This is a genomic window from Pseudomonas sp. R1-7 (assembly GCF_051132105.1).
Taxonomy (GTDB): Bacteria; Pseudomonadota; Gammaproteobacteria; order Pseudomonadales; family Pseudomonadaceae; genus Aquipseudomonas.
Map to the genome: position 1 here is coordinate 4,929,468 of NZ_CP071661.1, position 115,343 is coordinate 5,044,810.

The following is a 115,343-nucleotide window of genomic DNA, read 5'->3' on the forward strand; positions in this document are numbered from 1 at the left end:
ACCGGCCGCTGCCAGGCATTCAAGCAATGCAGCCTGCAGCCCATGGGCGATGGCTGGGTGGAAATCGAAGAGATCCGCCTCAACTGGTTGCATCAACCCTTGCCTGCCAGCGCCCTGGTACAACCGCCTCGTACTCGTGCACGAAACCGCCCGCTGTTGGCCGTCTGACCGCAGGGCTAATAAAAGTCATAAAACACGACCATTTCCGCGCGTTTCTTCGCTACAATCTCCCCCCGATTATAAGGACGTCTCCTGATCGGGCCTCGCAACGCCGCTGATGCGCTTGTATTGGCACCCCGCACCGCCCACAGAGAGCCGCCCACACAGATCGAGTGAAGCTGGCGCTTGCTGTTTTCCTGGCAAATCACCGCTTTTCGCGAATCTGCAGAGCTGTCATTACGCTCGGTCACTGAGCTGTCTGCCCGTTTTGCCTGTCATGTATTGCATGGGGGCAACCAAACCGGGCGCGGTGCCAGGCTGGGACAGCCCTTTTTGAGGTTCACGTCTTCAAAAGAGCGTGAAAAAACGGGTTTTCACAACTTCACAAGAGTGTGGCGAGCAAATGAAGAGTTTTGCGTCTGAACAAGCACCATCAGCGTCTGGAACAGCCCAACGACACAGGACCGGATATCGTTCAAGAACCGCCGCCTGAAGCCTGTCCGCTACGGATTTGGTTGCACGAGCGGATGCCTCGGCCATAAGTCGAATTGCCTGCCCGGCGCTTAAATGAGTTCATGGGACTCTTGAGGCCAGGCCGCATGCATCTGCGAAGTTGCAAAAAAATTGCGAAGATTCGGACATGGCGATTCCTGGCCATGGATACCTGGGGCGCAACTGACCTGCCCCGCTTCCTGGCCGCTATGCCGACAATTTGGTGCTGCAGATTTTGGAGACGCGTTAAATGGCGCATAACGAAGCAGTCGATGTAGTCCTGGTAGGGGCCGGCATCATGAGTGCCACCCTGGCAGTACTGCTCAAGGAGCTCGACCCCGCGATTTCGCTGGAAGTCGCCGAGCTGATGGACTCAGGTGCCGCGGAGAGTTCCAACCCCTGGAACAACGCCGGCACCGGTCACGCCGGGCTGTGCGAGCTGAACTACACTCCCCAGGCCGCCGATGGCAGTGTCGACATCAAGAAAGCCGTGCACATCAACACCCAGTTCGAGGTGTCGAAGCAGTTCTGGTCGTACCTGACCAGGAAGGGTACGTTCGGCTCGTCGAAATCCTTCATCGCCCCAGTGCCGCACCTGAGCTTCGTGCAGGGTGACAAAGGCGTGGAGTTCTTGAAGAAGCGCTTCGAACTGATGCGCCAGCATCACGCCTTCGCCGACATGGAATACACCGAAGACCGCGACCAGATGGCCGAATGGATGCCGCTGATGATGCCAGGCCGGCCGGCTGATGAAGTCATCGCCGCTACCCGCGTCATGAACGGTACCGACGTCAACTTCGGCGCCTTGACCAACCAGTTGCTCAAGCACCTGGGCAGCGCGCCGGACACCCAGATCAAATACTGCAAGCGCGTCACCGGCCTCAAGCGCAAGGGCGACGGTTGGACCGTGAGCATCAAGGACGTCAATTCCGGCAGCACCCGCGAAGTCGACGCCAAGTTCGTCTTCCTCGGTGCCGGTGGCGCCGCGTTGCCGCTGCTGCAAGCCTCAGGCATCGAAGAGAGCAAGGGCTTCGGTGGCTTCCCGGTCAGCGGCCAATGGCTGCGTTGCGACAATCCGGAAGTGGTCAAGCACCACCAGGCCAAGGTCTACAGCCAGGCCGCCGTGGGCTCGCCGCCGATGTCGGTGCCGCACCTGGACACCCGGGTGGTCGATGGCAAGAAATCCCTGCTATTCGGGCCATACGCCGGCTTCACCACCAAGTTCCTCAAGCACGGTTCGATCATGGACCTGCCGCTGTCGGTGCGCGCTGGCAACATCGGCCCGATGCTGGCTGTGGCCCGGGACAACATGGACCTGACCAAGTACCTGATCAGCGAAGTGATGCAGTCCATGGAGCAGCGCCTGGAATCCCTGCGTCGCTTCTACCCCGAGGCGAAAGCCGAGGACTGGCGCCTGGAAGTGGCCGGCCAGCGGGTGCAGATCATCAAGAAAGATCCGAAAAAAGGCGGCGTCTTGCAATTCGGCACCGAACTGGTGGCAGCCAAGGACGGCACCCTCGCCGCCCTCCTTGGCGCCTCCCCGGGTGCTTCGGTGACCGTTTCGATCATGCTGGAACTGATCGAGCGTTGCTTCCCGGAAAAAGCCAAGGGAGAGTGGGCCACCAAGCTCGCGGAAATCTTCCCGGCTCGGGAAAAAGTGCTGGAAACCGATGCAGCGCTGTACCGCAAGATCAGCGCGCAGAACAACATCGCGCTGGAACTGGTTGAAGAAAGCAGCGAAACCCAAAGCTACGCTTGATTCGATCGGTTAGAAAAAACGCCCCGTTCTCCATGAGAGCGGGGCGTTTTTTTTTGCAGCTTTTCGTGGCGAGGGAGCTTGCTCCCGCTGGCCTGCGCAGCAGGCCAGAAACAATCAACCGCGAGCTTTTTTGATCAAATCGATATATTCCTCGGCATTGCGCTGGTCATGGATCAACGCAACGAAATCGTTGCCATGCTCGTCCTTGCCATCGAGGTCGTAGCCGGCCTCGACGAAAAACGCCAGGAAACGCTCGAAGTCGTCGACACGCAGCCCGCGGTAGGCCTTGATCAATTTGTGCAGCGACGGCGACGTAGCATCGACCGGTTCAAAATTGAGGAACAGCTTGATCTGTTCGTCGCCAATCTCGTCACCAATCACTTGTTTCTTGTCTTTACGCATTGCCGGCTCCAGCTCGCACAGTTCACGGGGCGGGCAGTTTACCCCCGGCGGGCGTTGCGGCTCAACGCGGGCGTGCGGTGCCGGTGTGCAGGTCGGCCCAGATATGGCCGTTGGCGTAGCTGAGGAACTGCACGTACACCGTGTCGTTGCGCAGCAGATCGATGACGACTCGGTACTGGGCCTGTGGGTAAGACAGGGTCAGGGTCTTGCTCGCCTCGTCGTACACAGGTTTTTTCAGGCTTTTGCTTTCGCCGTCGAAATTGAGGATCACCTGGCCGATGGTCGCGCCTTTGTTCAACGGCTTGCCTTTGAGGCGCACCATCAATGGCGAGGTGACCGGGATCGGCTGCTGGTTGGAAGGCCGCTGGTTACCCAGCACCACCGAATACTCGGTGACTTGCAGCAACTGCTGCTGTTCGGGCTGCTCCTGGCGGGCCACCAGATCGTCGGGGGGCAGGAATTGGCTGTGCATCGGCGCGGCCATGGCCGTCAAGGGCAGGCTGGTGATCAACAGCAAAGTGGCGCAGCGGCGGATCGATACACGCATGACAGGCTCCGGGGGCTTGGCTGGGCACGCTAGCATCCATGGAAAAAATAAGCGACCCGGGTCAATACATTCGGGGGGTTGGCGCGGCATACTCAAAGGGCCATCAAGCCCGACGCCGAACGCATTGCCTTTGTGGCGAGGGAGCTTGCTCTCGCTCGGCGGCGAAGCCGTCGTAAACCGCTCGACGCGCTCCGTCTGGGGAATTGCGTCAGCTTATTTGGGGCTGCTGCGCAGTCCAGCGGGAGCAAGCTCCCTCGCCACGGGGTGAGTCGCTCGGTGGGGCGGGAGGTATCGCCCGGTTCAATTTCGCCAGGAGTAACCATGTCCTTCTCCGCCCCACCGCTCTTCGCCGCCTGGCGCCAAGCCTGGCGTGCCGGTTATACAATCGAACGCCTGCGCGGCGACCTGGTGGCCGGGCTGACGGTCGGTGTAATTGCCATTCCCTTGGCGATGGCCCTGGCGATCGCCGTTGGCGTGGCGCCGCAGCATGGCTTGTACACGGTGCTGGTGGCGGCGCCCTTGATCGCCCTGACCGGCGGCTCGCGCTTCAACGTGAGCGGGCCGACGGCGGCCTTTGTTGTCATCCTGCTGCCCATCACCCAGCAATACGGGCTGGGCGGCCTGCTGCTATGTACGATGCTTGCCGGCTTGATTCTGATTGCCCTGGGATTGATGCGTGCAGGGCGATTGATTCAATACATCCCTTATCCGGTCATCCTCGGCTTCACCGCCGGAATCGGCGTCGTGATCGCCACGTTGCAACTCAAGGACCTGTTGGGGCTGACCACCGCCGGGCAAGCCAAGCATTACATCGAACAACTCGGCGAACTGATCGTGGCATTGCCCAGCGCACATCTCGGTGACGGCATTATCGGCGCCGCGTGCCTGGCTGTGCTGATTGCCTGGCCGCGCTGGGTGCCACGGGTCCCGGGGCACTTGGTGGCATTGCTGGTGGGCGCGCTGCTTGGACTGGCGCTGGAGCGCGTCGGCCTCCCCATCGCAACATTGGGTGAACGCTTCAGCTATGTCGTCGATGGCATCACCTACCCGGGCATCCCGCCTTTACTGCCGAGTTTCGATTGGCCATGGAACCTGCCGGACGGCCAAGGCAAGGCGCTGGTGCTCTCCTACGACCTGTTCCGCCAATTGCTCGGGCCGGCTTTCGCCATCGCCATGCTTGGTGCCATCGAATCACTGTTGTGCGCCGTGGTGGCGGACGGCATGACCGGAAGCAAGCATGACCCCAACGCCGAATTGGTCGGCCAAGGCCTGGGCAATCTCGTGGCCCCGCTGTTCGGCGGCATCACTGCCACCGCCGCGATTGCCCGTAGCGCCACCAACGTGCGCAGCGGCGCGACATCGCCGTTGGCGGCAATCATCCACAGCCTGGTGGTGTTGGTGGCGATTGTATCGCTGGCACCGCTGTTCAGTTATTTGCCCATGGCCGCCCTCGCCGCGTTGCTGGTGATCGTGGCCTGGAACATGAGCGAGGCCGGGCATGTGGTGCACACGCTGCGCATCGCGCCGCGTAGCGACGTGCTGGTCTTGCTGACCTGTCTCGGCCTGACGGTGCTGTTCGACATGGTGTTGGCCGTCGCCGTCGGACTACTGTTGGCCGCCGGACTGTTCATCAAGCGCATGAGCGAGTTGACCGACAGCGCCGAACTGCCGCGTCATGTGCATCGAGCCTTGCTGGACCTGCCCGACCACGTGCGCTGCTATGCGATCCGTGGGCCATTGTTTTTTGGCGCGGCGGAAAAAGCACTGGATGTGCTGCGCAAGTTCGACCTGGGTGTGCGAGTGGTGATTGTGGACATGAGCGCCGTGCCGATGCTGGACATGACTGCCCTGGCCGCCCTGGAAAGTATCCTGAAGGATTACCGCAAGCAGGGCATCGGCCTGATCCTCGTGGGAACAGCGGCACGGGTGCGCCTGAAAATGCGTCGCGCCGGGGTTCATCGCGAGCAACGCCAGTTGGCGTACGTGCAGACGCTGGAGCAGGCGCGGGTCAAGAGCGAAAAATGGCTGGCCGCGAGCGCCGCGCACTCATGACTGGTTTGACAGTGTGGCGGGGGAGCTTCTTCCCTCGCCACGCAAGCCCTCACGTTATTAGCCCATCAGCCAAACAAGGCTTGATCCAGAAACGCCGGGCCCGTCATCTGGTTACATCCCCTTGACGGCGAAGATACCGTTGGCGTTGCGCCAGTAGCCTTTGTAGTCCATGCCATAACCGAAGATGTAGCGGTCGATGCACGGCAGGCCAACAAAATCGGCTTTCAGGTCGGGACGGGCCTTGCGGTCGTGGTCCTTGTCGATCAGCACGGCGGTGTGCACCGCGCGGGCGCCGGCGTGTTTGCAGAAATCGATGATCGCGCCCAGCGTATGACCTTCGTCGAGGATATCGTCGATGATCAGTACGTCGCGGTCGATGAACGAGACTTCCGGCTTGGCTTTCCAGAACAGGTCGCCGCCGCTGGTTTCGTTGCGATAACGGGTCGCGTGCAGGTAGGACGCTTCCAGCGGGAAGTTCAGATAGGTCAGCAGCTTGCCGGAGAAAATCAGCCCGCCGTTCATCACGCAGAACACGACCGGATTGCTTTCAGCCAACTGATCGTTGATTTGCGCACCGACACGGGCAATGGCCGCTTCGACTTCGGCTTCGGTGTACAGGCAGTCAGCCTCTCGCATGACTTGACGGATATGCTCGAGATCAGCGGACATGGCGCTCTCCAGGGGTGGCAGTTCGGAAAAGCGGGCAAAGGTACGCATCCCGCCCGGCCAGATCAAGCGTTTGTGGACTAACGTTCTGTATTGTCTATAGGACAACACCCTCGGATAGATTAATCTAGGCCGGTTTTTTTGCCCGCCGCCGGAGCCTTCCCCATGCCCATCCTCGAGATCCGCCATCCGCTGATCAGACATAAACTCGGCCTGATGCGCCGTGCAGACATCAGCACCAAGAACTTCCGTGAGCTCGCCCAGGAAGTCGGTGCGCTACTCACCTACGAAGCCACCAAAGACCTGCCGCTGGAATCCTACGAGATCGCCGGCTGGGCCGGCGCGGTGCAAGTGGAAAAAATCGCCGGCAAGAAGATTACCGTGGTGCCGATCCTGCGCGCCGGTATCGGCATGCTCGAAGGCGTGCTCAGCCTGATCCCGGGCGCCAAGGTCAGTGCGGTGGGCGTGGCTCGCAACGAGCAGACCCTGCAGGCCCATACCTACCTGGAAAAACTGGTGCCGGAAATCGACGAGCGCCTGGCGATGATCATCGACCCGATGCTCGCCACCGGCAGTTCGATGGTCGCCACCATTGACCTGTTGAAGAAAGCCGGCTGCCGGGACATCCGCGCCATGGTGCTGGTCGCCGCGCCCGAAGGCATCAAGGCCGTGGAAGATGCCCACCCCGACGTGACCATCTACACCGCGTCCATTGACCAGAAACTCAACGAACATGGCTACATCATCCCGGGCCTGGGCGATGCCGGCGACAAGATCTTCGGCACCAAGCAGAAGGACGCCTGAGCATGCAGGACGAATTCAACGATCCGCTCTGGCGTCAGGTGCTGTCCGGCGCACAGATGCTGTTCGTCGCCTTCGGCGCGCTGGTGCTGATGCCGCTGATCACCGGCCTGGACCCGAACGTGGCGCTGTTCACGGCGGGCCTGGGGACGATCCTGTTCCAGATCGTCACCGGGCGCCAGGTGCCGGTGTTCCTGGCGTCGAGCTTTGCCTTCATCACGCCGATCATTCTCGCCAAGGGCCAGTTCGGCCTGGCGGCGACCATGGGCGGCGTAATGGCGGCCGGGTTCGTCTACACGTTCCTGGGCCTGGCGGTGAAGATCAAGGGCACCGGGTTCATTGACCGCCTGCTGCCGCCGGTGGTGATCGGTCCGGTGATCATTTCCATTGGCCTGGCGATGGCGCCGATTGCCGCCAACATGGCCATGGGCAAGGCCGGCGATGGCACCGAGCTGATTGCTTATCAAACCGCGATGATGATTTCGATGCCGGCGCTGCTCACCACGTTGATCGTCGCGGTGTTCGGCAAGGGCATTTTCCGCCTGGTGCCGATCATCTCCGGCGTGCTGGTGGGCTTTGCCATGGCGTTTTTCTTCGGTGTCGTCGACACCGCGAAGATCGCCGCGGCGCCATGGTTCGCCCTGCCCGCCTTCACCGCACCGGAGTTCAACTGGCAGGCGATCCTGTTCATCGTGCCCGTTGCCCTGGCACCGGCCATCGAGCACATCGGCGGCGTCATTGCCGTGGGCAGCGTGACCGGTCGCGATTACCTGAAGAAGCCGGGCCTGCATCGCACGCTGCTCGGCGACGGCATCGCCACCACTGCAGCCGGCCTGTTCGGCGGCCCGCCCAACACCACGTACGCCGAAGTGACCGGCGCGGTGATGCTGACCAAGAACTACAACCCGAAGATCATGACCTGGGCCTCGATTTTCGCCATCAGCCTGGCGTTCATCGGCAAGTTCGGCGCGCTGCTGCAAAGCATTCCGGTGCCCGTGATGGGCGGGATCCTGTGCCTGCTGTTCGGTTCGATTGCGGCGGTGGGCATGAACACCCTGATCCGCCACAAAATCGACCTGGGCGAAGCTCGTAATCTGGTGATCGTTTCGGTGACGCTGGTGTTCGGCATCGGCGGCGTGCTGGTCGGCACCGGCACCGGCCCGGACGATTTCGGCCTCAAGGGCATCGCGTTGTGCGCCGTGGTGGCGATCGCGCTGAACCTGATCTTGCCGGGCAATGACGGTTGGAAGCAGAAGAAGGCGGATGAGCCGATTGTGTAATTCAATCTAATGTGGCGAGGGAGCAAGCTCCCTCGCCATGGATTATTTACAAGGCGATCGGCGCCCGTTCGCAAAGGGTGCTCAACGCCTGCGCCCACTGCGGATCGTCATTGAGACACGGCACCAACACCAACTCCTCCCCTCCCGCTTCGCGGAACTGCTCTCGGCCACGATCGCCGATTTCCTCCAGCGTCTCGATGCAATCGGCCACGAACGCAGGGCACATCACCAGGACTTTCTTCACGCCACTCTTGGCCAGTTCGTCCAGGCGCGCTTCGGTGTAGGGTTCGATCCACTTGGCCCGGCCCAATCGCGACTGGAACGATACCGACCACTTGCCCTCTGCCAGGCCCATGCGCTGGGCAAACAGTTCGGCGGTGCGGATGCACTGGGCGCGATAACAGGTCGCCATGACTTCCGGTGGCGCGTTCTTGCAGCAGTCGGCGTCCTTGAAGCAGTGATAGCCAGTAGGGTCGAGCTTGGTCAGGTGCCGCTCAGGCAAGCCGTGGAAACTCAGCAGCAGGTGATCGTAATCCTGCATCAGGTACGGCTTGGCACTGGCAACCAGGGCATCGAGGTATTCCGGCTGGTCGTAGAAAGGCTGGAGAATCGAGAATTTCACATCGAGCTTCTTCTCCCGCACGACCCGCTTCGCTTCCTCGATAACCGTGGTGACCGTGCTGTCGGCAAATTGCGGATACAACGGGGCCAGCGTGATGTTCTTGTGACCCTGGCTCGCCAGGCGTACCAGGGTGGATTCCAGCGACGGCTCGCCGTAACGCATCGCCAACTCTACCGGACCCTGCGTCCATTGGGCGGCCATCGCCTGTTGCAAGCGCCGGCTGAGCACCACCAGGGGCGAGCCCTCTTCCCACCAGATTGACGCGTACGCGTGGGCTGACTGCTCGGGGCGCTTGATCAGGATCAGCGACACCAGCAATCGCCGGACCGGCCAAGGCAGGTCGATCACGTAGGGGTCCATCAGAAACTGATTGAGGTAGCCGCGTACATCGGCCACCGAGGTGGAGGCAGGCGAACCCAGATTTACCAGAAGCAACGCGTGATCGGTCATGCAACGTCCTATTTCAAAGGCGACCCGACAAGTCTTCCAGGGCCGCAGGCAAATCAGTGAACCGGAATGAAAACCCCGCCACCAGCAATCGGGCCGGCGTGGCGCGCTGGCCGCCCAGCAACAGTAATGACAACTCCCCCAACGCGACCTTCAGCGCAAGCTCCGGCATTGGCACCACAGCCGGGCGATGCAACACGTCACCCAAGGCCTTTGCAAAATCGCGGTTGCGCACCGGGTTCGGCGCGCAGGCATTATAAGGACCGCTGGCATCACTGCGGTGCAGAAGAAAATCAATCAGGGCGATTTGATCGTCAATATGAATCCATGGCATCCACTGCCTCCCGCTGCCGATACGCCCGCCCAGCGCGAGTTTGAAGGGCAGCAGCAGCCGCGACAAAAAGCCGCCCTCGGTCGACAGGACCAGGCCGGTGCGGACCAGTACCACTCGCATGCCCAGGGCCTCGGCCCGCTGCGCGGTTTCCTCCCAGGCGATACACAACTGGCTGGCGAAGTCCTCGCTGACCGGTCCCGATTCTTCGGTCAACTCGCGCTCGCCACCGTCGCCGTACCAGCCCACGGCGGAACCGGAAATCAGCACCTGCGGTCGCTGCTCGCAACGCTCAAGCCAGGCGAGCAATGTCTCGGTCAGGGTGATGCGGCTGTTCCACAGCAATATCTTGCGCTTGTGGCTCCAGGGCCGATCGGCGATGGGCGCGCCAGCCAGGTTGACCACTGCGTCCACCGGCTCGGCAAGCTCATCGAGCGTGGCGATGCCGCGCACCTGCGCCCCGCAGATTTTCGCCACCTGCTCGGGTCGACGACTCCAGACCGTCAAGCGGTGTCCTTGCTCCAACCAGTGTCGGCAGAGCTGACGTCCGATCAAACCAGTACCGCCGGTCAGCAATATGTGCATGAGGTGTTCCTCGCATCGCGTTTTACCCGGCCCATTAGTCTATTTTTATAGGTAGAGCATTTTCATGTTGAACAGGGTCTGTTCCTAACAATAGGACAACCTGCCAAAACGCGAACGGTAAAACTTATACCAAAAATCAAAATTGTACAGGATTAAACGACGGCGTAGTCTGTACAGAAAGTAAACGAGGCCCTCATGACTGTACCTATCGCAATCATCGGCACCGGCATCGCCGGACTCTCCGCCGCCCAGGCCCTGACGGAGGCCGGGCATGTCATTCAACTCTTCGACAAAAGCCACGGCAGCGGCGGACGCATGTCGAGCAAGCGCAGCGACGCCGGCGCGCTCGATATGGGCGCCCAGTATTTCACCGCCCGTGACCGACGCTTCGTCACGGAAGTGCAACGTTGGCAAGCCAACGGCTGGGCAGCGGAGTGGAACCCGCAGCTCTATCACTTCCAGGACGGGCAGATGAGCCCATCCCCGGACGAACAGACCCGCTGGGTCGGCACCCCACGCATGAGCGCCATAACCCGCGCCCTGCTCGGCGATTTGCCTGTGCAGTTCTCCTGCCGCATCACCGAGGTATTTCGTGGCCAGGAGCATTGGCACCTGCAGGACGCAGAAGGATTCACCCATGGTCCGTTCGGCCAGGTGATCATCGCCACGCCCGCTCCGCAGGCGACCGCATTGCTCGCCGCCGTGCCGAAACTGGCTGGTGTAGCCGCCGGGGTAAAAATGGACCCTACCTGGGCCGTCGCGCTGGCCTTCGAACAGCCCTTGGATACGCCCATGGAAGGCTGCTTCGTGCAGGACAGCCCCCTCGACTGGCTGGCGCGTAACCGCAGCAAGCCGGGGCGCGACAGCAAGCTCGACACCTGGGTGCTGCATGCCACCAGCGACTGGAGCCGCCAGCACATCGACATGTCCAAGGAAGCGGTCATCGAACACCTGCACGGCGCTTTCGCCGAGCTGCTGCACAGCGCCATGCCCGCTCCCAGCTTCAGCGTGGCCCATCGCTGGCTATACGCCCGCCCCGCCGGCAGTCATGAATGGGGAGCACTGGCCGACGCCGACCTTGGATTGTACGTGTGCGGCGACTGGTGCCTGTCCGGCCGGGTCGAAGGGGCCTGGCTCAGTGGTCAGGAAGCCGCGCGCCGGTTGCACGCCAGCCTCCAGTAGATCGTTATTGCGCGTCTCTCGCTGCTGTCGCAACAGACAGCAGCCCATCTGCGCCAACCATTGCATCACTCCGTTCATTCAATTGCCGGTTGACTTGTGCTTATTCGGACCTATGATTGAAATTATTGTACAGACACATAAAATTGTACAAGATTTTCAACCCAGAGGTTGCCTATGCCCAGCGAAGCCAACGCCAAACCCCGGATTGCCATCAGCGCCTGCCTGATGGGCGCTGAAGTTCGCTTCAATGGCGGGCACAAGCAATCCCAGTTGTGCAGCCGCACGCTCAGTGAATATTTCGATTTCGTCCCCGTATGTCCTGAAGTCGCCATCGGCCTGGGCATTCCTCGGGAACCGATCCGGCTGGTCGGCCAACCCGAGCAGCCCCGCGCAGTCGGCACGGTAAACCGTGATCTGGACGTCACCCGACCGCTGGACGATTACGGCCGGAAAATGGCCGGGGAATTGGACGACATCTGCGGCTACATCTTCATGCAGAAATCGCCCTCCTGCGGACTGGAAAGGGTCAAGGTCTACGACCACAACGGCGTACCCCAGGACGGCGGCGGACGCGGCATCTACGCCCAGGCGTTTTGCGAGCAACATCCGGACCTGCCGGTGGAGGAAGATGGTCGCCTCAACGATCCGGTGTTGCGCGAGAACTTCCTGACGCGTGTGTTCGTCTATGCCGCGTGGCAACCGCTACGCCGACGCGACCTGACCCGGCGCGATCTCATCGAATTCCACTCGCGTTATAAATACCTGCTGATGGCTCATGACCCGGTGCAATACAAGGCCTTGGGCAACCTGCTGGGCAACATGGGCAAGTCCGATCCCAACGAGTTGGGCGCGCGGTACTTCAGCGCGTTGATGGCGGCCCTGAAAAAATGCGCCACCCGTCGAACCCACGCCAATGTTCTTCAACATTTGAGCGGCTACCTCAAGCGCGCCATAGGCACCGATGACAAGCAGGAAGTGCAGCATCTCATCGGGCAATATCGCCTCGGCATCGTGCCCTTGGTGGTGCCGCTGACCTTGCTCAAACATCACCTGCGCCAGCACCCCGACCCGTATCTTGCGCAACAGGTGTACCTGCAACCCCACCCGGAAAATCTCAGTCTGCGAAACGCCATTTGATGAACGACGAACCCGACTCCAGCGCCAGCGAAGACCTTGGCGCCGACTTTGCCACAGCACTGGCGCAGGGCTGGCTGCCCATACGCGAAGTGTCCCGACAAACCGGCGTCAACGCCATCACGCTGCGCGCCTGGGAGCGCCGCTATGGCTTGATCGTGCCGCACCGCACACCCAAGGGCCATCGTTTGTTCAGCCCTGAGCATGTGCAACGAATCCAGAGCATTCTCACCTGGATCAATCGCGGCGTGGCGGTGAGCAAGGTCAAGCCGCTGCTCGAGACTGCGCAGCCCCCTGACGAACCCCTGGAAGACGAATGGCAGCGCCAGCGCCATGCCCTTGCGCTGGCGGTGACACAACTGGCCGAGCGGCAAGTCGATCACTTGGTCAACCAGGCGATGGCCCTTTACCCGCCCTGGACTGTGTGTGAACAGTTGCTGTTGCCCTTGCTCGCCGAATTGCAAACGCGTTGGCAAGGACAGTTCGGCGCGCAATTGGAGCAGGTGTTCTTTTATTCCTGGCTGCGCAGCAAGTTCGGCAGCCGGGTCTATCACAACAACCGTCAGTTGCACGGCGCACCGTTGCTACTGGTCAACCATTCCCCATTGCCCCAGGAGCCCCACCTGTGGCTGACAGCCTGGCTCGCCAGCAGCGCCGATTGTCCTGTTGAGGTCTTCGATACGCCTCTGCCGGCGGGAGAATTGGCGTTGGCCGTCGAACGCCTCAAGGCCCGCGCGGTGTTGCTGTATTCGAGCAATGCCTTGAACCTGTCCCAATTGCCAAGGCAACTGAACGCTGTCGACTGCCCCATCATCATCGCCGGCCCGGCTGTGTCCATTCACCACGCCAGGTTATCCACAGACGTCTCGATGACTAACGTCACGTGGGCAGAGGATCCGCTCTGCGCTCACGCCGAACTCAATCGCCGAGCGCTTCTTTAACGAGAATTTCCATGCAACTGATCTGGCTGCGCAGCGATTTGCGCGTGCATGACAACACGGCGCTTGCCGCTGCCGCCGCCCGTGGCCCCTGCGTGGCGGTCTACTTGCCGAGCCCGGGACAATGGCGAGCCCATGATGATGCCCCTTGCAAGGTCGATTTCTGGCTGCGCAACCTGGCGTCGCTGAGCAAGGCGTTGGAACGATTAAACATCCCCCTGCTGATCCGCCACGCGCCCTATTGGGACCAGGCGCCAGGCGTATTGGTCGCACTGTGCCGGGAACTTGACATCAATGCCGTGCACGTCAACGAAGAGTACGGCCTGAACGAAACCCGACGCGACAGCGAAGTCGCGCGCGCGCTGGCTGGCGAGGGCGTCGAGTTTCATAGCCACCTCGACCAGCTCCTGTTCAAGCCCGGTAGCGTGCTGACCAAGACCGGCAACTATTTCCAGGTATTCAGCCAGTTTCGCAAGGTGTGCTACCAGCGCTTGCACTTCTCGCTACCGAGCCTGGTTCCCACCCTCGCCCGTCAAGCGACGACGGCAATTGCCAGCGATCCAGTGCCAACGCACGTCGAAGGCTTCGAGCCACCCGGCGAAACGCTGCAAGCCCTTTGGCCGGCTGGCGAGAGCGAAGCACGGCGACGACTGGATGGGTTTGTCGAGCAGCACATCGACCATTACCTGACCGAACGGGATTTCCCGGCGAGGCCTGGCACTAGCCAACTGTCTGCCTATCTGGTGGCCGGCGTGGTATCGCCGCGCCAATGCCTGCACGCGGCGTTGCAAGCCAACCAGGGAGAATTCGAAAGCGGAAACGCTGGAACAGTGACCTGGATCAATGAATTGCTCTGGCGCGAGTTCTATAAACATATATTGGTGGGCTATCCACGCGTGTCACGCCACCGCGCGTTTCGCCCGGAGACCGAGGCTTTGGCCTGGCGCCACGCCCCGGATGAATTGGCGGCTTGGCAACAGGCGCGCACTGGCCTGCCGATCATCGATGCGGCCATGCGCCAACTGCTGGAGACTGGCTGGATGCATAACCGGTTGCGCATGGTAGTGGCCATGTTCCTGACCAAGAACCTGCTGATCGACTGGCGCGAAGGCGAACGCTTTTTCATGCGCCATCTCATCGACGGTGACTTGGCGGCCAACAATGGTGGCTGGCAGTGGAGCGCCTCAACCGGGACGGATTCGGCGCCCTGGTTCCGCATCTTCAATCCCCTTAGCCAATCAGAGAAATTCGATCGCGAGGGATTGTTTATAAAGCGTTGGCTGCCGGAGTTGAACGATTGGGATAGCCGCAGTGTCCACAGCCCTGATGCCCAGCGTGAATTATTTTGTAGGACAGATTATCCGGCTCCGATTGTCGATCTGGCCCAGTCCCGGGCGCGGGCTTTGGCGGCTTTCAAGCGACTGCCGTCTCGTCAGGACATGCAAAGGGATTGAAGGGCGATTACCGAACATGAAATTGCTTGAGGTTGAAACGTAATTTCACCACGACCTTTTGGGGTCCGACTAATATCAGGGTTGCCGCATTGGAAGCGGCGTCTTGATGCCAGGAAAAAAGGGGGGCGGCATGAGAAGAAGGTATTGGCTGACGGGTGCCGGCGACGGCCTGGGTGCGTCACTGGCCGAAGTACTGCTTCGAGCCGGAGCGCAGGTCGCAATCAGTTCGCCACAAGCGTGCCAAACCCTTTCTCAACGTTATCCGGAACATGTCCTGGCAATCCCCGGCAACTTGACCGACGGCCAGACGGTGCGAGAAATCGGCGAGCGGATCAGCCGTCAGTGGGGCGCGCTGGACACGGTCATCATCAATGCCGGAACGGCTGAGCACGTCGACGGCCAGCCGGCCGACGACTCACTGATCGAACACATCATCCGCAGCAACCTGCTGGCCGCCAGTTTTTGTATTGAAGCCGCGCTTCCTCTGTTGCGCCTGGGCACAGCACCCCATCTGGTGGGCATCGCCAGCCCGGTCACTTACCTGGCGCCTTCGCGTGCCGAGGGCGACGGCAAAGCGCTGCGTCAGGTATTCGAATCGGTTCGTAGCACCCCGGGCGCCAAGGGCATCGACGTTATGTTGGTTACCCCCGGCCTCGCTGACTCGGCGATAAGTCTGGACGACGGGCTTTCGATATTGACCCGATGGTCAGCCGATGCGGCGGCCAGTTACATTCTGGCTCAAATGAACGAGCGGCCGGACGAAACGACGCTGCCCGCGGCCTCCATGGCGGCGCTCTGGCCGTTGCCATCCTCAACCAGAAAGATCCGTGCGAACAATGACGACTGCCAATTGGCTGGCGAATCCCCGATCAAGGGACAACCCTGATCCCCCAGGTTGCCTTACACTGCGCGCATGAAAACCATCCCCCTCGTTGAATTGCCTGCGCAGGTCGTCACATGCTCGACCTGCGCGGCGTGCTGCTGCCAGCTGGAAGTGCTTCTGATCACCGACACCGGGGTTCCGGAACGCTTTATCGACACCGACGACTGGGGCGGCGAAGTGATGCTCAGGCTTGATGATGGCTGGTGCGCAGCGCTGGATCGCGACAGCATGATGTGCACGATCTACGAAAAGCGTCCGCTGATCTGCAGGGAATTCGAGATGGGCGCGCCGGAGTGCCTGGAAGAACGCCAGGGCATTGCGACGGCGTATCGATAAAAGAATGATCTGAAATCAGATTTCTGTGGCAGCGGGCTTGCTCGCGATAGCGGGGGACCAGACATCCTGTTATTGGCTGGTCGATCACTATCGCGAGCAGGCTCGCGCCTACAATTTCTTGCTCTTACAACGGCATGGTGTAATGCAGCGCGTAGCTTTCCACGCCGTCGTTGTCCGAACTGATGCCGGCGTTGGAATAGTGAGTGGCACGAATGCCTACTTCATGTCCGCCGTTGAAGCGCAGGCCGAAACCGACACGGTCTTCGAACTGGAAAGCCGAACCGAGTTTGTTGGATTCTATTTCAGTGTTTTCAAACAACGCGACGCCGATCCCCGCCTCGATGTACGGCTTCACGTTCTGGCCCGCAAACTCATAAACGAAGACTGGCGAGAACGACAGACTGTGGTTGCTGGACGTCTCGTCCCCTTCCCAGTACGTGTAGGCCCCGCTCCAGTATCCGGTCAGGCGACCCACGTCGCTCTGCCACCAGCTCTTGTCCCAGTCGAACTGCATGCCCAAGCGATAGGTCATGGTCGAGTCGCCGGTCTGGCCGACCCCGAATTCCACGCCCGCCGCCTGTGCGGTATAAGTGTGCCCCATCAACGCAGCCGCAAACGCGGCAAAGCAGAATAAACGCTTCATTAGAAACATCCTTTTCCGACAGCCTTGGTTAATTTTTCTTACAAACAGACACAGCTATAGAAATCCAGGCCAAATCAGAAGTTCAGCTGGATTCACATAATTTTCACGTTTGTTACAAACCGAAGCTTCGCACAACGCCAGAAGAATTCCATAGCATCGGTAGGATTTTTCTTAGATGCACGGGATCACCGCTGCTCCAGAACTGAGTTTCGCTGGCAGGTCCTTCGGCCAGTAACATCCGTTCCGTCAACAAGCGCTGAAGCTGGCGAGCCACGGCGGCGCCCGTGTCGATCAGGCTGATATCCGCCGCGACCATCTCCTTGAGCAATGGCTTGAGGAATGGGTAGTGGGTGCAGCCCAGGATCAACGTGTCGCAACCGGCCGCCAGCAAGGGGGCGACGTAGCCTTGCAACAACTGGCGCAAGGCCGGGCTATGCAGGTCGCCAGCCTCGATCAATTCCACCAGCCCGGGACAGGGCTGGGTGATCACCCGTACGTCCGTGGCGAAACGGTCGAGCAACGCGGCAAATTTGGCGCTCTGCAACGTGCCCGTTGTAGCGAGCACGCCGACGACGCCGCTTCGAGTCGCCGCGGCAGCCGGCTTGACCGCTGGTTCCATGCCAACGATGGGCCAGCCGGGGTAATCGCGACGCAGGTCCGCCACTCCGGCGACCGTCGCGGTATTGCAGGCCACCACCAACGCCTTGGCGCCCTGGCCCTGAAGAAACTCGGCAATGATCGCGCACCGCTGCCGGATGAATTCCGGACTCTTTTCCCCGTAGGGGATGTGTCCGCAGTCGGCTACGTACAGCAGCGATTCATTGGGTAGCAAGTGGCGAATTTCACCTAGCACCGACAGCCCGCCGACGCCTGAATCGAACACACCGACCGGAGCCTCACTCATGTCGGGTACCGCAGACGCTGCACCCCGGATCGCGCTTGACCCGCAGTTCACGAAAACGCGTGCCCAGCGCATCGATCAACAGTAGACGCCCCACCAGCGGCTCTCCGAAGCCGGCCAACAATTTCAAGGCCTCGAGCGCCTGGAGACTGCCCACCAAACCCACGAGCGGCCCAAGCACGCCGGCCTCGCTACAGGTCAGCTCGGCTTCGCTGCCGTGCCCGTAGAGGCAGTGATAACAAGGGCTTTCGGGGCGGCGGGGGTCGAACACCGACAGTTGGCCTTCCAGGCGAATTGCTGCGCCACTGACCAAGGGTGTGCCCGCGGCGACGCACGCTGCGTTCACCGCTTCACGGGTGGAAAAATTGTCCGAACAATCCAGCACCACGTCCACCGCCGCCACGGCGTCAGCCAGGCTGTCTTCGTCCATGGCTGCCGGATGGGGAACCAGTCGAACCTCGGGGTTGATGGCGGTGAGGCGACGCATCGCCGAATCAACCTTGGTCAGGCCGACGCTCTGTGTGTCGTGGATGATCTGTCGCTGCAGGTTGGTCAGGTCGACCGTGTCGAAGTCCGCCAGGTGTAACTCGCCGACACCGGCGGCGGCGAGGTACAACGCCACCGGCGCGCCCAGGCCGCCCAGGCCGATGATCAATGCGCGCCCCTGCTTCAGACGCAGTTGCCCGTCGATGTCGACGTGTTGCAACAGAATCTGTCGGCTGTAGCGCAGCAGCTCTTGATCGTTCAGCACGGCAGGCGTCCCAGACTGATGCGTTCGTGATTGCCGAGGTCCTTGCGGCTATGGACTTCGGAGAAACCTTGGTCTTGCAACAGCCCCCGTACCGCTTCGGCCTGGTCGTAACCATGCTCGAGCATCAGCCAGCCGCCCGCCTCGAGGTGATCGGGGGCCTGGACGACAATGGCGCGCAAATCGTCAAGACCGTCCGGCCCCGCCACCAGCGCACTGGCCGGCTCGAAACGCACGTCGCCCTCAGCCAGATGCGGGTCGCTGGCAGCAATATAAGGTGGGTTGCTGATGATCAGCCCGAAACGTTCACCTTCCAGCGCGCTGAACCAGTGGCTGCTCAGGACCGTGACATTGCGCAGCGCCAGGCGCTGGCGATTGCGTTCGGCAAGCGCCACAGCTTCCAGCACCCGATCGACCGCCGTGACATTCCAGGCCGGACGTTCGCTGGCCAACGCCAAGGCAATCGCGCCGCTGCCCGTGCCCAGGTCGAGGACCCGGGCCGGCGTGGCCGGCAACAACGCCAACGCGGTTTCCACCAGCAGCTCGGTGTCGGGACGCGGAATCAGCGTGTGGGGCGCGACTTCCAGGTCAAGTTTCCAGAAGCCCTGCTGCCCCAGGATGTAGGCCACCGGCTCGCCGGAACGACGCCGGCGCAGGTATTCGGAGAACAACAGCGCCGCCTCGCTTGGCACGATCCGCTCGGGCCAGGTGTGCAGGAAGCTGCGGGACTTGCCCAGGGCAGCGGCCAGCAACAACTCGGTATCCAAGCGTGGCGTTGGAGAATCCGGCAATTCGGCGGCGCGAAGCAAACTGGCGATGATGGTCATGGGGTCACCTGAACCTATTCGCCAATCGCGGCCAGTTGATCGGCCTGGTATTCGGCGAGCAAGGGCTCGATGACGGCATCGACACCACCGGCAAGGATCTCGTCGAGGGAGTACAGGGTCAGGTTGACCCGGTGATCGGTGACTCGCCCCTGGGCAAAGTTGTAGGTCCGGATGCGCTCGGAACGGTCGCCGGAGCCGACCAGCAGCTTGCGCTCGCTGGCGATGGCGTTGGCGGCGGCGCTGGTCTGCTGATCGTTGAGCTTGGCCGACAACCAGGCCATCGCCCGTGCCCGGTTCTTATGCTGGGAGCGTTCTTCCTGGCATTCGACCACGATGCCCGACGGCAAGTGGGTGATGCGAATCGCCGAGTCGGTCTTGTTGACGTGCTGGCCGCCCGCCCCCGAAGAACGGTAGGTGTCGATCCGCAGGTCCGCCGGGTTGATCTCGATGGCTTCCTGCTCGTCCGGCTCGGGCAACACCGCGACGGTGCAGGCCGACGTATGGATCCGGCCTTGGGATTCGGTGGCCGGTACCCGTTGTACGCGGTGGGCGCCGGACTCGAACTTCAACTTGCCATAGACGTTATCGCCCTCGACCCGGGCAATCACTTCTTTATAGCCGCCGTGTTCGCCTTCGTTTTCCGAGAGGATCTCTACGCGCCAGCCACGACGCTCGGCGTAGCGCGAATACATGCGGAACAAGTCGCCGGAAAAGATCGCCGCCTCGTCGCCGCCGGTACCGGCGCGGATCTCGAGGAAAACGTTACGCCCGTCATTCGGGTCCTTGGGCAACAGCATGCGTTGCAGGTTGCTTTCCAGCTCGACCAGTTGTTCCTTGGCCTCGCGCACTTCCTCTACAGCCATTTCGCGCATGTCAGGGTCGCTGTCCTTGAGCAGCGCCTGGGCGCCCTCGAGGTCACCCTGTACTTTGAGCAGCTGCTTATAGGTGGCGACGATCGGCTCGACCTCCGCGTATTCCTTGGAATAGGAGCGGAATTTGTTCTGATCGGAAATGACTTCGCCGTCGCCGAGCAAGGCAGTCAGTTCCTCGAAACGGTCCTGGAGAATGTCCAGTTTATTGAGCAGTGACGCTTTCATTGCGATTTTTTATCCGAAAAGCTATCCGGTGAAGCCTCACCGAGAGCGAAAAGTTCCTGGGCCATGGCCAGCGCATCGAGGCGGCCTTCGGCGGTCAGCTTCTTGAGCTGGACGCTAGGCGCATGGAGCAGTTTGTTGGTCAGGCCGCGAGCCAGTTGCACCAACACCTCTTCGGCGCTGCCGCCGTTGGCCAGCAGGCGCTGGGCTTTTTGCAGTTCTTCGTCGCGCAGCCGTTCGCTTTGCTGACGATACGCCTTGAGCACGTCCACCGCCGCCAGCTCACGCAGGCGCACCATGAAATCCTCGGCGCCAATGGTGATCATTTCCTCGGCGGCCTGCGCCGCGCCTTGCCGGCTCTTCAGGTTCTCGGCAACGACTTCGTGCAGGTCATCGACACTGTAGAGGTAAACGTCGTCGAGTTCGCCGACTTCGGGCTCGATGTCACGGGGCACGGCAATATCGACCATGAAGATCGGCTTGTGCTTGCGCAGTTTCAAGGCGCTTTCAACCGCGCCCTTGCCCAGGATCGGCAACTGGCTGGCGGTGGAACTGATGACGATATCGCTGTGCACCAGCTCCGCAGGAATATCCGACAACAGTACCGCGTGGGCGCCGAACTGCTCGGCCAGGGTGCTGGCCCGCTCCAGAGTGCGGTTGGCAACCACGATGCGCTTCACCCCGAGGTCATGCAGGTGACGGGCGACCAGGGTGATGGTCTCGCCGGCGCCGATCAGCAGCGCCTGGCTGCGTTGCAGATCACTGAAGATCTGCTTCGCCAAACTCACGGCGGCAAAGGCCACGGAGACCGGATTCTCGCCGATGGCCGTGTCGGTACGCACTTGCTTGGCGGCATTGAAAGTGGCCTGGAACAGACGCCCCAGCAGCGGACCAACGGTCCCGGCCTCGCGCGCGACGGCGTAGGCCGATTTCATCTGGCCAAGGATCTGCGGTTCGCCCAACACCAGCGAATCGAGCCCCGAGGCGACACGCATCATGTGACGAACGGCCGCATCGTCTTCGTGCACATAGGCACTGGCGCGCAGCTCTTCAAGGCTCAAATCATGGTATTCGGCCAGCCAGCGCAGCACCGAATCGGCCGAAACGTGATCCTGTTCTATATAAAGCTCGCTGCGATTGCAGGTGGAGAGGATCGCAGCTTCGCGGCTGTCGGTCAGTCGGCAGAGCTGCTGCAGCGCCTCAACCAGCTGCTCAGGCGTAAAGGCCACGCGCTCGCGGACGTCTACTGAAGCAGTCTTGTGGTTAATACCAAGTGCAAGGAAGGCCATTCAAGGTCGCTGATGGTGACGTGAAGCCGGCAATTGTCCTACTTCGCCAGATTGAGAACAACCACCACCGACTATTGTCACAATTACCTGTGCCTATAAGGCATCCGCCGAGACTCGGTTATGTTTGGCCGATGGCTTGTGTCATGATGATCCGACCGCAGGTAAGTCGTCCTCTTCCTATATGAATAGATCTTTTGCGTTGCTCCTCGCTTTTGCCTTCCTCGGCGGCTGCCAGTCCCTGGCCCCCGTTTCGACGGACGGCACGCCACCTGTCGAAGACAGCACACCGGCTCCCGAAAAGCCAAAGGTGTATGGCTCGTTCAGCGAAGAAACCATCTTCAGCCTGCTGAGCGCCGAGCTCGCGGGCCAGCGCAATCGTTTCGACATTGCCCTGGATAACTACGTCACCCAGGCCATCAACACCCAGGATCCGGGCGTTTCCGAGCGGGCGTTTCGAATTGCCGAATACCTGGGGGCCGACCAGCCCGCATTGGATACCGCGCTGATCTGGGCCCGGAACGCCCCGGATGACCTCGAAGCGCAACGCGCCGCTGCCGTGCAACTGGCACGCGCCGGACGTTACGACGACTCCATGATGTATATGGAAAAAGTCCTGCTGGGCAAGGGCGACACCCATTTCGACTTCCTTGCGCTGTCCGCGGCCGATACCGACCAAGAGACCCGCGATGGCTTGATGAAGAGTTTCGATCGCTTGCTGCAACGCCACCCGAACAACGGCCAGTTGATTTTCGGCAAGGCCTTGCTGCTGCAACAGAATGGCGACTCCCAAGGCGCCCTCACCCTGCTGGAAGACAACCCGCCGGAACCCGGCGAAGTGGCACCCATTCTGCTGCGCGCACGCCTTCTGCAAGGCATGAACCGTGGCGACGAAGCACTGCCGCTGATGGAAAAAAGCATCAAGAAATACCCGGACGACAAGCGCCTGCGTCTTACTTACGCCCGCATGCTGGTGGAAAACAATCGCATGGACGACGCCAAGGTCGAGTTTTCCAGCCTGGTGCAGCAATACCCCGAGGACGACGACTTGCGTTATTCCCTGGCGCTGGTCTGCCTGGAAGCCAAGGCGTGGGAAGAAGCCAAGGGTTATCTGGAAGACCTGATTGCCCGGGAAAGTCACGTCGATTCGGCCCACCTGAACCTGGGTCGCATCGCCGAAGAGCGCAACGATCCAGAAAGCGCATTGATCGAGTACGCCCAGGTCGGCCCGGGCAATGATTATCTGCCCGCGCAACTGCGCCAGGCCGACATCCTCATCGGCAACGGCCGGACCGCCGAAGCCCAGAGCCGCCTGGCCGTGCAGCGTGACACGCAGCCGGACTATGGCATCCAGCTTTACCTGATCGAGGCCGAAACCCTATCGGCGAACAAGCAGGGCGATAAGGCCTGGGCTGTCCTGCAACAAGCCTTGAAGCAATACCCTGATGATCTGAACCTGCTCTACACCCGCGCCATGCTGGCGGAAAAACGCAATGACCTGGCCCAGATGGAAAAAGACCTGCGGCTGATCATCCAGCGTGATCCCGACAACGCCATGGCCCTCAATGCCCTCGGCTACACCTTGTCGGATCGAACCACCCGCTACGACGAAGCCAAGCTGCTGATCGAGCAGGCTCACCAGATCAACCCGGAAGACCCGGCCGTACTCGACAGCCTTGGCTGGGTGAATTTCCGCCTGGGCAACCTCGACGAAGCCGAACGCTTGCTGCGCCAGGCCTTGGAACGCTTCCCCGACCAGGAAGTCGCCGCCCACCTGGGTGAAGTCCTGTGGGCCAACGGCAAGCAACGCGAAGCCCGGCAGATCTGGGCGAAGTTCCTCAAGGAACAGCCTGACAGCCCGATTCTACGCAGTACCATCAAACGCCTGACCGGATCAGAGACTCTTTAAGATTATGTTTGTGCGCCACTTCATTATTTTCAGCTTCATCGCCCTGCTCACCGGTTGCGCGGGCTTCGGCGCCCGAGAATCCGTCCAGGGCCATGGCAACGCGGCCCAGTGGCGCGAGCACAAAGAACAGCTCAGCGGCCTCGACGGCTGGCAGATCGACGGCAAGATCGGCATTCGCGCGCCTAAAGACTCGGGCAGCGGCACCTTGTTCTGGCTGCAACGCCAGGATTACTACGACATTCGCCTGTCCGGCCCACTGGGTCGCGGCGCGGCGCGGTTGACCGGCCGGCCGGGACAGGTTTCGCTGGAAGTCGCCAACCAGGGACGCTACGAGGCGCCCAGCCCCGAAGTACTGTTGGAAGAACAACTGGGCTGGAAGCTGCCGGTGTCCCACCTCACCTGGTGGGTTCGCGGCCTCCCCGCACCAGACAGCAAGAGCCGCCTGACCCTGGACGCCGACAGTCGCTTGTCGAACCTGGAGCAGGACAACTGGCAGATCGAATACCTGAGCTATGCCGAACAGAACGGCTATTGGTTACCCGAGCGCATCAAGCTGCACGGCAGCAACCTCGATGTCACGCTGGTGATCAAGCAATGGCAGCCGCGCAAGCTGGGGCAATGACATGACCGCTCCACGCCTGACCCTGCCCTCCCCGGCCAAACTCAACCTGATGCTGCACATTCTTGGCCGGCGCCCGGACGGCTATCACGAGCTGCAAACGATTTTCCAGTTCCTGGACTACGGCGACGAGATCACCTTCGCCGTGCGCGATGACGGTGTGATTCATTTGCACACTGAATTCGACAGCGTTCCCCACGACAGCAATCTGATCGTCAAGGCTGCAAGGAAGCTCCAGGAGCAATCCGGTTCTTCGCTGGGCATCGACATCTGGATCGAAAAAATCCTGCCCATGGGCGGCGGGATCGGTGGCGGCAGCTCGAATGCGGCAACGACGCTGCTGGGCCTCAATCATCTCTGGCAGCTTGGCTGGGACATGGATCGCCTCGCGGCGCTGGGGCTTTCGCTGGGTGCCGACGTGCCGGTTTTCGTGCGTGGCCACGCGGCTTTCGCCGAGGGCGTCGGGGAAAAACTCACACCGGTGGAGCCCGAGGAACCCTGGTACTTGGTGCTGGTGCCGCAAGTATCTGTAAGTACAGCAGAAATTTTTTCAGATCCACTGTTGACACGTAACTCTCCTCCCATTAAAGTGCGCCCCGTTCCCAAGGGAAACAGTCGAAATGACTGCTTACCGGTGGTAGCAAGGCGTTACCCAGATGTTCGTAACGCATTGAATTTGTTAGGTAAATTTACCGAAGCAAAACTCACCGGAACTGGAAGTTGTGTGTTTGGGGGCTTCCCAAGCAAAGCTGAAGCTGATAAAGTCTCGGCCCTTCTTACAGAGACCCTTACAGGGTTTGTAGCAAAAGGAAGCAACGTTTCGATGTTGCATCGCAAGCTGCAAAGTCTGCTCTAAAAGGAATCGAGTGCTGGGCACTCGCAGCAACAGATACAGGGGCGTCGCCAAGCGGTAAGGCAGCAGGTTTTGATCCTGCCATGCGTTGGTTCGAATCCAGCCGCCCCTGCCATTTTCCTATACTCATCCAGGTATACCCTCAGCCTTCAGGTACTGCGCGTGTCCAAGATGATGGTCTTTACGGGGAACGCCAACCCCGATCTGGCTCGGCGTGTAGTACGTCAGCTGCATATCCCTCTCGGTGACATCTCTGTCGGTAAATTCTCCGACGGCGAAATCACTGCCGAGATCAATGAAAACGTTCGCGGTAAAGACGTCTTCATTATTCAGCCGACTTGCGCCCCGACCAACGATAACCTGATGGAACTCGTCGTGATGGCTGATGCCTTCCGCCGCTCCTCGGCTACTCGTATTACTGCTGTTATTCCTTACTTTGGTTATGCCCGCCAGGATCGCCGTCCGCGTTCCGCACGCGTGGCTATCAGCGCGAAAGTCGTTGCCGATATGCTGACCGTGGTCGGCATCGATCGTGTACTGACGGTCGATCTGCATGCTGACCAGATCCAGGGCTTCTTCGATATTCCCGTGGATAACATCTACGGCTCCCCCGTCCTGGTGGATGACATTGAAGATCAGCGCTTCGAAAACCTCATGATCGTGTCCCCGGACATTGGCGGCGTCGTGCGTGCACGGGCCGTTGCCAAATCCCTGGGCGTGGATCTGGGTATCATCGACAAACGCCGTGAGAAGGCCAATCACTCCGAAGTGATGCACATCATCGGCGACGTCGAAGGGCGTACCTGTATCCTGGTCGACGACATGGTCGATACCGCCGGCACCCTGTGCCACGCGGCCAAGGCCCTGAAAGAGCATGGCGCTGCCAAGGTCTTTGCCTACTGCACACACCCTGTGCTGTCGGGTCGAGCGATCGAAAACATTGAAAATTCCGTGCTGGACGAGCTGGTGGTGACGAACACCATCCCGCTGTCCGCTGCAGCACAAGCTTGTGCGCGTATCCGTCAATTGGATATCGCACCAGTGGTTGCCGAGGCGGTTCGCCGCATCAGCAATGAAGAATCGATCAGTGCGATGTTCCGTTAAGGGCCCTGCCCTTTCCTGGATATCTCGTTGACGAAAAGCGCCCCGCCCCAGCACTCATGTTGGGGCGGGGCTTTTTTGCCCATACCGCTTTGGCGTCGGTCGCAGACGCCACTCGGATATGGCTATTTTGGAGAAACAACATGACCGATTTCATCCTGAACGCCCAAGCGCGTACCGACCTGGGGAAAGGTGCGAGCCGCCGCCTGCGTCGTCTCGCCAGCCAGGTTCCTGCCGTTGTCTACGGTGGTGACAAGGCCCCTGAGTCCATCACCATGCTGGCCAAAGAAGTGGCCAAGCTGTTCGAAGACGAGGCTGCCTTCAGCCACGTGATCGAGCTGAACGTCGATGGCAAGAAGCAAAACGTCATCGTTAAAGCGATGCAGCGTCACCCGGCCAAGCAGTTCATCATGCACGCCGACTTCATCCGCGTCGTTGCTGGCCAGAAACTGACCGCTACCGTTCCAGTGCACTTCATCAACGAAGCTGCTCCGATCAAGAAAGGCGGCGAAATCTCGCACGTGACTTCCGAGCTGGAAGTTTCCTGCCTGCCGAAAGACCTGCCTGAATTCATCGAAGTCGACCTGGCTGACGCCGAAGTCGGCACGATCATTCACCTGTCCGACCTCAAGGCTCCTAAAGGCGTTGAGTTTGTTGCCCTGGCGCACGGCGATGACAAGGCTGTTGCCAACGTCCACGCTCCACGTGTTGCTCCAGAAGCTACTGAAGAAGGCGCTGCAGAGTAATTACACTCTGTCGCCGGAGTGACCGGAAACATCGCGGACTGGAACGTAGCGAGACAACGGGCAAGAACGCGAAGTTTACTTAACGGTAGATCCGCAATTTTCGTTCGTTGTCGCCGCACCGTCTGAACGCGACATGTTAACCACCACTCCAGGAAGGGCCCCTATCGTGACTGCCATCAAACTGATCGTTGGCCTGGGTAATCCAGGCGCCGAATACGAACAGACCCGGCATAACGCAGGGGCCCTTTTTGTTGAGCGCATCGCGCACGCCCAAGGCGTCAGCCTGGCCGCCGATCGCAAGTATTTCGGCCTGACCGGGCGTTTTTCACACCAGGGTCAGGATGTTCGCCTGTTGATTCCCACCACCTACATGAACCGCAGCGGCCAAGCCGTGGCGGCATTGGCCGGTTTCTTTCGCATCAAGCCCGAAGAAATCCTGGTGGCCCACGACGAACTCGACCTGCCTCCGGGCGTTGCCAAGCTCAAGCAGGGCGGCGGCCATGGCGGTCACAACGGCTTGCGCGACATCATCGCGCAACTGGGTAATCAGAATACCTTTCACCGCCTGCGGCTCGGCATCGGCCACCCGGGCGTTGCCAGTATGGTTTCAAACTTTGTCCTGGGTCGTGCGCCTCGCGCCGAACAGGAAAAACTCGATGCCAGCATCGACTTTGCCCTCGGCGTGCTGCCGGATATCCTCGCCGGTGAATGGAACCGTGCGATGAAAAACCTGCACAGCCAGAAGGCCTGACACTTATCCGAGGGGAAACACCATGGGATTCAATTGCGGCATCGTCGGCCTGCCTAACGTCGGCAAGTCCACCCTGTTCAACGCCCTGACCAAATCCGGTATCGCGGCCGAGAACTTCCCCTTCTGCACCATCGAGCCGAACAGCGGCATCGTGCCGATGCCCGATCCGCGCCTGGACGCACTGGCCGCCATCGTCAACCCCAAGCGCATCCTGCCGACCACCATGGAATTCGTCGACATCGCCGGCCTGGTGGCTGGTGCGTCGAAAGGCGAAGGCCTGGGCAACAAGTTCCTGGCCAACATCCGTGAAACCGATGCCATCGCCCACGTGGTGCGCTGCTTCGAAGACGAGAACGTGATTCACGTTTCCAACAGCGTCGACCCGAAACGCGACATCGAGATCATCGACCTGGAACTGATTTTCGCCGACCTCGACAGTTGCGAGAAACAACTGCAGAAAGTCGCTCGCAACGCCAAGGGTGGCGACAAGGACGCCGTCGTCCAGAAAGGCCTGTTGGAGCAGTTGATTGCCCACTTCACCGAAGGCAAGCCTGCACGCAGCCTGATGAAGAACATGAGCACCGACGAAAAGCAGGTGATCAAGGGTTTCCACCTGCTGACCACCAAGCCGGTCATGTACATCGCCAACGTCGCTGAAGACGGTTTCGAGAACAACCCGCACCTGGACGTGGTCAAGGCCATTGCCGAAGAAGAAGGTGCCATGGTCGTTCCGGTCTGCAACAAGATCGAAGCGGAAATCGCCGAGCTGGACGATGGTGAAGAGAAAGACATGTTCCTCGAGGCGCTGGGCCTGGAAGAGCCTGGCCTGAACCGTGTGATTCGGGCCGGCTACGAAATGCTCCACTTGCAGACCTACTTCACCGCCGGTGTCGAAGAAGTCCGCGCCTGGACCGTTCGCGTGGGCGCTACCGCTCCGCAAGCTGCCGGCGTCATCCACACCGACTTCGAGAAAGGCTTCATCCGCGCCGAAGTCATCGCCTACTCGGATTTCATCCAGTACAAGGGCGAAGCGGGCGCCAAGGAAGCCGGAAAATGGCGTCTGGAAGGCAAGGAATACATCGTCAAGGATGGCGACGTGATGCACTTCCGCTTTAACGTCTGAAATAGAAAAAACCGCGTGGCAGCACCTGTCTGCCACGCGGTTTTTTTGTGGGCGTCAACTCAGCAAATGCCACTGATCGACGTCTGGCGCTACCCCAATCAGGCCTAATTCGCCGTCGGGAGCAGTTGCGGGCGCAAAGACCATGTTGTCTTCGCCAAGACTTTCCCGCCAATCCCCGGCCAGCGCAATCTGGAACGAATGGCCTTGCGCGTCCGCTTGCGTATCCTTCAGATAAGTGCGATCCAACTGCGCGTTGTAAACCATCTTCAGCGTAGTGTCCGTACCCTCTCCGAAGCCGGTATAGCCCAAGGCCGAAACATCGATCTTGTCATCAACCGTAAAGCCTTCGATAAGGTCGGCGAAGCTCTGGCTTTCGGTACGGTAGCTGTCTTCGGTGGAGAGATAGCGGAACACGTCGGCGTTTTCTCGGTTATCGGTCCACAAGGAAATATCGGCCCTGTCTCCGCCATTGAGACGGTCGGCACCCGCGCCCCCGATGATGACATCCGCTCCAGCGCCGCCGTTGATACGGTCATTGCCTGCCAGGCCATGGATGACTTCTGACAAGGCAGAACCGGTGATCGTATCGTTGGCAGCCGCACCTTCTACAGTGGGCGCGGTGAACACCAGATGGCTGCTGTTCAACTCCCCTGCCAGATTGCCGTCCAAGGCCAGTTCGAAGCGTTGCCCAGCGGCATCCGCGTCGTAGCTCTTGAGATAAGTACGGGAGCCGTCCGCGCTGACCTGGATCGCCAAGGTGCCGTCATGGCCGTCGCCAATCCCGGTGAAGCCCAGGCCAATCAAATCGATACGGTCCTCAGAAACATCGAAGTCCTGGATTCGGTCGCTACTGTTCAGCGCGTCCGTGCGGAAGCTGTCGCCCAGTTCGGTAAAGCGGAAGATGTCCGCGCCCGCGCCACCTTGCAGAACGTCGCGCCCGCCGTCGCCTCGAAGTACATCATCCCCCGCCAGGCCGTGGATGATTTCGGCGGCATCGGTGCCCCGCAGGATTTCCTCACCCGCGAAGCCTTCCACATGGAGCTTGCCGTCCTGGCTGCCGAAGCCCGTGTCCAGACTGCCGTCGGCGTTCAGGCGGATGATGCTGAAATCCCCATTGCTCGTGCCGGCAGCCACGATCCTGCCATCTGCCTGTACCGTCAAAGCCACGGGCGTATCGGCATCGAAGGTCACCGTGCCACCGGCGCCGAAGCGGGTGTCGAAGGAGCCATCAGGGTTAAGCCGAGCGACAGTCGCCACGGTATCGCCTGCGCGATGGCCCATGACGATGACCTTGCCGTCAGCCTGCACGGTCACCACCGAGTCCTCGCCAAACCCCATGGCAGCGCTTAACTGCAAGACGCCGTTGTCACCGAAGCGGGTGTCCAATTGACCGTCAGGGTTGAAACGCTGCAGGGCGAACGTCGGATCGCCTACACCAGCGGCATTATAGGCAGCCCCGACCACGACACTTCCATCTGCCTGGACCGCAGTGGAGATTCCGCCGTTGAAAAGTGGGTCTTCAGGAATATCGACGTTCAACACGCCACGGTTGCCAAAGCCGTCGACCAAGGTGCCGTCACTACCCATCTTGGTCACGCTGGCCTGGTCAAAGCCACGGGCACTGACTTGGAAGGTGCCATCCATATTGGCCGTCAGGTCGATATCCTTGAAATCATGGCTGATGGCGACCGTCATGACGCCGTTCTGGCCAAAGCCGGTATCGCGTGTCCCATCGCTGTTGAGGCGCTCCAACTGTACGCCGGTGTTCAGCGCCACGGCGACGAGCACCTTGCCGTCGGGCTGCACCGCCGTCAGCTCGTAGCGGGAGGCTGGGGCGGTCGCGGCAGGTACGATACCGACGCCGCCGTCATGAAAGCGGGTGTCCAGGCTTCCATCCGCATTTAGGCGAATGACGGAATGATTCTGTTCGTAGCCATAGCTTTCCTCGCCTGGCGCCCCGGGATAGCCCCATGCCAGGTATTCGGTATAGCCGCCAATCAGTATCTTGCCGTCGGGCTGGATAATGATGCTCTGGGCATCATCGAGCTGGCCGGTGAGGTCGACCTGGACAGTGCCCGGGCCGGTTCTCACGGTATGGGAGTTCACTTTTGTGCTATCGGAAGTTGCCATGATTTAGTCCCTTAAAGAAATGCCGGTTTCGTCACCCAGCAGAGCGACAACGCTTTGCACGCTGCCCGATCGTTACTGGTGGCTTGTTGGAGCCGAATGGATGAAACAGCTCCTTTGCTCCGAGACGTCGCCCCGCGGCAAGTTCAATGCGTGGCTGGGCATGGCGATAAACGGCCGCGGGGGCTCGGGGGCCATGGCCAGTTAGCCATGGCAGGTCTCGTATTCGTCCGTGAAGAGGGTGCGCAGGATAACAAAACCAGAACCCTGCTCCCCTTACTGCACAGCCAGGTCACGCAGCGAGGTCGGTTCAGGCCTTGCGGGTCCTCGGCAAAAAGATCGCCAACACGCCGAACAACGGCAGGAACGAGCACAGCCAATACACGTATTCGATACCCCGAATGTCCGCCAGATGCCCCAGCAAAGCGGCACCAATCCCACCGAAGCCGAACATCAAGCCAAAGAACACGCCAGCAATCATCCCCACGTTGCCTGGCACCAACTCCTGGGCATACACGACGATGGCAGAGAACGCCGAGGCCAGGATGAAGCCGATCACCACACTGAGGATGCTGGTCCACAGCAGGTCGACATGAGGCAGGATCAGGGTGAATGGCGCCACGCCGAGGATCGAGAACCAGATCACCGCCTTGCGCCCGATCCTGTCGCCGATAGGGCCGCCGAAAAAGGTCCCCGCCGCCACCGCGCCAAGGAACAGGAACAAGTGCAGTTGGGAAGACGCCACTGACAGGTCGAACTTCTCGATCAGGTAGAAGGTGAAGTAACTGGTGAAACTGGCCATGTAGAAATACTTCGAGAATACCAACAGGCCAAGCACCACCAGTGCACTCATGACCCGCCCCTTGGATAAGCCGTGGGTTGCCGCCTGGCCTTGCTTGAGCTTGAACAGGTTCAGGTGATTGGCGTACCAGCGGCTGATGCGGTACAGCACGAACAAGGCAAACAGCGCGAACAAGCCGAACCAGGCCACGTTGCCTTGCCCGTAGGGAATGATGATCGCCGCCGCCAGCAGCGGGCCGAATGCGGAGCCGGCGTTCCCGCCCACCTGGAAGGTCGACTGCGCCAGGCCATAACGGCCACCGGAAGCCAGTCGCGCCACCCGCGATGCCTCGGGGTGGAAGGTCGACGAGCCGATGCCGATCAACGCAGCCGCCAGCAGGATCAAGGCAAAGCTGCCGACCATGGACATCATCACGATGCCGATCAGCGTGCACACCGTCCCGGCCGGCAACAGCCAGGGCTTGGGATGACGGTCGGTGTGATAGCCGACCCAAGGCTGCAACAAAGATGCGGTCAACTGGAACGTGAGTGTGATCAAGCCAACCTGGGTGAAGGTCAGGCCGTAGCTGTCCTTGAGCATCGGGTAGATGGAAGGCAGCACAGCCTGGATCAGGTCGTTGATCAAATGGGCCAGCGCCACCGCACCAATGATGCGCATGACCAATGGGCTGCTTGGGGGCGTGGCGGAAACGGACGTCGCGTCCGCCTGGGTATTGCTGATAGCCATGGGAGGTTTCCAGACGGCAGGTGGGAGCACACGGGCAGGTTCGCCAATGTGCCATTTTTCAGTGCGGCAAGGCTATCCCCTTAGCTTGCTATCGACCTATAAAAAATAGTCGGCAAACCAAGGTGATAGCGCAACGCCATGGTCTGAATCTTGCCTTGTAAATGCTTTACGACGCGGCCCCTTACAAAGGGGACCGAGAATGGGAAGTTTCGCTACAGAGCAGGCCTACAGAGCCGGCCTGGACAAGCTTTCGAGGCCTTTTGAAAGGGCACCCGTTTCGGCACTTGTGTAAAAACGCACAGAATTAGTGCACGGGTGTCCAGGGGAGTATGGGCATGCAGGCTTTTCTATCACCGGGCATCCGGTTGCTGGGGCATTTTGGTTTCGCCCGTAAATTCCAGTTGTTGTTCCTGTTATTCATCCTGCCGCTGATGGGCAGCTTGTGGCTCATCGGCCAGGATTATCGCGACAAGCTCAACCTGATCTCCGTAGAGCGCGCCGGTGTCCGCCAGTTGCTGGCCTTGGACAACCTGGACAACCTGCTCGCCGCCCAGCGCAATCGCGCGGCGCGCTGGCGGGCCACGGAGACCAATCGACAACCCACACCCGCGACGCTCGCCGCCATGGCCGCGTTCGATGCGGTGCAACCGGCACTCAACCAGGCCGCCAACGATCTTGGCGCGACGCTGCAGGCCGAAGGCGCCGAAGCCGACACCCTCGCCCGCTATCAGACCTTGCAAGCCAGCCTCAACGGCCTGGATTCCAAGAGCCTGGGCACCGTAGGTTGGTGGCCGGACGGCTACGATCGTTTCACCGCAGCCCTCAACGCCTTGCAAGCGTTGCGCGAACAGATCGTCATGGACAATCGCCTGACGCTTGCTTCCTGGCTGGAAACCTACCTGTTGACGCAAATCTCGACCCAGCAGACCCCTGATCTGATCGAACGTGTCGGCCGCCTGGCCAGCGTTGGCCAAGCCTCGGTGGTGTCAGGCCAATTCACTTTGCAGAGCCGTCTGCAACTGCGCGACTTGCGTAGCCGCATCGGCGACGCCCGGGATCAATTGGTCAAGACCGGCGCGCTGTTGGAAACACGCTTGCCCACCGAATTGCAGACCTGGGCCGGTCAATTCCAAGGCAGCCTCAAGAACCTGGACGGCGGTTTGAAAACGCTGGATGACGGCGTGTTCGGCGGCTCCATCAATCTCAAGCCGGAAGGCTTCGAGAAACTCATGGATGCCCTTCTCGTTGATCTGGCGACTTTGCGGCAACAATCGCTGGTGGCCCTGGACACCCGGCTGGACCACTACCATGGCTCGGCGATCCGTCAGTTCACCTTGGTCGCCATGGTGCTTGGCTGCCTGTTGCTGGCCGCGCTGTACCTCTTCATCTGCCTGCAGGCCTCCATCCGCCGCAGCGCCAGTGGCATTACGCTGTTGGCCGAAGCCCTGCGTGACGGAAACCTCAGCCTGCAAGTACCGGTGCAAGGGCGCGACGAGCTGGCTGCAATCAGCACCGCGCTCAATGTCGCCGTGGTGCAGTTGCGCAGCAGCCTGCTGGGTGTGGATCACGAAACGTTGCAACTGAGCGATGCCGTGCGCATCCTCAATACACACTCGAGCGGAGCCTTGGGCGAAGTCGAGGCACAGCAGATGCAAATCAGCCAGATCGCCGCTGCCGCGACGCAACTGGCCGCGACCTCCCAAGGCGTTGCAAAAAGTTGTGAACAGGCGTCAGACAGCGCACAACAAACCCGCCGCATCGCCGCCGACAGCAGTCGCGACAGCCAGCGCACAACGGCGAGCATCCAGCAGCTCAACCAGCGACTCAACGAAACCGCCGCTGCCTTGGGCCGGGTCAGTGAACAGGGCCAGCAGATCCAACTGGTGGTCGATACCATTCGCGGCGTGGCCGAGCAGACCAATTTGCTGGCGCTCAACGCCGCCATCGAAGCCGCCCGTGCCGGTGAACAAGGCCGGGGCTTTGCCGTGGTGGCGGATGAAGTGCGCAGCCTGTCGCAACGCACCCAGTCTTCCACGCAGCAAATCGCCGGGACGGTCGACAGCCTGCGCGCCACCGTCAACGAAGCCGTCAGCCTGATGGAAGCCGCCTGCGGCCAGGCTCAGACCGATGCACAAGCCGTCACCGGCCTTGGCGAACGCCTCGGGGAAATCGCCAGCGCCGTACAGAGCGTCACCGACACCTTGGCGCAAATCGCCACCGCGGTGGATGAACAGGCGAGCACCGCCGACGAGGTCAGCGGCAATATCCAGCAGGTCGATCAGGCGGCCATGCGCTTGCTGGAGGGCGCCCGCGCAGTGAACCTGGCAGCGGACACCTTGAGTCAAGGCAGCCAGGCCTTGAGTGCAAACACAGGGAGATTTCAACTCGGTTGATGGGCGTTGGTGACGAGGATGGATAAGCGGTTGAAAGTGCAGAGAAATATTTTGGATTTACGCTTGACACATCTTCGTTACCAGCGAATAATGCGCGCCACTTGGCTACATAGCTCAGTTGGTTAGAGCATAGCATTCATAATGCTGGGGTCCGGGGTTCAAGTCCCTGTGTAGCCACCAAGTCCTGTTCAAAGATGTTTTCGAGTGTCTTTGAACAACAAGAAGCCCGCCTAGTGCGGGCTTTCTTGTGTCTGGGCATATCTCCCTGAATGCCCCGCAAGATTCAACCGTTCCCTCGGGGCCTGGTGATTTACGCGGCTTCCTGGAAATCCATCTCCGGTGGCTGGCGACGAAAACCTCCCGTCAGCACCGCCAGGTACACCACGCCAATCGCCAGCCAACTCAGCCCCAGATAGATCGCCAGGTGATCGAGGCTGACCATCAGCCATAGACCCGCCGCCAGCCCGATAAATGGGAACAGCAAGAACAACACGAATTCACGCAACCCCTTCTTCTGCGCGCCGATCCAGTAGTGAAAGATCACTGACAGGTTCACCAGGCTGAACGCCAGGAACGCGCCGAAGTTGATGAATGAGGTTGAAGTGGTGACGTCCAGTTTCAGCGCCAGCAAAGCGACCACGGCGCACAAAAGGATGCTGTTGACCGGCGTACCAAAGCGTTCGTGCAAGGTGCCGAAGAACGATTTTGGCAGCACGCCATCACGGCCCATGGCGAACAGCAGTCGCGAGCCGCTGGCCTGGGCCGACAGCCCCGAGGCGAACTGGCCGACGATCAGGCCGATCAGGAAGATCGAGACGAACAGGTCGCCACCGATATTACGAGCAATTTCATAAGCCGCCGAGTCGACACTGTCGAACTGCGACGACGGGTGTGCGATCTGTACAAAGTACGACACGCTGACAAAAATCAATCCGCCAATCAGGGTGATCAGCATGATCGCTCGCGGGATGGTACGGCGCGGGTCGCGGGTTTCTTCGGTCAAGGTGCTGACCGCGTCGAACCCCAGGAACGAATAACAGGCAATGGCTGCGCCACTCATGATCAACGGCATCTGCATGTCGCCGTTGAAAAACGGCTTGATCGACCACAACGGTTTGCTCGCATCCCCGCCGACGTAATGAACGCACAGCGCGACGAAGGCGATCAGGACGAGGAACTGCACCAGCATCAACAGCGCGTTGATGCCGTTGGCCAATTTCAGACCGACGATGTTGATCGCGCTCGTGATGCCGATGAACACCAGCACCCAGAGCCACTGCGGAACGGCCGGGAACGCGGAATGAAGGTAGGCCGCACCGATCAGCCAGATCGCCATGGGCAAGAAAAGGTAATCGAGCAATACCGCCCAACCGGCGATGAAACCCAGTTTCGGGCTGATTGCCTTGCGCACGTAGCTGTAGGCCGAACCGGCGACGGGGAATGCCGCGGCCATTCGGCCATAGCTCATCGCGGTGAAAAACATCGCCACCAGTGCCGCCAGGTAAGCAGCGGGGACCATGCCGGATGTGGATTGAGCGAGGATGCCAAAAGTGCCGAGGACAATGATCGGTGTCATGTAAGCGATGCCGAACAGCACCACCGACCCCAATGACAGGGTACGTTGCAAACGAGCCATGAGCGACTACTCCGAATTATTAGATTTATGGCAGAGCCGAGTTCGGCGCAATTTCGGGTGTTACGTTGTTGTTGTTCTGGTTTTTGCCCAACAGGAATGTGTTGCTTGCCCGCGAAGGCGTTAGCCCTGGCGACACAGGATCAGGATCAACGCGAAGGAATCAGCAGCTCCCGCAATCCGCAGGCATGCTCAATAATTTCTCCCGGAATTTTCAGTCGCTGATCGTCCAGATACCGATAATCACGTCGCGCCGTCGTCAGTTGATCCAGGTCCAGCACGACCGAGAACTGCCCTTGCTCACGTCCGGCCTCGAACAACAACGTGCCCAGCGGGTCAACCAACGCACTGCCGCCTGCGAATACCAACCCGCCATCGCCCTCTTCCACCCGATTGACCATCAGCGCAAAGGCCTGGTTTTCCTGGGCGCGGGCCATGATTGCGGTGCGGTGAGTCGGGCCATACGGATCCATGTTGCCGTTGGTGACGATCAGCAGCTCGGCCCCCAGTTGCGCCAGGGCCCGGGCAGTTTCCGGAAATTCAATGTCGTAGCAGATCAGCAGGCCTACCCGCACACCGTTCCACTCACACGTGGCGTAACGATCACCGGCCTCGAATACGCCTTGATCCGACGCCCAGAGGTGCGTCTTGCGATATTTCAGGGCAATGCCCTCAGGCGTGATCAGCAACGTGGTGTTGTAGAAACGGCCGCCGTCGCTCTCGGCCACGCCGATTACCACGGCAATGTCCTGTTCCCGGGCCGCAGCGAGCACCGCGCCGACGGTCGGGCCGTCCAGCGGTTCGGCGGTTTCGGCCAATGCCTCACGCGACGGAAAGCCCATCAGGTGCGTTTCGGGAAATACGATCATCTGCGTGTCGGCAGCACAGGCGGCAATCGCCTCAAGGGCGCGTTCCAGGTTGTAAGCCGTATCGTTATCACGGCCCGCCAATTGGGCGAGTTCAACTTTCATGGGTATTCCTTGTTCTTGACCAGGCGGGTAGAAAGATTGCCCGGTCGGTGTCTGTGCGCCAGTATGCGCAGCAAGCTCGCGGCCGGGAAATCACGCCGCTGGGGTAACCCGATAGGGGTAGAGGCATGACACTTTCGCTGGATGACATCGCGTGGCACCGCTCGGTCGGGCAACTGATCGATGCCTTGGACAAGCCCAATTTCTGGACGCAGCTGGTCCGTTTGCTCGATCAATACGTGCCTTTCGACAGTTGGGTGGCACTGCTTTTCAGTGCGGATCAGCGCCCGCAGGTGTTCGCCGAATGCCCGGCCGCGGATGGCAGTCCGGACCAGCTTTTCCAGGACTATCTGCGGGGTTTGTACTTGCTCGATCCGTTCTATATCGCCTGTCGCGAACAGTCGCGCACCGGGCTGTATCGCCTGTCGGAAGTCGCACCGGAACATTTCGAGTTGACTGAGTATTACCAGCGCTATTTCCGTCTGAATGTGGTGTCCGATGAAGTGCAGTTCAATTGTCAGCTCGAAGGCGACCGCACGCTGTGCCTGTCGCTGGGCAGCAAGCAGCGGTTCAGTGGCGAGGAGATTGCCTTGCTGTCACTCATCCAGCCCTGGGTCCTCGGCCTGCTGCGCCAGCGCCTGCCTTACGAAATCAATGAAGTGGTGGCCCTTGCCCCAACGCCGCCGCAGCCCGACTGGCGCGTGCAGCTGGAAGCGTCAGTCCAACAGCTCAAAGGCGCACATCTGACCGCGCGGGAACTGGACGTCGGGCGCTTGATGCTCAGCGGCTGTTCCAGCAAGGAAATCGCCCGCAAGCTGGAAATTTCCGTCGAAACCGTGAAAGTCCACAAGAAACACATGTACAGCAAACTGGGGATCAAGTCCCAGTCCGAGCTGTTTTCGATTTTTCTCCAGGCGCAGAACGCCTGATTGGCCTGCATGTGTAGCCAATCTGCACTCAAATCGGCTTATCGACAGATAAGTCTTTTTTTTGCCCTGGATAACGCCGTGCCGCTGAAATCGCGCCCCGCTGATTTGCGCCTCGCGTCTCGCATCGCTACAGTCGACCTGAATATCCCCGAGCCATGGACGGAGCGACACCGTGCTTTCAGATCTCAAACCGAATCTTCATCGTCTGTCAGCCGTTTCGCTGCTGGCTGTCGCCTTGGCACTGGTCGCTTGTAAGGCTCCGCCCTCCTCCACGATCGCTCCCCCATTGCCCACTGCCCCGGAAATGGCTTCCGGCTACCGCACCGACCTACAGACACGCCACGCGGATAAACACATGGCCGCCGCGGCGAACCCGCTTGCCGCCGAAGCCGGCCGGGAAATGTTGCGGCGCGGCGGTTCGGCCATCGACGCGGCGATCGCCATGCAGGCGGTGCTGACCTTGGTGGAGCCGCAATCTTCCGGTATCGGCGGCGGTGCCTTCATTGTGCTGTGGGACGGCAAGGCGGTGCGAACCTATGACGGGCGCGAAACCGCACCGGCCGGCGCCAGCGAAAAGCTGTTTCTCCAGGCCGATGGCAAACCCATGCCGTTTACCGCCGCGCAGATCGGCGGGCGCTCGGTGGGAACGCCGGGCGTGTTAAGAGCGCTGGAGCTGGCCCATCGCAAGCATGGTCGCCTCAAATGGGCCGCGCTGTTCGAGCCGGCGATTGCGCTGGCAGACAAGGGATTCAGGATTTCCCCCCGGTTGCACTCGATGATTGCGTCCGATGTGTCCTTGCCGGGCTCGCCCGACATGGCCGCGTATTTCCTGAACGCCGACGGCAGCCCCAAGGCGGCCGGCACACTGCTGAAAAACCCCGCGCTGGCGCGTGCCCTCCAACGCATTGCCAACGAAGGGCCGGATGCGTTGTACGAAGGGCCCATCGCCGAGGAGATGGTCGCCAAGGTCCAGGGGCACGCCAATCCAGGCAGCCTTTCGCTAAAGGATCTCGAGGGCTATGCCGCCCGGGAACGTGCCCCGTTGTGTACCGACTACAAGCGCTGGCAGGTCTGCGGCATGGCACCGCCGTCTTCGGGTGGCATTGCCGTGGCGCAAATCCTCGGGACACTGGAAAGCCTGGAACAGCGTGACAGTCGCATGTCCCTCGCGGCGTTGAAACCGCACAAGTCCGACAAACCTGCCGGCATCGAGCCCGCGCCCGAAGCGGTGCACCTGATCGCCGAAGCTGAACGCCTGGCGTACGCCGACCGCGCTTTATATGTCGCCGACTCGGATTTTGTTCCCGTACCGGTCAAAGGCCTGGTCGACCCCGGTTATCTGACGAGCCGCGCAAGCCTGATCGGCCCACGCAGCATGGGCGTTGCCAAGCCCGGGACACCACCGGGCGTACAAGTGGCCTTCGCCCCGGACCGCTCGCCCCTGCGCATTTCCACGTCGCAAGTAGTGGCCGTGGATGACCAGGGCGGTGCCGTGTCGATGACGACCACGGTCGAGTCGGCGTTCGGCTCGCACCTGATGGTCCAGGGTTTCATGCTCAACAACCAGATGACGGACTTTTCGTTCATCCCCGAAGAGAATGGGCAGAAAGTCGCCAACCGCGTCGAACCCGGCAAACGCCCGCGCTCGTCCATGGCGCCGACACTGATCTTCGACCGTCAGAATGGCGAACTGCTGGCTGCGGTCGGTTCACCGGGGGGATCGCAGATCATTGAATACGTTGCCAAGTCAGTGATCGGCCTGCTGGATTGGAATCTGGATCCGCAGAAGGCCATCAACCTGCCCAACTTCGGCAGCCGCAACGGCCCCACGGAGCTGGAACAGGGGCAATTCAGCCCGACGCTGATCCAGGCGCTGAAAGACAAAGGTCACGCGGTGAGCGAGATCGACATGACCAGCGGCACCCAGGCGATTGTCCGGGTGCGCGATGGCCAAGGGAAAGCCTCGTTGGCTGGCGGGGCGGATCCGCGACGAGAAGGAGAAGCGCTGGGCGACTGAGCGCTCGTCGATCAGGTCGACAACTGGTTGGCAAACTGGCTCACCGCATCCACGACCTTCTTCGCCCCGTCCTGGATCTCGACGATCACGCTCCCCGCCTCGGCCGCCAGGGCGAGGCCTTGTTCGGCCTGGTGCTGACCGTCGGTCATCAGCGCCACGGCATTGCGTGCCATGTCCTGGTTCTGGCGGACGACGCCGACGATCTCATCGGTTGCCTGGCTGGTACGCGACGCCAATTGCCGTACTTCATCGGCTACCACCGCAAACCCGCGGCCCTGTTCGCCGGCCCGAGCGGCTTCAATGGCGGCGTTGAGCGCCAGCAGGTTGGTCTGTTCGGCGATGCCGCTGATGGTCTTGACGATGGTACCGATCACCACCGATTGCTCGTTCAATGCCTCGATCCCCTGGCCGGCAGTCTGCATGTGCCGCGCCAGGTCGCGCATCACATCCACGGCCTGAGTCACAACGGTAGTACCGCGCTGGGCACAATGGTCGGTTTGCTGCGATGTGCTGTAGGCGATGCTGGCAGCCTCGGCGACGGCTTTTTCCTGGTTGACCTGATCAGTGATGTTGGTAGCGAACTTGACGATTTTGTACAGACGGTCGTTGGCGTCGACCACGGGGTTGTAAGAGGCTTCCAGCCACACTTCGCGACCGTTACTGTCGATGCGCTTGAAACGCCCGGCCACGAACTCGCCGCTGTTCAAGCGCTTCCAGAAGTGCTGGTAGGTCGCGCTGTTGTATTCCTCGGGCTCGCAAAACGTGCGGTGGTGCTTGCCCTTGATCTGCGCCAGGCTGTAACCCATCGCGTTGAGGAAACGATCATTGGCCGTCAACACGTGCCCGCCCAGGTCGAACTCGATCACCGCCGTCGAACGCACCAAGGCGCCAATCAGGTTTTCGTGCTCGCGGGAATTTTCGATGGTGCGGGTCAGGTCGTTGGAGTACATCGAGAAAAAACGAATTCGCCCGTCAGCATTGCGTACCGGCTGGAGGATCGAGCGCAACCAGGCCTCTTTGCCGTCGCCTCGCGTCAGGCGCACGGCGCCGGAGAAGTGCTCGCCACGGGTCAACGCCGTCTTGAAGCGAATCTGGAATTCGTTGGACTTCAGGTAAGCCGGAACCAGATCCTCGACAGACCGGCCAATCAAGTCTTGGCTCTTGTACTGCATGTCATCGAGAAAGTTTTGGTTGACGGACTGTATCCGCCCTTCGGCATCGAGGGTCAGGCCCAGCATTTCTCGATCCAGGCTCTCTTTCACTTGCATGAGGCTGGAGAGTTCTTGGCGAAGAGCGAGCAGCTCCTGCTTCAGGCGATTGTTGAACATGGCAAGCTCCGGCAGGCAGGAGAAATACTGCTATTCCCTTGCCATCGGCCCGGCATTTTTTTTCTAAAGAGTGCCGCTGGTCGGTCTGAAAAATAATCAGGTCGTGCTCGAACGCCGGTCCGTCTCCCACGGTCATTGAAATGTTCCATTGTTGGCGTCCGACCGCCAATGCTTCGTCGCCCCAGATACCGATAACCATAAAAAACCGAGGTAATTGCCGTGACCACTGACATTGAAGACAGCCGTTCCGCCCGCTTTGCGCTGCGCTGTTCCAATTTTGCCGAGCGTTGGTTTCCCGACTCCTGGGTCTTTGCCGCATTGGCGGTACTGGTGGTTGCCTTGGCGACGCAGCTCATTGGCGCCACGCCCACCGCGGCCGCCATGGCCTTCGGCGATGGGTTCTGGAGCCTGATCCCCTTCACCATGCAGATGGCGTTCGTGGTGATTGGCGGCTACGTGGTCGCCAGTTCGCCACCGGCCGTCAAGCTGATCGACCGCCTGGCGCGCATTCCCAAGAACGGCCGTTCCGCCGTGGCGTGGGTGGCACTGATTTCCATGATCGCGTCACTATTAAATTGGGGCCTGTCGCTGGTGTTCGGCGGTTTGCTGGTGCGCGCCCTCGCCCGCCGCACCGACTTGAAGATGGATTATCGCGCTGCCGGTGCCGCCGCTTATCTGGGCCTGGGCGCGGTGTGGGCGCTGGGGTTGTCCTCCTCGGCCGCGCAATTGCAAGCCAACCCGGCAAGCTTGCCGCCGTCAATCCTGTCGATTACCGGCGTCATTCCGTTTACCCAGACGATCTTCCTCTGGCAGTCCGGGGTGATGCTGCTGGCGCTGATCGTGATTTCGGTGATCATCGCGTATGCCACCGCCCCTGGCCCCAACAGCGCGCGTGATGCCGAAGCCTGCGGGATCGACCCCAGTTTCAGCATGCCGGCGCTGCAACCGCGCACTCGACCCGGGGAGTGGCTGGAACACAGCCCACTGTTGACCATCGCCCTGGTCCTGCTGGCCGCCGGCTGGCTGTTCCATGAGTTTTCGACCAAGCCGGCGATCAGTGCCATTTCCGGGCTCAACACCTATAACTTCCTGTTCATCATGCTCGGCGCCTTGCTCCATTGGCGGCCGAGCAGTTTTCTTGACGCAGTGGCCCGCGCGGTGCCGACCACCACCGGCGTGTTGATCCAATTCCCACTGTACGGCTCGATCGCCGCGCTGCTGACCACGGTCAAGGGCAGCGACGCACAGACATTGGCCCACCATATCTCGACCTTTTTCGTACAAATCGCCAACCATGACACCTACGCCTTGTTGATGGGCGTCTATTCGGCGGTGCTGGGCTTTTTCATTCCTTCCGGCGGCGGTAAATGGATCATCGAAGCGCCTTATGTGATGCAGGTGGCCAACGACCTGAACTATCACCTGGGCTGGGCCGTGCAGATCTATAACGCCGCCGAAGCGCTGCCTAACCTGATCAACCCGTTCTACATGCTGCCACTGCTCGGCGTGCTGGGGCTGAAGGCCAGGGACCTGATCGGGTTTTCCTTCGTGCAGTTGCTGGTGCACACGCCATTGGTGCTGGTGCTGCTATGGGCGCTCGGGACGACGTTAGCGTATTCCCCGCCGGTGATGCCATAAAGCCATAAAAAAGGGCCGATTTTTCCATCGGCCCACTTCTTCTTCGGCTCCGTCTGTTTCAGTATGGATACACCCTGTTTCGAGGGGCCCACGCTGAAAAGGATCTGAGCATGTTCAAACTCGCCGTACTTCCTCTCGCCGCCCTGGCCTTGAGCGCCACCGCCCAAGCCGCCGACATCGATGTAAACCTTGGCAGCACCGAACGCGTCACCCGTCTCTTCGCTTATCCCAACAACTGCAACGTCATTTGTTTTCGCGACTGGACACTGGAACAGACCGTCGAGCATTACCTGACCCAAAGCGTGCAGCGCGACGGCTACGACGCGGCCAAGGTCAGCGTCAAAAGCGACAACGGCACCGTCTACGCCAACATCAGCGGCGTGCCGAAGAGCTATGGCCAACCGCTGAAGGCCCTGCTCGATGCCGGCGACCTTGCGTACAACGGCGCCACCAAACTCAACAACGACAAGAAATGGGCCTACAACTGGTACTTGTTCCTACCGTTGGGCATGGCCTTGGACAACCGCAAGAGTGTCGAGCTGCTGCACTTCCCGCCGGATTATTCCCTGACCCAGGCCCAGGATTACCTCGAGTCGGCCACCACCGATCGCTGGGCCACGCTGCTGACCGTCAATGGCATCGCCGCGCCAAACACGCCCGCTTACCAGACCATCATCGACATCGCGCCCATCGCGGCACCGTCCAACGCGGGCAGCACACTGGCGGGGCTCTACAGTTACTTCAACGATTACCAGACCACCATGGTTTCCCAGGTTACCCGGTCCTCAAGCGGCGCCGCGTTGCCAATGGTGGCCTTCGGCGCGCCCGTCCGGGACTGGATCAAGACCCAGTACGGCCCGACCGTGAATGTGCTCGGCCTGGCGACCATTACAACTGGCAGCGGGACCAAGGTTCCGGTGCTCGGCTCCAACCACCCCAGCTACATCTGGTATGCCGCTGACCCGGACAGCTACGACGGTGATCAGGCCAAGGCCGACGCCGCCGGCTTGAAAGTCATGGGCCAGGACCTGAGCGCCGCCTGCTGGCAAGCCGGAATGGGCAGCAAGCCAGGCACCGACCCGAGCACATTGCTGAACCAGTGCACGCAAACCTGGCAGGTGACGCAAAAGGAGAAGACTTGCGAGTTGTTCTACACCTCGGTTCGTAAACTGAGCGAGGCGGATGCGCAGAAGAAATGTGCGACAGCACCGGTCAAATCGGAACTGCAGCAGCTGAAAGTGCCGATGCCATTGCCTGCCGAAGCCGTGTAGAGACTGCCAAGCGTTCCCGTGTAAGCCACCGCTCACACGGGAATGTGCTTATGGCACCTGTCAGAGTCGACAGTAGAAACCGCCCGCCGTTTGGCGGAAGCTATCGGGGTTTTTAACAACCGTTGGCAGGACGCCATCGCTGCAAAGTCGAGTGCCTGGCACCGACAAGGATTGTCATGAACACGTTTAAAGCTGGTCGCGCTGCTCCCAGGAGTCGGGCCTGCATTTACCTGGAAACCCAACTCAGCAGTCAACAGGGTTATCCCTCAGTGCACGATTTCGAAGTGCATCAGACGAAAGACGGACGCGGCAACGGAATCGTCGCACGGAAGCAATTCGCCGCCATGACGCGAATGTGCAGGGTTTCGGGATTGCTGGTCAGTCGCCGACGCCTGCATACATTGCAGGTCCTGCCGAATGTTCACATGTACGACCCACACTTCGCCGGGCTGCTGCTGCATTCGTGCAACCCGAACGTCTTTCTGGACATGAGCGAACTGTGGCTATGGTCCCTGACCGACATCCGAGAAGGCGATTGCCTGACGATGGACTACGCCAGTACCGAACAGAAGCTGTATCGGCAATTCGCCTGCCGGTGCGGCTCGTCCAACTGTCACGGCTGGATTACCGGCTATGACGAATCGCCGAACGAGCAAGGAATGGAATTCCTGCGTCACTGGCGGCGTCGTTGTCATCGCGACTGAAACGCCCTATTTCAGGGTGCATCTACCGGGCGCAAACGATATTGCGGCGGCAACTGCTCGAAACCGCTGATCGTGGTGTCCAGGCTTTTCCAGCGGCCATCCTTGATGCCGTAGATGCAGCCATGAATCGACAACTTCTGCCCTCGGTGCCAGGCGTTCTGCACAATGCTGGTGTGGCCAACATTCGCCACCTGCTGGATTACGTTGAGTTCGCACAAGCGGTCCACGCGCTCTTCTTCGGTGGGCAGCTTGGCCAACGCATCGCGATGCTCATAGTACAAGTCGCGAATCGAGCGCAGCCAGCCATCGATCAGGCCCAACTGGCGGTCCTGCATCGAAGCACGCACACCGCCGCAGCCATAGTGCCCCGTCACCAGGATGTGCTTGACCTTGAGCACATCGACCGCGTACTGGATGACCGAGAGGCAGTTCAGGTCGGTGTGCAACACCACGTTGGCAACGTTGCGGTGCACAAACAGATCACCCGGCAACATGCCGACGATTTCGTTGGCCGGCACCCGCGCATCGGAACAGCCGATCCACAGGTATTCAGGGGTCTGCTGACGAGCCAGCTTGGCGAAGAAGTCAGGATCCTCCTGCTTGATCGCATCGGCCCAGCGCGCGTTGTTATCAATCAGATCTTGTAATTCATTCATGCTGTCCAGCCTCGATAGAGAGTGCGCAACTGTGACAGACGACCGCCGGTCGAGGTCACGTCGGCAATGCATTGGAATTCCTGGCCCCGCTTTCGGTCGACTCCTAGTAAGGCCCACAGTAGGAGGAATTGCCATGAATGATTCACGACGTCCCTACGATGCGGTGCAACCGGAACCCATCGACGACAACGAAGACCGCATGGGCTCGATGCGTGAGCTGGAATTCGATGACGATGAATACGACGCCAGGATCGGAGATGAATTGCCGGAGGACGAACGCGAGCAACTGATGCCGGATGAGCGTGTGCGTGAAGCGGGCATGACGGGGGCCTCGATGGACGACCGCCAACCGACCGACGATGACATGAGCCCTGAAACCCTGATCCGCGAAGACGGCGCCCGGGACGCCCAAGAGGCCGGCGAGGATGAACAGGCCGACTGGGACCTGAGCGTCGTGGGTGAAAACGATATAGGGGGAGGCGATGGGCTGGACGAAGCGGAAATGGCTGATATCGATCCGCTCGATGGCAAGCGTTGACCAGTAACCGCCACCGCTCCCACTGGATTTCGTGTCCACAGGCCTTGAGTGCGCCACTGATCTTGTGGGAGCGAGCTTGCTCGCGATGGCGGCAGTCCAGTCGAATCAATCCACCAAGGTACACGCCATGACCACCGCATCCTCGCGCCCACCCACTGCAGGGTAATAATCGCGCCGGCGCCCAACCTCGTTGAAGCCATAGCGCTCATACAGCCGGAACGCCGTGCGGTTGCTGTCGCGTACTTCCAGGAAGCACTCACGCGCCTCTGCCTTGTAGGCGATCGACATCAAATGCTCCAACAGCCGCAGGCCAAGGCCCCGCCCCTGGTTTTCCGGTTTGACCGTGATGTTGAGCAGGTGCGCCTCATCCAGAATGATCTGCACCACCCCATGACCCACCTGTTGCTCGCCTTCGAACATCAGCCAGATCTGGTATTTGCCCAGCCCATCAAGAAATATCCCACGGGTCCAGGGATGACTGTAGGCCGCGAATTCAATCTTCAGCACAGCGTCGAGGTCAGCCTCGGTCATCGGGCGGAACGATACAGCGTCACTCATTCGATTCTTTCCAGCGCGCCATCAGCCGGCGCATGGCTTGCCAGACGTCAGCCTTGTGCTGTGGCGTTTCCATTAAGAGTTCCAGCCCGGGCAACGCCCAGGCCGAGCCCAGGCCTTCGACCTGCAGCTCGCGGTTGAACGCCTCGGCATCCGCCTCCCCGGCAAACCTTACCGCCGGCAGACCGATCAACCACAGGCACACGCAGGGCTCGTCTTCGAGCCGCGCCGAAACGAAGCCCTGGACGAAATCACGCGCCGCCTCTGGCCCTTGGTCCATCGTACCCCGTGACAACAACGGCCAACGCACCGGTTCGCCAATGATCTGCGGGCTGTCCGGCAGGCCGGCGGCGCGCAGCATGTCCTTGAGCAGCAGGTAAGCGGGATCGCGGCTTTGGAACGGCTCGCCTGTGGGTAACTCCACCAGCAACAGGCAGCGCCCGGCGCGCAGCAATTGCAGGGCGAAGCGCGGCGGCGGCACGTGGGCGACCTTGACCGGGGCAGGCGCTTCGTCGGCTTCTTCTACCGGTTTGGCATTCGTCCGGGTCGAGGCCAGGCTCGGACGCGGGACTTCGATTTTCGGCCGCTCGGCGGCAGGCGCAACCGGTTCGGCAACGGTCTTGGCCACAGGCGCCACCACTGCCGGCGCAACTTCCTCCGGTTCGGGCGCATCCAGCAGCTCGGGCCGCGACGGGGCGGCGAACGGCAATTCGGTACGCGGCAGCCAGTTGACCACCTGCATGGCGGTCAGATAGGCGCGGCGACGGGACTCGATAAGCAAGGGTCGGCCACTTGTGGATAACTGAAAGTGGAAGGGATTCTACCGTCCTTCGGCGCGGATCGCTTCCCTGTCGCTTCATTAGTTGTTCAATAGACGACGACAGTCCGTCCAAGGGGTGAATCGCAACCGGCCCGATGCAGTACAATCGCCGCTTTTAATTGCCAACCCGACGGCCATTGCGATGATCGAACCCAAGCGCGTCTTGCGCGCCCTCGCTGAACACTGGGCATTGCTGGAACCTTTGTGCGAGCACTTCGACCAGGGCACCCTGAGCCTCAACGAATTGCGTTCACAGCTGGCCGCCCAACAACTGGACAGCACGCCCCAGGACATTACCCACCTGCTGGACGTGTGGATCCGCCTGGATATCCTCGTGCCGGTGGCGAAAAGCCCGAACCGTTTCGAGCTCAATGCCCAGATCCATGACTTCCTCGCTTACCTGCGCCGCGAGCACCGCCTGGGCCTGTGCCTGGAGATCGAAGCCTACCTGCGGCACCTCGAGCGCCTGGCCGGCTACATCCAGGACGCCTTCGACGTGCGCGACGGCAATGACCTGGCCCGCCAGTTGCGCCTGCTGGACATGCGCGTGCGCGACGTCCTCAAAAAACTCGCCAACGACGAACAGGCCCTGGTGGCAGTGGCCGAACGGGCCAAGACCAGCGACCGGCAGATCCCGCTGCGCCAGCGCTACGCCGAAGTACTGGCGACCTGGGACGAATACGTCGAGCCGATGATCCAGTTGGTGAACGCCGACGGCGCCTTCGAGCAAGGCGTGCGCAAAGTCGAGAACGTACTGTTGCGCATGCTCACCGAACAGCAACGCCTCGGCCACTTGGTGGACGACGACATGCTGCTGCGCACCCACGCGCGCATCCTGGAGATGCAGACCAGCGCCCAGTTGACCCTGCGTCATGCCCGGGAATTGCTGCTGCCGCTGCGCGAAGAGGCCCGCCGGCACAACGCCGTGACCCGTGGCGCGGCGCTGGCCCTGGCCGCCATTCGCCGCAAGGGCATCGATGCCGTGCCGCAAGCCGCCATGCCGCTGTTCACCCGTCCGCAAAGTACGTTTTTGGGCAGCGCCAGCCAGGTCGAGGCCTATGTCTATGCCCTGGCCCGTTTCGAGCCGAAACCGGCACGCTTCCCCAAGTCCCACAAGACCCACAAGGGCGGCGATGCGCCGCGTGCGCCACGCACCGTGCGCGAGATGGTCGAGCGTTGCGAAGACGCCCTGCCGATGCCGGACTTGATGACCTGGCTGCTGGAGCAAGAGCCGGACGGCGCCACCGACGAATTGCTGTACTGGTTCTCGCGCCTGTCGCGGGAAAAACGCTTCAAGCGCGAGCGTCTGGAGCGCCGCGAATACCACACTCACGAGCATCAGGTCAGCCTGCGCTCCTTCGCCCTGCTCTCGGCCGGCGACACCGCCGCCGAGGATTCTGCGAGCATCCCCCATGCATCTTGATCTATCCGAACTGTCCCAGCTGGCGCCGATCTTCCGCGAGCTGTTCAAGGGTTATCACGTCAGCCGCCGCGACCCGGAGCTGTACGCGCAACTGTCGAACTTCCAGGACCAATACCGCACGCTGTTCAAGGCCCTGGGCTTCGAGCTGGTGTGCGACACACGTGGCTTCTACTACTTCGTGCCGGACCTGGCCGCCGCCGCAGTGAACAAGACCGCCCAGCGCCTGGCTCTGTTCACCTTCATTCTGGTCGAGCACCTGGCCGACCAGGGCCGCGACCCGATCGCTGTGCTCGACGGCGGCAGCCTGGGCCGCGATGAACTGCCTTCATTGCTGGAGAAATACCGCGACCTGTTCATCCAGGCCGAAGTGCAGACCCAGGAAGAGCTGGAAGAAAAAATCATGCGACGCATGACCCAACTGGGTTTTGCCAGCGAAGAGAACGGCGTGTACCGCTTCCTGCCGCCGATGCATCGCTTCCTCGATGTCTGCCTGTCCGTCCAGCAGGACCGCGACCTGGCCGCCAGCCTGCACAGCGTGCTGCCGTTGCCGGCGCCGGTGCTGATCGACGAAGACAGCGATGAAAAACTGCTGCAGACCGATGATCCGCTGGACCTCAGCGAATTCGAGGGTGAAAGCGAAGAAGACGCACTGGCCCGCGCCATTGCCGAAGAACAGGAGACCGACGCATGAGCAAGGAACGCTACGGCATCCGCCGCTTTGCCCTTTTGAACACCGCCGGCTACAGCCTCGGTTTGTTTCCCCTGGAAGAACCGCTGTCGGTGTATGGCGCGAACAATCTGGGTAAATCCGCCTCGATCAACGCCTTGCAGTTCCCGATCCTGGCGCGCATGTCGGACATGAGCTTCGGCAAGTACAGCCTGGAACAATCCCGGCGCTTCTACTTTGCCTCGGACACCAGCTACATCCTGGTGGAAGTCGCCCTGCCCCACGGCCCGCACGTGATTGGCGTGGTCGGTCGCGGCCCTGGCGGCGGTTTCGGTCACCAGTTCTTTGCCTATGCCGGCAAACTGGACCTGGCCCATTATCAGAAAGACGACACCTGCCTGCGTCAGAAAGAGCTGTTCACCAATCTGGAGCGCGAAGGCCTGAAAGCCTACGAACTCAAGCCCGATGAACTGCGCCGCCTGTTGGTGGGTGGCCACACCTCGATCCCGCTGGACCTGACGCTGATCCCGCTGCGTTCCACCAGTGAGCAAAGCCTCAAGACCTTCCGCGCCCTGTTCATCAACCTGCTGCACATGCGCGAAATCACCGCGGCCAAGCTCAAGCAACTGTTCCTCGACGCGTTCGAGCACAGCCTGCGCTCCGGTAGCGTGGACTACATCGCCGCGTGCGAAGAAGCCTTCCGCGACGTACGACGCATGGAGCAGGACTACAACTCCCTGGTGGCGGCCGGTCCGCTGGTGGAAGCCTTGGCCAATGGCGTGAAACAGCGCGATGTCCTGCGGGGCAAACTGCATCGCCTCTCGCCGTTGCTCGACTCACTGCTGGGCACTTGGTCGGACTACGCCAGCGCGCGCAAGGAAGAGCTGACCCTCCAGGCCGAACATTATCGCAACGAGCAGGACTCGCTGCAGAACGACCAGCGCGGCGGCACCCAGGAGCTGATGCGCCTGGAGCGGGAAATCAGTGGCATCCAGCGTTGGCTCGGCGAGCTGTCGGTGCTCAAGCATCGCTTTGCCCTGGTGGACGACGTCAAGGTCCTGGAACAGCAACTGCTCGCCGCCAAGGACGCCCACGACGAATTGGCCGGCGCGTTGGCCCAGTCCCGGCAATTCAGCGCCGAAGACCTGGAAGAACGCCTGCGGGACCTGGAAAAGCGCCTGAAGTCGGTCAAGCAACAACTCGATCACGCCGACAACAACAGCTACGCCCGTCTGCGCGAGGAATTCTCGCAACAGGACGTCGAACGCCTGATGCGCCTGTTCAACAGCGCCCTGTTCAGCCTGCCACTGGGTGAGCACGGCATCGCGCTGGATGAAAACGGCGAGTGGGTCAAATCCATGGAGCTGATCCTGGACGGCTTCAAGGGCGAGCGCTTCGAAGTGCCGGGCCTGTCCATCGACCTGTCCCACATCGAGCCTCCCGCCCTGCAAGCCCTGGCCGACCGCGCTGCGCTGCGCGATCAGAAAGAACGGTTGGAAAAAGAGCTCAAGCAGCTCAAGACCCAGCAAGCCGTGGCCGCCGACCGCGCCGCCAGCAAGACCCAGACCGAGGCGCTGTACCAGCAGGTTCTCGACGCGCAGAAAGCCCTGGAAGATTTCCGGCGCACCCAGACCTTGAGCGCCGAAGAGGGCGAGAAACTCGAGCAACTGGCGCAGATGGAAGCCGCCCAGGACGAACTCAAGCGCTCCAGCGATGCCTTCACCGAACGCGTCCAGCAATTGTCCGCCAAGTTGCAACTGGTGGGCCGGCAGATCGCCGATATGGAAGCCAAGCAGCGCACCCTCGACGACGCCTTGCGCCGTCGTCAATTGCTGCCCGCGGACCTGCCGTTCGGCACGCCGTTCATGGACCCGGTCGACGATTCCATGGACAACCTGCTGCCGCTGCTCAACGACTACCAGGACAGCTGGCAAGGCTTGCTGCGAGTCGACGGCCAGATCGAAGCGCTGTATGCCCAGGTGCGACTCAAGGGCGTGGCCAAGTTCGACAGCGAAGACGACATGGAGCGGCGCCTGCAACTGCTGATCAACGCCTATGCCCACCGCACCGACGAGGCCCTGACCCTGGGCAAGGCGCGCCGTGCGGCGGTGACCGACATCGCCCGGACCTTGCGCAACATCCGCAGCGATTACGACAGCCTCGAACACCAACTGGCGCTGTTCAACCGCGAGATCAACAAGCGCCAGGTGTCCAACCTGCAGAGCTTCCGTATCGTCCTGGCGCCGAACAAGGAAGCGCTCAAGCACATCGACCAGATCATCCACAGCGCCGGCCAGTACGAGGAAGGCGAGACGCTGTCGGTGTTCGACCTCAGCCAGAGTGCCGAGCAGGACAACAAGAACGAAGAAGCCAAGGAATACCTGGCGCGGCTGGTGGCGGCGAACCACAACCAGCTCGGCCTAAAGGACCTGTTCGAACTGGCGTTCGAGATCACCAAGGTCAACGGCCAGCCCGTGATCCATACCGACATCGACGGAGCGGCGTCCAACGGCACCACCATGACCATCAAGGCGCTGACCAACATGTATTTGTTGCTGCACTTGATGGACCGCGAACAGGCCGGTCGCGTGCGCCTGCCGTACTATCTCGACGAAGCGGCAGACATCGACGAGAAAAACCAGGCCGCACTGTTGGAAACCAGCCTGCAGCTGGGCTTCGTGCCGATCCTGGCCAGTGTGAAGCCGCAAGTCTGCGCCAGTGTCGCTATCGACCTGGAAGGCGGCAGCGGCCCGAACGGCATCTACATCGATGAGGCGGACTGGAAGTACATCCGTCGCCACGATGCGGTGAAGGCCACGATGAACGTCCAGGCCGATGAGCCGGAGCTGGATGCGGTTTGAAGTGATTAGCTGGATGTGAAAAAGGCCGCGATCCATTGGATCGCGGCCTTTTTGTTATCACTGTCTCGTCCTGAATAAGGTTTACACCTTCTGACCTATCCTCAGGAGGAACCAATGGATTCAGGAAAAAAGCGCAGTCAGCGTGATTACACGCTGAGCTTTAAATTGGCGGTCGTCGATCAGGTTGAAAAGGGCGAACTGAGTTATAAAGAGGCTCAACGGCGTTATGGGATCCAGGGCCGGTCGACTGTGTTGGTGTGGTTACGCAAGCATGGACGGCAGGACTGGAGCCAAGGCGCCTCCATTCGTGCCCAGAGGAACCGACCGATGGCCGAGCCAAATTTGCCGCTGACACCAGAGCAGCGAATCAAGGAGCTGGAAGAAAAGCTGGCCCTTGCCAACCAGAAAGCCCAATTTTTTGAAGCTGTCGTTGACGTGCTGAAGAACGATTACGGTGTTTCTGTCGTAAAAAAGCGATCCGGCAAGTCCTCAGCCAAGGGCAAATAGAAGACCTGAGTGTTACCAGGGCTTGCCAGTTTCTGGGCATCTCACGGCAGGCGTATTACAAGCGCAATCGAGCTTACGACGCGCGAGCTAGCCACGCGCAAAAGGTGCTGGGGTTTGTGCTGGAGACACGCCTTGAAATGCCCCGGTTGGGCACCCGCAAGCTGCATGGCCTTATGAAATCCGAACCTGAACTGACGCAAACGGTAGGCCGAGATCGGTTGTTCGATATTTTGCGGGATCATCGACAACTGGTCCCACGCAAACGCGCTTATCACAAGACGACCGACAGTCATCATCGCTTCCATCGACATCCAAATCGGCTCAAGCCCGGCCCTGACCAGGTCACTGCCACCGGCCCGGAACAGGTCTGGGTGGCGGATATAACCTATTTACCGACCGAGCAAAGCGTCGCTTACGTAAGTCTGATCACTGATGCGTTCTCGCGCAAAATAGTCGGCCATCATGTGCATGAAAGCCTGCATACCGAGTCAGTCATCCTGGCGATGAGAAAAGCTCTTCGACACCGAAGAACCAATCAGCCGCTGGTACATCACTCCGATCGGGGCTCGCAATACTGCTCTGATCTCTATCAAAAGCTGCACGCCAAGCATGGCGTCATGTGTTCGATGACTGATGGCTACGACTGCTACCAAAATGCTCTAGCGGAACGAGTGAATGGGATTCTGAAAACAGAATTTCTTTTACACCGTCCCAAAGACCTTGCCCAAGCCAAGCGCATGGTTGAGGAATCGATAGAAATCTATAACCGTAAGCGACCTCATCTGGCCCTGAAATACAAAACGCCCGATGCGGTGCATCGGGCGTTTTGAGACTGAAACAGGTGTAAACCTATTTCAGGACTAGACACACATCCCTGTGGCGAGGGAGCCTGCTTCCCGCCACAGGATCACATCCAAATAGCTTACTTGCCGAGACTGATCTTCGGCGCCCAGGTCAGCCATTCATCTTCAAACTTGTCGAACAGTGGGAAGGTTTGCTCCGGTCGTGCCGGGTTGCCCATCCGCTCGCCATCCGGCGTTGCAAAAGCGATACCGCCCTGGATCAGCGTCTCCAGCGATTCGGTCCGCACCGTCGCGCCTTTGAACAGGCCGAAGTCCAGGCCGAAGCCGCTGCTGTTCCAGAAACGTGTACCGCTGCGCACCAATGGTGCGTATTTGGGCTCGATCAGGATATGTATCAGCACCCGGTCCGCCGTCTGGCCCAGCTCGTATCCCGTGACCTTGCCGACGGTCACTTCGCGGTAGGTCACCGGGACGCCAATCTTCAACGAACCACGCCGGGCCGCACTCAACACGAGGCTCAAGCCCGCCTCAGGCACGGCATTTTCGGGTGGCTCAGCCAAAGCCACGAAGTGTTTCTGTGGACCCAGGCTTTTCGGCGAGGGTTGCACTTCGATGTACTGCCCGGTCACCAGCGTTTCCAGGTTGGAGGTCTTCATCAAACCCAACTCTGGCTTGACCACCCAGAACTGAGTCCCGGTGCGGGCGATACGCTCCGGCACTTCGGTGATACGTGCGGTGACCAGCACGGACTGCATGTCGGCGCTCAGGTCGACGTCCTCGATCTTGCCCACATCCAAGCCCTTGAACCGGATCGGCGTGCCGCTGCGCAAACCGTCGGCACGATCGACTTTGATCGTCACGACGGTGCCTCGTTGCTGCGCGGCTTCACGATCCTCGTGCAAACGGAAGCGTGGGATGCGTCGTTTCAGCGGCACGTTGGGCTCCGGTGTTTCGAAAGCGATCCCGCCGGCCATCAAGCTTTGCAGGGATTCGCTCTTGACCTGGATCCCGCCGGTCAAACCACCCGTGAGGGTGACGCCGCTGGCGTTCCAGAATCGCGTGGAGCCGTTGACCAGTCCTTCGTATTCCTTCTCGATGTGCACACCTATGATCAACTGCTTCTTCTTGCGCGAGAACTGATAGCTCTGCACCGACCCGACCTTTACCTGCTTGTAGAGGATCGGGCTACCGACCTCCAGCGAACCGAGATTCTCGGTCAACAAGACCAGATGCAGCCCGGGTGAACGCAGGTCCAACGGCGGCGCCTTCGCCCTCGCTTCGAACTCCCGCTGCGGCGCTCCGCCTTTGTCGCCCGGGCGCACGGCAATGTAGTTGCCCTTGACCAACGCTTCCAGGCCCGTGATGCCCGCCAGGGAAATCGATGGCTTGACGACCCAGAACTGAGCACCGGCGACCAGATAATCTTCGGCCAACGGATCGAGCGTCAGCTCGGCGCTTGCGCTGGACAGGTCCGGATCGACCTTCAACGTCTTCAGGCTGCCGACCTGGATGCCCTTGTACATCACTGGCGTACGGCCAGCCTGTAACCCTTCGAAGTCGCTGAGCTTGACCTTGACGCGAATCCCGGCGGCGGCAGCCTCAAAATCTTCATACAGGCGAAATGGCAGGCTAGGGTCCGTCGGGGGACTGTCCTTGCGGTTTTCCGGCGTGGCAAACGCGATGCCGCCCGCCACGATACTGGCCAGCGACTCGCTGCGCACTTTGACGCCCGACAGGTTGGCGTCAATGCTGATGCCGCTGGCGTTCCAGAAGCGCGTGTGCTTGCGGACCAGGCTGGCATAGGTCGGCTCAATGAAAACCTTGACCTCTACCGTGCGTTGGTCCTCTGACAGTGAGTAACTTTTCACTTGCCCGACCTGGATCTGCTTGTAAAAGACCGGGCTGCCACGGTCCAGCGACCCCAGTCGATCGGCTTTGATCGTCAAGTGCAGGCCAGGCTTGGCATCAGAAAGCGGTGGCTCTTCGGCCAAGGCCTTGAATTTGCGAGTCGACTCGCCTTCCCCGGGGCTGATCGCCACGTAATTGCCGGAAACCAGCGTCTCCAGGCCGGTAATCCCTGCCAGGCTTACGCTTGGTTTGACCAGCCAGAAACGTGTGCCGGTCTTGAGGTACTGGTCGACGTCCTTGTTCATCTCGATGGTGGCGATGACCCCTTTCGAATTGCCCTGATCATCGAGCGTGAGGTCTTTCACCTTACCGACCGTCATCCCTTTGTAGACGACCTCAGTCTTGTTGACCTGAATGCCTTCACCGCTTTCAAAACGCACATTGATTTCGATACCGGTCTCGTTATAAGCCCGCCAGCCAAGCCAGCCGCCAATGATCAAGGCAATCAACGGCAGGACCCAGATGGCCGACCAGTTCGAAGCCGGTCGGGTTTTAGCAGTAGGCAAATCAGTCATGGTCGTCATCCGACTCCGTGTTATCCCAAATCAGTCGGGGATCGAAGGTTACTGCGGCAATCATTGTCAAAATCACTACGCTGGCAAATGCGATGGCGCCAAGACCGGCTTCGACACTGGCAAGCCGACCGAAATTCACCACAGCCACCAAAATGGCAATTACAAAAATATCCAGCATCGACCAGCGGCCGATGAATTCGATAAAGCGGTACATGAGGATGCGCTGGCGCGCCGACATGGGTTGGTGACGTTGCACGGACAATAACAACAACGCAATACCGACCAACTTGAAGGTGGGCACTACGATACTGGCGATGAATACCACCGCGGCAATGGGAATCATGCCGTGCTGAACCAACTCGATCACACCCGCCATGATGGTGCTTGGCGCGCCCTGGCCTAACGAGTTGATGGTCATGATCGGCAGGACATTGGCAGGGATATAGATAATGGCCGCCGTGATCAACAATGCCCAGGTCCTCATCAAACTGTTCGGACGACGAGGGTGAATCCGAGCGCCGCAGCGAGAGCAGACTTGCGTCTCGGCGTCGGCGTCGTGTCGATTCAATTCATGGCATTCAGTACAGACCAGAATGCCCGCATCAATTGCTCGCATGGGCATCTTCTTCCGATAGCGCCTGCCAGATCTGGTGCGGTGACATCACCACCTCCAGCCATACCTGAATCAGCAACAGGCTGACAAAGCACACCAGGCCCAGCCCCACGGTGATCGCTGCCATGTCTGCAAGCTTGACGATGGCAACCAGCACGCCCATGAGATAAACCTCAAGCATTCCCCAATCCCTTAGATGGTGATAAATGCGATACAACAACAAACCGTAACTTCTTCCGATGTTCCAGCGAATGGTCAACAGTACAACCAACTGGCAAAGCAACTTCAGCAGCGGAACGCCCATGCTGCACAGGAAAACCACCACCGACACACCTTGCATCCCCGTATCGAACAAGCCGACCACGCCACTCCAAACGGTATCCTGGGAGGATTGCCCAAGCAGATTAAGCTGCATGATGGGTAAGAAGTTCGCGGGAATGAACAACAGCAGAGCGGCAATCACCAAGGCAAGACTGCGATCAATTACGTTGTGCCGGTGGGCGTAGAGCTCATATCCACAGCGCGGGCATTCGGCCTTTTCACCATGTGCCAACTGAGGCTTGCGCATCAGCAGGTCACACTCATGACACGCTACCAGATCGCTCAAAGGTAGATCTGACAACCTATCAATGTCTGACGGATCGGGCATAAACAGCTCTGGCTCAACTAAGATAGGGCTATTCTAGTGCTGCGGCTCAAAAATAACTGCGCAAATTTAACATGAGCTATCGCAGATTTTATGGCAGCCAAAACAAAACCCCTACCTGCATCAGCAGATAGGGGTTTCGGAATTTAATCTTGACGATGACCTACTCTCACATGGGGAAACCCCACACTACCATCGGCGATGCATCGTTTCACTGCTGAGTTCGGGATGGGATCAGGTGGTTCCAATGCTCTATGGTCGTCAAGAAATTCGGGTACTGAGTCGTGGCCTGACGGCCTCGCTTCAGCAAATTGGGTATGTGACAGCTTTCGGTGTTTTGTGAGCCTCGAACTTTCGGTTCATTTCGTCTTCACACACCGCAATCTGGCCTCTTTCGAGTCTACAGATTGCTTGGGTGTTATATGGTCAAGCCTCACGGGCAATTAGTACAGGTTAGCTCAACGCCTCACAGCGCTTACACACCCTGCCTATCAACGTCGTAGTCTTCGACGGCCCTTCAGGGAGCTCAAGGCTCCAGTGAGATCTCATCTTGAGGCAAGTTTCCCGCTTAGATGCTTTCAGCGGTTATCTTTTCCGAACATAGCTACCCGGCAATGCCACTGGCGTGACAACCGGAACACCAGAGGTTCGTCCACTCCGGTCCTCTCGTACTAGGAGCAGCCCCTCTCAAATCTCAAACGTCCACGGCAGATAGGGACCGAACTGTCTCACGACGTTCTAAACCCAGCTCGCGTACCACTTTAAATGGCGAACAGCCATACCCTTGGGACCGGCTTCAGCCCCAGGATGTGATGAGCCGACATCGAGGTGCCAAACACCGCCGTCGATATGAACTCTTGGGCGGTATCAGCCTGTTATCCCCGGAGTACCTTTTATCCGTTGAGCGATGGCCCTTCCATACAGAACCACCGGATCACTAAGACCTACTTTCGTACCTGCTCGACGTGTCTGTCTCGCAGTCAAGCGCGCTTTTGCCTTTATACTCTACGACCGATTTCCGACCGGTCTGAGCGCACCTTCGTACTCCTCCGTTACTCTTTAGGAGGAGACCGCCCCAGTCAAACTACCCACCATACACTGTCCTCGATCCGGATAACGGACCTGAGTTAGAACCTCAAAGTTGCCAGGGTGGTATTTCAAGGATGGCTCCACGCAGACTGGCGTCCACGCTTCAAAGCCTCCCACCTATCCTACACAAGCAAATTCAAAGTCCAGTGCAAAGCTATAGTAAAGGTTCACGGGGTCTTTCCGTCTAGCCGCGGATACACTGCATCTTCACAGCGATTTCAATTTCACTGAGTCTCGGGTGGAGACAGCGCCGCCATCGTTACGCCATTCGTGCAGGTCGGAACTTACCCGACAAGGAATTTCGCTACCTTAGGACCGTTATAGTTACGGCCGCCGTTTACCGGGGCTTCGATCAAGAGCTTCGCGTTAGCTAACCCCATCAATTAACCTTCCGGCACCGGGCAGGCGTCACACCCTATACGTCCACTTTCGTGTTTGCAGAGTGCTGTGTTTTTAATAAACAGTCGCAGCGGCCTGGTATCTTCGACCGGCGTGGGCTTACGCAGCAAGTGCTTCACCCTCACCGGCGCACCTTCTCCCGAAGTTACGGTGCCATTTTGCCTAGTTCCTTCACCCGAGTTCTCTCAAGCGCCTTGGTATTCTCTACCCAACCACCTGTGTCGGTTTGGGGTACGGTTCCTGGTTACCTGAAGCTTAGAAGCTTTTCTTGGAAGCATGGCATCAACCACTTCGTCACCCAAAGGGTAACTCGTCATCAGCTCTCGGCCTTGAAATCCCGGATTTACCTAAGATTCCAGCCTACCACCTTAAACTTGGACAACCAACGCCAAGCTGGCCTAGCCTTCTCCGTCCCTCCATCGCAATAACCAGAAGTACAGGAATATTAACCTGTTTTCCATCGACTACGCTTTTCAGCCTCGCCTTAGGGACCGACTAACCCTGCGTCGATTAACGTTGCGCAGGAAACCTTGGTCTTTCGGCGTGGGTGTTTTTCACACCCATTGTCGTTACTCATGTCAGCATTCGCACTTCTGATACCTCCAGCAAGCTTCTCAACTCACCTTCACAGGCTTACAGAACGCTCCTCTACCGCATCACTTACGTGATACCCGTAGCTTCGGTGTATGGTTTGAGCCCCGTTACATCTTCCGCGCAGGCCGACTCGACTAGTGAGCTATTACGCTTTCTTTAAAGGGTGGCTGCTTCTAAGCCAACCTCCTAGCTGTCTAAGCCTTCCCACATCGTTTCCCACTTAACCATAACTTTGGGACCTTAGCTGACGGTCTGGGTTGTTTCCCTTTTCACGACGGACGTTAGCACCCGCCGTGTGTCTCCCATGCTCGGCACTTGTAGGTATTCGGAGTTTGCATCGGTTTGGTAAGTCGGGATGACCCCCTAGCCGAAACAGTGCTCTACCCCCTACAGTGATACATGAGGCGCTACCTAAATAGCTTTCGAGGAGAACCAGCTATCTCCGAGCTTGATTAGCCTTTCACTCCGATCCACAGGTCATCCGCTAACTTTTCAACGGTAGTCGGTTCGGTCCTCCAGTCAGTGTTACCTAACCTTCAACCTGCCCATGGATAGATCGCCCGGTTTCGGGTCTATTCCCAGCGACTAGACGCCCTATTAAGACTCGCTTTCGCTACGCCTCCCCTATTCGGTTAAGCTCGCCACTGAAAATAAGTCGCTGACCCATTATACAAAAGGTACGCAGTCACCCAACAAAGTGGGCTCCCACTGCTTGTACGCATACGGTTTCAGGATCTATTTCACTCCCCTCTCCGGGGTTCTTTTCGCCTTTCCCTCACGGTACTAGTTCACTATCGGTCAGTCAGTAGTATTTAGCCTTGGAGGATGGTCCCCCCATATTCAGACAAAGTTTCTCGTGCTCCGTCCTACTCGATTTCACTTCTAAGATCCTTTCGCGTACAGGGCTATCACCCACTATGGCCGCACTTTCCAGAGCGTTCCGCTAAAATCAAAGAAGCTTAAGGGCTAGTCCCCGTTCGCTCGCCACTACTAAGGGAATCTCGGTTGATTTCTTTTCCTCAGGGTACTTAGATGTTTCAGTTCCCCTGGTTCGCCTCTTGCACCTATGTATTCAGTACAAGATAACCATCTTATGATGGCTGGGTTCCCCCATTCAGACATCTCCGGATCAAAGTCTGTTTGCCGACTCCCCGAAGCTTTTCGCAGGCTACCACGTCTTTCATCGCCTCTGACTGCCAAGGCATCCACCGTATGCGCTTCTTCACTTGACCATATAACCCCAAGCAATCTGGTTATACTGTGAAGACGACATTCGCCGAAAATTCGATTTGACTCCAAAGAGCCAATCACAAATTTTACCTTAGCCTGATCCGTTACCAGTGAAAGTAACGTTCAGTCTATCTTTCTATCACATACCCAAATTTTTAAAGAACGATCTAATCAAAAGACTAGAAATCAACATTCATCACCCTGTTGGTGGAATGCTCATTTCTAAGCTTTAAACGTTGGAACCAATCTGTAATGGTGGAGCCAAGCGGGATCGAACCGCTGACCTCCTGCGTGCAAGGCAGGCGCTCTCCCAGCTGAGCTATGGCCCCGTATCGCTACAGGGGACACCATGAAATTGGTGGGTCTGGGCAGATTCGAACTGCCGACCTCACCCTTATCAGGGGTGCGCTCTAACCAACTGAGCTACAGACCCAATCGTCTTCTTCAATGAATCAAGCAATTCGTGTGGGAGCTCATGGAGCAGCTGCGGTCGTCGATTAAGGAGGTGATCCAGCCGCAGGTTCCCCTACGGCTACCTTGTTACGACTTCACCCCAGTCATGAATCACACCGTGGTAACCGTCCCCCCGAAGGTTAGACTAGCTACTTCTGGTGCAACCCACTCCCATGGTGTGACGGGCGGTGTGTACAAGGCCCGGGAACGTATTCACCGCGACATTCTGATTCGCGATTACTAGCGATTCCGACTTCACGCAGTCGAGTTGCAGACTGCGATCCGGACTACGATCGGTTTTGTGGGATTAGCTCCACCTCGCGGCTTGGCAACCCTCTGTACCGACCATTGTAGCACGTGTGTAGCCCAGGCCGTAAGGGCCATGATGACTTGACGTCATCCCCACCTTCCTCCGGTTTGTCACCGGCAGTCTCCTTAGAGTGCCCACCATAACGTGCTGGTAACTAAGGACAAGGGTTGCGCTCGTTACGGGACTTAACCCAACATCTCACGACACGAGCTGACGACAGCCATGCAGCACCTGTCTCAATGTTCCCGAAGGCACCAATCCATCTCTGGAAAGTTCATTGGATGTCAAGGCCTGGTAAGGTTCTTCGCGTTGCTTCGAATTAAACCACATGCTCCACCGCTTGTGCGGGCCCCCGTCAATTCATTTGAGTTTTAACCTTGCGGCCGTACTCCCCAGGCGGTCAACTTAATGCGTTAGCTGCGCCACTAAGAGCTCAAGGCTCCCAACGGCTAGTTGACATCGTTTACGGCGTGGACTACCAGGGTATCTAATCCTGTTTGCTCCCCACGCTTTCGCACCTCAGTGTCAGTATCAGTCCAGGTGGTCGCCTTCGCCACTGGTGTTCCTTCCTATATCTACGCATTTCACCGCTACACAGGAAATTCCACCACCCTCTACCATACTCTAGCTCGACAGTTTTGAATGCAGTTCCCAGGTTGAGCCCGGGGATTTCACATCCAACTTAACGAACCACCTACGCGCGCTTTACGCCCAGTAATTCCGATTAACGCTTGCACCCTCTGTATTACCGCGGCTGCTGGCACAGAGTTAGCCGGTGCTTATTCTGTCGGTAACGTCAAAACACTAACGTATTAGGTTAATGCCCTTCCTCCCAACTTAAAGTGCTTTACAATCCGAAGACCTTCTTCACACACGCGGCATGGCTGGATCAGGCTTTCGCCCATTGTCCAATATTCCCCACTGCTGCCTCCCGTAGGAGTCTGGACCGTGTCTCAGTTCCAGTGTGACTGATCATCCTCTCAGACCAGTTACGGATCGTCGCCTTGGTGAGCCATTACCTCACCAACTAGCTAATCCGACCTAGGCTCATCTGATAGCGCAAGGCCCGAAGGTCCCCTGCTTTCTCCCGTAGGACGTATGCGGTATTAGCGTCCGTTTCCGAGCGTTATCCCCCACTACCAGGCAGATTCCTAGGCATTACTCACCCGTCCGCCGCTCGCCACCAGGTACAAGTACCCGTGCTGCCGCTCGACTTGCATGTGTTAGGCCTGCCGCCAGCGTTCAATCTGAGCCATGATCAAACTCTTCAGTTCAAACATCTTTGGGTTTTGAGAAAACCCTAAACTTGGCTCAGCAATCGTTGGTTACATCTTTGATTTCTCGCGGAGTAACTTGTGATGCTGATAATCTGTTGACTAGCAGTCTGACTCCACAAGCACCCACACGAATTGCTTGATTCAGTTGTTAAAGAGCGGCGGGTTGAGCCTTTCGTCTCAACCGAGGCGCGCATTCTACAGCGCCCCGTGTATCTGTCAAGCGGTTATTTTAAGAAGTTTTCAAAGTTTCGCTTGGAAATCCTTAACAACTTCAACCACTTGCGCTTCCGATCTCTCGTTAGCGGGAGGCGAATTCTACAGCGTTACTCGCTGCTGTCAACACCTCTTTTTAACCGCTTTCGATCGAGAGGATCGAATCGCCGATAGAGCCAAACAACACCACCCCATCAACTTCTTCAGCACTTCGATGATCTGAAGCACCTGACCTGCCGAAACCTTCTAACTCATTGAAACTCAAGGAGTTTTCCGTTTCGACTGCGCCGGAAGTGGGGCGAATTATAGACATCCAGAATCTGCCGTCAACCCTTTATTTCGTTTTTATTACCGAAGGGATCTTCTTCCCCATTAAACGAGGGATTCGCCGCGCAACCGGCCCGATCCTCAGCACCAACAGCAGCCCACCTATAAAGGCGTATATCGACCACTCCTTGAGATCCGCCCGCACGATCCACAACATATGCAGCAAACCAAGCCCGAGGACTAGATAGGCCAGTCGATGCAGCTTTTTCCAGCGAGGTCCTAGTCGCCGCTGACTATATCGATTGGACGTAGCTGCCAAGGCCAGCAGGCCAAGAAAACCCAGCGCCCCGACAATGATGTAGGGGCGCTTGCTCAGCTCGACACCCAGCTGCGACCAATCGAACCCGAGGATGAACGCCGCATAGCCGCTCAAATGCAGCACGACATAAGCAAAACACCACAACCCCAACTGGCGCCTTACCGCTATCCACCCTGCCCACCCTGTCAATTTCTGCAGCGGCGTCATGCTCAGGGTGATCAGCAGCAAAACCAGCGTTCCCAACCCGAGCCGATCAACCAGGACCTTGCCCGGATCCGGCCCCAGCGAGTTCACCAACGCTTCGTAAAGCCACAGCAAAGGCCATATCGCCGCTGCGACGAAGACGCTTAACCGCCATGCCAGGAAACGCATCAGTAGTCTTTCCTCAGATCCATCCCTGCATATAAAGAAGCAACTTCATCTTGGTATCCGTTGAACATCAACGTATCGCGCACATTCGGACTGAACAGACCGCTCGGTAAACGACGCTCCCGAGCCTGGGTCCAGCGCGGATGGTCAACGGTCGGATTGACGTTTGCATAAAAGCCGTACTCATCGGAAGCGATGCTTTGCCAAGTGGTCTTGGGCTGCTCACTTACCAGACTGATGCGCACGATGGATTTCACGCTCTTGAAGCCATATTTCCACGGCACCACCAACCGTAACGGAGCACCATTCTGGTTAGGCAGTTCACGCCCATACATGCCAACCGCCAGGATGGCCAGCGGGTTCATAGCCTCGTCCATCCGCAAGCCTTCCACGTAGGGCCAGTCGATCAGCGCAAAACCTGAACGTTGACCAGGCATGGTCTTGGGGTCCTGCAGCGTTTCAAAACGAATGTATTTGGCCTTGGACGTCGGCTCGACTTGCTTGAGCAATGCGGATATGGGGAAACCAATCCAGGGGATGACCATAGACCAGGCCTCGACGCAGCGCAGTCGATAAATTCGCTCCTCCAATTGGTAAGGCTTCATGAAGTCTTCCAGGCCATAGCGCCCCGGCTTGCCCACCTCCCCGTCCACTACCACGCTCCAGGGTTCGGTTTTCAAGGAGCCAGCATTTGCCGCTGGATCTCCCTTGTCGGTCCCGAACTCGTAGAAGTTGTTGTAATGAGTGGCGTCCTTGAACGGCGTAACGGACTCGTTCTTGACCGTGACCGCCCCCCATTGGACGGAAGGCAGTTTCTCGGCAAACCAGGACGGCGCCTTGCCGGGCTCCACATCAGGATAACGCGCCGCGTCGACGGCACCGGCCCAGCGCGGCAAACCGCCAATGGCGAGGCCAGCCATGGTAGCCCCAAGCATCTGGCGACGAGATAGATAAAGAGATTCGGGCGTGACGTCCGATTCATGGCAATCGGACGACTTGGGGATCTTGATCAACATGACGACTCCGCAGTATTGGGGGGAGATGCACCAATAGACTGCGGAGTATGGGGGATATTAGATTAAGGCAACATTTAGCGTCGGCGCAGACGCAACAAATATTGCACCGGCCCGGAAGCGGCATAGGCAAGAAACACCAGCAGCAGGATACGCGGCGGATCACTGAACACCACCGCAAACACCAGCACCACGGCCAGGATAGCTACGAAAGGCACACGCCCCTTCAGATCCAGCTCCTTGAAGCTGTTGTACTTGATATTGCTGACCATCAGCATCCCGGCCGCCGCGACCAGCAGCGCCACCAGGAACGACATCTTCGAACCCTGGATCCCGTAATCACTGAACGCCCAGACGACACCTGCCACGACGCCCGCAGCGGCTGGACTGGCAAGACCAATGAAGTAGCGCTTGTCGGCAGTGCCAACCTGGGTATTGAAACGCGCCAGGCGCAACGCGGCACCCGCCACATAAATGAAGGCAACCATCCAGCCGACCTTGCCCATGTCCCCCAGCGCCCAGCCGAACGCCAGCAATGCAGGGGCGACACCGAACGCAACCATGTCCGACAGCGAATCGTATTCGGCTCCGAATGCACTTTGGGTGTTGGTCATGCGGGCCACGCGCCCGTCCAGCCCATCGAGCACCATGGCGACGAAAATCGCAATCGCGGCGAACGCGAAGTAACGACTCGCCCCGGCACTGTCGCCAGCACTCAATGCGGCCTGGGCACTCATGGAACTGATGATGGAATAAAAACCGGCGAACAGGTTCGCAGTGGTGAACAGGTTCGGCAGCAGATAGATGCCACGATGCCGGACCTTACGGCCTTCAGCGTCATGGCCCTCTTCGACGTGCTCATCGATAGGCAACAGGCTTTCGGCGTCAGGAGCCTGGCTTGGCTCGTCGGGACGTTCGCTCATGGACAATACCTTGCAACGGTGTGAAAAAATTCGACAGGCGTCTGGGACGACGGTTCGGCCGCAAACGATGCAGCTTTATACCAGAAGCTGGTGCCCAAACGAAAAAACGCGGCCAGGGCCGCGTTTTTTGATCAAGCTCGCGACTCAGTTCTTGGCTTTGTCGACGATCTTGTTGGCACCGATCCACGGCATCATGGAGCGCAGTTGCTCGCCGATGATTTCGATACCGTGCGCGGCGTTGTTACGACGCTTGGCGGTCATCGAAGGATAGCCGGTAGCGCCTTCGCTGATGAACATCTTGGCGTATTCGCCGTCCTGAATGCGTTTCAGGGCGTTGCGCATGGCCTGGCGGGACTCGGCATTGATGACTTCCGGACCGGTCACGTACTCGCCGTATTCGGCGTTGTTGGAGATCGAGTAGTTCATGTTGGCGATGCCGCCTTCGTACATGAGGTCGACGATCAGCTTCAGTTCGTGCAGGCATTCGAAGTAAGCCATCTCTGGCGCGTAGCCGGCTTCAACCAGGGTTTCGAAACCGGCCTTGACCAGCTCGACGGTACCGCCACACAGAACGGCTTGCTCGCCGAACAGGTCGGTTTCGGTCTCGTCCTTGAAGGTGGTTTCGATGATGCCGGTACGACCGCCACCCACGCCAGCCGCGTAGGACAGGGCGACGTTCTTGGCGTTGCCGGAGGCGTCCTGGTAGATCGCGATCAGGTCAGGGATACCGCCGCCCTTCACGAACTCGGAACGTACGGTGTGGCCTGGGGCTTTCGGCGCGATCATGATCACGTCGAGGTCGGCACGCGGCACAACCTGGTTGTAGTGGATCGCGAAGCCGTGGGAGAAGGCCAGGGTGGCACCTTTCTTGATGTTCGGCTCGATTTCGTTCTTGTACAGCGACGATTGGAACTCGTCCGGGGTCAGGATCATGACCAGGTCGGCAGCGGCAACGGCGGAAGCCACGTCGGTGACTTTCAGGCCATGAGCCTCGGCCTTGGCAACGGTGGCCGAGCCTTTACGCAGGCCGACAGTGACGTCAACGCCGGAATCTTTCAGGTTGCACGCCTGGGCGTGGCCCTGGGAACCGTAGCCGATGATGGCGACTTTCTTGCCCTGGATGATCGACAGGTCGCAATCTTTATCGTAGAAAACTTTCATGAATTTCCCCTATATCCGGCCATTCAGGCCATTCGCTAATTTGGTTTAGATGCTCAGTACTTTGTCGCCACGGGCAATCCCGGTGACACCACTGCGTACGGTTTCCAGAATCGAGGCAGTGCCGATCGATTGGATGAAGCTGTCGAGCTTGTCGCTGGTACCGGTCAACTGAACGGTATAGACGCTAGCGCTGACATCGACGATCTGCCCACGATAAATATCGGTAGTGCGCTTGATCTCGGCGCGCTGGGCACCGGTGGCCTTGACCTTGACCAACATCAGTTCGCGCTCGATGTGAGCGCTTTCCGACAGGTCCACCAGCTTGACCACCTCGATCAGCTTGTTCAGGTTCTTGGTGATCTGCTCGATGATTTCATCGTGGCCCACGGTGGTCAGCGTCAGACGCGACAGGGTCGGGTCCTCGGTTGGCGCCACGGTCAGGCTTTCGATGTTGTAGTTGCGCTGCGAGAACAGGCCCACTACGCGAGACAAAGCACCCGGTTCGTTTTCCAGAAGCAAGGAAATAATGTGTCGCATGATTAGGTACGCTCCGTCTTGCTCAGCCACATGTCGCGCATGGAGCCGTCTTTGATCTGCATCGGGTAGACGTGCTCGCTGGTATCGACCTGGATGTCGAGGAACACCAGTCGATCCTTCATCGCGAAGGCTTCTTCGAGCCCGGACTTCAAGTCCTTCAGGTCAGTGATGCGGATGCCGACGTGACCATAGGCCTCGACCAGCTTGACGAAGTCCGGCAGCGATTCCATGTAGGAATGCGAGTGACGGCTGCCGTAGCTCATGTCCTGCCACTGGCGAACCATGCCCAGTACACCGTTGTTCAGGTTGACGATTTTCACCGGCAGACCGTATTGAAGGCAGGTCGACAGTTCCTGGATGTTCATCTGGATACTGCCTTCGCCGGTCACGCAGGCAACATCGTTGTCCGGGAAGCTCAACTTGACGCCCATGGCCGCCGGGAATCCGAAGCCCATGGTGCCCAGGCCACCGGAGTTGATCCAGCGATTAGGCTTGTTGAACTTGTAGTACTGCGCCGCGAACATCTGGTGCTGGCCCACGTCCGACGTCACGAAGGCATCGCCGTTGGTCACTTCGCACAATGTCTCGATGACCGTCTGCGGCTTGATCACGCTGCCGTCGCCCTTGTCGTAGGGGAACAGGCCACGATCACCGCGCCATTCATCGACCTGCTTCCACCAACTGGCGACGGAGTCTTTGTTCGGAGCCTCGCCAATTTCCTTGAGGATCGCGACCATTTCAGTCAGCACGCTTTCTACAGGACCGACAATCGGCACGTCGGCCTTGATAGTCTTGGAGATCGACGCCGGATCGATGTCGATGTGGATGATCTTGGCGTTCGGGCAGAATTTCGCCGGGCCGTTGATGACACGGTCGTCGAAACGCGCACCGACCGCCAGGATGACGTCCGCATGGTGCATCGCCAGGTTGGCGGTGTAGCTGCCGTGCATGCCGAGCATGCCGATGAACTGGCGATCAGTGCCTGGGTAGGCGCCGAGGCCCATCAGCGTATTGGTGACCGGCAGGTTGAGCATCTTCGCCAATTCGGTCAGCGGCGCAGACCCTCCGCCGAGAATCACGCCACCGCCGGAGTAAAGCACGGGGCGCTTGGCCGCCAGCAGCATTTCCGCAGCCTTGCGGATTTGTCCCGAGTGGCCGCGGACAGCCGGGCTGTAGGAGCGCAGCTTGGCTTTTTTCGGGTAGATGTATTCGAATTTCTCGGCCGGGTTGGTCATGTCTTTCGGCACGTCGACCACGACCGGGCCCGGACGACCAGACTCAGCCAGGTAGAAGGCTTTCTTCATGACCTCCGGGATTTCCGACGCGTGCTTGATCATGAAGCTGTGCTTCACGATCGGCCGGGAGATACCGATCATGTCGGTTTCCTGGAACGCATCGGTACCGACCATGGTGCTGGGCACCTGGCCAGAGATGATCACCATCGGAATCGAGTCCATGTAGGCCGTGGCGATACCGGTGATGGCGTTCGTGGCGCCGGGGCCGGATGTCACCAGGACCACGCCAGCCTTGCCAGTGGCGCGGGCATAGCCGTCAGCCATGTGGGTGGCCGCTTGTTCGTGGCGAACCAGGATGTGGGTCACTTCCGGTTCTTTGAACAGGGCATCATAGACATGAAGAAGAGCACCGCCGGGGTACCCGTAGATATATTTGACGCCTTCGTCACGCAAGAAGCGGACGAGCATCTCACCGCCAGATAAAAGCTCCACGTTGTTCACCTCTAAAACGCCAGAATACCGACCCACGAAAAGGGGACGGGTCTTAATAGGTTTACTTCTCGGCAGAGCATGAGCGACGGTGGTCGCCGACTACGTCAGCACTGACTGAGCAAGTATTGGGATCGTCCCAAGTGTTGCGGGCCTTTCCCACCCAGCGCGAGGTAACGCGTTGCGGGTGTAACAGGTCGGCGCGGATGTGCGCCTCATGATCTGCCGAGTGGGTCTGCTTCTGGCAGTCCCTCTACAGCGGACTTTGGATTCTTCTGTTTCGCCCTCTGCAAGTCAAGTCGTCAATGTGCTTTATTGAAGTAAGCACATGAGAACGCAAGAAAAAACCTTTAAACGGCTACTCTGTTAGCTTCGATTGCGCAACCCAGGACAAGGAAACAGCATGCGAACGATGATATTGACCGTCACCCTGCTGCTAGGCCTGAGCCCGATGAGCATGGCCGGCCAGATCTACAAATGGGTCGACGCCCAAGGTGTGACCCATTTCGGCGCCCAACCGCCTGAGGGCGTAGAAGCGACTACCGTAGGCAAATCCACAACGCCGGCACCCAAACCTGCGGCGCCGGCGTCAGACGGAGTCGTTGGCGATCAGAAAGCCATCGACCAGCAAGTAAAACAGCAGGTTGCCGAACAGGAAGCTCAACTCAAGGTTTTCTGCGAGCAGGCACGGACCAACCTGGCCCAACTGCAGAACAACCCAAGGGTGCGAGAAGAGGTGGAAGGTGAAATGCGCCGCCTTACGGATGAAGAGCGGCGCCAGCGCATCGATGAAACTCGCGCGCAAATTGAAGAGAACTGTCAGTGAGCTGTGTCAACTGACGTCGGCGATCAACTGGTCGAACTGCGCAAGCAACTGTTGCAACTTGACGCCCTGCCCTGGCCGTTGGGCATAGACCATCTCAGCCATGGCGAGGATGCCCGAAGCGTTAGGCAGGGGCAGGTCGTTTTCCAGGATGGATTTCATCCGCGGCAGGAAGATCCATTGCAGCCACTGCTCGAAATCCAGGGTGTCGACCGCGAACGGCTCGACACTTGCCAGCGCCTCGGCCGAGGGGGGAACATCGCTCCACCAGCCCTGAACCCGCAGCTCCCGCTCGATAAGCAGCAACTGATCGGCGATTTTTGGAAAACGTCCATCCATCAGAGGGAAACCTTTGCCTTCTGGCGGGCCAGCGCGGCGCCCGCCGAATCGCCCTGCTTCTCACGCGCCTGGGCGATCAATTCCCACAGGCTTGCCTGGAGCGCCGGGCGACCGCCGGAGAATGTCAGGCCACGACGAGCCAATTGCTCAGCCTGCGGCGCATCGCCCTGGGCCATGCGTACCTGGGCCAGTCGATACAGAACCTGCGGCTCACGCGGCGCGACACGCTGGGCCCGTTCGAGGCTCGAAGAAGCTCCGTTGAGATCCCCACCGGCTTGCTGCTGTTGCGCCGTGGTCAGGAGCGCCAGCACCGGGCCGTCCAATTGCTCATCGGCGGACAAGCCACCGGCACTGGCCGAAGGAGCGCTGCTCGGAGTCGACGGCATGCTGTAGCTGCCCTGATTGATCGGCGAGGTTTCGATAGGCCCCGGCGTGATAGGGCCTGGAGTGATCGGCGTGCTGCTGATCGGTGCCGAGGTGGCGGCACCACCTCCGGGCACCATCACCACGACACCGGTGTCGCCTTGCGGGATCGCCTGGGCCTGGCCCTGGACCGGCCGCTTCACCGTCGTTTGACGGAAACCACCATTGGCCGAAACCCGCTCGCTATTGGAGACGGCCGTGCCGGAGTCGACAACCGGAATCGAACCGCGCTGTACGGTAGAACAGCCGCTGAGCAAAGCCACGGCGGTTACCGCTGGAATCAACCACTTGTTCACTTGAAACCCTCTTGCTTAATTCATCCAGTCCTTGACCCAATCCATCACCGATTCGGCGGGATTCGTGCCGCCGCAGGCTGCACCGGGCGGTGGTTCGCTGCCGCGAATATACGGCATCTGTACGGCGCCCGGGCAATTGGCGTCGGAACCCTGGCCCGTGCGCGAATCGACCCAGGCCTGGACGATGTTGTCCGGTTGCGGCATGTCCAGCGGCAACGGATCGGCCTTGCGCATGAAACTGGTCCAGACCTGCAACGCACCGGTAGCGCCGGTGAACGGTGTCTTGCCGTTATCGTCACGGCCGAGCCAGACCACCGCCAGCAGGTCCTGGCTGAAACCGGCAAACCAGCTGTCGCGCGAGTCGTTACTGGTGCCGGTCTTGCCCGCCAGGGTCAACGTCCGTGGGAGCACGTTATAGACAGAACTGCCGGTGCCTTCACGCATGACCCGCTGCATCGCACTTTGGATCAGGTAGATGGAAGCCGGATCGAAGCGTTGCTGGATCTGGAACGGATAACGCTTGAGCGGTTCGCCGTCGGCAGTCAGCACGCTGCGGATCCCGCGCATCGGCGTATTGAAGCCACCGTTGGCCAACGTCTGGTACATGGCCGCAACTTCAATCGGCGTCAGGCCACCGGCGCCCAGCAGCATCGACGGGAATGCCGGGAATTCGCGGCTTACTCCCAGGCGCGCCAAGGTCTTGAGCACATTCGGCACGCCGACTTCCAGCCCGAGGCGAGCCGTCGAGAGGTTGTAGGAATGCGCCAGCCCCTGGTACAGGAACACCGTGCCATGGGGACGACGATCATAGTTTTGTGGCGTCCAGACCTGACCGTCCGCGCCCTTGATCGAAAACGATTCATCGGATAGCCAGCTCGTCAGCGTGTACTGGCTCGGTTTTTCCAACGCCGTAAGATAAACCGCCGGCTTGATCAGCGAGCCGATCGGGCGCACCGCATCCAGGGCCCGGTTGAATCCTGCAAAGCTGGCCTGGCGGCTGCCGATCATCGCCTGGACTTCCCCGGTTTCCGGATTGGTCACGACCATGGCCGCTTCGACTTCGTCCGATCCCTTGCGCCCCGCCAGTCGCTTGAAGGTGTCATTGACCGATGCTTCGGCCTTCATCTGCAGGATCGGGTCGAAACTGGTAAAGATGCGCAGGCCTTCTTCGGTCAAGTCTTCGTCGCGGTAGTCTTCCCGCAACTGACGCTTGACCAAGTCCATGAAACCGGGGAACGAACTGTCCGCCAGGCTGCCGCGCTTGGTCACGCCCAGCGGCATCTTCTTCGCCGCCTCGACCTGCTCGGCCGTGGCCACGCCCTGTTGTTGCAGCAGGTCGAGTACCAAATTGCGCCGCTCGAGGGCACGCTCCGGATTACGACGCGGGTTGTAGGACGATGGCCCCTTGACCATGCCCACCAACAACGCCACCTGATGCAGCTTGAGTTCGGACAGCGGCTGGCTGAAGAAGAACTGGCTGGCCAGGCCGAAACCGTGCACCGCGCGCTGGCCGTCCTGGCCGACGAAGACCTCGTTGAGGTACGCCTCCAGAATCTCTCGCTTGTCGTAGTGCAGTTCCAGCAACAACGCCATCATGGCTTCGGTCAGCTTGCGGGTCAGGCTGCGCTCGTTGGTCAGGTAGAAATTCTTGACCAGCTGTTGGGTCAAGGTACTGCCGCCCTGGCGCATGTGCCCCGACGAAGTGTTGACCCAGACGGCCCGGGCGATCGATTTGGGCGAGACACCAAAGTGATGGTAGAAATCCCGGTCCTCTACGGCGATCAGTGTTTCCAGCAAGAACGGCGGCACCTGGTCGATCTTGATCAGGATCCGGTCTTCGAGGTTCTTGGGGTATAGGCCACCAATCAGCAGCGGCTCGAGGCGCACGACCGACAGGCTCGCATTATTGGCGCCGGTCAGCGCGGCAACATAATCACCGGAAAAACGCACCCGCACCGGTTGCGCTTGCTCCATGCCTTCATAGAACTGGAAGCCACGGGTGTTGAGGTCGATGGTGTTGCCGTTCACCGAGGCCGCACCCGGACCATTGGCTACGCTTTCGCGGCGATAACCCAAGGCATCGAGCTCAGTCAGGAAATCATCCTTGCTCAGTTTTTGTCCGACGAACAGCTCCAACGGCCGTGCGTAGACCTTCGCCGGGATGGTCCAGCGCTTGCCGGAGAACTTCTCCTGGACGATGGCATCAAGGTAGACGGCAAAACCGGCAAGCACGACAAGGCCTACCAGGCTCAGTTTAAGGGCCCAGCCCAACCAGGGCCGCAGGCGGCTGGCGGGTGGTTTCTTGGGGGTACGGGGGGATCGGGTACGAGTCATGGCGCCGGATTATACGCACTTTGTGGTGGTTCAACATGAGTCCGCCGAGGTTTGCGTTAGCGCGGCTTGCGGCCATAATGACCGCCTTGAATTTTCCAGTCCCTGAAGGATCGCCCGTGAGCCAATCACTGATCGCTGCCCTGCAAAACCCTGCCCTTTACCCGCACCCCGTCGAAGGGTTCCAGGTCATCGAAACCCACATCTCCTGGGTGTTGCTCACCGGCCCCTACGCCTACAAATTCAAGAAACCGGTGAATTTCGGGTTCCTAGACTTCACTAACCTCGACGCGCGCAAACATTTTTGTGCCGAGGAACTGCGCCTGAACCAGCGCCTGACCCAGGACCTGTACCTGGAAGTGCTGCCGATTACCGGCAGCGACGAAGCACCAATCCTCGGCGGCGACGGCCCCGCCATCGAGTACGCCCTGAAGATGCGCCAGTTTCCCCAGAGCGAGCTGCTCAGCACGCTACAGGCCAATGGCGAATTGACCACCGCGCACATCGATGAAATGGCCGAGCAAATCGCCCAGTTCCACCTCACCACGCCAAAAGTGCCTGCCGACAATCCGGCGGGCACACCGGACAGCGTCATGGCGCCGGTACGGCAGAATTTCGAACAGATCCGCCCATTCCTCAATGACAAGGCTGACCTGCTGCAGCTCGAGGCCCTCCAGGCCTGGGCCGAAACCAGCTTCGAACGCCTCAAGCCGTTGTTTACCCAACGCAAGGCCGACGGTTTCATTCGCGAATGCCATGGTGACATTCACCTGGGCAACGCCACCGTAATCGACGGCAAAGTAGTGATCTTCGACTGCATCGAGTTCAACGAGCCATTCCGCTTCACCGACGTCTACGCCGACACCGGTTTCCTGGCGATGGATCTTGAAGACCGCGGTCTCAAATCGCTGGCGCGACGTTTCGTCAGCCAATACCTGGAGCTGACCGGCGACTACAACGGCCTGGAACTGCTGAATTTCTACAAGGCCTATCGCGCCCTGGTCCGCGCCAAGGTCGCGCTGTTCAGCATGCCCGCCGAAGCCGATCCGGTGCAGCGTGCAACGACCCTGCGCCAATACCGCAACTATGCCAACCTGGCGGAAAGCTACAGCACGATACCTTCGCGCTTCCTTGCCATTACCCATGGCGTTTCCGCCGTTGGCAAAAGCCACGTGGCCATGCGCCTGGTGGAAGCGCTTGGTGCAATTCGCCTGCGCTCGGACGTGGAGCGCAAGCGCCTGTTCGGCGAACAGCAAGTGCCGAACGACCCACAAGCCGGTATCTATAGCAGCGACGCCAGCAGCGCCACGTACGTGCGCCTGCATCAGATTGCCGACGTGATCCTCCACGCGGGGTTCCCTGTGGTAATCGACGCCACCTACCTCAAGCATGACCAGCGCGACGCCGCGGCCAAGATCGCCGAGGGCACGGGCGCTCCTTTCCTGATCCTAGATTGCGACGCGCCACAAGCGGTGATCGAAAGCCGGCTGGCCCAGCGCCAAGCCGACCAGAAAGACCCTTCCGACGCCAACCTGGCCGTCATCGCAGCGCAGCAGGCCAGTCGCGAAGCACTGTCGCCGGCTGAAATTCTGTGCAGCAAACGCGTTCAAACCAACGAAAGCGGCACGCTGGATGTCGTGGTTGCGCAGATCCGCCAGCGCTTGCCAGGCCTGTAAAACTATTTCGGCCGTGAAGCGACGCCCGGCTTCACGGCCGCTAAATAGTGGCACTATACTGGCGTCATAAAACCATCAGGTGACATGCCATGAGCCACCCAAAGCTTCTCGACTCCCCTCTTTATGCCTTGTTGCGCAAAGATGACATTGCCGGCTTCAACACCGAACGTCCTCAAGGCCCCATCGACATGCGCGGCGGCGACTTTCGTGGCCTGGACCTTCGTGAACTGAACGCCGACGACGTCGACTTCACGGACGCCTACTTCCGCTCCGCCGATTTGCGCGGCATTGATTTTCGCAAGTCATCGCTGGAAGGCGCGAGCCTGGCGCATGCGCAGATCTCGGGCACCTACTTCCCGCCGGAGCTGTCTGCCGACGAAATCTTGATGTCGATGAATTTCGGTACTCGCCTGCGTTACCGCACTCGCTGAAACAACAGCACCTGCGTGCGACACCAGACAATCTCCAGCGCCCCCGCCTGCGCTGGATGACCTGCATTTCCATCCATCGTGCGTAATGCATTAGAAGCTTTTTCGTTGATTCCGACCAAAGAATCACGCTTTTCCTACTGAGCGCTACACTCCTGAAAAGCTTGCCCACTGCACCAGTCGGCCGTCGCAAGGAGGCTCGATGAATGATGAACTGCAACACCTGAAGAATCTGGGCAAGACATCAGCCCAGTGGCTCCATGCCGTGGGCATCCACAGCGCCTCGGATCTGCGGCGGCTCGGCGCGGTGGACGCGTACCGAGCCGTTCGCACTCGCGGGTTCCGTGCGTCCAAGGTATTGCTGTATGCCATCGAAGGCGCGCTGATGGACATGCATTGGAATGATATTCCCGCTGAGCGAAAGGAAGCCCTCAATAAGCAGTTGGATGCCATTTCAGCGCGCCACAAAGCCTGACAGCGGTTTTGTCCACGCCCACTGGGCTCTCGCCAAGAAATAACCGGGCAACTGAAAACAATGTTTGACTTGGAAATGAGAATCGCTATGATTACCACATCCGGTCGCGAGACTGGTCGATATTTGAAAAGCCCTTGGTTCGGACTCTCAGATATCTCCTCATCAGGCTAATCACGGTTATTTGACCCGGCTCTTGCCGGGTCTTTTTTTGCCTGGAGATTACTTCGCGTCGCCTCCACGCATTTGCGCGCAGTAATCCTGGGGCGGCGTTGCCGGGGTGTACCACACGTAATCCGCCATGGCCGATGTCACATTGGCGCCCTCTTCCGCCAACATCAGCACGATCGGCATATCATTGGCCCCCAGGTCCAACGCATGCAGCGGCACGCCAACATCCTTGCGGGCATGCCAGGCGCCAGCGAATAACAACGCCGGCGCGGGAGCCTGGAGCAATCGCTCGGCCATGCGCCGGTCACGCTGTTGTTGGACAGCCAACATCGCCGGCATCTGTGACTCTGGCAGCAGCCCGCAGTGGGATTCGCGAATCTGCTCCAGCAGCACGCCCCGCACAACGTCCGAATTGGAATGGACACCCTCCATGGCTGGTACCTGGCGATAGATGCGCTGGATGTGCTCGCCGTCCAGATTGGCTGCCAGCACCGGATAAGACTGCCTCAGGGCGAATTCGACCACAGGGCCGTAGAGACTCCAATCCCAACCCGGCGACCAATCCAAAGCCGTGGGCAAATCATTCGGCAACGCAGGCAACTGGCGAACCGCGTCGACCCGTGGCTGCTGCTGCGGCGTCAGCATCTCCAGCAGCAAGCTGCCTTGGGCTCGCCGGTCGGACAATGCCTGGAGCAGCCAGCGTTGCAGTGCGTGGTGATCGCGATTGTCGTGTTGCTCCCCGACCACGACCCGTTGCGCGCTCGCCAGGCGCTCGACCAATGCCTGGGGCGTGACTGATTGACCGGTGTGCAAATCACGAATCCGTCCTCCAAGCGGAGGTGGTGGAACGCTTTGGCAAGCGGTCAACATTGCCAATGCCAGGATCAGGATCAAGCGCACGTCGGTATCCTCCAGCGAGTGTCAGCGGGCAATGATCAAGGGATGGCCTCGCTCCGGATGGGATTGCACCAGCACGTCCAGGCCAAACACCGCCTTGAGCGGCTCCGGGCGCAATACTTGCCGAGGCGTATCCAGGGCCACCGGCCGGCCGGACGCCAGCAGCAACAGACGATCACAGTAGCGCGCCGCCAAGTTCAGGTCATGCAGGATCACCAATACCGCCGCGCCGCGACAGGCGAATTCGCGCACCGCTTGCAAAATGGTGTGCTGGTGCAACGGATCGAGCATCGAAGTGGGTTCGTCCAACAACAGGATTTGTCCCGCCTCGCCCGGCCACAATTGGGCCAGCACCCTTGCCAGGTGGACCCGCTGGCGCTCACCGCCGGACAAGCTGAGGTAATTGCGACCTTGCAAATGCGCAGCATCGGCAGCCTGCAACGCCAACTCGACGATTTGCCCGTCACGTATCCGACCGCTCTGGTGGGGCAGCCGTCCCATGCCGACCACCTCTTCGACTCGGAATGCGAAATCCAGGGTCGAGACCTGTGGCAATACCGCCAGGCGACGGGCGCGCTCGCTGCCGTTCCATTGCGCCAACGGTCGATCATCGAGCCAGACCTCACCCTGCGCCGGGCGCATTTCTCCACACAGACCTGCGAGCAAGGTACTTTTACCCGCCCCGTTGGGACCGAGCACGCCTAACACTTCGCCAGGATTGAGCTGTAGATCGATATCCGCCAGCACGGTTTTATGTCCGCGGCGAATGTGCAGGTTTTGCGCTCGCAACATCAGGCGCGCCCCCGCAGCAATAAGTAGAGGAAAAACGGCGCGCCGATGAAAGCCGTGACGATGCCGATCGGCAGTTCCGCCGGGGCCAGCACCAGACGCGCCACCAGATCGGCGAACAGCAACAGGCTCGCCCCCGCCAGCACCGACGCAGGCAGCAGGACGCGATGGTCCGGCCCCGCCATCAACCGCACCAGATGCGGCACCACCAGCCCGACAAAACCGATCATGCCTGCTGCCGCAACTGCGGCTCCGACGCCAAGGGCGGTGCAGAACACCAGCTCACGCTTGAGCCGTTCGACATCTATGCCCAAGTGGGCGGCTTCCGACTCGCCGAGCAACAGGGCATTGAGCGCGCGGGCTCGACGTGGCAGCCAGACCGCCACGCCGGCGCTGACCAGCAGCAAGGGCCACAACCGTGCGTAGCTGGCGCCGTTGAGGCTACCCAGGTTCCAGAACGTCAGGGTGCGCAAGGTTGCGTCGTCCGCCAGGTAGGTGAACAAGCCCACCGCGGAACCGGACAGTGCGGTCAAGGCGATACCGGCCAAGAGCATGGTCGCGACATGCGTCTGGCCGTTGCGCCGGCCGAGGCGATAGACCAATGCCGTGACCCCGAGCCCGCCCAGAAACGCGCACAAGGACAATACGTAGGGGCCCAACGCTTCGGGCACACCGCCCAGCGCTGAACCAGCGACGATGGCAAATGCTGCACCCAACGCCGCGCCACTGGAAACGCCCACCAAGCCGGGGTCGGCCAAAGGGTTGCGAAACAACCCCTGCATCGCCACGCCGGACAACGCCAATACCCCGCCCACCGCCAACCCCAGCAGGGTCCGTGGCAGACGAATCTGGCCAAGGATCAGTTCGGCCTGTTCAAGGCCATCCCCGGCCACCGGCAAACCCAACAGGCGCAGGGCGGCGCGTAATGTATCGAGCATAGGCAAGCTCACGGGACCCAAGGCCAGGGACAACCAGGATGCCAGCAGACACAGCAGGCCCAGCCCGATAAACAAAGTGCGCGGCTTGACCAGCGCCGTCATGGCACCTGGACCGGATAGAACGCGTTGGTCAGCGTCACCAGGCTTTGCGGCAAACGTGGGCCCAGCCCGCCCACCAACAACGTCGGATCCAGCTCGATGACACGCCCGTCCCTGGCGGCGGGCGTGGAGGACAGGATCGGATTTTCCTTGAACAGCGCCACCCGCGCCTCTTCGCCGCGCAAGGCACGATCGGCGAAGACCAGCACCTCGGGATTCAGGCTCGCCAGGGTTTCCACGGAGAAAGGTTTGTAACCGCTATGAGTCGCCAGGTTGTGGCCGCCAGCCTGTTGCAGCAGCCAATCCGCGGCGGTGTCCTTGCCCGCAATCAGCGGCTTGCCGCCGGCGCTGCCCACCAACAGCAATACGCCAGGTGCCTTCTGCTTGAGGCGGGCTTCATTTACCCGGGCGCCGTGCCGGGAAAGGCGCTGCTGATAATCCTCGAACATTGCCCGTGCCCTGTCGTCGGTTCCCAATAGCTGGCCCAAATGAAGCAAATTGTCCTGGAGCGCGGTCAGGCTTGGCGCCGCCGAAAACAATTCGACCTGCACCCCGGCGGCCCGAATCTGCGCCAGCACCGGAGGAGGCCCCATTTCCTCCGTCCCCACCAGGATCTGCGGACGCAAGCTCAGCACGCCCTCTGCCGACAGCTGCCGTTGATAACCGATACTGGGCAACGCTCGCAGCGAGTCGGGATGCTGGCTGGTCGTGTCCACCCCGACCAGCTTTGATTCCCCACCCAGCGCACTGACCCACTCGGACAAGGCACCGCCAGCGCTCACCCAGCGCTGCGGCAGATCAGCCGCCAACGCGCCTTGGCTTACCAGCAAGACGACACAGAGCGCAGCAACGCGGACATTCAGGCGCATCGGGCAGCTTCCTCAAAGAAGTTTTCCACAGGACCGGGCTTGGACAAGTATCCTCAATGCCACCTGCGAAGGAGGCGCCATTTGATAATTGTTTTCATTTGGCCGTCAAGCATCGAACTTGATGGACGTAGCCTGTGGGTGCGAGGCTGCTCGCGAATACAGTGTTCCAGCGCACACCAAGAACACTGACACGCAGCATTCGCACGCAGGCCGCTCCCACAAAGAGCTCATCCTCATGACATTTAGAGATACACATGAAATTTCTTTGTACCACCGCCGACCTGCCTGAAAGCGGCAGTCGAGGTTTCGACATGGATGGGCGCAAGTTGCTGGCTGTGCGGCGCGCAGGCCAAGCCTACGTCTATCTCAACCGTTGCCCGCATCGCGGCGTGCCGCTGGAATGGCAACCCGATCAGTTTCTCGACGCCAGCGCCAGTCTCATCCAGTGCGCGACCCATGGCGCGCTGTTCCTGATCGAAAGCGGTGAATGCGTCGCCGGCCCTTGCGCGGGACAATTTCTCACGGCGCTAGACAGCCGGGAGGACGAGCAAGGCATCTGGATCGAGTTCTAGCAACACCGGCAGCGGGCGATCGATCCACATCTGCTCCGGCGTCAGCGTGGCACCATAGGCCAGCACTTCCACCCCGGCGGCCACCGCCTCGCGCAACGCCGCGGCATACACAGGATCGATTTCCTGCGCCGGGCGCACCGCCTCGATACCGCTCAGGTTCACGCAATACAGCTGAACCGCACGCACACCTTCACGCGCCAGGCAGGCCAGTTCTCGCAGGTGCTTGGCGCCGCGCAGGGTCACCGCGTCGGGAAACGCCGCCACATTCGTCCCGTCGAACCCCAGCGTGACGCTCTTCACCTCGACCCAGGCCGAGCTGCGATCCGGGTAATCGAGTCGAAAGTCGATACGGCTGTTCTCCATGCCGTAGGCCACCTCGCGCTTCAGCCCGATGAAGCCGTTCAGTTCACCGATGACGCCGGCCCGCAGCGCCTCCTCGATCAGCGAATTGGCCCGCGCGGTATTGATACAGGCCAAGCGCCCCTGAGGGGTTTCGCCTATTTCCCAAGTACCCGGCAACTTGCGCTTGGGGTCGTTGGAACGACTGAACCAGACGCGCGCTCCCTCGGCCATGCAATTGAGCATCGAGCCGGTGTTGGGACAATGAATCGTCAGCATTTCGCCATGAACGGTCTCGATATCGGCGAGAAAACGCTTGTAACGCCGAATCAGACGCCCTTCTTCCAAAGCTGGGAAAAATAGCATCAGCCTTGCCAACTCCGCAGTCCGCGTTCAATTCGCTCCACCGCTTCTTGAAGCCGTGGCAGGCTTTGGGTGTAGGCGAAACGCACGTGGTGCCCGGCCTGATGGCGACCGAAATCCAGCCCGGGCGTAAACGCTACGTGTTCGGTTTCAAGAAAGTGCTGGCAGAACGCGAAGGCATCGCCGCCGAAAGCGCTGATGTCGGCATAAAGGTAGAACGCGCCCTGCGGCTCTACCGCAATACCAAACCCCAACTCGCGCAAGGCCGGTAAAAGGAAGTCGCGACGCAACGCAAACTCGGCGCGACGCTGCTCGAAAATTTCGATGGTCGCCGGCTCGAAACAGGCCAGGGCCGCATATTGCGCCATGCTTGGCGCACTGATGTAGAGGTTTTGCGCGAGCTTCTCCAATTCACCGACGGCCGCTGGAGGCGCCACCAACCAGCCAAGCCGCCAACCGGTCATGCCGAAATATTTTGAAAAGCTATTGAGGACGAACGCATCGTCATCGACCTCCAGTACGCTGGCGGCATCGGTGCCATAGGTCAGGCCGTGATAGATCTCGTCGACCACCAAGTGGCCGTTGTGGCTCTTGATCGCCTTGGACAATCCCGCCAACTCGTCCCGGCTGAGGATTGTCCCGGTCGGGTTGGCCGGGGACGCCACCAGGGCACCGACACTGTCATGGTCCCAATGGCGATTCACGAGATCCGGCGTCAATTGATAACGCACGTCCGGTCCCACCGGCACCAATTGCGCCGCGCCTTCGATCAGCCGCAGGAAATGGCGGTTGCACGGGTAGCCAGGGTCGGCCAGCAGCCAGTGCTTGCCCGGGTCCACCAGCAAGGCACTGGCCAGCAGCAAGGCACCGGAACCGCCCGGCGTAACCAGGATGCGCCGGGGATCGATGTCCACACCGTAGCGTTGCGCATAGAAACCGGCGATGGCCTCGCGCAACTCCGGAATGCCCCGGGCCGCGGTGTAGCGGGTCTTGCCCGCCGCCAGGGCAGCCTGGCCGGCCTGAATGATCGGCTCGGCGGTGGTGAAGTCCGGCTCGCCGATCTCCAGGTGAATGACGTCGTGCCCGGCGGCCTGCAATTCGTTGGCACGCGCCAGCAGCGCCATGACGTGGAAAGGTTCGATGGCACGACTGCGTGCGCTGTAGGGCTGGGCCATTGGGCCGTCCTTCGCGAAAAAAGAACCGATTCTACCCAACTCCGGAACGGGTGCGGGAACGAGCGCGAATCTAAAACGGTCCTAGCGCGTAGATCGCTGGAAATCAGTCCAGCGTTAAACCCAGGCTTGACTAAAATCAAGCATTGAGCAGGTTTGCAACCCCACCGAACCGGAACCGGCCTTGCTTTACAGGCCCCAGCCGCGCCAGCCTCGACAACCGGGAGTAGCGCGGGCTGATTTGATCTGGTAAGTTCGCCCGCTTGCAGCCGCAGGGCCGGCAGGTGTCGGTGATGGAGCAATCCTGCGTAGTGGATTACAAGAGTAGAGGCGGTCCATTCATGCCCACCCAAGCAAAGCAGAAAGAAAATCAGTCGCTCAGCGGGTTTGAGCCATATGTCGCGAAAGAGGGCGAAGAGTACATGGGCGCCCCCATGCGCGCGCACTTCACCAAGATCCTGAACAAGTGGAAACAGGACTTGATGCAGGAAGTCGACCGCACGGTTGACCATATGAAGGACGACGCTGCCAACTTCCCTGACCCGGCCGACCGTGCCAGCCAGGAAGAAGAATTCAGCCTTGAACTGCGTGCTCGCGACCGTGAACGCAAGCTGATCAAGAAAATCGACAAGACGCTGCAACTGATCGAAGACGAAGAATACGGCTGGTGCGAGTCCTGCGGCGTCGAGATTGGCGTCAAGCGACTGGAAGCACGTCCGACCGCCGATATGTGCGTCGACTGCAAGACCCTCGCGGAAATCAAGGAAAAACAGGTCGGCAAGTAATCGCCGGGGCTGTCATCGAAACGGAGCGTTGATACGCTCCGTTTTTTGTTTAGGCTACTTCTGCGCACCCAATCCCCTTGTGGGAGCGAGCTTGCTCGCGATGACGGCGACTTATTCAACACTTATACAGGCTGACCCTCCACTATCGCGAGCAAGCTCGCTCCCCACAGGGAATTATGCTTCGTCATCAAGATTTGCACGCCTTGCGCCCGGACCCCATAACATTCGCCCTATGACTGACTACATCGGACGCTTCGCACCCACCCCCAGCGGTCACCTGCATTTCGGCTCGCTGGTCGCCGCGCTGGCATCGTATCTCGACGCCCGGGCCGTGGGCGGACGCTGGTTGTTGCGCATGGAAGACCTCGACCCGCCCCGGGAAGAACCAAGCGCGCAAGCGGCGATTCTCAAGGCGCTGGAAAGCTATGGATTTGAGTGGGACGGCGAAATGGTGCGCCAGAGCGAGCGCCACGGCGCCTACCAGCAGGTTATCGATCGGTTGCTCAGCCAAGGCCTGGCCTACGCCTGCATCTGTTCGCGCAAGCAACTGGAACCGTACCAAGGCATTTACCCGGGCCTGTGCCGCAACGCCGGACACGGCACCGAGGGCGCCGCGATCCGGCTGCGCGTTCCCGAACTCCAATACCACTTCGTCGATCGCGTCCAAGGCGAATTCCGCCAACACTTGGGCCGCGAGGCCGGCGACTTTGTGATTCGCCGCCGCGACGGGCTCTATGCCTACCAATTGGCCGTGGTTCTGGACGACGCCTGGCAGGGCGTCACCGATATTGTCCGCGGCGCCGACCTGCTGGACTCCACGCCGCGCCAACTGTACTTGCAGGAACTGCTGGGGTTGCCACAACCGCGTTATCTGCATGTGCCGCTCATCACCCAGCCGGACGGGCACAAACTCGGCAAATCCTATCGCTCGCCACCCCTGACGGCCGACCAGGCCACGCCGCTGCTGTTGCGGGCATTGCGCGCGCTGGGCCAGCAACCGGGCCTCGAACTGGTCGATGCCAGCCCACGGGAGCTGCTGGCCTGCGGCATTCGCCACTGGGACGCGGGCAAGATCCCTCGCACGCCGAGCCTGCCCGAAGCGCAAATACGTTGACGGCCCTTGCAGCTTCGCGCCCATCCGTTACCATCGCCGCACGTTTTCGGGCACGCGCTTAAAAAAGAGAGGCCGGGATGTACATCTATCGCTTGGTCCTGCTCCTGGTAGTGGGGATTTACCTGTTCTCCCCGGCCATCATGGATTGGTGGATCGATGCCACGGGTGCCTGGTATCGGCCGTATCTGCTCTGGCTGATCCTGATCGTCGTGACCTTCATCCTGCAGAGCCAAAAAGATGCCGATGAGCTTTAGCCTGACCCAGATGATCCTGATCAGCGCCGCCTACCTGGCGGTGCTGTTCGGCGTGGCCTGGATCAGCGAACGAGGCATGATCCCGCGCGCGATCATTCGCCACCCGCTGACCTATACCCTTTCGCTGGGTGTCTATGCCAGTGCATGGGCGTTCTATGGCACCGTCGGCCTGGCCTACCAGTACGGCTATGGTTTCCTGTCCAGTTACCTCGGGGTGTCCGGCGCGTTCCTATTGGCGCCGGTGTTGCTCTATCCGATCCTGAAAATCACTCGCACCTATCAACTGTCGTCATTGGCCGACCTGTTCGCCTTTCGTTTCCGCAGCACCTGGGCCGGCGCGCTGACAACTATCTTCATGCTGGTCGGCGTGTTGCCCTTGCTGGCCTTGCAGATGCAAGCCGTCGCCGACTCCATCAGCATCCTGACCCGTGAGCCGGTGCAACACCGCGTCGCCTTGAGCTTCTGCGTCCTGATCATCCTGTTCACGATTTTCTTCGGCTCGCGACACATCGCCACCCGGGAAAAACATGAAGGCCTGGTCTTTGCGATTGCCTTTGAGTCGGTGATCAAGCTGATCGCCATCGGCGGCGTTGGGCTCTATGCCCTGTATGGTGTGTTCGATGGCCCGCAGCAGCTTGAGCTTTGGCTGCTGCAGAACCAGACCGCCCTTGCCGCCTTGCATACACCGCTGCAAGAAGGCCCGTGGCGTACGCTGCTGCTGGTGTTCTTCGCCTCTGCGATCGTGATGCCGCACATGTACCACATGACCTTCACCGAGAACCTCAATCCGCGCTCGCTGGTCAGCGCCAGTTGGGGCCTGCCGTTGTTCCTGCTGTTGATGAGCCTGGCGGTGCCGCTGATCCTGTGGGCGGGACTGAAGCTGGGCGCCAGCACCAATCCGGAGTACTTCACCCTCGGCATCGGCATCGCAGCCAATAACGAGGCGCTGGCCTTGCTGGCCTATGTCGGCGGTCTTTCAGCAGCCAGCGGCTTGATCATCGTGACCACGTTGGCGCTGTCGGGCATGGCCCTCAACCACCTGGTACTGCCGCTCTACCAGCCACCTGCGGAAGGAAACATCTACCGCTGGCTGAAATGGACCCGCCGTGCGCTGATCGTCGCGATCATCATGGCCGGCTACGGGTTCTATCTCATGCTAGGTGACGGACAGGACCTGGCGAACCTGGGCATCGTCGCGTTCGTCGCCACCCTGCAATTCCTGCCCGGCGTGTTGTCGGTGCTGTATTGGCCGACCGCCAACCGGCGCGGCTTCATTGCCGGATTGCTGGCGGGAATCCTGGTCTGGCTGGTCGCGATGCTGCTGCCGTTGATGGGTAACCTGCAGGGCTTTTATATCCCCCTGCTGAACATGATCTATGTGCTCGACGACACCAGCTGGCATATGGCGGCCATCGCCTCGCTGGCGGCAAACGTGTTGATGTTCACCCTGATTTCATTGTTCACCAACGCCAGCAGCGAAGAAGCCAGCGCCGCCGAAGCCTGCGCGGTGGATAACGTCCGACGCCCGCAACGCCGTGAACTGCACGCGGCCTCACCCCAGGAATTCGCCACCCAACTGGCCAAGCCCCTCGGCGCCAAGGCCGCGCAAAAAGAAGTCGAACAGGCTCTGCGCGATCTCTACCTGCCCTTCGATGAACGCCGCCCTTACGCCCTGCGCCGTTTGCGCGACCGGATCGAAGCCAACCTGTCCGGCCTGATGGGCCCCAGCGTCGCCCAGGACATGGTCGAGACATTCCTGCCCTACAAGGCCGGCGGCGAGAACTATGTCACCGAAGACATCCATTTCATCGAGAGCCGCCTGGAGGATTACCACTCGCGGCTCACCGGCCTGGCCGCCGAGCTGGACGCCTTGCGTCGTTACCATCGCCAGACTTTGCAAGAACTGCCGATGGGCGTGTGTTCCCTGGCCAAGGATCAAGAGATCCTGATGTGGAACAGGGCCATGGAAGAGCTGACCGGAATCGCCGCCCAGCGGGTGGTCGGCTCACGCCTGAGCACGTTGGGCGAGCCATGGAAAGGCTTGCTGCAGGGTTTCATCGACCTGCCGGATGAGCACTTGCACAAACAACACCTGGCCCTGGACGGGCAGACCCGCTGGTTGAACCTGCACAAGGCAGCAATCGACGAGCCGTTGGCACCGGGCAATAGCGGCCTGGTGCTGCTGGTGGAAGACCTGACCGACACTCAGATGCTCGAAGACAAGCTGGTCCACTCCGAGCGCCTGGCCAGTATCGGTCGGCTGGCCGCCGGGGTGGCCCACGAAATCGGCAACCCGATCACCGGCATCGCCTGCCTGGCGCAGAACCTGCGCGAAGAGCGCGAGGACGACGGGGAACTGACGGAAATCAGCGGCCAGATCCTCGAGCAGACCAAGCGCGTGTCGCGCATCGTCCAATCGCTGATGAGCTTCGCCCATGCCGGCGGTCACCAGCACAACGACGAGCCGGTATGCCTGGCCGAAGTGGCGCAGGACGCCATCGGCCTGCTGGCGCTCAACCGACGCAACTTTGAAGTCCAGTTCTTCAATCTGTGCGACCCGGAACACTGGGTCGACGGCGACCCCCAACGGCTCGCCCAGGTGCTGATCAACCTATTGTCCAACGCGCGCGACGCTTCACCGGCCGGCAGCGCGGTACGGGTCAAGAGCGAGGCTTTCGAACACACGGTCGACCTGATCGTCGAAGACGAAGGCAGCGGTATTCCACAGAACATCATGGACCGATTGTTCGAACCCTTCTTCACCACCAAGGATCCTGGCGAAGGCACCGGTCTGGGCCTCGCACTGGTCTATTCCATCGTTGAAGAGCATTATGGACAAATCACCATCGACAGCCCGGCCGATGTTCAGAGCCAACGCGGCACCCGTATACGGGTGACCTTGCCGCGTCATGTCGAAGCGACGTCCGCTGTGAACTGAGACCGTCGAGAGAATCGAATCAATGCCGCACATTTTGATCGTCGAAGACGAAACAATTATCCGCTCCGCCTTGCGCCGCCTGCTGGAACGCAACCAGTACCAGGTCAGCGAAGCCGGTTCCGTGCAGGAAGCACAAGAACGCTTCAGTATTCCAACGTTTGACCTCATCGTCAGTGACCTGCGCCTGCCTGGCGCCCCGGGTACCGAGCTGATCAAGCTCGGCCAGGGCACGCCCGTGCTGATCATGACCAGTTACGCCAGCCTTCGCTCGGCGGTCGATTCGATGAAGATGGGCGCGGTGGACTACATCGCCAAGCCTTTCGATCACGACGAGATGCTCCAGGCCGTGGCCCGAATACTGCGAGACCGACAGACGGCGAGCAACCAACCCACGGAAGCGACGAACGGCAAGACCGTGGCGTCCGGCAAAGTAGGCGCCAGCAACAGTAACGGCGAAATCGGTATCATCGGCTCTTGCCCGCCAATGCAGGACCTCTACGGCAAGATCCGAAAAGTGGCACCGACCGACTCCAACGTGCTGATCCAGGGTGAGTCCGGCACCGGCAAGGAACTGGTGGCCAGGGCGCTGCACAACCTGTCCCGCCGAGCCAAGGCCCCGATGATCTCGGTGAACTGCGCAGCCATCCCGGAAAGCCTCATCGAGTCCGAGCTGTTCGGCCATGAAAAAGGTGCGTTCACAGGCGCCAGCGCCGGACGCGCCGGCCTCGTTGAAGCGGCGGACGGCGGCACGTTGTTTCTCGATGAGATCGGCGAGCTGCCCCTGGAAGCCCAGGCACGGCTGCTACGCGTGCTGCAGGAAGGCGAGATTCGTCGAGTCGGCTCCGTGCAATCGCAGAAGGTCGATGTGCGCCTGATCGCGGCGACCCATCGGGACCTAAAGAACCTGGCGAAGATCGGCCAGTTCCGCGAAGACTTGTATTACCGCCTGCACGTCATCGCGTTGAAGTTACCGCCTCTGCGCGAACGTGGCGCGGACGTCAATGAAATCGCCAATGCGTTCCTTGCCCGCCAGAGCGCGCGGGTCAACCGCACCGACCTCAAGTTTGCCCCGGACGCCGAGCAGGCCATTCGTCATTACGCCTGGCCCGGTAACGTACGGGAGCTGGAAAACGCCGTGGAGCGCGCGGTGATCCTGTGCGAGAGCCCGGAAATCTCCGCCGACCTGCTGGGCATCGATATCGAGCTGAGCGACCTGGACGATGAAGAGTTCATCGGGCTGGCGCCGCAACAGAACGGCGCGAACAACACCAGCCATGAGCCCACCGAGGACCTGTCACTGGAAGACTACTTCCAGCATTTCGTCCTGGAGCACCAGGACCACATGACCGAGACGGAACTGGCACGCAAGCTGGGCGTAAGCCGAAAATGCCTGTGGGAACGCCGTCAGCGCCTGGGGATTCCACGGCGCAAGACCGGGGCCACCAGCGAAAGCTGAGGTGCCCAGGTAACACCGTTGGATGTGAAAAAACTGTTACCTCAGCTTTTTCACGTAACAAAAGCCGGGGTTTACGGTAACGAAACCCCGGCTTTTTTTCGCCCCGAAAATCGCGACACGACTACGGAACCCCCGTTTTCACTGGACCTTGCAAAAGTTGGCACGCACCCTGCTATAGCTTTGGTACAAGAACAACAACAAGCAATGCACAAGACAATAAAAATAAGACGAATCGACTCACGCACAATAAAAACAAGACGGCGAGAGGCGTAGCTAACTGATTCTTTTGGAGAGGCGTTGTATTTGGGGCTTGCCCCACAACCAGGCCGAGAACAATAAAAACTGTCTCAAGACAGGTGCCTGAACTGGTTGGATCGATTGATCACTGCAACACAGCGACCAAAGCAATCCGTTTGCTCTTGGCTCCCGATTGGGAGGGTCACGAAGGGAAAACCTCGTGGCGCGGGCACTCAACAAAAACAAGAAGCCCGAAACCAATAATAAAAACAGAGCACGCAACTAATTCTGGGGGAGCTTCGGCTCCCCTTGTGGTTTCTGTCGTTCCTCCTTCTCCGCGTCCTACAAGCTTGTCGCTCGAAGCTTGCAACTCAAAACTCCTGTGTCCTACACCATCCCTTGACTAAATGCTAGAATCCCCGCCCATCATGCGGCCATTCTTCGTTTATGGCCGAATATTCCTTCAAACAGTGCATCCCATGCTGAAGAAGCTGTTCCAGTCATTCCGTTCTCCCTTGCGTCGTACGCAACACATACGCAGCACGCCTGAAGTGCTCAATAGCGGCCAGCATTCGTTGCAAAAGGCACAATTCAGCCGTTACGCGGTGAACATCGTCGAACGCCTGCAGAACGCCGGTTACCAGGCTTACCTGGTCGGTGGGTGCGTGCGCGACATGCTGCTGAATATCACCCCCAAGGATTTCGACGTCGCCACCAGCGCCACGCCTGAGCAGATACGCGCCGAATTCCGCAACGCGCGAATCATCGGGCGCCGCTTCAAGCTGGTGCATATCCACTTCGGCCGCGAAATCATCGAAGTGGCGACTTTCCGTGCCAACCATCCGCAGAGTGATGAAGACGAAGACAGCAACCAGTCTTCTCGCAACGAAAGCGGACGCATCCTGCGCGATAACGTCTACGGCACGCTGGAAGAAGACGCGCAACGCCGTGACTTCACCATCAACGCCTTGTATTACGATCCGGTCAGCGAGCGCATCCTCGATTACGCCAACGGCGTACACGACATCCGAAATCGGCTCATTCGCCTGATCGGCGACCCCAAGCAGCGCTACCAGGAAGACCCGGTGCGCATGCTGCGAGCCGTGCGCTTTGCCGCCAAGCTGGATTTCGGCATCGAGAAGCACAGCGCCCTGCCGATTCGCGACCTGGCACCCATGCTCAGGGAAATTCCTTCGGCACGCCTGTTCGAAGAAGTGCTCAAGCTGTTCCTTTCGGGCAATGCCGCAGACACCTTCGAGATGCTCGTCGACCTGCAACTGTTCGACCCGCTGTTCCCGGCCAGTGCCGAGGCGCTGGAACACAACCCGACCTACACCCACACCTTGATCAGCGAAGCACTGATCAACACCGACCTGCGCATCAAGCAGAACAAACCGGTGACTCCGGCGTTCCTGTTCGCCGCCTTGCTCTGGCCGGCCCTTCCCGCCCGCGTTTTGCGGCTGCAGGAACGCGGTATGCCGCCGATCCCGGCGATGCAGGAAGCCGCTCACGAGTTGATTGCCGAACAGTGCCAGCGTATCGCCATTCCAAAACGCTTCACGATGCCGATCCGCGAAATCTGGGACATGCAGGAACGCCTTCCCCGGCGCAGCGGCAAACGTGCCGACCTGCTGCTGGACAACCCACGTTTCCGCGCCGGCTACGACTTCCTGCTGCTGCGCGAAAGCGCCGGCGAACAGACCGATGGCCTGGGCGAGTGGTGGACCGATTACCAGGACGCCAATGAAAGCGAACGCCGCGACATGATTCGTGAGCTCAGCGGCAAGGATGACGGCACCAGTGGCCCACGCAAGCGCCGTCGCAGTAGCGGTGCCAAGCGCAAGCGTGCCGGTGTACCGAGCGCCTCGGGCGAATAAGCGATGGAACGCATCTACGTCGGCATGGGCAGCAACCTGGCCGAGCCCGCCGAACAATTGCGCAGCGCCATCCAGGCGCTGGCGCAATTGCCCGACACCCTACTGGTTGGGGTTTCGGCGTTTTATCAAAGCGATTCCCTACTGCCCGGCCAGCCACGCTACACCAACGCGGTGGCGGCGCTGGACAGCCGCCTGGCACCGCTGGACCTGCTCGATGCACTGCAAGCCATCGAAACCGGACAGGGTCGCGAGCGCCTGGAGCGCTGGGGCCCGAGAACACTGGACCTGGATATCCTGCTGTTTGGTGATCGGCTGATCGACGAACCCCGCCTCAAGGTCCCGCACTACCACATGCAAGCCCGGGCCTTCGTGCTTTATCCCCTGGCAGAGTTGGCGCCCGCCGACCTGCGCCTGGCCGATGGACGCCTGCTCAGGGACCTCCTTGCAGCGTGCCCATTCGTCGGCCTGGAACGCCTACCCCCGAACTGACACAAATCCCCCTGTGATCCGCGACCAAGCAGTCAGATCCGGGACGTGTCTCGACGCTGAAACGCATCAGTAACCGCGGTAACACCCGGCGGTAACACATCCAATTGACTTCCCCGGTACTCCTCACGACTATAGGCGTCCCGTCGCCGCCAACGCGGCGCTAATGGGCGCAATCCAGGCCTTACAAGCACCACGCTTAGAAGGTGCGCCTGTATTAGAGCGCCTAATGAGGACTTTTTCATGCCAGCTATTACCCTGACCACGCTGCAAGGTCTCAAGCAAAAAGGTGAAAAGATCACCATGCTGACCTGCTATGACGCCACCTTCGCCCATGCCTGTAACGAGGCCGGTGTCGAAGTGTTGCTGGTGGGCGATTCCCTCGGCATGGTGCTGCAAGGTCACGACAGCACCTTGCCGGTGACAACCGCCGAGATGGCCTATCACGTAGCCGCCGTCAAACGCGGTAACACCGATGCGCTGATCCTTGCCGACCTGCCCTTCATGGCCTACGCCACCCTTGAACAAACGATGACCAACAGCGCCATGCTGATGCAGGCCGGCGCGCACATGGTCAAGATCGAAGGCGCGTTGTGGCTGGCCGACTCGATCCGCCTGCTGGCCGAGCGTGGTATCCCGGTGTGCGCACACCTGGGCCTTACCCCCCAGGCGGTGAATATCCTCGGGGGCTACAAGGTGCAGGGCCGCAGCGAAAACCAGGCGCGGCAGATGCGTGCCGATGCAATTGCGCTGGAACAGGCCGGGGCGGCCATGCTGCTGCTCGAATGCGTGCCAAGCGAGTTGGCCCAGGAAATTACCCAGGCGGTGAACATCCCAGTGATCGGCATCGGCGCCGGCAACGCCACCGACGGCCAGGTGCTGGTGCTCCACGACATGCTCGGGCTGTCGATCACCGGTCGCGTGCCGAAATTCGTGAAAAACTTCATGGCTGGGCAACCCTCTATCCAGGCAGCGCTGCAAGCCTATGTCGCCGAAGTGAAGGCGGCGTCCTTCCCTGGCGCCGAACACGGATTCTCCGCATGAACACCGTCAAGACCGTACGCGAACTCCGGGCCGCCGTGGCCCGCGCCCGCGGCGAGGGCAAGCGCATCGCCTTCGTTCCGACCATGGGCAACCTGCACAGCGGCCACATCGCCCTGGTGACCAAAGCCTCGCAGCGAGCCGATTTCGTCGTGGCGAGTATCTTCGTCAACCCGCTGCAATTCGGCGCGGGCGAAGACCTGGACAAATATCCCCGCACCCTCGCCGCGGACCAGGAAAAACTGCTCCAGGCCGGATGCCACCTGCTGTTCGCGCCCAGTGTCGAGGAGATGTATCCCGACGGCATGGCCGGACAGACCCGGGTCAGCGTCCCGCAGTTGTCCGAAGGCCTCTGCGGCGCCAGCCGTCCGGGGCATTTCGAGGGTGTGGCAACGGTGGTCAGCAAATTGTTCAACATGGTCCAGCCGGACCTGGCAGTGTTCGGCCAGAAAGACTTCCAGCAACTGGCGGTGATCCGCGCGCTGGTCCATGACCTGAACATGCCCATCCAGATCATCGGCGAGCCGACCGTCCGCGCCGAAGACGGCCTGGCGCTGTCATCGCGCAACGGTTTCCTCAGCCCTGAGCAGCGTGCCGTCGCGCCAGTGGTCTACGGCGTCCTGAGCAAGATCGCCGAAGCCATCCAGCAGGGGCATCGGGATTATCCGGCATTGATCGGCGAGCACCTCAAGCAACTCGAAGCGGCCGGCCTGCGCCCCGACTACCTGGAAATCCGCCACGCCAAGACCTTGCGCCCGGCTGTGAACGAGGATCGCGACCTGGTCATCCTGGCCGCCGCATTCCTGGGCACGACACGGTTGATCGACAACCTGCACCTGGATCTCGACGTTCCCGCCTGATATCCCAAAACCTTGTGTACAAGCGAGCTTGCTCGCGATAGCGATTCGCCAGGCGACATCCATGTCAACTGACCCGCCGCCATTGCGAACCAGCTCGCTCCCGCAGGGGTCATGCGGCGTTATTGCCGCTTCGGCTGCCTTCGGGCAAACTGCCCGCCGTTTGGACCCGACCAGAGGAAACACCCATGCACGCCATCATGCTCAAGGCCAAGCTGCACCGCGCCGAAGTCACTCACGCCGTGCTCGATTACGAAGGCTCCTGCGCCATTGACGGTGAATGGCTGGACCTGTCGGGTATCCGCGAATACGAACAGATCCAGATCTATAACGTCGACAACGGCGAGCGTTTCACCACCTACGCTATCCGTGGCGAGGAAGGCTCGCGGATGATTTCCGTCAACGGCGCCGCCGCGCACAAAGCCAAGGTGGGTGATCGCGTCATCATCTGCGCCTACGCTCATTACAGCGAAGCCGAGCTGCTCAATTTCAAGCCGCGCATGCTGTATATGGCGCCGGGCAACGAACTGAGCCACACCAGCAACGCCATTCCGGTCCAGGTTGCCTGATCGAAACACCCGCTTCACCCCTTCTCCCCTGTGGGGGCGAGCAAGCTCGTTCCCACAGTTGATTATCTCCGTCTGTCGGCGCCTTCCCGCTCAAGTTGTATAAAAAAGTACCGGGAAACTGTCAGACAAAGTCAAGACAGATCGCAACGCGAGGTTTACTGTAGTCGCCCTGTGCCTGGCGATCGTGTCGACGCAGTTGTCCGGACGCCCGCTTCGAGCCGAGCCGGAATTTTTAGTGTACAAAAGGTCGTTCAAGTAAAAAGGAAACCCGCAGCGATGGCGTATTACCGAACTCCTCAAGACGTGACCGCTCTGCCCGCCTGGCAAGCGCTGAATGACCACCGCAAAGCCATGCAGGATTTCAGCATGCGCGAAGCGTTCAATGCCGATCCGCAGCGTTTCAACCAATTCACCCTGTCAAGCTGTGGCCTGTTTCTCGACTATTCGAAGAACCTGATCAACGCCCAGACCCGCGACCTGCTGGTGGGCCTGGCGAACGAAGTCGACCTCCAGGGCGCGATCAAGGCGCTGTTCGAAGGCGAGATCATCAACGCGTCGGAAAACCGCCCCGCCCTGCACACCGCCCTGCGTCGCCCAGTCGGCGACAAGCTGTTGGTCAACGGCGTCAACGTGATGCCGGACGTGCACAAGGTGCTGAACCAGATCACCGACCTGGTGGGCCGCATCCACGACGGCCTGTGGCGAGGCTACACCGAGAAGCCGATCACCGACGTGGTGAACATCGGCATCGGTGGCTCGTTCCTCGGACCACAGTTGGTATCCGAAGCGTTGTTGTCCTACACGCACAAGGGCGTTCGCTGCCATTACCTGGCGAACATCGACGGCAGCGAGTTTCACGAGCTGACGATGAAACTGCGCGCTGAGACCACGCTGTTCATTGTCTCGTCGAAATCGTTCAACACCCTCGAGACCCTGAAAAACGCCCAGGCTGCACGCGCCTGGTACCTGGCACAGGGCGGGTCGGAAGCGGAGCTGTATCGCCACTTCATCGCGGTGTCGAGCAACAACGCCGCCGCGGTGGCATTCGGCATTCGTGAAGAAAACATCTTCCCGATGTGGGACTGGGTCGGCGGGCGCTACTCGCTGTGGTCAGCCATCGGCCTGCCGATCGCCCTGGCCATCGGCATGTCGAACTTCAAGGAATTGCTGTCCGGCGCCTATTCCATGGACCAGCATTTCCAGAGCGCGCCGTTCGAACAGAACATGCCGGTGCTGCTGGCATTGCTGGGCGTGTGGTACGGCAACTTCTGGGGTGCGCAAAGCCACGCCATCCTGCCGTACGACCACTACCTGCGAAACATCACCAAGCACCTGCAACAGCTGGACATGGAGTCCAATGGCAAGAGCGTTCGCCAGGACGGCACGCCGGTCTCCACCGACACCGGCCCGGTCATCTGGGGCGGCGTGGGCTGCAACGGCCAGCACGCCTACCACCAGTTGCTCCACCAAGGCACCCAACTCATCCCGGCCGACTTCATCGTGCCGATCGTCAGCTTCAACCCGGTTGCTGACCATCACCAGTGGCTATACGCCAACTGCCTGTCCCAGAGCCAGGCCCTGATGCTTGGCAAGACCCGCGCCGAAGCCGAGGCTGAGCTGCGCGAGAAAGGCGCCAGCGAAGCAGAAGTCCAGAAACTGGCCGCTCACAAGGTGATCCCGGGCAACCGTCCGAGCAACACCCTGGTGGTCGAACGCATCAGCCCGCGCCGCCTCGGTGCGCTGGTCGCGCTGTATGAGCACAAAGTCTTCGTACAAAGCGTGGTCTGGGGCATCAACGCCTTTGACCAGTGGGGCGTGGAGCTGGGCAAGGAGCTGGGCAAAGGTGTCTACAACCGTCTGGTGGGCAGCGAAGAAACCGCAGCCGAAGACGCCTCGACCCAAGGCCTGATCAACTACTTCCGCGGGCGTCATCGCGGCTGATCGTATCCCGCTCCCACAGCTCACCGCTGCTCCTGTGGGAGCGAGCTTGCTCGCTCCCACACTGGTTCCATGTACAACTTGAACTCGATATTCACTGGGCGCATCTTTATATCTTGTCGCAAAACAAGAATAAGGAACCGTCATGTTCGATATCAGCCAGTACCCCCAAGCCGATGCCGTCCGCCGGGCTGCGCAACTGAGTCAAGACGAGTACAAGCGGCTCTACAAGGAATCCATCGAACACCCCAGCGCCTTCTGGGCCGAGCAGGCCACGCGCTTTCTCGACTGGATGACGCCGTGGCAGACCGTCCAGCGCTATGACCTCAAGAATGGCGAGGCCAGCTGGTTTGCCGGTGCCAAGCTGAACGTCACCGCCAATTGCATCGACCGTCACCTGGAGACCCGCGGCGACCAGGTAGCGATCATCTGGGAAGGCGACAACCCCGCCGAATCCGCACAGATCACCTACAAAAAACTTCACCACCACGTTTGCCGACTGGCCAACGTGCTGAAAAGCCGTGGGGTGAAAAAAGGCGACCGGGTGTGTATCTACATGCCCATGATCCCGGAAGCAGCCTACGCCATGCTCGCCTGCACCCGCATCGGTGCGGTGCATTCGGTGGTATTCGGCGGGTTTTCGCCGGATTCGCTGCGCGACCGGATTCTCGACGCCGACTGCCGCACCGTGATCACCGCCGACGAGGGCGTGCGCGGCGGGCGCTTCATACCGCTCAAGCGCAATGTCGACAAGGCGCTGGAAAGCTGCCCGAACGTCGGCACCGTATTGGTCGTCGAGCGCACCCAGGCCGAGGTGGATTGGGTCGAAGGTCGCGACCTCTGGTATCACCAGGCCACGCATGGGATGAGCGACGACTGCCCGCCCGAGCCGATGGACGCCGAAGACCCGTTGTTCATCCTCTACACCTCCGGCAGCACCGGCAAGCCCAAGGGCGTGCTGCACACCACCGGCGGCTACCTGCTGCAAGCGGCGATGACGTTCAAGTACGTGTTGGACTACCGCGACAACGAAGTCTTCTGGTGCACCGCCGACGTCGGCTGGGTCACCGGCCATAGCTACATTGTCTATGGCCCGCTGGCCAACGGCGCCACCACGTTGATCTTCGAAGGCGTGCCGAGCTACCCGAGCAGCTCGCGCTTCTGGCAGATGATCGACAAACACCAGGTCAATATTTTCTATACCGCGCCGACTGCCCTGCGCGCCCTGATGCGCGAAGGCGCCAAGCCCCTGCAGGAAACGTCTCGCAAGAGCCTGCGATTGCTCGGCAGTGTCGGTGAGCCAATCAACCCCGAGGCGTGGGAATGGTACTTCAACGTCGTCGGCGAACAACGTTGCCCGATTGTCGATACCTGGTGGCAGACCGAAACCGGCGGCATCATGCTCAGCCCCTTGGTGAGCGCGCCACGGCTCAAGCCGGGCTGCGCGACCCGGCCCATGTTCGGCGTACAGCCGGTGCTGCTGGATGAGGCTGGCAAGGAAATCAGCGGCCCGGGCAGTGGGGTCCTGGCGATCAAGTCCAGCTGGCCGGCGCAGATTCGCAGCGTCTACGGTGACCATCAACGCATGGTCGATACGTACTTCAAGCCCTACCCCGGCTATTACTTCACCGGCGACGGCGCCCGCCGCGACGAAGATGGCGATTACTGGATCACCGGCCGCATCGACGACGTGATCAATGTCTCGGGCCACCGCATCGGCACCGCCGAGGTGGAAAGCGCGCTGGTACTGCACGACAACATTGCCGAGGCGGCCGTCGTCGGTTACCCCCATGACCTCAAGGGCCAGGGCATCTATGCGTTTGTCACGCCAATGGACGGCGTCGAGGCCAACGACGCGCTGAAGCAGGAGTTGCTGGCCCACGTCAGCAAGGAGATCGGCAGTTTCGCCAAGCCAGAGCTGATCCAGTGGGCGCCGGCTCTGCCGAAGACCCGCTCGGGCAAGATCATGCGCCGGATCCTGCGCAAGATCGCCTGCAATGAGCTCGACAGCCTCGGCGACACCTCGACCCTGGCTGACCCGAGCGTGGTGGAGGGGCTGATCGACAAGCGCCTCAATCGCTGAGGCTATACAAAAACCCGTGGCGAGGGAGCTTGCTCCCGCTCGGCTGCGCAGCAGACGCAATCGCTATCGCCCCTTGGAAAACAGGGGGCGCTTCGCACCCCAGCGGGAGCAAGCTCCCTCGCCACAAAAAGCGCTGCCTGACTCAACCTGCAGACAATATCGAGTATCCATAACTGCTAAACTCCCGCGCCTCATTTCCCTAAGGCGCGCCCGGCATGTCTTCCTTGAATCTGGCGCTGCGCGCCGCCCTCGACCAGCGCCAGGCCCTGCTCGAGCAACTGCACCAGCAAGGCACCGATTGCTATCGCCTGTTCCACGGCAGCCAGGAAGGTGCGCCCGGCCTCACCGTCGACCGCTACGGCCCGCAACTGCTGGTGCAGAGTTTCCATCAGTCGCTGGAATTGGAACCCTTGCTGCAGCTGCACGGCATCGTCAATGAACATCTGGGCCTCGACACCCTGTTGGTGTACAACGATCGCGCCCGGGGCAATTCGCGTGTTGACCGCCAGGACAACGTCTACCAGGCCGACGAGGCCGCGCTGCAAGACCTCGTTGGGCATGAATGGGGTTTGAACTACCGCGTCCGCGGCCGCCATGCCGGACAGGATCCGTTGCTGTTTCTCGACCTGCGCAACGCTCGCGGCTGGGTCAAGGCGCACAGCCGGAACAAAAGCGTGCTGAACCTGTTCGCCTACACCTGTGGCGTAGGCCTCAGCGCAGCGGCCGGTGGGGCGCGGGAGGTCTGCAACCTGGACTTCGCCGAAGGCAACCTGGCGGTGGGGCGCGAGAACGGCCTGCTCAATCCCGACTTGCCGGCGATGGAGTTCGTGCAATCGGATTATTTCCCAGCGATTCGCCAATTGGCCGGCTTGCCCGTCAGCCAACGGCGCGGACAGAAACTGCCAAGCTATGTACGCCTGGAACAGCGTCAGTACGATCTGGTATTGCTCGATCCGCCCGCATGGGCAAAGAGCGCATTCGGCACCGTCGATTTATTGCGCGACTACCAGAGCCTGCTCAAGCCGGCGCTGCTCGCTACCGCCGAGGATGGTGTGCTGATCTGCTGCAACAACCTGGCGAAAGTGCCCATGGACGACTGGCGTGAACAAGTGTTGCGCTGCGCGCAGAAGGCTGGCCGCCCAGTTCGCGAGTGGAGTGTGCTGGCACCCGGCGACGATTTTCCGTCGCTTGATCAACAGCCACCGCTCAAAACCTTGATTCTGCAGTTCTGATCGCGCCTCGGCAATCCCACGGAAAAAACGGACAAATCTCATAAAGCACAGTGGCTTCGGAACCGTAAACGCATGCCATACTCCAAGGCACTCCGATTCATACCAGACGAAGCCACACATGCCCAAAGGATTGATTCGCGCTTTCGGCGCCCTGTTGACCGCACTGGCCCTCTATAGCCTGTTGGGTTTCCTGATCTTGCCGGGCATTGCCCTGCGCATAGCCAATCAGCAACTGGCCGCCCATGCCACGGTGCCCGCCCAGATCCAGCGCATCGAACTCAACCCTTTCAGCCTTGAATTGACCTTGTGGGGCTTGATGATCGGCGAGCCGGGCAAGGAGCAGGTCGGCTTCGAACGCCTTTACGCCAACCTGCAAGCCGACAGCCTGTGGACCGGCGCCCTGCACCTGGCGGACATCGAACTGGACAAGCCCAAGACCGACGTGGTGTTCGCCAAGGACGGTCAACTGAACCTGCTGGGCCTGTTCAAGCTGCCGCCCAGCGAGCCAACCCCGGCCGACCCGCAGGCCAAGCCGTTTCCCCTGCGAGTGGATCGGATCAAGCTCGCCAGCGGCTACGTGCATTTTCAGGATCTGCGCCCCAGCGAGCCCATCGAGTTCCTTTACGACACCCTCGATTTCGAGCTGAAAAACCTCAGTACATTGCCCGACGACAGTGCCGACATGACCCTGGTGGCCATAGGCCCCAACGGTGGACAGCTCGACTGGTCCGGTAACTTCAGCCTCACCCCGATTGCCTCCGAAGGCACGATCAAGATCACTGGCGGCCAGATGAAAGCCTTTTGGCCCTACGTACGCGACGCGGTGCCGCTGGTGCTGGAAAACGGCGTGCTGGACCTCAGCACCGATTACAAGCTGAACCTCGCCAAGGGCACGGATCTGCTGCTCAGCAATGCGGCCGTCAGCGTCGCGCCCTTCGCCATGAAGGCGCCTGATGGCCGCCCGCTGGCAAGGCTGGAGCGCCTGGACGTCAGCGAAACCTCGCTGGACCTGGCGAAACAGCAGGTCATCGTCGGCAAGATCCGCAGCCAGAAGCTGGAAACCTGGGCCGCTCGTGAAGCAGACGGACAATTGGACTGGCAGAAGCTCTTCGCCAGCCAGCCGGCCAAACCGCAGGTCAAGGCCGAGCCGGCGTCGGCCCCGGCAGCCGCCGACTCGCCCAAGCCGGAGCCGACAACGCCCAGCAAGCCATGGCAAGTGATGTTGAAAGACGTGCAGTTGCGCAACTACCAAGTGCACCTGGCCGACCGCCAGGCACAGCCGCCCTTGGCCTTGGAAGTCGGCCCGCTGAACCTCGACCTGCAAAACTACGACACCCTCAACGGCTCGCCCTTCAACCTCAAGCTCGATACCGGGCTCGGCAAGCAGGGCAAGATTCTCGCCGACGGCGTGGTCAACCTCAACCCGGTCACCGCAAAGCTCAACGTCAAGACGCAGGACATCGACCTGCGAGTCGCCCAGGCCTACATCAACCCGTTCATTCGCCTGGAGCTGCGCTCCGGGATGCTCGGCAGCGATCTGGTGGTGGACCTCAAGAGCACCGAGCCGTTGGCATTGGCCGTCACCGGTCGAGCCCAGGTCGATCAGTTGCACACGCTCGACACACTCAAGACCCGCGACTTCCTCAAATGGCAACGCCTGGAACTCCAGGGCCTCAACTACCAGCACGGCGACAGCCTGTCGATCGACAAGGTCAATCTGTTCCAGCCCTACGCGCGCTTCATGATCAACGACGATCGCACCACCAACGTCGACGATTTGTTGATCCCGCAACCGGCCGACAGCCCGGCCAAGAACACCGCGGCCAAACCGGCGTCGAAGGAAAAGCCGCTGGGCATTCACGTCGGGGCCATTGCCATCAACGACGGCTCGGCCAACTTTGCCGACTTCAGCCTGACGCCGAACTTCGCCACGGCCATCCAGCAACTCAACGGTGAGATCGGCACCATCGACAGCCGACAGGCCAAGCCCGCGACGGTGGACGTCAAAGGCAAGGTCGACCGCTACGCACCCGTGACCATCAAGGGTGCGGTCAATCCCTTCGACCCGATGGCCAGCCTCGACATCGCCACCAGTTTCAAGCGGGTCGAGTTGACGACCCTGACGCCCTACTCCGGCAAGTTCGCCGGCTATCGCATCCGCAAGGGCCGGCTCAATCTCGACCTGCACTACCGGATCACCAAGGGCCAGCTCCAGGCCGACAACAAAGTCGTGGTCGAACAGTTGCAACTGGGGGAAAAGGTCGACAGCCCGGACGCCGTCAGCCTGCCGCTGAAACTGGCCGTCGCGCTGCTCAAGGACTCCGAGGGAAAAATTTCCATCGAACTGCCGGTTTCCGGTGACCTCAATGACCCGCAGTTCAGTGTCATGCCGATTGTCTGGCAAACCTTGCGCAATCTGGTGGTCCGCGCGGCCCAGGCGCCCTTCAAGCTGATCGGCGGGCTGGTGGCAGGCGGCGGCTCGGAAGACTTGGGCAGCGTGGCATTCGCCCCGGGGTCCAGCGACCTGAGCCAGGAGAACGAAAGCGTGCTGCTCAAGTTGTCCGAAGCCTTGGGCAAACGACCGGAGCTGCGCCTGGAGATCGAAGGCACCGCCGCCGAAAGCAGCGACGGCCCGCTGCTCGCCGCCCAGCGCCTGGAGCGCGAATACCAGTACAACTACTACAAGATGCTGCAACGCCGTGGCGACAAAGTCCCGGCCAAGGCTTCCTTGCTGCAGGTACCCGAAGATGAAAAGGCCCCGCTGCTGGAGGGCATCTATCGCACACGCCTGAAGACCCAGCCACCGGCCGAATGGACGCAACTGGATAAAAAGGCTCGCATCGACAAGCTCCGTGAAGGGGTCATCAAGTTCTGGAGCGGCAGTGATGCGCTGTTGCGCGAACTGGGCCAGGAGCGGGCGAGCAGCATCAAGGACTTCCTGGTCGACAAGGGCAAGCTGGCCGATGACCGCGTGTACTTCATCGACGCCAGCCTCGGCCAGGCCGAAAAAGACGGCACCGTCATCACGCCAATGCATCTGGATGCGGAATGAAATGAAATACCTGTACGGACTCGGCCTGGGCTTGTTGCTTGCCAGCGGCCATGCCTCGGCCGCTACAACGCTGCGCTGTGGTAGCCATCTGGTCAGCGTCGGCGATCGCTCGAGCGAGGTGTTGCGCAAATGTGGCGAGCCGGCGGCGCGGGATGGCCTGGGCTACAAACGCAGCGTCAACCGCCGGGAAGAGTACCCGGTGGAAGAATGGACCTACGGGCCCAATAGCGGGATGTACCAATACTTGCGCTTCGAGGGCAATCGGCTGGTGGAAATTACCAGCAACCGGGGGCGGTGACTGTCCCAACGCTATCGCGAGCAAGCTCGCTCCCACAGGGGCCGGGTTGTTCCTGGAAGAATGCGGTCAAATGTGGGAGCGCGCTTGCTCGCGATGGGGGCAACCTGGTTTCCCCAGGCTGGCTCACCTTCTCTTTTCCAGAATAGAACAGGCCCCCGGCACGAATGCCGGGGGCCTGTAATGGCCACGTCCGTGTGGCCTTTCGCATGAACTCCAAAGCGACGGCAAGCGTAAAACCCAGCCCGTTTGCCGCGCCTTCTCCCGTCCAGGCGAGAAGCCTTTCCTTACTCGGATTTCAGGCCGTCAGCCGATACGTCCTTGACGCCTTTGATTTTCTTGGTGATCGCGACGGCGGTGTCTTTCTGCGCATCGCTCAAGACAGTGGTCGAAGACAGGGACACGACGCCCTTGTTGGTCTCAACCTTGATGTCGGAGCCTGGAATGCCTTTCTCGGTGACCAGGTCGGCTTTGACCTTGGTGGTGATCCAGGTATCGGAAACGTCTTCCTTAGCCTCTGTCACTTCGCCCGCAGCCAGCATCATCGGGGCCTGAGTTGCTTGAGTGGTCTCGGCGAAAGCGCTAGCCATGGTCAGGGTCAGTGCAGTGGCAGCAGCGGCAGTGATAGCGAACTTCTTCATACGAGTAACTCCTGTTTTTCTCAGAAACTGCCGCAAGTGCATCGCGGCAGGTTGTCAGGAGTAGTGCGAAGGCTGTGCCAGTTTTGAAACAATGTAAAAGTCTTTATTAATCAGTAAGTTAAGCGAAGCGGTTTTTTTCGTTATCATGCAAATTGCATGACCGAGGGATTTGGTACATGCAAGTTGCGGGTTTCGATGGGTTGCTAAGCTTATGAATTCTTGAGGTTTATTTTAAGGAGGGGAATTGCTCATTCTGTAATTTGACAAAGCCCCGCAGATGCGGGGCTTCGCTTGGGTCTGCTCGAATGGCCTTGTTGTCGTTAAGAAGCAGGAGCGGCGCCCGTACAGCCAGCTGGCAGGAATTCCTGAGCGGCTGTCGAGGCGCATGTCCAGACACCCTCAGCAGACCGGGAGAGGGTAATAGTCCTACCCAAAACAGGGGCCGGTGCATTCAAGAGTGCGCACGCAATACTGCCCGTCCCAGCCGATGCGGTGCCCGAAACGGTCATGGTGCAGTTACTGGTGGGCGACGTGCCACCAATGTTCGCCAAGGTCGGGTTGGTGCCCTGATTCATGACATCCTCAAACGCCACCCTCAGGGCAGAAACTTCAGCCAACCCCGCCGTCGCCTTGGCCCGTGCCTGATACCGGGAATACTGCGGCAACGCAAACGTTGCCAGGATCCCAATGATCGCCACCACGATCAGCAGCTCGATCAGCGTAAAACCCTTTTGCTTTCTCATAGACATCTCCCATGCATGAGTCGAAATCTCATGACCTGAAACGGCCATTGCAGAGCGCATGCCAACCCTGGAAGCCCCGCCAATCAAGGCTTTCCCGTCTGCAAAAGACCTACGTGCTTCCCCAACAACCGCACTATCTGACGCTTTTTGTCACCTCTGCGCGCTGGTCAGGCACCGATGCTTGACTAGGCTATAAATCAAGAACAGTCCGCGTCCGGTATCCCCATGAATGACATCGCCCTCAGCGGCCTGGCCAAGCAATTGGTGTTGGCTGAACTGATCACCGAACAAAGCGCGCAGGAGGCTTTTCAACAGGCCCAGCGCAATCGGGTGCCCCTGGTCAGTTATCTGGTGCAGAACAAAATGATCCAGAGCCGCCAGGTGGCGGAAATCGCCTCGGAGCATTTCGGTATCGCCCTGCTGGACCTCAACAGCCTCGACAAGGACAACCAACCCACCGGCCTGGTCAGCGAAAAGCTGGTGCGCCAGCATCACGCGCTGCCGCTATGGCGGCGCGGCAACAAGCTGTACGTGGGTATTTCCGATCCCACCAATCATCAGGCCATCAATGACATCCAGTTCAGCACCGGCCTGACCACCGAAGCCATACTGGTGGAAGACGACAAGCTCAGCGACGCCATCGAGAAATTCTTCGAATCCAGCAGCACCGGGCTGGAGGGCATGGCGGATGTCGATCTCGACGGCCTGGACATCGAGTCGATCGACGACCGCAAGCAGGACACCATCGCCGGTCAGGACGGCGACGATGCGCCCGTGGTGCGCTTCGTCAACAAGATGCTGTTGGATGCCATCAAGGGTGGCTCTTCCGACTTGCACTTCGAGCCCTATGAAAAAACCTACCGGGTGCGGGTGCGTACCGACGGCATGCTGCGGGAGGTCGCCAAGCCCCCTATCCAACTGGCCAACCGCATCGCCGCGCGCCTGAAAGTCATGGCAAGCCTGGACATTTCCGAGCGACGCAAGCCTCAGGACGGCCGGTTGAAGATGCGCCTGTCGAAAACCAAGTCCATCGACTTCCGGGTCAATACCCTGCCCACGCTCTGGGGCGAAAAAGTGGTCATCCGGATCCTCGATCCTTCCAGCGCGCAAATGGGCATCGACGCCCTGGGCTACGAACCGGAGCAGAAAGACCTGTACATGACAGCCCTCAAGCAACCGCAAGGGCTGATCCTGGTGACCGGGCCGACCGGCTCGGGCAAGACCGTGTCGCTCTATACCGGCCTGAACATCCTCAACACCGTGGACATCAATATTTCCACGGCCGAGGACCCGGTGGAGATCAACATGGAGGGCATCAACCAGGTCAATGTGAATCCGCGCCAGGGCCTGGATTTTGCCCATGCCCTGCGCTCGTTCCTGCGCCAGGACCCGGACGTGATCATGGTCGGTGAAATCCGCGACCTGGAAACCGCCGAAATCGCCATCAAGGCCGCCCAGACCGGGCACTTGGTGTTGTCCACACTGCATACCAACAGCGCCGCCGAAACACTGATCCGCCTGCAGAACATGGGCATCCCCGGCTTCAACATCGCCACGGCGGTGCACTTGATCATTGCCCAGCGTCTGGCGCGCAAGCTGTGTGCCCAGTGCAAGAGAGCCATCGAGATTCCCGAGGAAACCCTGCTCAAGGAAGGTTTCCCCCGGGAACGCATCGGCTCATTCACGATCTATGAGCCGGTCGGTTGCGAACAGTGCAACAACGGCTACAAGGGTCGCGTGGGGGTATACGAAGTGGTGAAGAACACGCCTGAGCTGCAACGGCTGATCATGGCCGAGGGCAACTCCCTGGAAATCGACCTGCAAATGCGCAAGGACGGCTTCAATGACTTGCGCACCTCGGGGCTGTTCAAAGTGATGCAAGGCATCACCAGCCTCGAAGAAATCAACCGGGTCACCAAGGATTGAACATGGCGGTCAAGGCAGTAAAAACCGACGTCTATACGTGGGAAGGCAAAGACCGCAAAGGCACGAAAATGTCCGGCGAACTGACCGGCCAGAGCCCGGCACTGGTCAAGGCACAGCTGCGTAAACAAGGCATCAATCCGGGCAAGGTTCGCAAGAAATCCACGTCGATATTCAGCAAGGGCAAGCGCATCAAGCCGCTGGACATCGCCCTGTTCACCCGCCAGATGGCGACGATGCTCAAGGCCGGCGTGCCGCTGTTGCAGGCGTTCGACATCATTGGCGAGGGCTTCGACAATCCGAACATGCGCAAGCTGGTGGACGAGGTGAAACAGGAAGTCGCCGCTGGTAACAGCTTCGCCGCCTCGCTGCGCAAGTGCCCACAGTATTTCGATGAGTTGTATTGCAACCTGGTGGACGCCGGCGAGCAGGCCGGCGCCCTGGACACGCTGCTGGACCGCGTCGCGACCTACAAGGAAAAAAGCGAAGCCCTCAAGGCCAAGATCAAGAAGGCCATGACCTACCCTGCCGCGGTAATCGCCGTCGCGGCGGTGGTCACGAGCATCCTGCTGATCAAGGTCGTGCCGCAGTTCGAGTCGGTCTTCTCAGGCTTTGGGGCAAAACTGCCGGCCTTCACGCTGATGGTCATCGGCTTGTCGGAGTTCCTGCAAGAATGGTGGTGGGTACTGCTGGGCGGGCTGGTGGGTGGATTTTTCGGCGTCAAACAAGCGCTCAAGCGCTCCCAGGCCTTTCGAGATTGGCGAGACAAATGGCTGCTCAAGCTGCCCTTGGTCGGCGCCTTGATGTACAAGTCCGCCGTGGCTCGCTACGCCCGTACGCTGTCGACGACGTTCGCCGCCGGCGTGCCACTGGTCGAAGCCCTCGATTCTGTGTCGGGCGCCACCGGCAACGTGGTGTTCAAGCGTGCGGTGCAACGCATTCGACAGGATGTCTCGACCGGCATGCAGTTGAATTTCTCGATGCGTACGTCCGGCATATTTCCGAACCTGGCAATCCAGATGACCGCCATCGGCGAAGAATCCGGCGCGCTGGACGACATGCTCGACAAGGTGGCAAGTTTTTATGAAGCCGAAGTGGATAATCTGGTGGACAACCTCACCAGCCTGATGGAACCCTTCATCATGGTCATCCTGGGGGTGGTCGTCGGCGGCCTGGTGGTTGCCATGTACATGCCCATCTTCCAACTCGGCTCTGCGATCTGACATGCCCTTGAGCGAATTCTTCGTGCTTTACCCCTTGGCGTTCGTGCTCACTGCACTGCTGCTCGGGCTGATCATCGGCAGTTTTCTCAATGTGCTGGTGTGGCGCCTGCCGAAGATGCTCGACCGCGAATGGCGCCTGCAAGCCCAGGACCTGCTGGGCCTGCCGGCGCAAGCCCCTGGTCCGGTCTACAACCTGATGCTGCCCCATTCCCAATGCCCCCATTGCGGCCACCGTATCCGGGCCTGGGAAAATATCCCGCTGTTGAGCTACCTGATGCTGCGCGGCCGCTGCTCAAGCTGCGCCGCGCCCATCGGCAAGCGCTACCCGCTGACCGAACTGGCCTGCGGCGCGCTGTCGGCGTTCGTTGCCTGGCACTTCGGCTTCGGCTGGCACGCCGCGATGGCGATGGTGCTGAGTTGGGGCCTGCTGTCGATGAGCCTGATCGACGCCGAGCATCAACTGCTGCCCGACTCCCTCGTATTGCCATTGTTGTGGCTGGGGCTGATCGTCAACAGCTTCGAGCTGTTCGTCTCGCTGCACCAGGCACTGTGGGGCGCGGTGGCGGGTTATCTGGCGCTGTGGTCGGTGTTCTGGGTCTTCAAGCTGATCACCGGCAAGGAAGGCATGGGCTACGGCGATTTCAAGCTGCTGGCGATGCTGGGTGCCTGGGGTGGCTGGCAAATCCTGCCACTGACACTGCTGCTGTCTTCGCTGGTGGGCGCTGTCGTCGGCATCATTGTGCTGCGCATGCGGGATGCGCCGACATCGACACAGATCCCCTTCGGCCCCTATCTGGCGATTGCCGGCTGGATTGCGTTGCTCTGGGGTGGTCAAATAACCGACTTCTATTGGCAGTCAGTCGGTTTCTAATGAACAGCCCTGCGAAAAAACCCTGGATTCTCGGCCTTACCGGTGGCATCGGCAGCGGCAAGAGCGCGGCCGCCCAGCACTTTATCGACCTGGGCGTGCACGCGGTCGATGCCGACCATGCGGCGCGCTGGGTAGTCGAACCTGGACGTCCGGCACTGGAAAAAATTGCCGAGCACTTCGGTCCTGGCGTGTTGCAGGCAGACGGCGCGCTGGATCGGTCGGCGCTGCGCACGCTGATCTTCGAGAATGCCGATGAGCGTCGGTGGCTCGAAACGCTGCTGCACCCGCTGATTGCCGACGAAATCGCCCACCACCTGGGCCAGGCACAATCGCCCTATGCGATCCTCGTATCACCGCTGTTGATCGAGTCGGGACAATACGCGATGACCCAGCGGATCCTGGTGATCGACGCGCCTGAACGATTGCAGATCGAACGCACCTTGCAGCGCGACCAGACCAGCGAACAGCAGGTCCAGGCGATCCTCAAGGCCCAATCCAGCCGCCAGGACCGCCTGAGCCATGCCGACGATGTAGTGGTCAACGACCGCGACCTCGCCTGGCTGCACAGCGAGGTCGAGCGCCTGCATCACTTTTACCTTACCTTGCGTGGAGGCCAACCATGAGCCAACCCCCAATCGTCGATTGCCCAACCTGTGGCGCCCCGGTGGAATGGACCCCTGAAAACAAATTCCGGCCGTTCTGTTCAGATCGCTGCAAGCTGATCGACCTGGGCGCCTGGGCCTCGGAAGAACACAAGATCCCCGTGGCCCCGGATGCCGAGGATGAGTTGTTCAGCGAAGACTTCAATCCTCGTTCCCACCATTGATCCTCAGGGCCGCATGAAACCGTAATCCTGGCTATCGTCGAGATTCTCCGCCAGGAAACTCAGCTCATCGGCCAGGTCATCCACACTGCGGACGGTCTTGCTCTGCTGCACGATGGCACTGAGCAGGGCCCGCAGGCTCAAGCCCGGATCGAATCCGATTTCCATCGCTGCATCGTGACTACGCCGGATTTCCTGCCTCGCCCACTCATAAACACTCATGTTGGCACTCCTGAAAGTTTTCCAAAGCATGAAGGGCGGCAGGCGGCCCAGCCTTGACGTGAATCAAGGCTTGTCGTCATCGTTCCAGGGCGCCGACAGATAGCGCGTGCGGTTGAAAGTCTCCAGCCATTCCGGGCTGAACACCACCAATGCGCTGACCACCATGCCGTTGATGAAGGCCTCGGGGAAGATGATCAACCAGAGGTAGCCAATGAAATCCTCCAGCCAGTAAGGCATGACGAAAATGCCGTCATGCCAGAGCAGGCCCAGCCCCAGCAGCAGGCAGACCAGCGCCGAAAGCGCGGCCGCCAGGAACCCGGAACAGAAGATATACACGAACAAATTGCGCGGTTGGGCACGCTCCACCAGGATCGCGCAGCATTCGGTGATCAGCACCGGCAAGAGAATCAACAGCGCGCCATTGATACCAACGGCCATCAGGTCCTGGCGCCCCAACAGCACCAGCGCAAGCTGGGCGATAAGCCCGCCAAGGATCGCCAGCGGCCAGTCCAGCAGCAAGGTAACGGCAGTCAGGCCGATGAAGTGATACGAGACGCCAGTGTCGAAGTCGCGCCGTACCAGCCACAACATGAACAGGGCGAACACCGTACCAAACAGCAGGTGCTGGCGGCGGCTGTCGGTAAACAGCTCGACCCACGGCGCCCGCGCCACCGCCCAGGCTATCGCCGGCACATAGATCAGCCAGCCAACCGCCAGGGTCTGCGGCGAGAGCAACTCGGCACCGATCATCGATCAACTCCTTTGGCATGCCCTTGCATCAGGGACTCCGTCGTAGCCCTGAGATTCAAGCCGGCAGTCTACACCCGCGCACGTGGGCGCCATTAATCAACGCAACGCTTTGGGCTTGTAGCAATTGAACGCTAAGCTTGGGCTCATGGATGATTCCGATTATTTACGCCTGCTGACCATCGCGGCCGAGCAAGCCAACGCCTTTCTCTCCAATGCCCGCAAATGGGAGCGTGAGCGTTGGGTCTGCCAGCGCCTGCTGCAAGGGCTGAACGTGCCTTATCGCGCCGATGAGTTCGCCCCCGCCGGTGAGCCGCCAGACGTGTTGTTCCGCGATGCGAATTTCGAAGTGTTTTTTGTGCTCGATGAAGGCCGTCGTCTCAACGACGAGTGGCGCGACGAGCTGCAGCGTCGCCGCAGCGCCTTTTCCCTGAGCCAGTTGGTGCGGCGCGAGGCCAAGCCCCGACGGATTCCGGCCAATGAGTTCCTGATGAGGTTGGCACCGACCCTGCGCAAGAAAGCCCACAACTACACCGAGCGCGGCATGGACCTGGGGGAGCTGGACATCATCGCCTTCGCCAGCCTCAAGCGCGAAGTCCTGGACCTCAACAGCCATTTCCCGCCGCCGACCGAATACCTGCGCCAGGGCTGGCGCTCGTTGTCGCTGGTTGGGCCGACCTTCGCCCGGGTGCTGTTCGCCCACCCCGATGCACCGGATTTCCTGCGGGGCAACCTGGGCCGTAGCATCGTCTTCGATGTGGGGATCAGTCTGTGAGTCCATTGCAGGAACTGATCGCCGCCGTGCCACAACAAGGCCGTGTGCGCTGGATCGGTGTGCGTCCCCAGGGCCATGCGCCGATGGTCGAACTGGATGCCGTAGAGGCGCGCCTGGAGGCCGGATTGACCGGCGACCACGCCCGCCCCGGCATTCGCAATGCGCGGCAAGTGACGTTGATTCAATGGGAGCACCTGGCCGTGATCAGTTCACTGATGGGCCGTCCCGAGGGTCAGCCGGTGCAGCCTCAAGAACTGCGGCGCAATATTGTGGTAAGCGGGATCAACCTGTTCAGCCTCAAGGGCCGGCGTTTTCGCATCGGCCAGGCGATCTTCGAAACCACCGGCTGGTGCCAACCCTGTGCACGACTGGAACGAAACCTAGGCGAAGGCACGTTCCAGGCCGTACGCGGCCATGGCGGAATTACCGCGCGGGTGCTACAAAGCGGAATCATTCGCCTGGATGACAGCCTGGCCGTCGAACCTGTCCCGGCGAGCGGCTACGCTACTTTCAATGCCGGATAGCCGGACGCTGTAACGTCTTCACATTCCGCAACGTCTACCTGACGAGGCCAATATGACCAGCCGCCTGAACCCAGATGACCAGAAGCATGTCGAAGAGTACCTGCAACTGTCCCAGCACCGAGTCGAGCGCCGGCCTTTCCGGCCGTGGATGCTCCTGGTGGTGGTACTGGCCATCACGATAGGCCTGGGCCTGTTGAGCCGTTTGATCAGTTACCTGACGCTATGAGCCGCTTTTTATCATCGACGCTCGCGCAGGTAACGGCACCGAATTCCTTTAGCCTTGCGAGATATCCCCATGACTCATCGTATTGTCATCGTTGGCGGCGGCGCCGGCGGTCTGGAGTTGGCTACCCGTCTGGGTAAGACTCTGGGCAAACGTGGCACGGCCAGCGTAATGCTGGTCGACGCGAACCTGACCCACATCTGGAAACCGCTGCTGCACGAAGTCGCCGCCGGTTCCCTCAACTCCTCCGAAGACGAACTCAACTACGTCGCCCAGGCAAAATGGAACCACTTCGAGTTCCAGCTGGGGCGCATGAGCGGCCTGGATCGAGAGAACCAAAGAATCCAACTGGCCGCCACCTATGACGAGGCGGGCGTAGAACTGTTGCCGGCCCGGGAACTGGCCTACGACACGCTGGTGATCGCGGTGGGCAGCACCACCAACGATTTCGGCACCGAAGGCGCGGCGCAACACTGTCTGTTTCTCGACACCCGCAAACAGGCCGAGCGCTTCCACCAGCAACTGCTTCACCACTACCTGCGTGCCCATGCCGGGCAGACCGATATCGTCGAGCGCATCAGCGTCGCCATCGTCGGAGCGGGCGCGACCGGCGTCGAACTCGCGGCCGAGCTGCACAACGCCGCCCACGAATTGCATGCCTACGGCCTGGACCGGATCAAACCGGAGAACATGCACATCACCCTGATCGAGGCGGGCCCACGTGTCTTGCCAGCCCTGCCGGAACGCATCGGCGGGCCGGTGCACAAGACCTTGGAAAAGCTCGGCGTCAACGTGATGACCAACGCCGCCGTCAGCCAGGTGACCGCCGACAGCCTGATCACCGCGGATGGCAAAGTGATCGATGCGAGCCTGAAAGTCTGGGCGGCCGGGATTCGTGCGCCAGAATTCCTCAAGGAGATCGATGGGCTGGAGACCAACCGGATCAACCAGCTGCAAGTGCTGCCGACGCTGCAGACCACTCGCGACGAAAACATCTTCGCCTTCGGCGATTGCGCCGCCTGCCCGCAGCCGGGTAGCGACCGCAACGTTCCGCCACGGGCCCAGGCCGCGCACCAGCAAGCCTCGCTGCTGGCCAAATCGCTGAAGCTGCGGATCGAAGGCAAGGCCCTGCCGGCATACAAATACACCGACTACGGCTCGCTGATCTCGCTGTCGCGCTTCTCGGCGGTGGGCAACCTGATGGGCAACCTGACCGGCAGCGTGATGCTGGAAGGCTGGCTGGCGCGGATGTTCTACGTGTCGCTGTATCGCATGCACCAGATGGCGTTGTACGGCATGTTCCGCACGGCGATGCTGATGCTGGGCAGCAAGATCGGGCGCGGGACCGAGCCTCGGTTGAAACTGCATTGAGGCCTTGTTGACGATTGTGCTGGATCAGCAGTATTGGTGCTGACTGATCCACCATCATCGTCAGTACTTAATCTCAATCAAACCTGAAACCGCTGCACCATCGTGCGCAGCGAATTCGCCAGTTGCGACAGCTCATGGCTGGACGCACTCGTCTGGTCCGCCCCAGTGGCCGACCGCACGGACAGATCACGAATATTGACCAGGTTGCGATCCACCTCGCGGGCCACTTGTGCTTGCTCCTCGGCGGCGCTGGCGATCACCAGGTTACGTTCGTGGATCTGGTGCACCGACGCGGTAATGGTCTGCAATGCCTCGCCCGCCCGTTCCGCCATCGCCAGTGTACTCGCCGCACGGCTGGAGCTGGCCTGCATGGAATCGAGCGCCTGGGTGGCGCCGGTGCGCATGCCTTGGACCATCTGTTCGATTTCCTGGGTCGATTGCTGCGTGCGATAAGCCAATGCCCGCACTTCGTCGGCGACCACCGCAAAACCACGACCGCTCTCCCCTGCCCTGGCCGCCTCGATGGCCGCATTCAAGGCCAGCAGGTTGGTCTGCTCGGCAATAGCCCGGATCACATCCAGCACCTTGCCGATGTCCTGGGACTGGCTGGCCAGTGACTGCACCAGGCCACCTGTAACCTGCACGTCATCGGCAAGCGCGCTGATGGCCTCGACGGTGTCGCTGACGCGTTCCTGCCCCAACGTCGCCGACTCACTGGATTGGCGGGTGGCGTCGGAGGTGGAAACGGCGTTGCGCGCGACTTCCTCCACGGCGGTGGTCATTTCAGTAACGGCGGTGGCGGCCTGTTCGATTTCATTGTTCTGCTGTTGCAGGCTCTGGGTGCTGTCGAGCGTGACCGCATTCAGCTCATCGGCCGCGGTTGCCAGTTGAGCCGCAGAGCCACTGATACTTTGCAAGGTCTGACGGAGGTTCTGCTGCATCGTGGCCAAGGCCTTGAGCAAACGACTCACTTCATCGTTGCCATGGGTCTCGATCGGGCGGGTCAAGTCGCCCCGTGCCACGTTCTCCGCCGCATTCACCGCCTCGCCCAAGGGCCTGACGATACTGCGGGTCAGCAGCATCGCCAGGACGACCGTCGCCAGGGCGGCCAGCACGACGAACAGGCTGACGATCATTCGCGAGTTGACGTAGTGCTCCTGGGATTTCTGGCTCTCGATCGATACCTGCCTGGAGAACAATTCCGCCAGATCATTGAGCTGCTTGCCCGACCCGTCGACCACGGTCTTCATGTCCACCAGCAACAGCTTGATCAGCTCATCCCGACGCCCCTGCTCCGCCAAGGTGAACGATTGGGCAATGCCCGAACGGTAGGCGGCGAAGGTCTGCTTGAACTGGTCATAAATGGCCTTGCCTTCCGGCGTGACGACCAGCTTGTCGTAACTGGCGATCTTTTCGCTCAGTTCTTTATCGCGGGTATCCATCTGGCCGCGATACACCGCAATGTTCTTCGGGTCCTGGTCCAGGGCCATGCGCAGGGAAATGGTGCGAATGCGCAGCATCAATTCACGAATTTCGTCACCGCCACGGATGCTGGGCAGCCATTGGGTTTCCACCGCGACCTCGCTGTCGCGGATGCTCGACATCTGTCCCAGCGCAAATACCCCGAGCAGCGCCACGAGTACGGCAATCAAGGCAAAACCCAGCGCGGCACGGCGGGCGATATTCAATTGGCGAAGGAACATGTCGGGCGCCTTTTCTTGTTGTTGGCCTGAAGGAGGGCGATCAATCAGTGCCCTGTCGGCGGGTTATCGGCAGGTTGTACGACGACTTGAAACCATCTGCTTTTTTCGCGGGCAAAAAAAATCCCCGTATCTTTCGATACGAGGATTTTTAATATGGTCGGGGTAAGGGGATTCGAACTCCTGACATCCTGCTCCCAAAGCAGGCGCGCTACCGGACTGCGCTATACCCCGGTAAAAAAAAGGCGACCTTTACAAGTCGCCTTCCTCGATCAGCGCTTTTGGCCTCTGATCTTAAGATTCGATTCCAGCGAACTGGTTTCAAAAATGGTGGGTCGTGTGGGATTCGAACCTACGACCAATTGGTTAAAAGCCAACTGCTCTACCAACTGAGCTAACGACCCAAATATGGTCGGGGTAAGGGGATTCGAACTCCTGACATCCTGCTCCCAAAGCAGGCGCGCTACCGGACTGCGCTATACCCCGATTGAAATGGCTCCGTGACCAGGACTCGAACCTGGGACCCAATGATTAACAGTCATTTGCTCTACCGACTGAGCTATCACGGAACTGATATTTCAAGTTACTGCAATTTACCGCTACAGCGTTGAAGCTTGCTTCAACCTCTTCGACTCGTTTGCATCGCTGCGTTCGTGTGTCTGAGGCGCGCTATTCTACAATCTTCAAAACCTCTGTCAACCCCTTAAATTGCTTTCAAGACAATGATTTGCAACTTATTTTAGGTTCCT

At 60.1% G+C, this 115,343-nt stretch carries 101 protein-coding genes, 8 tRNA genes, 3 rRNA genes and 1 pseudogene (1 of these 113 only partly in view); 60 read left to right on the forward strand and 53 right to left on the reverse strand.

Annotated features, from left to right (window positions below; all coding sequences use genetic code 11):
• Together J3P79_RS22125 and mqo are read left to right on the forward strand one after the other, a co-directional pair.
• Nucleotides 1-168: the 3' portion of a hypothetical protein gene (locus J3P79_RS22125; protein ID WP_434605685.1), read on the forward strand. Its footprint begins 66 nt before the window's first position; only the last 168 of its 234 coding nucleotides appear in the window; its start codon lies off the left edge, out of view; it ends in the stop codon at nt 166-168.
• A gap of 733 nt (nt 169-901) precedes the next feature.
• Entirely contained in the window at nt 902-2,410 is a 1,509-nt protein-coding gene (gene mqo / locus J3P79_RS22130; RefSeq protein ID WP_434605686.1) for a malate dehydrogenase (quinone), read from the forward strand.
• Nucleotides 2,411-2,524: 114 nt separating this feature from the next.
• On the opposite strand, the gene J3P79_RS22135 is transcribed toward mqo, so the two are convergent.
• Entirely contained in the window at nt 2,525-2,812 is a 288-nt protein-coding gene (locus tag J3P79_RS22135; RefSeq protein WP_434605687.1) for a PA4642 family protein, read from the reverse strand.
• A gap of 61 nt (nt 2,813-2,873) precedes the next feature.
• Nucleotides 2,874-3,359 (reverse strand): hypothetical protein, encoded by a 486-nt coding sequence (locus J3P79_RS22140; RefSeq protein ID WP_434605688.1) that lies wholly within the window; start codon nt 3,357-3,359, stop codon nt 2,874-2,876.
• Nucleotides 3,360-3,680: 321 nt separating this feature from the next.
• Here J3P79_RS22140 and dauA point away from each other — a divergent pair, with 321 nt between their 5' ends.
• Nucleotides 3,681-5,411: a C4-dicarboxylic acid transporter DauA gene (dauA, locus tag J3P79_RS22145; protein WP_434605689.1), complete on the forward strand. Its 1,731-nt coding sequence runs from the start codon at nt 3,681-3,683 to the stop codon at nt 5,409-5,411.
• 111 nt (nt 5,412-5,522) lie between these two features.
• On the opposite strand, the gene J3P79_RS22150 is transcribed toward dauA, so the two are convergent.
• A complete protein-coding gene (locus J3P79_RS22150; RefSeq protein ID WP_030138595.1) occupies nt 5,523-6,080 on the reverse strand; it encodes a hypoxanthine-guanine phosphoribosyltransferase in 558 nt (185 codons plus the stop codon).
• Between the two features lie 162 nt (nt 6,081-6,242).
• Here J3P79_RS22150 and upp point away from each other — a divergent pair, with 162 nt between their 5' ends.
• Together upp and J3P79_RS22160 are read left to right on the forward strand one after the other, a co-directional pair.
• The gene (gene upp, locus J3P79_RS22155; RefSeq protein WP_039592183.1) at nt 6,243-6,881 is read left to right on the forward strand and encodes a uracil phosphoribosyltransferase; all 639 of its coding nucleotides are present in this window, start codon (nt 6,243-6,245) and stop codon (nt 6,879-6,881) included.
• Between the two features lie 2 nt (nt 6,882-6,883).
• On the forward strand, nt 6,884-8,158 hold the full coding sequence (locus J3P79_RS22160) for a uracil-xanthine permease family protein (RefSeq protein ID WP_434605690.1): 1,275 nt from the start codon (nt 6,884-6,886) through the stop codon (nt 8,156-8,158).
• Nucleotides 8,159-8,204: 46 nt separating this feature from the next.
• Here J3P79_RS22160 and hemH read toward each other — a convergent pair whose 3' ends face one another.
• On the reverse strand, nt 8,205-9,230 hold the full coding sequence (gene hemH / locus J3P79_RS22165) for a ferrochelatase (protein WP_434605691.1): 1,026 nt from the start codon (nt 9,228-9,230) through the stop codon (nt 8,205-8,207).
• 13 nt (nt 9,231-9,243) lie between these two features.
• Entirely contained in the window at nt 9,244-10,143 is a 900-nt protein-coding gene (locus J3P79_RS22170) for a TIGR01777 family oxidoreductase (protein ID WP_434605692.1), read from the reverse strand.
• Nucleotides 10,144-10,338: 195 nt separating this feature from the next.
• Here J3P79_RS22170 and J3P79_RS22175 point away from each other — a divergent pair, with 195 nt between their 5' ends.
• The 6 genes from J3P79_RS22175 to J3P79_RS22200 all read left to right on the forward strand — a co-directional run bounded on the left by J3P79_RS22175 (nt 10,339) and on the right by J3P79_RS22200 (nt 16,070).
• Complete coding sequence (locus J3P79_RS22175) at nt 10,339-11,325, forward strand: NAD(P)/FAD-dependent oxidoreductase (protein ID WP_434605693.1); 987 nt, start codon at nt 10,339-10,341, stop codon at nt 11,323-11,325.
• Between the two features lie 174 nt (nt 11,326-11,499).
• Nucleotides 11,500-12,462, forward strand: a complete 963-nt coding sequence (locus J3P79_RS22180) for a YbgA family protein (RefSeq protein ID WP_434605694.1) — start codon at nt 11,500-11,502, stop codon at nt 12,460-12,462.
• On the forward strand, nt 12,462-13,400 hold the full coding sequence (locus tag J3P79_RS22185; RefSeq protein ID WP_434605695.1) for a MerR family transcriptional regulator: 939 nt from the start codon (nt 12,462-12,464) through the stop codon (nt 13,398-13,400). Before J3P79_RS22180 ends, J3P79_RS22185 begins: the two co-directional genes overlap by 1 nt.
• 11 nt (nt 13,401-13,411) lie before the next feature.
• The gene (gene phrB / locus J3P79_RS22190; protein WP_434605696.1) at nt 13,412-14,851 is read left to right on the forward strand and encodes a deoxyribodipyrimidine photo-lyase; all 1,440 of its coding nucleotides are present in this window, start codon (nt 13,412-13,414) and stop codon (nt 14,849-14,851) included.
• Between the two features lie 106 nt (nt 14,852-14,957).
• Entirely contained in the window at nt 14,958-15,737 is a 780-nt protein-coding gene (locus tag J3P79_RS22195; protein WP_434611578.1) for an SDR family NAD(P)-dependent oxidoreductase, read from the forward strand.
• Nucleotides 15,738-15,764: 27 nt separating this feature from the next.
• Nucleotides 15,765-16,070 (forward strand): YkgJ family cysteine cluster protein, encoded by a 306-nt coding sequence (locus J3P79_RS22200; RefSeq protein WP_434605697.1) that lies wholly within the window; start codon nt 15,765-15,767, stop codon nt 16,068-16,070.
• A 124-nt stretch (nt 16,071-16,194) separates the two neighbouring features.
• Here J3P79_RS22200 and J3P79_RS22205 read toward each other — a convergent pair whose 3' ends face one another.
• The 6 genes from J3P79_RS22205 to hemA form a co-directional block, all read right to left on the reverse strand.
• On the reverse strand, nt 16,195-16,713 hold the full coding sequence (locus tag J3P79_RS22205) for an acyloxyacyl hydrolase (RefSeq protein ID WP_039592193.1): 519 nt from the start codon (nt 16,711-16,713) through the stop codon (nt 16,195-16,197).
• Nucleotides 16,714-16,825: 112 nt separating this feature from the next.
• Nucleotides 16,826-17,617 (reverse strand): glutamate racemase, encoded by a 792-nt coding sequence (gene murI, locus J3P79_RS22210; protein ID WP_434605698.1) that lies wholly within the window; start codon nt 17,615-17,617, stop codon nt 16,826-16,828.
• On the reverse strand, nt 17,610-18,365 hold the full coding sequence (locus J3P79_RS22215; RefSeq protein ID WP_434605699.1) for a molybdopterin-synthase adenylyltransferase MoeB: 756 nt from the start codon (nt 18,363-18,365) through the stop codon (nt 17,610-17,612). The genes murI and J3P79_RS22215 overlap by 8 nt, the downstream gene beginning before the upstream one ends.
• On the reverse strand, nt 18,359-19,189 hold the full coding sequence (prmC, locus tag J3P79_RS22220; protein ID WP_434605700.1) for a peptide chain release factor N(5)-glutamine methyltransferase: 831 nt from the start codon (nt 19,187-19,189) through the stop codon (nt 18,359-18,361). The genes J3P79_RS22215 and prmC overlap by 7 nt, the downstream gene beginning before the upstream one ends.
• 14 nt (nt 19,190-19,203) lie before the next feature.
• Nucleotides 19,204-20,286 carry a peptide chain release factor 1 gene (gene prfA / locus J3P79_RS22225; RefSeq protein WP_434605701.1) on the reverse strand — a complete coding sequence of 361 codons (1,083 nt, stop codon included), beginning with the start codon at nt 20,284-20,286 and terminating at the stop codon, nt 19,204-19,206.
• A complete protein-coding gene (hemA, locus tag J3P79_RS22230; RefSeq protein WP_434605702.1) occupies nt 20,283-21,572 on the reverse strand; it encodes a glutamyl-tRNA reductase in 1,290 nt (429 codons plus the stop codon). Before hemA ends, prfA begins: the two co-directional genes overlap by 4 nt.
• 181 nt (nt 21,573-21,753) lie before the next feature.
• Between hemA and J3P79_RS22235 the strand changes: the two genes are divergently transcribed.
• The 8 genes from J3P79_RS22235 to ychF all read left to right on the forward strand — a co-directional run bounded on the left by J3P79_RS22235 (nt 21,754) and on the right by ychF (nt 28,671).
• On the forward strand, nt 21,754-23,478 hold the full coding sequence (locus J3P79_RS22235) for a tetratricopeptide repeat protein (RefSeq protein ID WP_434605703.1): 1,725 nt from the start codon (nt 21,754-21,756) through the stop codon (nt 23,476-23,478).
• Between the two features lie 4 nt (nt 23,479-23,482).
• Nucleotides 23,483-24,100, forward strand: coding sequence for a lipoprotein insertase outer membrane protein LolB (gene lolB / locus J3P79_RS22240; RefSeq protein ID WP_434605704.1), 618 nt, complete (start codon nt 23,483-23,485; stop codon nt 24,098-24,100).
• 1 nt (nt 24,101) lies between these two features.
• A complete protein-coding gene (gene ispE, locus J3P79_RS22245; RefSeq protein ID WP_434605705.1) occupies nt 24,102-24,953 on the forward strand; it encodes a 4-(cytidine 5'-diphospho)-2-C-methyl-D-erythritol kinase in 852 nt (283 codons plus the stop codon).
• Between the two features lie 37 nt (nt 24,954-24,990).
• A tRNA-Gln gene (locus J3P79_RS22250) sits at nt 24,991-25,065 on the forward strand.
• Between the two features lie 47 nt (nt 25,066-25,112).
• Entirely contained in the window at nt 25,113-26,054 is a 942-nt protein-coding gene (locus tag J3P79_RS22255; protein ID WP_003171603.1) for a ribose-phosphate pyrophosphokinase, read from the forward strand.
• Nucleotides 26,055-26,194: 140 nt separating this feature from the next.
• A complete protein-coding gene (locus J3P79_RS22260) occupies nt 26,195-26,797 on the forward strand; it encodes a 50S ribosomal protein L25/general stress protein Ctc (RefSeq protein WP_039592202.1) in 603 nt (200 codons plus the stop codon).
• Nucleotides 26,798-26,963: 166 nt separating this feature from the next.
• Nucleotides 26,964-27,548, forward strand: coding sequence for an aminoacyl-tRNA hydrolase (pth, locus tag J3P79_RS22265; RefSeq protein WP_003185374.1), 585 nt, complete (start codon nt 26,964-26,966; stop codon nt 27,546-27,548).
• A gap of 22 nt (nt 27,549-27,570) precedes the next feature.
• The gene (gene ychF, locus J3P79_RS22270; protein WP_434605706.1) at nt 27,571-28,671 is read left to right on the forward strand and encodes a redox-regulated ATPase YchF; all 1,101 of its coding nucleotides are present in this window, start codon (nt 27,571-27,573) and stop codon (nt 28,669-28,671) included.
• Nucleotides 28,672-28,725: 54 nt separating this feature from the next.
• Here ychF and J3P79_RS22275 read toward each other — a convergent pair whose 3' ends face one another.
• On the reverse strand, nt 28,726-30,801 hold the full coding sequence (locus J3P79_RS22275) for a calcium-binding protein (RefSeq protein ID WP_434605707.1): 2,076 nt from the start codon (nt 30,799-30,801) through the stop codon (nt 28,726-28,728).
• Between the two features lie 307 nt (nt 30,802-31,108).
• Nucleotides 31,109-32,326 carry an MFS transporter gene (locus J3P79_RS22280; protein WP_434605708.1) on the reverse strand — a complete coding sequence of 406 codons (1,218 nt, stop codon included), beginning with the start codon at nt 32,324-32,326 and terminating at the stop codon, nt 31,109-31,111.
• A gap of 335 nt (nt 32,327-32,661) precedes the next feature.
• Between J3P79_RS22280 and J3P79_RS22285 the strand changes: the two genes are divergently transcribed.
• Together J3P79_RS22285 and J3P79_RS22290 are read left to right on the forward strand one after the other, a co-directional pair.
• Complete coding sequence (locus J3P79_RS22285) at nt 32,662-34,719, forward strand: methyl-accepting chemotaxis protein (RefSeq protein WP_434605709.1); 2,058 nt, start codon at nt 32,662-32,664, stop codon at nt 34,717-34,719.
• Between the two features lie 103 nt (nt 34,720-34,822).
• A tRNA-Met gene (locus tag J3P79_RS22290) sits at nt 34,823-34,899 on the forward strand.
• A gap of 130 nt (nt 34,900-35,029) precedes the next feature.
• On the opposite strand, the gene J3P79_RS22295 is transcribed toward J3P79_RS22290, so the two are convergent.
• Nucleotides 35,030-36,355, reverse strand: a complete 1,326-nt coding sequence (locus tag J3P79_RS22295; protein WP_434605710.1) for an APC family permease — start codon at nt 36,353-36,355, stop codon at nt 35,030-35,032.
• Nucleotides 36,356-36,501: 146 nt separating this feature from the next.
• Nucleotides 36,502-37,323 carry a carbon-nitrogen hydrolase family protein gene (locus J3P79_RS22300; RefSeq protein ID WP_434605711.1) on the reverse strand — a complete coding sequence of 274 codons (822 nt, stop codon included), beginning with the start codon at nt 37,321-37,323 and terminating at the stop codon, nt 36,502-36,504.
• A gap of 125 nt (nt 37,324-37,448) precedes the next feature.
• On the opposite strand from J3P79_RS22300, the gene J3P79_RS22305 reads away from it, so the two are divergent.
• Entirely contained in the window at nt 37,449-38,249 is an 801-nt protein-coding gene (locus J3P79_RS22305; RefSeq protein WP_434605712.1) for a response regulator transcription factor, read from the forward strand.
• A gap of 172 nt (nt 38,250-38,421) precedes the next feature.
• Nucleotides 38,422-40,266, forward strand: coding sequence for a gamma-glutamyltransferase (gene ggt / locus J3P79_RS22310; RefSeq protein ID WP_434605713.1), 1,845 nt, complete (start codon nt 38,422-38,424; stop codon nt 40,264-40,266).
• Nucleotides 40,267-40,277: 11 nt separating this feature from the next.
• On the opposite strand, the gene J3P79_RS22315 is transcribed toward ggt, so the two are convergent.
• Entirely contained in the window at nt 40,278-40,886 is a 609-nt protein-coding gene (locus J3P79_RS22315; RefSeq protein WP_230633488.1) for a methyl-accepting chemotaxis protein, read from the reverse strand.
• A pseudogene (locus tag J3P79_RS22320) lies at nt 40,866-41,594 on the reverse strand (PAS domain-containing protein); the annotation flags it as partial. The gene J3P79_RS22315 and the pseudogene J3P79_RS22320, both read right to left, overlap by 21 nt.
• A 219-nt stretch (nt 41,595-41,813) precedes the next feature.
• Here J3P79_RS22320 and J3P79_RS22325 point away from each other — a divergent pair.
• The 3 genes from J3P79_RS22325 to J3P79_RS22335 all read left to right on the forward strand — a co-directional run bounded on the left by J3P79_RS22325 (nt 41,814) and on the right by J3P79_RS22335 (nt 45,207).
• On the forward strand, nt 41,814-43,232 hold the full coding sequence (locus J3P79_RS22325) for a short-chain fatty acid transporter (RefSeq protein ID WP_434605714.1): 1,419 nt from the start codon (nt 41,814-41,816) through the stop codon (nt 43,230-43,232).
• Between the two features lie 110 nt (nt 43,233-43,342).
• Nucleotides 43,343-44,503, forward strand: coding sequence for a hypothetical protein (locus J3P79_RS22330; protein WP_045156961.1), 1,161 nt, complete (start codon nt 43,343-43,345; stop codon nt 44,501-44,503).
• A gap of 176 nt (nt 44,504-44,679) precedes the next feature.
• Entirely contained in the window at nt 44,680-45,207 is a 528-nt protein-coding gene (locus tag J3P79_RS22335) for a lysine methyltransferase (protein ID WP_434605715.1), read from the forward strand.
• Nucleotides 45,208-45,218: 11 nt separating this feature from the next.
• On the opposite strand, the gene can is transcribed toward J3P79_RS22335, so the two are convergent.
• Complete coding sequence (gene can / locus J3P79_RS22340) at nt 45,219-45,863, reverse strand: carbonate dehydratase (RefSeq protein ID WP_039594546.1); 645 nt, start codon at nt 45,861-45,863, stop codon at nt 45,219-45,221.
• 133 nt (nt 45,864-45,996) lie between these two features.
• On the opposite strand from can, the gene J3P79_RS22345 reads away from it, so the two are divergent.
• Complete coding sequence (locus tag J3P79_RS22345; protein ID WP_039594545.1) at nt 45,997-46,401, forward strand: hypothetical protein; 405 nt, start codon at nt 45,997-45,999, stop codon at nt 46,399-46,401.
• 105 nt (nt 46,402-46,506) lie between these two features.
• Here the strand turns inward: J3P79_RS22345 and rimI are convergent, their stop codons facing one another.
• Nucleotides 46,507-46,959: a ribosomal protein S18-alanine N-acetyltransferase gene (rimI, locus tag J3P79_RS22350; RefSeq protein WP_434605716.1), complete on the reverse strand. Its 453-nt coding sequence runs from the start codon at nt 46,957-46,959 to the stop codon at nt 46,507-46,509.
• A complete protein-coding gene (locus tag J3P79_RS22355) occupies nt 46,952-47,737 on the reverse strand; it encodes an energy transducer TonB (protein ID WP_434605717.1) in 786 nt (261 codons plus the stop codon). The genes rimI and J3P79_RS22355 overlap by 8 nt, the downstream gene beginning before the upstream one ends.
• Before the next feature lie 181 nt (nt 47,738-47,918).
• Here J3P79_RS22355 and mksB point away from each other — a divergent pair, with 181 nt between their 5' ends.
• From mksB to J3P79_RS22375, 4 genes are all read left to right on the forward strand, one after another.
• Nucleotides 47,919-49,199 carry an Mks condensin complex protein MksB gene (mksB, locus tag J3P79_RS22360; protein ID WP_039594542.1) on the forward strand — a complete coding sequence of 427 codons (1,281 nt, stop codon included), beginning with the start codon at nt 47,919-47,921 and terminating at the stop codon, nt 49,197-49,199.
• Nucleotides 49,189-49,890, forward strand: a complete 702-nt coding sequence (mksE, locus tag J3P79_RS22365; protein ID WP_014340217.1) for an Mks condensin complex protein MksE — start codon at nt 49,189-49,191, stop codon at nt 49,888-49,890. Before mksB ends, mksE begins: the two co-directional genes overlap by 11 nt.
• Entirely contained in the window at nt 49,887-52,727 is a 2,841-nt protein-coding gene (mksF, locus tag J3P79_RS22370) for an Mks condensin complex protein MksF (RefSeq protein ID WP_434605718.1), read from the forward strand. Before mksE ends, mksF begins: the two co-directional genes overlap by 4 nt.
• A gap of 114 nt (nt 52,728-52,841) precedes the next feature.
• Nucleotides 52,842-54,064 (forward strand): IS3 family transposase gene (locus J3P79_RS22375; RefSeq protein ID WP_434604220.1). Its coding sequence is split into 2 segments (ribosomal slippage): nt 52,842-53,193 and nt 53,193-54,064, totalling 1,224 coding nucleotides; the frame shifts between segments, so codons are not numbered across the junction.
• Nucleotides 54,065-54,156: 92 nt separating this feature from the next.
• Here the strand turns inward: J3P79_RS22375 and J3P79_RS22380 are convergent.
• From J3P79_RS22380 to J3P79_RS22450, 15 genes are all read right to left on the reverse strand, one after another.
• Nucleotides 54,157-56,460 carry an MlaD family protein gene (locus tag J3P79_RS22380; protein WP_434605719.1) on the reverse strand — a complete coding sequence of 768 codons (2,304 nt, stop codon included), beginning with the start codon at nt 56,458-56,460 and terminating at the stop codon, nt 54,157-54,159.
• Entirely contained in the window at nt 56,453-57,076 is a 624-nt protein-coding gene (locus J3P79_RS22385; RefSeq protein ID WP_434605720.1) for a paraquat-inducible protein A, read from the reverse strand. The genes J3P79_RS22380 and J3P79_RS22385 overlap by 8 nt, the downstream gene beginning before the upstream one ends.
• Nucleotides 57,063-57,722: a paraquat-inducible protein A gene (locus tag J3P79_RS22390; protein ID WP_434605721.1), complete on the reverse strand. Its 660-nt coding sequence runs from the start codon at nt 57,720-57,722 to the stop codon at nt 57,063-57,065. The genes J3P79_RS22385 and J3P79_RS22390 overlap by 14 nt, the downstream gene beginning before the upstream one ends.
• A gap of 147 nt (nt 57,723-57,869) precedes the next feature.
• Nucleotides 57,870-57,985 (reverse strand): 5S ribosomal RNA (gene rrf / locus J3P79_RS22395).
• A 156-nt stretch (nt 57,986-58,141) separates the two neighbouring features.
• Nucleotides 58,142-61,033, reverse strand: a 23S ribosomal RNA gene (locus J3P79_RS22400).
• 251 nt (nt 61,034-61,284) lie between these two features.
• A tRNA-Ala gene (locus tag J3P79_RS22405) sits at nt 61,285-61,360 on the reverse strand.
• 27 nt (nt 61,361-61,387) lie between these two features.
• Nucleotides 61,388-61,464: transfer RNA gene (locus tag J3P79_RS22410), tRNA-Ile, on the reverse strand.
• Between the two features lie 65 nt (nt 61,465-61,529).
• A 16S ribosomal RNA gene (locus J3P79_RS22415) occupies nt 61,530-63,068 on the reverse strand.
• Together the 16S, 23S and 5S rRNA genes with 2 tRNA genes alongside form the textbook arrangement of a ribosomal RNA operon.
• Nucleotides 63,069-63,420: 352 nt before the next feature.
• Entirely contained in the window at nt 63,421-63,549 is a 129-nt protein-coding gene (locus J3P79_RS22420) for a hypothetical protein (protein WP_434605722.1), read from the reverse strand.
• A 69-nt stretch (nt 63,550-63,618) separates the two neighbouring features.
• Nucleotides 63,619-64,242, reverse strand: coding sequence for a protein-methionine-sulfoxide reductase heme-binding subunit MsrQ (msrQ, locus tag J3P79_RS22425; RefSeq protein ID WP_434605723.1), 624 nt, complete (start codon nt 64,240-64,242; stop codon nt 63,619-63,621).
• Nucleotides 64,242-65,255: a protein-methionine-sulfoxide reductase catalytic subunit MsrP gene (gene msrP, locus J3P79_RS22430; protein WP_434605724.1), complete on the reverse strand. Its 1,014-nt coding sequence runs from the start codon at nt 65,253-65,255 to the stop codon at nt 64,242-64,244. Before msrP ends, msrQ begins: the two co-directional genes overlap by 1 nt.
• Before the next feature lie 74 nt (nt 65,256-65,329).
• Complete coding sequence (gene pssA, locus J3P79_RS22435; protein WP_434605725.1) at nt 65,330-66,175, reverse strand: CDP-diacylglycerol--serine O-phosphatidyltransferase; 846 nt, start codon at nt 66,173-66,175, stop codon at nt 65,330-65,332.
• Nucleotides 66,176-66,319: 144 nt separating this feature from the next.
• Nucleotides 66,320-67,336 (reverse strand): ketol-acid reductoisomerase, encoded by a 1,017-nt coding sequence (gene ilvC, locus J3P79_RS22440; RefSeq protein WP_003228216.1) that lies wholly within the window; start codon nt 67,334-67,336, stop codon nt 66,320-66,322.
• 45 nt (nt 67,337-67,381) lie between these two features.
• Nucleotides 67,382-67,873 carry an acetolactate synthase small subunit gene (gene ilvN / locus J3P79_RS22445; RefSeq protein WP_003205610.1) on the reverse strand — a complete coding sequence of 164 codons (492 nt, stop codon included), beginning with the start codon at nt 67,871-67,873 and terminating at the stop codon, nt 67,382-67,384.
• A 2-nt stretch (nt 67,874-67,875) separates the two neighbouring features.
• On the reverse strand, nt 67,876-69,600 hold the full coding sequence (locus J3P79_RS22450) for an acetolactate synthase 3 large subunit (protein WP_039593917.1): 1,725 nt from the start codon (nt 69,598-69,600) through the stop codon (nt 67,876-67,878).
• A 400-nt stretch (nt 69,601-70,000) separates the two neighbouring features.
• Here J3P79_RS22450 and J3P79_RS22455 point away from each other — a divergent pair, with 400 nt between their 5' ends.
• Nucleotides 70,001-70,423: a DUF4124 domain-containing protein gene (locus tag J3P79_RS22455; RefSeq protein ID WP_434605726.1), complete on the forward strand. Its 423-nt coding sequence runs from the start codon at nt 70,001-70,003 to the stop codon at nt 70,421-70,423.
• Between the two features lie 6 nt (nt 70,424-70,429).
• Here J3P79_RS22455 and J3P79_RS22460 read toward each other — a convergent pair whose 3' ends face one another.
• The 3 genes from J3P79_RS22460 to mrcB are packed head-to-tail and all read right to left on the reverse strand — an operon-like array spanning nt 70,430 to nt 73,812.
• Nucleotides 70,430-70,759: a YqcC family protein gene (locus J3P79_RS22460; protein WP_434605727.1), complete on the reverse strand. Its 330-nt coding sequence runs from the start codon at nt 70,757-70,759 to the stop codon at nt 70,430-70,432.
• Complete coding sequence (locus J3P79_RS22465) at nt 70,759-71,478, reverse strand: tetratricopeptide repeat protein (protein WP_434605728.1); 720 nt, start codon at nt 71,476-71,478, stop codon at nt 70,759-70,761. Before J3P79_RS22465 ends, J3P79_RS22460 begins: the two co-directional genes overlap by 1 nt.
• Before the next feature lie 15 nt (nt 71,479-71,493).
• Nucleotides 71,494-73,812, reverse strand: coding sequence for a penicillin-binding protein 1B (gene mrcB, locus J3P79_RS22470; protein ID WP_434605729.1), 2,319 nt, complete (start codon nt 73,810-73,812; stop codon nt 71,494-71,496).
• A gap of 116 nt (nt 73,813-73,928) precedes the next feature.
• On the opposite strand from mrcB, the gene J3P79_RS22475 reads away from it, so the two are divergent.
• The 3 genes from J3P79_RS22475 to J3P79_RS22485 all read left to right on the forward strand — a co-directional run bounded on the left by J3P79_RS22475 (nt 73,929) and on the right by J3P79_RS22485 (nt 76,388).
• Nucleotides 73,929-75,485: an AAA family ATPase gene (locus J3P79_RS22475; protein WP_434605730.1), complete on the forward strand. Its 1,557-nt coding sequence runs from the start codon at nt 73,929-73,931 to the stop codon at nt 75,483-75,485.
• 89 nt (nt 75,486-75,574) lie between these two features.
• The gene (locus J3P79_RS22480; RefSeq protein ID WP_434605731.1) at nt 75,575-75,916 is read left to right on the forward strand and encodes a pentapeptide repeat-containing protein; all 342 of its coding nucleotides are present in this window, start codon (nt 75,575-75,577) and stop codon (nt 75,914-75,916) included.
• Nucleotides 75,917-76,115: 199 nt separating this feature from the next.
• Nucleotides 76,116-76,388 carry a TfoX/Sxy family protein gene (locus J3P79_RS22485; protein WP_039593847.1) on the forward strand — a complete coding sequence of 91 codons (273 nt, stop codon included), beginning with the start codon at nt 76,116-76,118 and terminating at the stop codon, nt 76,386-76,388.
• A 219-nt stretch (nt 76,389-76,607) separates the two neighbouring features.
• Here the strand turns inward: J3P79_RS22485 and J3P79_RS22490 are convergent, their stop codons facing one another.
• From J3P79_RS22490 to J3P79_RS22505, 4 genes are read right to left on the reverse strand one after another with little or no spacing between them, the layout of a single operon-like run.
• Nucleotides 76,608-77,456 carry a ChaN family lipoprotein gene (locus tag J3P79_RS22490; RefSeq protein WP_434605732.1) on the reverse strand — a complete coding sequence of 283 codons (849 nt, stop codon included), beginning with the start codon at nt 77,454-77,456 and terminating at the stop codon, nt 76,608-76,610.
• Between the two features lie 21 nt (nt 77,457-77,477).
• Complete coding sequence (locus J3P79_RS22495) at nt 77,478-78,245, reverse strand: heme ABC transporter ATP-binding protein (protein WP_434605733.1); 768 nt, start codon at nt 78,243-78,245, stop codon at nt 77,478-77,480.
• The gene (locus tag J3P79_RS22500; RefSeq protein ID WP_434611581.1) at nt 78,245-79,228 is read right to left on the reverse strand and encodes a FecCD family ABC transporter permease; all 984 of its coding nucleotides are present in this window, start codon (nt 79,226-79,228) and stop codon (nt 78,245-78,247) included. Before J3P79_RS22500 ends, J3P79_RS22495 begins: the two co-directional genes overlap by 1 nt.
• A gap of 50 nt (nt 79,229-79,278) precedes the next feature.
• Nucleotides 79,279-80,148: a heme/hemin ABC transporter substrate-binding protein gene (locus J3P79_RS22505; RefSeq protein ID WP_434605734.1), complete on the reverse strand. Its 870-nt coding sequence runs from the start codon at nt 80,146-80,148 to the stop codon at nt 79,279-79,281.
• 254 nt (nt 80,149-80,402) lie between these two features.
• Between J3P79_RS22505 and J3P79_RS22510 the strand changes: the two genes are divergently transcribed.
• A complete protein-coding gene (locus tag J3P79_RS22510) occupies nt 80,403-80,720 on the forward strand; it encodes a Rieske (2Fe-2S) protein (protein WP_434605735.1) in 318 nt (105 codons plus the stop codon).
• Here J3P79_RS22510 and sfsA read toward each other — a convergent pair.
• Nucleotides 80,676-81,425 carry a DNA/RNA nuclease SfsA gene (sfsA, locus tag J3P79_RS22515; RefSeq protein WP_434605736.1) on the reverse strand — a complete coding sequence of 250 codons (750 nt, stop codon included), beginning with the start codon at nt 81,423-81,425 and terminating at the stop codon, nt 80,676-80,678. The two genes, J3P79_RS22510 and sfsA, sit on opposite strands and share 45 nt — an antisense overlap.
• Entirely contained in the window at nt 81,425-82,597 is a 1,173-nt protein-coding gene (locus J3P79_RS22520; RefSeq protein WP_434605737.1) for a pyridoxal phosphate-dependent aminotransferase, read from the reverse strand. The genes sfsA and J3P79_RS22520 overlap by 1 nt, the downstream gene beginning before the upstream one ends.
• Nucleotides 82,598-82,935: 338 nt before the next feature.
• On the opposite strand from J3P79_RS22520, the gene dksA reads away from it, so the two are divergent.
• The 15 genes from dksA (at nt 82,936) to J3P79_RS22595 (ending at nt 102,811) form a co-directional block, all read left to right on the forward strand.
• Nucleotides 82,936-83,379 carry an RNA polymerase-binding protein DksA gene (dksA, locus tag J3P79_RS22525; RefSeq protein ID WP_264426614.1) on the forward strand — a complete coding sequence of 148 codons (444 nt, stop codon included), beginning with the start codon at nt 82,936-82,938 and terminating at the stop codon, nt 83,377-83,379.
• A gap of 232 nt (nt 83,380-83,611) precedes the next feature.
• Nucleotides 83,612-84,493 (forward strand): tRNA glutamyl-Q(34) synthetase GluQRS, encoded by an 882-nt coding sequence (gene gluQRS / locus J3P79_RS22530; RefSeq protein WP_434605738.1) that lies wholly within the window; start codon nt 83,612-83,614, stop codon nt 84,491-84,493.
• Between the two features lie 77 nt (nt 84,494-84,570).
• Nucleotides 84,571-84,747, forward strand: a complete 177-nt coding sequence (locus J3P79_RS22535) for a hypothetical protein (RefSeq protein ID WP_003176118.1) — start codon at nt 84,571-84,573, stop codon at nt 84,745-84,747.
• Complete coding sequence (locus J3P79_RS22540; protein ID WP_162488976.1) at nt 84,731-87,685, forward strand: sensor histidine kinase; 2,955 nt, start codon at nt 84,731-84,733, stop codon at nt 87,683-87,685. The genes J3P79_RS22535 and J3P79_RS22540 overlap by 17 nt, the downstream gene beginning before the upstream one ends.
• 22 nt (nt 87,686-87,707) lie before the next feature.
• Nucleotides 87,708-89,141, forward strand: a complete 1,434-nt coding sequence (locus J3P79_RS22545; protein WP_434605739.1) for a sigma-54-dependent transcriptional regulator — start codon at nt 87,708-87,710, stop codon at nt 89,139-89,141.
• 716 nt (nt 89,142-89,857) lie between these two features.
• Entirely contained in the window at nt 89,858-91,255 is a 1,398-nt protein-coding gene (locus tag J3P79_RS22550; RefSeq protein WP_434605740.1) for a polynucleotide adenylyltransferase PcnB, read from the forward strand.
• Between the two features lie 3 nt (nt 91,256-91,258).
• Nucleotides 91,259-91,744 carry a 2-amino-4-hydroxy-6-hydroxymethyldihydropteridine diphosphokinase gene (gene folK, locus J3P79_RS22555; RefSeq protein ID WP_434605741.1) on the forward strand — a complete coding sequence of 162 codons (486 nt, stop codon included), beginning with the start codon at nt 91,259-91,261 and terminating at the stop codon, nt 91,742-91,744.
• Between the two features lie 240 nt (nt 91,745-91,984).
• Nucleotides 91,985-92,785, forward strand: a complete 801-nt coding sequence (gene panB, locus J3P79_RS22560) for a 3-methyl-2-oxobutanoate hydroxymethyltransferase (RefSeq protein WP_039593861.1) — start codon at nt 91,985-91,987, stop codon at nt 92,783-92,785.
• Nucleotides 92,782-93,642 carry a pantoate--beta-alanine ligase gene (gene panC / locus J3P79_RS22565; RefSeq protein ID WP_434605742.1) on the forward strand — a complete coding sequence of 287 codons (861 nt, stop codon included), beginning with the start codon at nt 92,782-92,784 and terminating at the stop codon, nt 93,640-93,642. The genes panB and panC overlap by 4 nt, the downstream gene beginning before the upstream one ends.
• Before the next feature lie 185 nt (nt 93,643-93,827).
• A complete protein-coding gene (gene panD, locus J3P79_RS22570; RefSeq protein ID WP_003228271.1) occupies nt 93,828-94,208 on the forward strand; it encodes an aspartate 1-decarboxylase in 381 nt (126 codons plus the stop codon).
• A 276-nt stretch (nt 94,209-94,484) separates the two neighbouring features.
• Complete coding sequence (pgi, locus tag J3P79_RS22575) at nt 94,485-96,149, forward strand: glucose-6-phosphate isomerase (protein ID WP_434605744.1); 1,665 nt, start codon at nt 94,485-94,487, stop codon at nt 96,147-96,149.
• 142 nt (nt 96,150-96,291) lie between these two features.
• A complete protein-coding gene (gene acs, locus J3P79_RS22580; RefSeq protein ID WP_434605746.1) occupies nt 96,292-98,229 on the forward strand; it encodes an acetate--CoA ligase in 1,938 nt (645 codons plus the stop codon).
• A gap of 215 nt (nt 98,230-98,444) precedes the next feature.
• Nucleotides 98,445-99,461, forward strand: a complete 1,017-nt coding sequence (locus tag J3P79_RS22585; RefSeq protein WP_434605748.1) for a class I SAM-dependent rRNA methyltransferase — start codon at nt 98,445-98,447, stop codon at nt 99,459-99,461.
• Nucleotides 99,462-99,579: 118 nt separating this feature from the next.
• Nucleotides 99,580-102,513, forward strand: coding sequence for a DUF748 domain-containing protein (locus J3P79_RS22590; protein ID WP_434605749.1), 2,934 nt, complete (start codon nt 99,580-99,582; stop codon nt 102,511-102,513).
• A gap of 1 nt (nt 102,514) precedes the next feature.
• Nucleotides 102,515-102,811, forward strand: a complete 297-nt coding sequence (locus J3P79_RS22595; RefSeq protein ID WP_434605751.1) for a DUF2845 domain-containing protein — start codon at nt 102,515-102,517, stop codon at nt 102,809-102,811.
• Nucleotides 102,812-103,095: 284 nt separating this feature from the next.
• Here J3P79_RS22595 and J3P79_RS22600 read toward each other — a convergent pair whose 3' ends face one another.
• Together J3P79_RS22600 and J3P79_RS22605 are read right to left on the reverse strand one after the other, a co-directional pair.
• Entirely contained in the window at nt 103,096-103,449 is a 354-nt protein-coding gene (locus J3P79_RS22600) for a BON domain-containing protein (RefSeq protein ID WP_434605753.1), read from the reverse strand.
• A gap of 320 nt (nt 103,450-103,769) precedes the next feature.
• A complete protein-coding gene (locus tag J3P79_RS22605) occupies nt 103,770-104,192 on the reverse strand; it encodes a pilin (protein WP_198725931.1) in 423 nt (140 codons plus the stop codon).
• 225 nt (nt 104,193-104,417) lie between these two features.
• On the opposite strand from J3P79_RS22605, the gene pilB reads away from it, so the two are divergent.
• The 5 genes from pilB to yacG are packed head-to-tail and all read left to right on the forward strand — an operon-like array spanning nt 104,418 to nt 109,035.
• Nucleotides 104,418-106,118, forward strand: a complete 1,701-nt coding sequence (pilB, locus tag J3P79_RS22610; RefSeq protein ID WP_434605755.1) for a type IV-A pilus assembly ATPase PilB — start codon at nt 104,418-104,420, stop codon at nt 106,116-106,118.
• A 2-nt stretch (nt 106,119-106,120) separates the two neighbouring features.
• Entirely contained in the window at nt 106,121-107,338 is a 1,218-nt protein-coding gene (locus J3P79_RS22615) for a type II secretion system F family protein (protein WP_039593870.1), read from the forward strand.
• A gap of 1 nt (nt 107,339) precedes the next feature.
• A complete protein-coding gene (locus tag J3P79_RS22620) occupies nt 107,340-108,209 on the forward strand; it encodes a prepilin peptidase (RefSeq protein ID WP_434605757.1) in 870 nt (289 codons plus the stop codon).
• The gene (gene coaE, locus J3P79_RS22625; RefSeq protein ID WP_434605759.1) at nt 108,209-108,832 is read left to right on the forward strand and encodes a dephospho-CoA kinase; all 624 of its coding nucleotides are present in this window, start codon (nt 108,209-108,211) and stop codon (nt 108,830-108,832) included. Before J3P79_RS22620 ends, coaE begins: the two co-directional genes overlap by 1 nt.
• Complete coding sequence (gene yacG, locus J3P79_RS22630; RefSeq protein ID WP_045156976.1) at nt 108,829-109,035, forward strand: DNA gyrase inhibitor YacG; 207 nt, start codon at nt 108,829-108,831, stop codon at nt 109,033-109,035. The genes coaE and yacG overlap by 4 nt, the downstream gene beginning before the upstream one ends.
• A gap of 3 nt (nt 109,036-109,038) precedes the next feature.
• Here the strand turns inward: yacG and J3P79_RS22635 are convergent, their stop codons facing one another.
• Nucleotides 109,039-109,254, reverse strand: coding sequence for a hypothetical protein (locus tag J3P79_RS22635; RefSeq protein WP_030140257.1), 216 nt, complete (start codon nt 109,252-109,254; stop codon nt 109,039-109,041).
• Nucleotides 109,255-109,317: 63 nt separating this feature from the next.
• Complete coding sequence (locus J3P79_RS22640; RefSeq protein WP_434605762.1) at nt 109,318-110,004, reverse strand: energy-coupling factor ABC transporter permease; 687 nt, start codon at nt 110,002-110,004, stop codon at nt 109,318-109,320.
• Nucleotides 110,005-110,149: 145 nt separating this feature from the next.
• Between J3P79_RS22640 and J3P79_RS22645 the strand changes: the two genes are divergently transcribed.
• From J3P79_RS22645 to J3P79_RS22660, 4 genes are all read left to right on the forward strand, one after another.
• Nucleotides 110,150-110,776, forward strand: a complete 627-nt coding sequence (locus J3P79_RS22645; RefSeq protein ID WP_030140261.1) for a DUF1780 domain-containing protein — start codon at nt 110,150-110,152, stop codon at nt 110,774-110,776.
• Nucleotides 110,773-111,300, forward strand: a complete 528-nt coding sequence (locus J3P79_RS22650; RefSeq protein WP_434605764.1) for an MOSC domain-containing protein — start codon at nt 110,773-110,775, stop codon at nt 111,298-111,300. Before J3P79_RS22645 ends, J3P79_RS22650 begins: the two co-directional genes overlap by 4 nt.
• 52 nt (nt 111,301-111,352) lie before the next feature.
• A complete protein-coding gene (locus J3P79_RS22655; RefSeq protein WP_039593877.1) occupies nt 111,353-111,526 on the forward strand; it encodes a DUF3094 family protein in 174 nt (57 codons plus the stop codon).
• A 69-nt stretch (nt 111,527-111,595) separates the two neighbouring features.
• Nucleotides 111,596-112,894 carry an NAD(P)/FAD-dependent oxidoreductase gene (locus tag J3P79_RS22660; RefSeq protein WP_434605766.1) on the forward strand — a complete coding sequence of 433 codons (1,299 nt, stop codon included), beginning with the start codon at nt 111,596-111,598 and terminating at the stop codon, nt 112,892-112,894.
• A 77-nt stretch (nt 112,895-112,971) separates the two neighbouring features.
• Here J3P79_RS22660 and J3P79_RS22665 read toward each other — a convergent pair whose 3' ends face one another.
• From J3P79_RS22665 to J3P79_RS22685, 5 genes are all read right to left on the reverse strand, one after another.
• Nucleotides 112,972-114,597: a methyl-accepting chemotaxis protein gene (locus J3P79_RS22665; protein ID WP_434605768.1), complete on the reverse strand. Its 1,626-nt coding sequence runs from the start codon at nt 114,595-114,597 to the stop codon at nt 112,972-112,974.
• A 154-nt stretch (nt 114,598-114,751) separates the two neighbouring features.
• Nucleotides 114,752-114,828 (reverse strand) — tRNA-Pro (locus J3P79_RS22670).
• Between the two features lie 94 nt (nt 114,829-114,922).
• Nucleotides 114,923-114,998, reverse strand: a tRNA-Lys gene (locus tag J3P79_RS22675).
• Nucleotides 114,999-115,003: 5 nt separating this feature from the next.
• A tRNA-Pro gene (locus J3P79_RS22680) sits at nt 115,004-115,080 on the reverse strand.
• Between the two features lie 7 nt (nt 115,081-115,087).
• Nucleotides 115,088-115,163 (reverse strand) — tRNA-Asn (locus J3P79_RS22685).
• Nucleotides 115,164-115,343 lie beyond the last annotated feature (180 nt).

Excerpts from the sequence above, each read along its gene's own strand:
- mqo (WP_434605686.1), top strand. The coding sequence starts at position 902 with ATGGCGCATAACGAAGCAGTCGATGTAGTCCTGGTAGGGGCCGGCATC.
- J3P79_RS22135 (WP_434605687.1), bottom strand. The coding sequence starts at position 2,812 with ATGCGTAAAGACAAGAAACAAGTGATTGGTGACGAGATTGGCGACGAA.
- J3P79_RS22140 (WP_434605688.1), bottom strand. The coding sequence starts at position 3,359 with ATGCGTGTATCGATCCGCCGCTGCGCCACTTTGCTGTTGATCACCAGC.
- dauA (WP_434605689.1), top strand. The coding sequence starts at position 3,681 with ATGTCCTTCTCCGCCCCACCGCTCTTCGCCGCCTGGCGCCAAGCCTGG.
- J3P79_RS22150 (WP_030138595.1), bottom strand. The coding sequence starts at position 6,080 with ATGTCCGCTGATCTCGAGCATATCCGTCAAGTCATGCGAGAGGCTGAC.
- upp (WP_039592183.1), top strand. The coding sequence starts at position 6,243 with ATGCCCATCCTCGAGATCCGCCATCCGCTGATCAGACATAAACTCGGC.
- J3P79_RS22160 (WP_434605690.1), top strand. The coding sequence starts at position 6,884 with ATGCAGGACGAATTCAACGATCCGCTCTGGCGTCAGGTGCTGTCCGGC.
- hemH (WP_434605691.1), bottom strand. The coding sequence starts at position 9,230 with ATGACCGATCACGCGTTGCTTCTGGTAAATCTGGGTTCGCCTGCCTCC.
- J3P79_RS22170 (WP_434605692.1), bottom strand. The coding sequence starts at position 10,143 with ATGCACATATTGCTGACCGGCGGTACTGGTTTGATCGGACGTCAGCTC.
- J3P79_RS22175 (WP_434605693.1), top strand. The coding sequence starts at position 10,339 with ATGACTGTACCTATCGCAATCATCGGCACCGGCATCGCCGGACTCTCC.
- J3P79_RS22180 (WP_434605694.1), top strand. The coding sequence starts at position 11,500 with ATGCCCAGCGAAGCCAACGCCAAACCCCGGATTGCCATCAGCGCCTGC.
- J3P79_RS22185 (WP_434605695.1), top strand. The coding sequence starts at position 12,462 with ATGAACGACGAACCCGACTCCAGCGCCAGCGAAGACCTTGGCGCCGAC.
- phrB (WP_434605696.1), top strand. The coding sequence starts at position 13,412 with ATGCAACTGATCTGGCTGCGCAGCGATTTGCGCGTGCATGACAACACG.
- J3P79_RS22195 (WP_434611578.1), top strand. The coding sequence starts at position 14,958 with ATGCCAGGAAAAAAGGGGGGCGGCATGAGAAGAAGGTATTGGCTGACG.
- J3P79_RS22200 (WP_434605697.1), top strand. The coding sequence starts at position 15,765 with ATGAAAACCATCCCCCTCGTTGAATTGCCTGCGCAGGTCGTCACATGC.
- J3P79_RS22205 (WP_039592193.1), bottom strand. The coding sequence starts at position 16,713 with ATGAAGCGTTTATTCTGCTTTGCCGCGTTTGCGGCTGCGTTGATGGGG.
- murI (WP_434605698.1), bottom strand. The coding sequence starts at position 17,617 with ATGAGTGAGGCTCCGGTCGGTGTGTTCGATTCAGGCGTCGGCGGGCTG.
- prmC (WP_434605700.1), bottom strand. The coding sequence starts at position 19,189 with ATGACCATCATCGCCAGTTTGCTTCGCGCCGCCGAATTGCCGGATTCT.
- prfA (WP_434605701.1), bottom strand. The coding sequence starts at position 20,286 with ATGAAAGCGTCACTGCTCAATAAACTGGACATTCTCCAGGACCGTTTC.
- hemA (WP_434605702.1), bottom strand. The coding sequence starts at position 21,572 with ATGGCCTTCCTTGCACTTGGTATTAACCACAAGACTGCTTCAGTAGAC.
- J3P79_RS22235 (WP_434605703.1), top strand. The coding sequence starts at position 21,754 with ATGAATAGATCTTTTGCGTTGCTCCTCGCTTTTGCCTTCCTCGGCGGC.
- lolB (WP_434605704.1), top strand. The coding sequence starts at position 23,483 with ATGTTTGTGCGCCACTTCATTATTTTCAGCTTCATCGCCCTGCTCACC.
- ispE (WP_434605705.1), top strand. The coding sequence starts at position 24,102 with ATGACCGCTCCACGCCTGACCCTGCCCTCCCCGGCCAAACTCAACCTG.
- J3P79_RS22260 (WP_039592202.1), top strand. The coding sequence starts at position 26,195 with ATGACCGATTTCATCCTGAACGCCCAAGCGCGTACCGACCTGGGGAAA.
- ychF (WP_434605706.1), top strand. The coding sequence starts at position 27,571 with ATGGGATTCAATTGCGGCATCGTCGGCCTGCCTAACGTCGGCAAGTCC.
- J3P79_RS22275 (WP_434605707.1), bottom strand. The coding sequence starts at position 30,801 with ATGGCAACTTCCGATAGCACAAAAGTGAACTCCCATACCGTGAGAACC.
- J3P79_RS22280 (WP_434605708.1), bottom strand. The coding sequence starts at position 32,326 with ATGGCTATCAGCAATACCCAGGCGGACGCGACGTCCGTTTCCGCCACG.
- J3P79_RS22285 (WP_434605709.1), top strand. The coding sequence starts at position 32,662 with ATGCAGGCTTTTCTATCACCGGGCATCCGGTTGCTGGGGCATTTTGGT.
- J3P79_RS22295 (WP_434605710.1), bottom strand. The coding sequence starts at position 36,355 with ATGGCTCGTTTGCAACGTACCCTGTCATTGGGGTCGGTGGTGCTGTTC.
- J3P79_RS22300 (WP_434605711.1), bottom strand. The coding sequence starts at position 37,323 with ATGAAAGTTGAACTCGCCCAATTGGCGGGCCGTGATAACGATACGGCT.
- J3P79_RS22305 (WP_434605712.1), top strand. The coding sequence starts at position 37,449 with ATGACACTTTCGCTGGATGACATCGCGTGGCACCGCTCGGTCGGGCAA.
- J3P79_RS22330 (WP_045156961.1), top strand. The coding sequence starts at position 43,343 with ATGTTCAAACTCGCCGTACTTCCTCTCGCCGCCCTGGCCTTGAGCGCC.
- J3P79_RS22335 (WP_434605715.1), top strand. The coding sequence starts at position 44,680 with ATGAACACGTTTAAAGCTGGTCGCGCTGCTCCCAGGAGTCGGGCCTGC.
- can (WP_039594546.1), bottom strand. The coding sequence starts at position 45,863 with ATGAATGAATTACAAGATCTGATTGATAACAACGCGCGCTGGGCCGAT.
- J3P79_RS22345 (WP_039594545.1), top strand. The coding sequence starts at position 45,997 with ATGAATGATTCACGACGTCCCTACGATGCGGTGCAACCGGAACCCATC.
- rimI (WP_434605716.1), bottom strand. The coding sequence starts at position 46,959 with ATGAGTGACGCTGTATCGTTCCGCCCGATGACCGAGGCTGACCTCGAC.
- mksB (WP_039594542.1), top strand. The coding sequence starts at position 47,919 with ATGATCGAACCCAAGCGCGTCTTGCGCGCCCTCGCTGAACACTGGGCA.
- mksE (WP_014340217.1), top strand. The coding sequence starts at position 49,189 with ATGCATCTTGATCTATCCGAACTGTCCCAGCTGGCGCCGATCTTCCGC.
- mksF (WP_434605718.1), top strand. The coding sequence starts at position 49,887 with ATGAGCAAGGAACGCTACGGCATCCGCCGCTTTGCCCTTTTGAACACC.
- J3P79_RS22380 (WP_434605719.1), bottom strand. The coding sequence starts at position 56,460 with ATGACTGATTTGCCTACTGCTAAAACCCGACCGGCTTCGAACTGGTCG.
- J3P79_RS22385 (WP_434605720.1), bottom strand. The coding sequence starts at position 57,076 with ATGCGAGCAATTGATGCGGGCATTCTGGTCTGTACTGAATGCCATGAA.
- J3P79_RS22390 (WP_434605721.1), bottom strand. The coding sequence starts at position 57,722 with ATGCCCGATCCGTCAGACATTGATAGGTTGTCAGATCTACCTTTGAGC.
- msrQ (WP_434605723.1), bottom strand. The coding sequence starts at position 64,242 with ATGCGTTTCCTGGCATGGCGGTTAAGCGTCTTCGTCGCAGCGGCGATA.
- msrP (WP_434605724.1), bottom strand. The coding sequence starts at position 65,255 with ATGTTGATCAAGATCCCCAAGTCGTCCGATTGCCATGAATCGGACGTC.
- pssA (WP_434605725.1), bottom strand. The coding sequence starts at position 66,175 with ATGAGCGAACGTCCCGACGAGCCAAGCCAGGCTCCTGACGCCGAAAGC.
- ilvC (WP_003228216.1), bottom strand. The coding sequence starts at position 67,336 with ATGAAAGTTTTCTACGATAAAGATTGCGACCTGTCGATCATCCAGGGC.
- ilvN (WP_003205610.1), bottom strand. The coding sequence starts at position 67,873 with ATGCGACACATTATTTCCTTGCTTCTGGAAAACGAACCGGGTGCTTTG.
- J3P79_RS22455 (WP_434605726.1), top strand. The coding sequence starts at position 70,001 with ATGCGAACGATGATATTGACCGTCACCCTGCTGCTAGGCCTGAGCCCG.
- J3P79_RS22460 (WP_434605727.1), bottom strand. The coding sequence starts at position 70,759 with ATGGATGGACGTTTTCCAAAAATCGCCGATCAGTTGCTGCTTATCGAG.
- mrcB (WP_434605729.1), bottom strand. The coding sequence starts at position 73,812 with ATGACTCGTACCCGATCCCCCCGTACCCCCAAGAAACCACCCGCCAGC.
- J3P79_RS22480 (WP_434605731.1), top strand. The coding sequence starts at position 75,575 with ATGAGCCACCCAAAGCTTCTCGACTCCCCTCTTTATGCCTTGTTGCGC.
- J3P79_RS22485 (WP_039593847.1), top strand. The coding sequence starts at position 76,116 with ATGAATGATGAACTGCAACACCTGAAGAATCTGGGCAAGACATCAGCC.
- J3P79_RS22495 (WP_434605733.1), bottom strand. The coding sequence starts at position 78,245 with ATGTTGCGAGCGCAAAACCTGCACATTCGCCGCGGACATAAAACCGTG.
- J3P79_RS22505 (WP_434605734.1), bottom strand. The coding sequence starts at position 80,148 with ATGCGCCTGAATGTCCGCGTTGCTGCGCTCTGTGTCGTCTTGCTGGTA.
- J3P79_RS22510 (WP_434605735.1), top strand. The coding sequence starts at position 80,403 with ATGAAATTTCTTTGTACCACCGCCGACCTGCCTGAAAGCGGCAGTCGA.
- sfsA (WP_434605736.1), bottom strand. The coding sequence starts at position 81,425 with ATGCTATTTTTCCCAGCTTTGGAAGAAGGGCGTCTGATTCGGCGTTAC.
- J3P79_RS22520 (WP_434605737.1), bottom strand. The coding sequence starts at position 82,597 with ATGGCCCAGCCCTACAGCGCACGCAGTCGTGCCATCGAACCTTTCCAC.
- dksA (WP_264426614.1), top strand. The coding sequence starts at position 82,936 with ATGCCCACCCAAGCAAAGCAGAAAGAAAATCAGTCGCTCAGCGGGTTT.
- gluQRS (WP_434605738.1), top strand. The coding sequence starts at position 83,612 with ATGACTGACTACATCGGACGCTTCGCACCCACCCCCAGCGGTCACCTG.
- J3P79_RS22535 (WP_003176118.1), top strand. The coding sequence starts at position 84,571 with ATGTACATCTATCGCTTGGTCCTGCTCCTGGTAGTGGGGATTTACCTG.
- J3P79_RS22540 (WP_162488976.1), top strand. The coding sequence starts at position 84,731 with ATGCCGATGAGCTTTAGCCTGACCCAGATGATCCTGATCAGCGCCGCC.
- J3P79_RS22545 (WP_434605739.1), top strand. The coding sequence starts at position 87,708 with ATGCCGCACATTTTGATCGTCGAAGACGAAACAATTATCCGCTCCGCC.
- J3P79_RS22550 (WP_434605740.1), top strand. The coding sequence starts at position 89,858 with ATGCTGAAGAAGCTGTTCCAGTCATTCCGTTCTCCCTTGCGTCGTACG.
- folK (WP_434605741.1), top strand. The coding sequence starts at position 91,259 with ATGGAACGCATCTACGTCGGCATGGGCAGCAACCTGGCCGAGCCCGCC.
- panB (WP_039593861.1), top strand. The coding sequence starts at position 91,985 with ATGCCAGCTATTACCCTGACCACGCTGCAAGGTCTCAAGCAAAAAGGT.
- panC (WP_434605742.1), top strand. The coding sequence starts at position 92,782 with ATGAACACCGTCAAGACCGTACGCGAACTCCGGGCCGCCGTGGCCCGC.
- panD (WP_003228271.1), top strand. The coding sequence starts at position 93,828 with ATGCACGCCATCATGCTCAAGGCCAAGCTGCACCGCGCCGAAGTCACT.
- pgi (WP_434605744.1), top strand. The coding sequence starts at position 94,485 with ATGGCGTATTACCGAACTCCTCAAGACGTGACCGCTCTGCCCGCCTGG.
- acs (WP_434605746.1), top strand. The coding sequence starts at position 96,292 with ATGTTCGATATCAGCCAGTACCCCCAAGCCGATGCCGTCCGCCGGGCT.
- J3P79_RS22585 (WP_434605748.1), top strand. The coding sequence starts at position 98,445 with ATGTCTTCCTTGAATCTGGCGCTGCGCGCCGCCCTCGACCAGCGCCAG.
- J3P79_RS22590 (WP_434605749.1), top strand. The coding sequence starts at position 99,580 with ATGCCCAAAGGATTGATTCGCGCTTTCGGCGCCCTGTTGACCGCACTG.
- J3P79_RS22595 (WP_434605751.1), top strand. The coding sequence starts at position 102,515 with ATGAAATACCTGTACGGACTCGGCCTGGGCTTGTTGCTTGCCAGCGGC.
- J3P79_RS22600 (WP_434605753.1), bottom strand. The coding sequence starts at position 103,449 with ATGAAGAAGTTCGCTATCACTGCCGCTGCTGCCACTGCACTGACCCTG.
- J3P79_RS22605 (WP_198725931.1), bottom strand. The coding sequence starts at position 104,192 with ATGAGAAAGCAAAAGGGTTTTACGCTGATCGAGCTGCTGATCGTGGTG.
- pilB (WP_434605755.1), top strand. The coding sequence starts at position 104,418 with ATGAATGACATCGCCCTCAGCGGCCTGGCCAAGCAATTGGTGTTGGCT.
- J3P79_RS22615 (WP_039593870.1), top strand. The coding sequence starts at position 106,121 with ATGGCGGTCAAGGCAGTAAAAACCGACGTCTATACGTGGGAAGGCAAA.
- J3P79_RS22620 (WP_434605757.1), top strand. The coding sequence starts at position 107,340 with ATGCCCTTGAGCGAATTCTTCGTGCTTTACCCCTTGGCGTTCGTGCTC.
- coaE (WP_434605759.1), top strand. The coding sequence starts at position 108,209 with ATGAACAGCCCTGCGAAAAAACCCTGGATTCTCGGCCTTACCGGTGGC.
- yacG (WP_045156976.1), top strand. The coding sequence starts at position 108,829 with ATGAGCCAACCCCCAATCGTCGATTGCCCAACCTGTGGCGCCCCGGTG.
- J3P79_RS22635 (WP_030140257.1), bottom strand. The coding sequence starts at position 109,254 with ATGAGTGTTTATGAGTGGGCGAGGCAGGAAATCCGGCGTAGTCACGAT.
- J3P79_RS22640 (WP_434605762.1), bottom strand. The coding sequence starts at position 110,004 with ATGATCGGTGCCGAGTTGCTCTCGCCGCAGACCCTGGCGGTTGGCTGG.
- J3P79_RS22645 (WP_030140261.1), top strand. The coding sequence starts at position 110,150 with ATGGATGATTCCGATTATTTACGCCTGCTGACCATCGCGGCCGAGCAA.
- J3P79_RS22655 (WP_039593877.1), top strand. The coding sequence starts at position 111,353 with ATGACCAGCCGCCTGAACCCAGATGACCAGAAGCATGTCGAAGAGTAC.
- J3P79_RS22660 (WP_434605766.1), top strand. The coding sequence starts at position 111,596 with ATGACTCATCGTATTGTCATCGTTGGCGGCGGCGCCGGCGGTCTGGAG.
- J3P79_RS22665 (WP_434605768.1), bottom strand. The coding sequence starts at position 114,597 with ATGTTCCTTCGCCAATTGAATATCGCCCGCCGTGCCGCGCTGGGTTTT.